Here is a 115343-nt window from a genome sequence, read left to right as displayed (position 1 = left end):
AGAAGCTTGGGAAGCTGTTTTTCCTTTCTGGCTTGAGGTTCAAGAAATGGGAACAGTAAAACCTATAGAATCCTCGATTTTTTTACTTATTGAGAAAATTCAAAAACAAGGTAAAGTTGCCTTTGCCTATACAGAACGTCTTAAAAAATCTAAAGAGACTACTTTAAAACAACTGGGGACTCTTAATGTCTCCTTAACAGCAACAGCCCCGCAACCCCAACTTCCTTTACCAAAAAATCTTCTCTATACGTCTGGCATTCTTTTTGGTGAAGAATCTCATAAAGGACCCGCTCTTGATCTTTTCCTGCAAAGCTTCACCCCTCTACCAAGTAAAATTATCTATATAGATAATGAAAAAGAAAATATCCTACGTATAGGAGATTTGTGTAAAAAATATGGCATTGCCTATTTTGGAATCACTTATAAAGCAGCTCAAGTCTTGCCCCCTGTTTACTTCGATAACATTGCACAAGTACAGTATAATTATTCTAGAAAACTACTCAGCAATGAGGCTGCTGCTCTCCTTCTACGTCACCGAATGGATAAATAATAGTTCATCTAAAACTTTTTCAAATATGCTGGCTGTCTAACCCTTCTTTTTTAGCAATATAAAAATCTTAGAACAACGAACAACTTATAACCCTCCATCTATTTTTGTCTTGGAGAGGTTGAATTTCGTATCACTGATTCTTATCAGAAAAATTTTTAGTACATAAAAACAATTCTTTTTTTTAGAGTCAAAAAAAACATACAAAGCCTTCTTCTGCGGGGAATTCATGATATCCTTTCGTTTTCTTTTACTTTCGGGACTCTGCGCTTTTGGAATCCATTCGTATGCGGAAACTCGTAAAGAAAACACCGACCACTACCATCGCTACAAAACAAGGATCTACAAAAAGCAGCCTAGGTCTATAAACGAAAATACTAATTCTGAAATTCCTATAAACAAAGGAATTCTCTCTCCTCTTACTAATATCTTGTGTTCTGACCCTTGGAAAGACGGAATTTCTATATCCAGTCTATTTACATCTGTAGAAAAAGCAACTAATACTCAGATATCCTTAGATTTCAGCATTCTTCCCCAATGGTTTTATCCTCATGCAGCTATCGGAGGAACTCAATCTCAGGAAATACCTGCATGGCAATTCTACTTCAGCCCAAGCCTAACTTGGACCCTCTATGATTCTCCGACCGCAGGCAAAGGGACTATAGACTTTAGCTACACGCTCATACGTTACTGGCAGACCAATGGTCTTGATGCTAACCAAGCAATGGGACTTGCTGGCGGTATAAATGATTACTTCAATAGAGAAAATAACCTAGCACAACTTATGTTCTCCCAAACATTCCCTGGAGAATTTCTAACTCTAGCTATAGGACAGTATAGCCTATACGCTATAGACGGCACCTTGTACGACAACGATCAATACTCTGGATTTATTAGTTATGCCCTATCACAAAATGCCAGTGCCACGTACTCCTTAGGTAGCCCGGGCGCTTACCTCCAATGCAATCCAAATCCTGAAATCAATATTCAAATAGGCTTCCAAGATGCGTATAATATCAATGGAACTAACTTCTCAATTTATAATCTGACAAAAAGCAAATATAATTTTTATGGTTATGCCTCTTGGTCTCCTAAGCTCTCTTGTGGAAGTGGGCAATATTCCGTCTTAATCTATAATACCCGTAAAGTTCCTGAACAAAATTCCCAAGTTACAGGATGGTCGTTAAACGCAGCACAACATGTTCATGAAAAACTCTACTTATTCGGCAGAGTTAATGGTGCGACGGGAACAGCATTCTCTATAAATCGCTCCTATGTTCTAGGTCTTGTATCTGAAAACCCTTTACATCGACATTCTCAAGATCTTCTTGGTGTAGGGTTTGCTTGGAATAAAACAAATGTTAAAGCTATTTCCAATGTAAATAAAATTCGACGCTACGAATCTGTATTGGAAGCCTTCGCCAGTATTGGTTTTGGTCCTTACATATCTTTGACACCAGACTTTCAACTCTACCTCCATCCAGCCTTGCGTCCAGAAAGAAGGACCTCGCAAGTGTATGGTCTACGTGCAAATCTTTCCTTATAACAACATATTTATTATTCAGGAGTAAATTATGGCTTACGGAACTCGTTATCCCACGCTAGCATTTCATACAGGGGGCATCGGTGAATCCGATGACGGCATGCCTCCGCAACCCTTTGAAACTTTCTGCTATGACTCTGCTCTTCTACAAGCAAAAATCGAAAACTTTAATATCGTACCCTATACATCAGTACTTCCTAAAGAGCTCTTTGGAAATATTGTTCCTGTGGATACCTGTGTAAAATCCTTTAAACATGGGGCCGTTCTTGAAGTTATCATGGCAGGTCGTGGAGCTGCTATATCTGAAGGGAACCATGCTATCGCTACAGGAATTGGCATCTGTTGGGGTAAAGATAAAAACGGTGAGCTCATTGGCGGATGGGCAGCAGAATATGTGGAATTCTTCCCTACATGGATAAATGATGAAATTGCAGAAACTCATGCCAAAATGTGGTTGAAAAAATCTCTGCAACACGAACTTGATCTACGCTCTGTAGCAAAACATAGTGAGTTTCAATACTTTCATAACTACATCAACATCAAACAAAAATTTGGTTTCTGCCTAACCGCTCTAGGATTCCTAAATTTTGAAAATGCTGAACCAGTAAAGGTAAACTAAGGAGACTGTCATGACCTCAAGGACTAAATCCGCAAAAAATTTAGGGACCATAGCCCTTGCGGGTATGGTAGTTAGCTCCATGATTGGGGGAGGGATCTTTAGCCTTCCCCAAAATATGGCAGCTACAGCAGGAGCTGGTGCTGTTATCTTATCCTGGATACTCACTGGCTTTGGCATGTTCTTTATCGCGAATACTTTTAGAATTTTATCTACAGTGCGCCCTGATCTTACTGCAGGAATCTACATGTACAGTAGAGAGGGTTTTGGTCCTTACATAGGATTTACGATTGGCTGGGGATACTGGTTATGCCAAATCTTCGGAAACGTAGGGTATGCTGTAATTACCATGGATGCTTTAAATTACTTCTTTCCTCCCTATTTTCAAGGAGGGAATACCCTGCCTGCAATTTTAGGAGGCTCCATCTTAATTTGGGTATTCAATTTTGTGGTTCTTAAAGGTATCCGTCAAGCCTCAGTAATTAATATTATCGGAACGATATTTAAAATCATTCCTTTAATTATCTTTATCATTATTACTGCATTCGTCTTTAAACTTACTGTATTTAAAACAGATTTTTGGGGACATACTGCAACAGCAGTTCAACCTGCTTTAGGATCTGTAGGATCCCAACTTAAAGGCACTATGCTTGTAACTTTATGGGCTTTCATAGGAATTGAAGGAGCTGTCGTTATGTCAGGGCGAGCAAAAAATCCATCATCTGTAGGAAAAGCTACAGTTTTAGGATTTTTAGGCTGCCTTTTAATCTATATCCTACTTTCTTTACTTCCTTTTGGATCACTCTTTCAGCACCAATTAGAGAAAATCCCTAACCCTTCCACAGCCGGTGTCCTTGATATCCTTGTAGGAAAATGGGGAGAAGTTCTTATGAATGTCGGGCTCATCATTGCTATCTTATCTAGCTGGTTATCTTGGACGATGATCGTTGCAGAGATACCTTTCTCAGCAGCTAAAAATGGCACGTTTCCTGAAATCTTTACTGTAGAAAATAAAGAGAAGTCACCAAGTGTCTCTCTATATATTACGAGCTCTGTGATGCAACTAACCATGCTTCTCGTGTACTTCTCTTCCAATGCTTGGAACACTATGCTTAGCATCACTGGTGTCATGGTCCTTCCTGCCTATCTAGCAAGTGCTGCCTTTCTCTTTAAATTTAGCAAAAGCAAGGCATACCCTAAGAAAGGATCTATCAAAGCTCCATTAGCAATGCTAACAGGAATATTAGGAATTGTTTATTCCCTGTGGCTCATTTATGCTGGAGGCCTAAAATACCTCTTTATGGCTCTAGTCCTTCTTGCTCTCGGTATACCCTTTTACATAGATGCGGGAAAAAAGAAAAAAAATAATAAAACATTTTTTGCTAAAAAAGAGGTCATAGAGATGACCTTAATTGGTCTTCTTGCTTTAACAGCGATCTTCTTATTCTCAACAGGGAGAATTAAACTTTAACTTTTTCCACGGCAGATCATGCCGTGGAATTTTCTTACTAAAATTCTCTAGTCTATAAAAAATTCACCCTAATAAGGATGAGACGGCTATACGCATAAGAAGATTTTTATCTTTTAGATTATCTCTGAATCAGAGAGATTCCCCTCTGTTCTTTTATCTCTTATTTTCTTATCCTCAAGGCAATATCTATATGTAAGGAAACTTGACTCAAGGTATAATTTATGCGTATAGCCGTTTTAGGAGCAGGATATGCAGGACTCTCTGTAACCTGGCATCTTCTTCTCCATACTCAAGGGACAGCAACCATTGATCTCTTTGACCCTGTTCCCTTAGGAGAAGGCGCTTCTGGAATGTCCTCAGGATTACTTCATCCTTTTACAGGAAAGAAGGCTATCAAACCCCCCCTCGCAGATCAAGGAATTAACACGACCCATAGCCTAATCACAGAAGCTAGCAAAGCTCTAAACCTACCTATCGTCCTTTCTCAGGGGATCCTAAGGCCAGCAGCTGACGACGATCAGGCACAACTATTTATAAAACGGGTCGAGGAGTTTCCTAATGAAGTCGAGTGGTGGGAAAAAGCACGCTGCGAAATCTCCGTGCCGAGCATGGTTATTCCTCAAAATCTAGGAGCTCTGTTCATAAAAAATGGTGTTACCATAAATAACGATCTTTATATTACAGGACTATGGAATGCTTGTGTTAAGCTTGGAACACAATTCTATGATGAACTGATTGAGGATCTCGCTGATATTCAAGAGTTCTACGACCAAATCATAGTGACTCCTGGAGCCAATGCCTCTATCCTTCCTGAACTTAAAGATTTGCCAATAAATAAAGTAAAAGGACAATTATTAGAAATCCGTTGGCCTAAAGATCTTGCAATACCTTTATTCAGTATAAATGCCCATAAATATATAGTTGCCAACACAGAAAAAAACACATGTATTTTAGGAGCTACGTTCGAACACAACCAGCCTGAAGAGACCCCAGATCTGACCATTGCCTATCAAGAAATTATGCCTCCAGTACTTTCTCTATTTCCAGGTCTTAAAAATGCGGAAATTTTAAACTGCTATGGAGGGATACGCTCATCTAGCAATTCGCGTCTTCCCATAATTTCTAGAATTAGCGAAAAACTTTGGTTTTTGGGGGGGTTAGGATCAAAAGGACTGTTATACCACGGTATTACAGGAGACATGCTTGCACAAGCTGTCCTGCGTAAATCTACAGCTTATGTAGCTAAAGAATTTCTGTTTAATCCTTAACAAGAGTTCTTTTTGCCTGCTGCTTTGCAATATAAAATCCAAACGAGAAATTAAAAAAGAAAGCAACAGCAGGAGTTAAAATCAAAGCAATAGGAATAATAAGGACGAAAACCTGAGCTAGAAACGACCAGGTGTGTATATCTGCAATTCCCACAAGATGAGTCATTAAATAGAAAGAATCCAAAGCCAACCAACTGGATAGGCCCAAGGGAACTAAAGCAATGATTACTCCAATAAATTGACGGAGCACATTACCCTCAAAACACCGCAATAACTTCATGTAGTCGAATTCTTCTTGATTCTGGAGGGCAGGAATACAGAAAAACAAACAAGCGAAAGCACCTAGAAAAAGTAAAATCAATGCTGTCGCGGATAGATAAGGAATGAAAATCAACAATGTATGAAGTAGTTTACCCACCCAAGGCAGAGATCCTAAAAATGAAGAGAGCATGATTAGGGTAACAACAAGGATCATACCAATGAAAAATGGCATTGACACAAGGAGAGATAACCATAAAGAAGACCACGTTTTTTTAACAGCAAAAGAAATCTTGCTATTCTCTCCTTCTAGCTCCTTATACAATAAAAATTGTACAATAACAGCAGAAGCACAAATTATACTAAAGGCACAGAAAAAAGCTCCTAAACCTACCGTAGATAAAGAAATACCGGGGGCTAACCGAGAACAGAGTTTCAAAAACAATGCAAAAATAAAACCAAAGCAACATAAGCTGGAAAAAATAAATAAAAACCTTTGCTTGCTAAAAATATTTTTAAAGGCATTTTGACTTAATTCGTCGAATGATTGTGTCATAATTACTCCTACAACATCGTGCTTATAATGAAGACACGCTAGCTCTTTCTTGAGCAATTTCATCCAAAGATATTTGAATTTTATTTCTAATAAAAGGATCCCAAGGCAATCCAGGAATGATTTCGTAATCGCCAGAAGCTAACATACGGCATGGAAAACCAAAAATCAAGTCCTCAGGTATACCATAGGGATTATAATCTGAGCAAACACCAGAACAAAACCACTCATTTTCTTTAGGACAAAAAATAGATCGCGCAGCCTCTGCAAGTGCTCGAGATGCGGAGGCTGCCGAAGATTTTCCTCTAGCTTCAATTACAGCGCTACCACGATTTTGCACAGAATGTATTAAAATATTTTCCAACCAATCCCTGTCGCCAATTACTTCTGCAGCAGGCTTTCCAGAAATACGTGCTTGTATGAAATCAGGAACCTGCTTCGCTGAGTGGTTTCCCCAAATAACGACTTGTGAAACTTCTTCTAAAGGGACTTCTGCACGATGGGCAAGCATACTATGCATACGATTCTGATCCAATCGCAACATTGCGTGAAAATTTTTTCGATGTAATTTCGGGGCATGCTTCATAGCAATCCAACAATTTGTATTCACAGGGTTTCCTACAACAAAAACCTTAGCATCCCTTTTTGCTGCTGTATTTAAAGCTGCTCCTTGTAGTGAAAAGATCTCCCCGTTTTGTTTTAAAAGATCCCCCCTTTCCATACCAGGTCCACGAGGTACAGCACCTATAAGAAAGGCAGCATCAATACCATCAAAGGCATCATTTAATGATGTCGTCACCCTTAGATGATGTAATAAAGGATAAGCACTGTCATCAAGCTCCATACGGACTCCCGAAAGAGCTCGTTCTGTCCCTGGCAAATCATAAATCCGTAAATCTATAGGATGATTTAAACCAAAAACATCTCCATGAGCTAAGGCGAATAAAAAACTATAAGCAATCTGCCCCGTGCCCCCAGTAACAGCAACACGAACGATCTCATTGAATGCCATAAGCACCCCCTTAAAAAAAATCACTATAATCTTTAGGTAGAAACAAAACAAGATATTGAAAAAAAAGTCTTTGTCTAAATACAAATTTTAAATATCTAAGCTTTTGTATTTCTATACACTAGAGTCTTGATGAGGTAATTCTAAAGTCAAAGCAAAACATAACCGAAACTTAGTCTGAAACTAACTTTTCCAAAGAATTCTTATAAAATTCTTCAGCTGACCTACTCTTAGTCCTTCTAAGAGTTTTATCCACTTTAGAGATAATCAAGAAGTCTTCTTTAGAACTAGGAAGGGGGTTCTTTCCACGTCCAACTAGAATCCAGAGTTTCAGGTTCATCAGAAATAACTGCCTCTTCTTCCTCTTGGAGACCCCTATGCAGAATTGCTAATGCAGCTTGTCTACTCATATCTGCTGTAGCAGTACAGCGCTCGTGATAAGAAAGGACCGATTCAATAGATCCTGTCCATTCCTGAGTGACTGTAAATGTATTTCTAAGATAGGTGCGAGCCATAAACTCAAGATCACTCCAAAGCAATAGCTCCTGTCTCAATGTGAACGCAAACACAGAACCCGCAGATGGTGGGAGGCTGAATGAAGCCAGTACCAATGGAATATGACCATTGTAGTGGCAGAAAAGACGAACTAAAGCTTTATCTTCTGAGGATCCAGACACAATAAGATCTTGATGTAGTTGATGAAAAAGCTCCAAAAATAAATGTTTACAATAATCTAAAGAAAGAAACGGTCGAAGATAAGGATAAACATAGTCACACCATTCTACCCATAAACTCTCTGCCACAAGAAGACTTGGAAACTCTGACCTTAATAAATTGTAATTTTGTTGTTTATCCGGTGAAGCAGTCTTTGAAAGTTCTTCGGCTCTTACACAGATTTGTTCTATTTCTTCGTAAGTACAAGCCCCCAACATAGAAGTAAGGAATTCTTTTACTAAGCGATTATGCATTGCAGCTCTTCTCTCCTGAAGATCTCCATTCCTACAATTATACTCATATTTTGGAATCTGAAAAAAACGAGACTGAGGAGCCATACGGTCTACTAATAATCTGAACCCCTTTGGATATAAAAATAGGCGTTGTTGCTCCAAAGGAAGATTGCTAATCTCGTTTTTATACGCAGCTTTTAGAAAGGAATTCTGGTTTATGATACATTGAACATCTTCTTTCCAGGCTTCTAAACTAGCAAGAGAAAATTGTTGTTTATATATCTGCAATTGCTTAGATAGTTCCCGATGCTCATCTTGAAAAAGAAGATTTTCACTTTTAAACATTATGAGTTGCTTTTGCAGCTCTAAATTTTGGTTGCTTAAATCTTCATACATAGCTTGAAGACGTGTATTCTTATCCTGTAAATCTAACAACTTAGAGGCTTGGTTCTCGTAAGTTTTAGTTAGCTCGTCGAGCTGACTTTTAAGTTCAGAGTTTCTAGTCTCAAGAATTGCAATATATTTCGATTCCGAACCGAATTGCTGCTGATAGTTTGAATACTGGAGCTTCTCATTTTCTTGAACTAAACATGCACATTTCTGTTCAAGCTCATTATTTTCAATTTGTAGCTCTCTAATACGTAACTGGTCTTGATCTTGCTTGGTAAGGAAATTATCAATCTGATCCGATCTTTGTAGCTTAAAAGAAACAAACCACAAAGTAAAAATCATTAAACCAAGAAGACCTGCGACTAGTGAGAGTAAACCTATAATACTAAAAATTAAACTAGGGAAAATTCCTAAAGCAGCACCTACCAACAAAGCAGCTCCTAAAAGCGTGGTAAGTGCCAAGACTGGGATGGCAACTTTAACAAAGAGAGATGGAGGTTTTATTACGACTCTTTGAGAGGGTAGAGAGTTTTTTTGGTCGTCATTAACACTCAAAGAGCTTAAAGAAACAGAGGACATAGGACTCAAGAGACTCAGTGAACTTATTGAAAATTATCAAACAATACTGTAGAACATCGCGCCTTGAGATCCGATCCAGACACCAGTTGTTGATTTAACTACTTGGTTACCCTTGCGCGACGGTAAGATACCATGGATATCTAGAAATCCACGAGAACATACTGAATTGAAAAACATTTCGTCCCCCACACACAACTTTTGGTCCAAAGCGCGTTAGTCATTGTAACATAACGGAGAATAAAGGACCTTAGGAAAAGCCCTCTCTTTCCTGTTTACAAGGAATCTATAGTAGGCTACAAAAGCGTCTTTACTTAAACTTGACGTTAAAAAGTTTTAACAGATTTGCGGCTTCAGGGAAACTAGAAGTATCTCCACTTTGAATCAGATCCAATACACGGTTCGCTAACGTCTTACCTAATGAAACTCCTTCCTGATCAAAAGAATTAATCCCCCAACAAAATCCTTGAAAAGCGATTTTGTTCTCATAATAAGAGAGCAATTGCCCAAGAGTGTAGGGATTCAGCTGATTAAAAACTAAAACCGAAGAAGGACGGTTCCCGTCGAACTGTCTATTTGGATTAGGATTTTCAGAACCACAAGCTAAAGCAATCGTCTGAGCGATCATGTTAGCAAAGAGTTTTTCTGATGAATTACTTCCCTGAAAGAAGATGTCTTTACCCCCCTGGCTTTTTTCAAAACCTATAAACTCTATAGGGACAATATCCGTACCTTGATGAAGACATTGGAAAAAAGAATGTTGTGCATTAGTCCCTGGCTCACCCCAAATAACAGGACTTGTAGAAAATTGGACTCTGCTACCATTCTGAGTGATGCTTTTCCCATTAGATTCCATACAACACTGTTGCAAATGCTCTGGGAAAAACTCTAAACCGGAAGAATAAGGAATAATAGCTGCTGTAGAGTAGCCTAGAAAATTGCGATTCCAAATGCTGAGTAAAGCAGAAAGCATAGGCAGGTTCTCTAGAGCGTTAGATTTCAAAGCTATCTGATCCATGGCTGAAGCACCTTGAAGTAATTGGAAGAAAACCTGAAACCCATAAGCAAATCCTAAGAGAACGCCACCAACCATAGAAGTAGAAGAAAAACGCCCTCCGATGCTATCCCAAAGATGAAATACTTCAAAATACCTACTGGTATCATCCATAGGACTGTCTTTACAGGTAACTGCTATGAAATGATCTTTTGATAGCAATCCCTTTTGAGAAAAAGATTCTGCAAAAAAGGCCTCGTTAACCGCTGTCTCTATTGTAGTTCCTGATTTTGATACTACAACTACTAGAGTCTTAGTATAATCTATGGTATTTAAAACTTCAGCAACGTTGTCGGGATCAATGTTAGAGATAAAGTGTACAATCTTATCTGTGGGACAATAAGCACGTAGTGCCCGATATAGTGCTTTAGGACCTAATTCAGATCCTCCGATTCCTATCTGTACTATAGTAGTGAATTGATCCCGGACCTTCTCTAAAAAATCTTTAAGACGTTGCGCCTCTAATCGAGATTGTACTGCAATATCTTCAGCTTGTCCTGTAAAGGAGCGTTCTGTTACCCATGCACGAGTTGCGGTATGCAATGCAGGTCGCATTTCGCTCGGGAATCCTTCAATATAATTCACGACCTCTCCCTGTTGCATCCCCAACATAGAATGATACAATCCCCTTTCTTCCGCTAATGAAGTCAAGGCAGCAAGTACCGCATCATCCACACGTTCTGTAGCAAAGCTAAAGGTAAATCCTTCCTCTAGCAAAGCAAATTTTTTAATTCTGTCTTCAGAGAGCAATCCTGGAGACGTTAAATCTATAGGATTTAAAGCAAACTCCTGCAGAATTTTTGTTGAATTGCAATCTAAAAAATTTTTTCTTTCCATTCTTCTTCTCTCAGTAGCGTGAAAATTGCTCTGCTCCCTATACTAAAATTAAATTTATTACTGAGTGTCCGTGCCCTTGAACCAGTTTCAGCAAACGATTTTGGAACAGTTCTCTTTGTTTTTATCTGTAGATCGTGGCCTTTGCAAACAATCTGTAGCAGCTTACCGTCAAGATATCTCTTCCTTCCTTTCAATAAGTGCTATTCAATCTCCTGAAGATATCTCACAAAACAGTGTTTATATCTTTTCAGAAGAGCTTTACAAGCGCAAAGAGGCAGAAACCACCTTAGCCCGTAGGCTCATTGCTTTAAAAGTATTTTTTCTTTTTTTAAAAGATCAGCAACTGCTTTCTTATCCCCCAATCATCGAACACCCTAAGATATGGAAACGCCTCCCTTCAGTACTCACTCCTCAAGAAGTCGATGCCCTACTTGCTGTTCCTCAGCAACTTGACAAAAATCCTCCACAAATTGCTTCCCGTGACACAGCAATTCTCCATACACTATATTCGACAGGTATCCGAGTTTCTGAACTTTGTGATCTCCGTTTAGGTCACGTCAGTGACGATTGTATTCGAGTCACGGGAAAAGGTTCTAAAACTCGACTGATTCCTCTGGGTTCTAGAGCAAGAGACGCTATCGATGCTTATCTTTATCGATTCCGAGACCGTCACCAAAAAAAAAATCCCCGGGAAGACCATCTGTTCTTATCAATTAGAGGGCAAAGACTAGAACGCTCATCTGTATGGCGTCGTATCCATAACTATGCAAAGTTAGTTACCCCAAAGCCAACGTCCCCTCATTCATTACGACACGCTTTCGCAACACATCTACTCGATAACAAGGCAGATTTAAGAGTAATTCAAGAAATGTTAGGGCACGCGCGCATAGCTTCTACAGAGATTTATACCCATGTAGCTGCAGATGCTCTGGTAGAGAAGTTCCTATCCTACCACCCGAGAAATCTTTAATCACATTCATAGAAAATTGTCCCATCTTCAAATCGGGTATAGCATCCACGATTCTCTTGACCCGCATTCTTAGTATAGCCATAAGTGTCTGGATAATAGTAACCATAGTCATAGGGATAATAAAAACTATAAGGCACAGTCCCCTGATGTTCTTCAAATTGAAGACCAACTACAGGTCGGACTTCCACTTTCTGTGAAGGCTCTAATAAAGGTACAGCGACTACATTTAAAGCGTTTAATGTTTGTACACAGCATGTTGCGGAAAATATAACAGACAGTGTTATGACTTTCTTCATAATAAAGATCTCTAAAAAATCTAACCCTTAGCTTTTATTTTACTATGAATGACAAATTTTATGGGGAATTTAAAGAAAGCTTAGAATAAGGAGATGCCCAGGATAGGACTTGAACCTACATGCCCGAAAGCACTGGATCCTAAATCCAGCGTGTCTACCAATTTCACCACCTGGGCAATGCATCTGTCAATAGACATAACCGACTTAGCCATTTTCCATACTTAGCTTGTTTTTTGTAAACAAAAATCCTAAAGGCTTTTTATTATCTGTCTCCTTCCCTTAAACCTCTTACAATCAAACTTGCAGGAAAATGACATTTTAGCTAATTTTCCTTTTTTTCTATGCCTTAATTATACAACATGAATGTTCCTGTTCCTTCCGCAGTTCCTTCTGCCAACGCAACTCTAAAAGAAGATAGCTCAGCAACTTCTACCTTATCTTCTGGGATAATGAAGACTATAGCAGGTGAAGTGTTAGTTTCTTGTATGACAGCAGAAAGCAGTTCCTCTACTGAAATCCTAACTTTTCTAGCTCTAGGACAAATTATTTATGCTAACCAACAAGAACTGTTACAACAAAACAACGAATGCTCCCATCAACTATTCTTTCTCTCTCCTGAAGCTGTACAATTAGAAGCCGAAGTCCTTGCTTTCCTATCTGAGATGGGAAATGCAAGTAACGTGGCAGATACTTCAGAAACACAGCAACCTCAAAACAAACAAGAAGAAGCTCTTCCACAGGAAAGTAATGGTAAACAATCGTTAGTATTCTCACGCTCCTCAAAGCCTTTGATTTTCCAAAACCCAAAACAACAATCACTTACAATAACAACAGAGAGTTCTTTAAAAAAACAAAGCGAAACAGAATCGCACGAAATACATACTCATAATACTCCATTCCCAACTAACTCTGGTCTGCAAAAATGCTTGCCTCTACAAGTAAATGCCCAACAAAAAATTCTATCAGATCAGAAAGAAGCAAAACTCTTAACACCTCTCTCTCAACGCTCTACAGAAAAACAAGAGGAAAGCCTTATTACTTCTAAAGCTGATGATCTGCATAAAAAGCATGATGATGGACAAGAACAAGAACACCACGACCAAAGGCAACACCAAGAAGAAGAAGGACAACCGAAAAAGAAAAAAAAGAAACATAGTCTAGATCTAGATGATCTCACAGAGCATCCTAGACAGACTCTAAATATAGCAGATTTAATTTTCTCAGATCAAATACGTTGCTCTCCCGAAGAGACTCCCAAAGAACAGACCTCTTTTAGAAAGAAATTACCATCTCCAATGTCTGTTTTTAGCAAAACTTCCCCTTTTAAGACTTCATTATCTAGGAACTCTTCAATAAATACGCCTATAAAAACTCCAAAAGTAGAAAACGTATTTTTAAAGTTCATGAGGCTAATGGCAAGAATCTTAGGACAAGCTGAAGCTGAGGCCAATGAACTCTATATGCGTGTAAAAAAACGTACTGATGATGTAGATACCCTCACTGTTCTTATCTCTAAAATCAATAACGAAAAGAAAGATATCGATTGGAGTAAAGATGAGGAAATGAAAGCTTTAGTAAATAAAGCGAAAGAAATTGGCGTGACGATAGAGGCAGACAAATATAGTTGGACAGAAGAAGAGAAAAGGCTTCTAAAAGAAAATGTCCAAATGCGCAAGGAAAATATGGAAAAAATCACGCAAATGGAAAGAACCGATATGCAAAGACATCTCCAAGAGATTTCCCAGTGTCATCAAGCACGCTCTAATGTACTCAAGCTACTCAAAGAACTTATGGACACCTTCATTTACAACCTACGCCCCTAATGTCATACTTAACTTATTTATTAGAAAAAATCACTGCTTCTTCAAAAGAAAATTTTCCTTTTCCTGATGATTTGGAGAGCTACTTAGAAGGATATATACCTGATAAAAATATAGCCCTAGATACCTACCAAAAGATCTTTAAAGTCTCCTCTGAAGATCTTGAAAAAGTATATAAAGAGGGTTACCAAGCCTATCTTGATAAAGAATATCGCGAAAGTATCAATATTTTTCGTTGGTTAGTTTTTTTTAACCCTTTTGTCTCTAAGTTTTGGTTTTCTCTAGGAGCTTCTCTACATATGGATCAGCAATATCGACAAGCTTTACACGCCTATGGAGTCACTGCGATATTGCGAGATAAAGATCCTTATCCTCATTACTATGCTTACATATGTTATACTCTCACAAATGAATATGAAGAAGCTGAAAAAGCTTTAGAATTAGCATGGGTACGAGCGCAACATAAGCCTCTTTATAATGAACTCAGAGAAGAAATTATAGATATTAGAAAACATAAATAATACGGAAACTCGACTATGTCCTCATGGTTATCTCAAGCAAGTGAAATTCTTCTTAATCAAGATCTCTATATTTCTGATCGACCTAACATACAAGACTCTCTTGCTACTAAATCTGCCTATTCTATAACCGTAGCACCTAAGAACGCTCAAAAGCCCCTTCTTAAATTTTTTAATGCAAAATCACAGATACAAGCTAAGACCTACAGTATTTCAATCTCTGAAAAAACATTCACTGTTGTAAATGCAAGAGAAAGAATGTTACGCTTTGGGAGTTCTTTCGAATCTCAACTCCAAAAAACCTCGCATGCTCAAACTTCTTCTCCTTGGGGCCTCTTCTCCCAAAAAAATAGTACAGAAGCGAGTAAGGCTCTAATGCAAGAGCTCGCAATGCCAAAATCTTTAGAGAAAGAACATAAAAAAATCCTGGATAAAGCTTTTGATTCTAAGGATAATAACTTTTCTAAAAACGTTGAAGTTCTCAATCCTCAACAACGTCTAGGTTGGTTTGGATTCGCAGAATCCTCACATTCTCAAAGTCATGAAAATAAATCGCGAGAGCTCTTCCAACCCACTAGCAAAAAGCAAAGTGAGAGCTGTATTCAAGAGTATTCTTTCCAGAAAAAAATTGAGACCATAGTACAGATAAAAGGTCTGTGTAAAGACCCTACTGCTCAAGATCAGGACTCTAATCAACAGGAAAAGAAAAATCCTTTTAAAGAAGACAAAAGCAGTAAAAATAGACTTGCGAAAGCAACAAGAGCTGTTCCTGTAATCCCTCCTCCTACCATCGGAGTTTTTACATTAGGTTATCTGTTAACAAAGCAAGGAATCCTTTCAGATTTTTCTTCATATGCATGTCACAAAGACTCTATGGAATCCACGCAGCGAGAAATCGATGCTCTACATGAAAAAAGAATGGAAAATATCAAAGTAAGCATTGAGAAAGAAAAACGAGCAAAACTATGGGGTTCTCTTGCTAACATTGTCGAATGGATTGCTCCTTTTGTTTCCATAGGGATAGGAATTGTTGCTATCTTAAGTGGAGGCGGTATCTTTGCTTTTGCAGGATTCTTTGCAGGTCTAATTTCTCTTGTTATTAAGTGTTTAGAAAAATTAAAGTTTTGGGATTGGCTAGAAAAGCAGCTGCCCATAAAAAACGAGAGCGCAAGAAGAAAAATTATAAATATAATACAGTGGGTAGTCTATTTAACTCCTGTAATTCTTTCGATATGCACATTAAAAATAGAAAACTTAGGTTTCTCTCCTATTATAGAAGGGGCTATTAAAGGAATTCAACCTGCGATAGAATCAGCAATGGCAGCTTTAAGATGCGCTATACTTTTTTCTCAAGCACAATTATATAAGCTCAAAGAAAAACTCACTAATATCCAAATAGAAATTGATTTAAAAAATTTTGATAGAGATGACAATTACGAACGTTCGCAAGAACTTCTGGATAATATGGAACAAGCTTTTGAGGTTCTTTCACAAATTTTAAATTACATGCGTGAATTAGACCAAACGTACCTGCATTCGCAAAAAGCATAAATCCCAGACAAACTGTTATGACTATACCCTCCCAAACAACATCAACTTCTACTACTGAAGTAGAGGTTGATTTTATAGATGAAAATTCTTCTGAAGAAACTAGTACTAGTACAGAAGTGCAGTGTTCTCTCCTTCAAGGACAACAACATGCTCTACTACGTCCGGCTTCTGATTTATGTGTAAACATATTAATGCAAGCAGAAGCTGTATTATCACAGGCAACACCTTCTAAGGAAAAGCCTCTACAAGAAGAGCAACTCCTAGTCAAAACTGGAATGCTAACCAAATCTTTATCATCACCCAACCTTAAATCAAGCAATTCTCAGGAGAGCAGTTCGTCCCCCTATCGTCTCCCAATACAACAGCAAGGTACATCTGCTAAGTTAATAATGAAAGAAACAAGTAAAGAGTGTTCGAGTCCATTTCCTTTTTCTTCTTGCAGAGCTCCTGAAAAAGGCTCTGCTACTAATAAAACAATTATGGTTTCTGTTCCAATACCTAAAAATCCAAATAAAGAAGAAATAAGTCCTTCTCAATCACATGCGCAAATTAAAATAGAGACCTATTCTAACGACACTATAAAAGAACATTGTGCTAAAGAGAAAGCTTCTCAACATACAGATTCTAAAGAAGCTAAAAAATCTTCTACAACTAAATCTGATACTCTTAGTCCTATGTCACTTTACGGCATCTTACAAAAAGAAACCCTCCAACCAACATCCTCTACAGAAACTCACAAACAAGACGAAGAACACCAAGATCAGGGACAACAAGAAAAATACGAGCACGAACAGGAACACGAACAGGGTCAAAAGAAGAAGAAAGCATTTTCTAATACTAAAGTTCTTGAAAAGATTTCGAGTGCTAAAAACACCATATATGAACCTTACGTGCCTATTCTCCCTGATCCTATTGTGGAGTTTGCCTTGTCTGAAGCACAGTTAAGTATACTTGCAGGAAGACGTGTAACTAACCTTGATGTTCTTAAAATATGTACAGAACTTATGAAATTGATGCTTAAAAGTCGTGCGAATGACACGATATCACGACTCGAGGAAAGAGAACTCATGGAACGAGAAGCGCAGACATTAGCAGAGAGTTATGCACGACAAGCTAAGTATGCTCGTTGGCTAGGCATAGCGACAGCGACACTAGGTATTTTAGGAGCTCTTTCCCCTATGATTGGAGAAATTTGTGGTGATAGTATCTTAGGATTTGTCCAAAGAATTTCTGGAAGATTTAAAGATGCAACTTCGAAAACTTTTTTTAAAGGAGCAGGAAAGATCTGTACCTCTCTATCGCAGCTTACTGATGCTGCTTCTAAGGTTCACGAACTTTCAGAAAGTTCTGTAAGGGCAGTCGCGGAATATAGAAAAGAAGTCTTCAGAATGAGACAAGACGAAATCACTCGTAGCATTGAAGAAGTTAAAGACAATTGGAAAAGTATGGATAACTTTCTTTTGAATATCCTTCAGACAGAACATGATGCTGCTCGTAGTCTCTATCAATAGAACTAGTTTTTTCGAATATTTTTATAAGCTTTTGTCTTTCCCCAGGGGAAGCGTACAGAGCAACTTTTTTCAGTAAAAAATGCTTCTTTTCCCTTTGGGAAAGAATCTAAAGGGAAAGAAATACTGATTACTACACTTCCAGGAGCCATTTCTGACAATGCAAGAATAATGTGATTCAATAAGCGTCGTGAAAAGGAAGATCCATAAAAATAAACATACGAAGCTCCTAATAAACTCACGTTTTTAAAATCTTCAATACAAAATAATGTTAATCCACTAGATAACTTACGATGGATACCTCTAGAAAAATGAATAAATGATGGTTGGTTGTCAATGCCTATAACCTGACAACGCACCACATCAGAAAACCAAAAACATGCTTTCCCTAGACCACACCCCAAATCATAAAGAATATCTTGTGAAGTAATATCAAAAGTTTTGCTAATTTTGGAAAGGACAGACCACGGAGTCTCGCCATAGACATTTCCCTCTTTCAATAGAGAGGCTTCTGGCAAGCGACCAAGCTTCGCGTAAGGACTATACCTTAGCGAATAGATATACTTGCTAACATCATAGAAAAATAACTTAGGATATCTTAAATATAGAGAGCCAAAAAGACAAAAGGCCTCTCGGAAAGAGAAGAATAGTCTAGAAATTAATCTCCAAAAAAATAGGAAAACAAACCTACGAACAACGAAGAGCTTTTGGCAATTGAAATACAACATCTTCTATAGCAAATATATCGTTTTCTATTTCTAAGCCAGGAATAATTACGGAAAGTTTTTGAATACAGGCCTGCACAACATCCTCAGGAGTGGAAGCTCCTGCAGTAATTGCTATATCTCCAGGGTAGTCTAAGATTTTCTTACTAATGTCTTCAGAACTATTAATCAAATTAGCGGGGATTCCTCGCCTCAAAGCTACTTCACATAGGCGGTTAGAGTTAGAACTATTTACATCGCCAACAACAAAGACATAGTTGACACGATGTAAAATAGAACGTAATGCATTTTGACGGTTTGTAGTCGCATAACAAATCGAAGAGCTGGGAAGGGTAATAATAGCAGGATAACGTTTTTGCAAAGCTGCTGTAATCTCTTGAACATCATCCAAACTCAAAGTTGTCTGAGTAATATAAAACAAAGGAGTCTCAAGACTAAAAGTCAAAGTCTCTACATCTGCAACACATTCTACAACAGTAACGCTTTCAGGAGCTTCTCCGATAATACCAATGACTTCAACATGTTTTTTATGACCTATCAAAATTACCTGGTATCCCTTGCTGGCATACAACTTCACAGCAGAATGCACTTTAGTGACCAAACCACACGTAGCATCAATATCAATAAGATTACGAGCCTTTGCTTGCTGCCGAACCATAGGAGAAACCCCGTGGGCTGAGTAAATTATCCTTTGGCCTTCAGGAACATCAGTCAGCTCCTCAATAAAAATAGCGCCCTTAGCTCTTAAGGATTGGACAACATGACGATTGTGCACAATCTCATGCTTAACATAAATGGGAGGTCCCCACCGTTCTAAAGCACGTTCTACAACCTCAATTGCACGAACCACTCCAGAGCAAAAGCCCCTAGGATTACAGACTAAAAGCTTTCTCATAATTATACCTGAGAGCGAATTAAAAAAGCACGCTTTCGAAAAATCAAAAGCGTACTTAAGCTTAAGGCAATAATAATAAATATTCTAGTTCATTTTCATTTAAGCATAAGGATAAGTCACATAGGTAACCTCAGAAGACTCTTCCTGAGGTTTCTTCTCTTCTTGTTTCTTAGCGTTTTCAGCTAAAGAAGTGGTAACTATATTCTTTACTGTCTCAATATAATCAGAAAACCTAGTAGTCTGAAGATCTTTCGAAGTAAAGCCAAGATCAATGTGAGGAGAGACCCCTAGATTCTCAATAAAATCTCCATCTTTTCTAACCGCTAAAGATCCTGTTAAAGAAACAGCTTTAATACCAGAACGGTTGGGGAACGTCACTTGAAAGACAAATCCCCCGGCTCCTGCTGTTGTCTTGCCAATTAAAACTGCACGCTCGTTATCCTTTAAAATAGCCGGAGCTAAATCTCCACAAGAAAAATCATTCTCATTTATCAACATAAACAGAGGCTTAGTAAACTGATGTTTAGGATGAGGTTGAATGTATTCAAATCCCAATAAAAACAAAGGTTGTGAAAGATTAATATCACCAGTAGCCCAGCAAGAAAGGACACGTTGAGAAAAATTCTGTAACGCTGCTACAGCATGCATATCCATGCAATAACCTTCCATGGTCTCTCCAAGGACTGTTCTTGCCTGCTCATCTGTAAAAACATCTTCTAACAAATCCTGCCAGTGCAAGGCCGAACTAACTTCATCCTGAGTCAAGATCAATCTATGTTTAGCCGTCTCTAAAGGACGATCTGTTAACATAGATAACAAGCCATACATATAGAAAACACTACCCCCAGGATTATTAGTCTGATCAATAATCAAAGCATCAGCTTCTTTTTGAAAAATATCAATAATCTCCCCAAAGAGCTCCCAAGGATTGTCTTTGTGATTATCTTCAAGACCTTCTAATTCAGAAGGTATATAAGAAGAAATCCTTAGCATTCCTAGGCGATACGTATTGCCCTGTTTATCTCTTGTTTTAAAAATATACGCACGATATGGCCCCTTCGTCTGTTCCCAAACAACAGGACCAAAGAGAGGTAGAAACCCATCTCGACTTCCTATGTGATAGCCACTCTCAAAGCGTTGCTTATTTTGCACCCGCACTTCTTCCCAAAAATAGGGCACCATATAGGAACTAAACAATGAATTAGTAGGGCAAGAATAATTTTTTGACGACACGCGAAACAGTGAGCAACTCGGAGATTGGAATAAACGTTTATCTTCAGGAATCAAAGGAGCTAACAAAGAAAAATCTCCAATATGCTCTGGAGTATATCGCCAACGGACAGCTGTCGAACGAATTATGCCACTAGGTCGACGAACTTTTATCATAGTAATTCCTGTAGGGACAGCATCTCCAAGAGCAGCGGAGCGCGACGTCAATGAACGCACTGCAGAGGAATAATCTGTAAGACTACCCCGTCCAGAGCGCAGACTCTCAATAGCCTCACGAACTCCCATACTATCAATTTCAAGAATTTCATCTCCTATAGAGATATCACCCTGATGTGTCTGCACGTCTACAACAAACAAATGACCAGTTTCAGTCCTTTGAAATATGTAGGGAATATACGCGCTTTCAGTATTATAAAATACGAGCCCAGCATGATAATCATTTAACGATTTCATATAGTTAGAGAGAACCTTTTGGCAATAATTTGTGGTAGGTTTCTCCTCAATGAGCAATTGCAAGCGAGCTTGCTGTGTTTGTTGAGATAAATCCCACCCAAATAACAACTCTTTCCATGGTAGTGGAGCGTATTTCACGCCTATCAAATGCTCTATTACATTTAAATCTTGATAGGCATTGTTCTTGGTCAAATCCTTAGCAAAACCAATAACACTGCCTGCGAACAGAAAGCCAAAAACTATGGCTCCTAGTTTGCCTTTTTTCATACTTACCTCTCTTTTCTATGGAGAATCGTTATAAGGAGGCAAGATATTAAACGTTGAAAAGATTTTTTTAAAAACATTATCTCAAAAACACGCAAAATTCTGATACATGAAGGACAGGATTTTTATTTTTTCTCCCATAAAAAATTAAATAAAGACGTTCAAACTCTCTAGAACAAAATAAGAAAGTAAACCACCGAAATAACTAGCTAAAGCTATCCAAGAAATTTTTTTAAAGTACCATAAAAAATCTACTTTCTCAAGTCCCATAAAGGCAACCCCAGCAGCGGAACCAATAATAAGAATACTTCCTCCAGTTCCGGCAGCATAAGCAATCAATCGCCATAAAGTGTCGTCTACAGGAAGATTATACATTCCCATAGTAGCCGCTACTAAAGGCACATTGTCTAACACACTGGAAATTAATCCTATAAAGATTGCAACAACATTCCTAGAAAAAATCTTATCCATCCACAACGAAAAATCTGAGAGTAAATTTGCAAAAGCTAAAGCATTAACAGCGAGTAATATTCCAATGAAGAAAGTAATAGAAGAAATATCAATCTTAGTCAAAATGTGAGGTATTCTTAAATGGTAACGATCTTCACCATGGGGAGAGTGAATCCAATCGCTGGTTAACCAAACAAGACCTAAGCCTAACAAAGCTCCCATAAAAGGAGGCAACCCTAAACACGCCTTCCATATAGGAACCATAAGCAGTGATCCCAAACCTATGAAAATAATCCAAAGACTTCTTGGAGGTGAAGCCTGTAACTCTACATCCTTAGCAATCATAGTTGCACCACGTTTGCGAAGGAAAAATTGCCCACAGAAACCAGCAACCAACACACATACTAAACTAGGAATAAATAAAGAACGTATAATCCCCCAGGAAGTAATCTTATTATTGATCCATAACATTGTTGTCGTCACATCCCCAAGAGGAGTCCATGCTCCACCGGCATTTACTGCAATTACACAAATAGCTCCTAACAATAGACGATCTTCTCGCACTTTGACTAGACGCTTCAAAATCGAAATAATAATGATGATAGATGTAAGATTATCTAGTGCTGCTGATAAAAAAAAAGAAAGTCCAATAAGTACCCAAAGAAGAAGTGTTCGCGACTGTATCCGACAACACTTTACTATTACAGAAAATCCTTTATGCGCATCAATAAGCTCGACAATAGCCATTGCAGAGAACAAGAAAAAAATGACTTGTGCCATGTCAGCAATTTCCTCAATGAAGATCATATGATCCCCCATAGGAATATGAGAAAAACAAACTAGCCACATCAATCCTCCCATAGCCAAGGCAATCGCAGATTTATTCACTCTAACAATGTGTTCAAAGACAATCGCAAGATATCCAAATAAAAACAGCGCACACAATTGCAACTTCAGCATAGCCACCCCTACAATAATTTAGTCAACCACTCTACTCCTAACTCTTACAGAGGTAAAGAAGGAAAAATTTTTCTAATTATTCTTTAAGAAATCACTACCTAGGAAATAACAATAAAAAAGAGAGAAAAATTGCACGAACCATTTGACAAAGATTCAAAAGAATCGAAAAAATGGTAACCTCTAACTTCTATTTTTAGGTTATTGTATTGTGAAAGTCCCTTGGGCATTTAAAAACTTCATCCCTAAACTCTATACAAGTATCAAAGAAGGCTATTCATTTAATACTTTTAAAAAGGATTTTCTATCTGGAATTACTGTAGGAATCCTAGCTTTTCCTTTTGCTATTGCCATAGCAATCGGTGTGGGAGTTTCTCCTCTTCAAGGACTATTAGCCTCTATTGTCGGAGGACTGCTTGCTTCAGCCTTGGGAGGAAGTAACGTTCTAATCTCAGGCCCAACTAGTGCCTTTATTTCGATTTTATATTGCTTGTCTGCAAAATATGGAGCCGAAGCTCTTTTTACTGTTACATTAATGGCAGGAATTTTTCTTATTGCCTTTGGGCTCACTGGCTTAGGAACATTTATTAAATACATGCCCTATCCTGTCGTTACAGGATTAACTACAGGGCTTGCTGTAATTATATTTTCTTCTCAAATTAAAGATTTCTTGGGTCTGCAAATGGGAGCAAATATTCCTGCAGATTTCCTGGCTAAATGGGTCGCTTACTGGGACCATCTATGGACCTGGGATAGTAAATCCTTGGCCGTAGGGCTTTTTACTTTATTGATCATGATCTACTTTCGCAACTATAAGCCGCGCTATCCTGGAGTCATGATTGCTATTGTAACAGCAACTACTCTGGTATGGTTACTTAAAATTGATATTCCCACGATTGGTAGTCGTTATGGCTCCCTACCAACAGCGATTCCACTACCCAAGATCCCTCAACTCAGTATCACTAAAATTCTTCAACTGATGCCAGACGCCCTAACCATTGCAGTTTTATCAGGGCTAGAGACTCTATTAGCAGCGGTTGTTGCCGATGGCATGACTGGATGGCGCCATCAATCCAATTGCCAGCTTGTAGCGCAAGGCATAGCAAATATTGGAACCTCATTATTTTCAGGTATTCCAGTTACAGGATCACTATCACGCACAGCAGCTAGCATCAAGTCTGGAGCAACGACTCCCATAGCAGGAATCCTTCATTCAATTTTTATTTGCTTTATTTTGCTTCTTCTAGCTCCACTTACTATTAAGATTCCGCTAACTTGTCTAGCCGCTGTCCTAATTTTGATTGCTTGGAATATGAGTGAAATTCATCATTTCATCCACCTCTTTACAGCTCCTAAAAAAGATATTGTCGTTCTCCTTACCGTGTTTATCCTCACAGTAATGACCACAATCACAGCAGCAGTACAGGTAGGAATGATGCTAGCAGCTTTCCTATTTATGAAGCAGATGAGTGACCTCTCGGATGTAATCTCAACAGCCAAATATTTCGATGATGATAACCAACCCAAGGATTCTGATTTTCTAAATAAAGCTGAGGTTCCCCAAAATACAGAAATCTATGAAATTAATGGTCCTTTCTTCTTTGGAATCGCAGACAGATTAAAAAATCTTCTTAATGATATCGAAAAACCTCCTAAAATCTTTATTTTGTGTATGACGCGAGTTCCAACAATAGATGCCTCAGCTATGCATGCATTAGAAGAATTTTTCTTAGAGTGTGATCGACAAGGAACCCTTCTTCTTCTTGCTGGAGTAAAAAAAACTCCTCTTGCGGACTTAAAACGCTACCATTTAGACGAGCTTATTGGCGTTGACCACATCTTCTCTAATATTAAAAGTGCTTTACTTTTTGCCCAAGCTCTAACAAACCTAGAAAGCAAAACTTCAATGCGTCACTTAGCCTAAAATTAATTAAAAAGTAAAAGCAAGTAGAAATGATCCGGTTTTAAATAGGCCCTAGTGATTTCCCACCATGTTTTCAGGGACCACAAGACGATCAAATTCCTGAGGCGAAAGATATCCTAAAGATGTACACGCCTCTTTGAGAGATAGGTTTTCATGAAAAGCTTTAAGTGCTATTTTTGAGCATTTATCATAACCTAATATAGGAGCTAAGGCTGTAACCAACATTAAAGAATTATTTATATTATCTTTTAGGCGAACCTTATTTGCTTTCAACCCCTTAATGAAAAATTCAGAGAACGCTTTCATGGCTTCAGAAAGCAAATCAACAGACTGTAGAAAATTATAGATTATTACAGGCTTCATCACATTAAGTTCAAAATTTCCTCGACTCCCACCAATAATGATTGTTTGATTATTACCAAGCACTTGAGCACAAACCATTTGAAGAGCTTCGCACTGCGTAGGATTCACCTTGCCAGGCATAATAGAAGAGCCGGGTTCATTTTCAGGGAAAAATAACTCACCCAAACCACATCGAGGTCCTGAACCTAGAAAACTCAAATCAGTAGCTATCTTAGTTAAAGCACATGCTAAAGTCGCCAAACAACCATGCGCATCTACTATAGCATCATGACAGGACAAAGCTGAAAAATAATTAGTGGCTGCAATAAATGGTTGTTGAGTTTCTTCTCGCAAATAATATAATACCTTTTGAACAAATCCTTCAGGGACATTCAATCCCGTCCCTACAGCAGTAGCACCAATCGCAAGCTCATATAAATGAGTCAATGAAAAGGCTACACGTTCTAAACAATGACGCAACTGACTGCTATAACCAGAAAATTCTTGGCCTAATGTCATAGGAACAGCGTCCATAAGATGCGTACGACCTATTTTTATATCATAATGAAATTCTTCAGCCTTAGCATTTAAAACTCGAATCATGTCATCCAAAGCAGGAATTAATTTAGTTTTTAAACTAATAACGCTAGCTATATGCATTGCTGTGGGGAAAACATCATTTGAAGATTGGGATTTATTGACATGGTCATTAGGATGGATAGGGTCCTTACTACCGATTAATCCTCCATGATACCGAATCGCAAGATTAGCAATGACCTCATTGACATTCATATTAGACTGTGTACCACTCCCAGTCTGCCAAACTTTTAATGGGAATTGCGCTTCAAAACCTCCCCGCAAAATCTCGTCAGTAGCAGAGACTATCATGTCACAACGTTTGGAATCCAAAAATCCTAAGTCTTGATTAGCCTTAGCAGCACATTTTTTAATCCATACTAAAGCTCGTATCACCTCATAGGGCATTAACTCAGGGCCCCAAGAAAAAAAATTCCTAGAACGCATAGTTTGCGCACCATATAACTTATCTTCAGGGATTTCTACTATCCCTAAACTATCCTCTTCTTGTCGCATATTTATATTTTCCCTATCATTTAAATTCTTTTTCTCATGAACCACACTAAAATGAAAAAAAAATTTATTAAACATTTTGTCATCATTTTTTTTCTTTTATTCTTATGGGAGATAACATCACACCATCACCCTACGCTTTCTTTTCTTTTTCCTCCCCCCTCAAGTATTGCCTCGAGCACTTTTCATTCCTTGCCAATGCTCTTAACATCTTCCTGGCATACATTAAAAGCTATCTTAGGCGGATTCTTCCTAGCCATTGCGCTTTCTATAAGCTTAGCAACGATTATGCTATCTTATAAATCAGCCAAAGATCTCCTACAACCTCTTTTCATTCTTTTACAATGCACACCTATGTTTGCACTTGCTCCTCTTATCGTGCTCTGGTTTGGTTGGGGAATTAGTGCTGTGATCGTCCCTACAGCACTGACCATATTCTTCCCTCTCACTCTGACTATCTATCAGGGAATCCTTTCGACACCAGACGAACTCCTAGAACAATTTCTCCTCTGCGGAGCGACAAAATTCCAACTTCTTATCAAACTTCGTTTTCCGTACGCACTTCCCCATATATTCTCAGGATTAAAAATTGCGATAGGATCCGCAGGACTTGCAGCCATTGCTGGAGAATGGGTGGCTTCACAAACAGGTCTTGGCATTCTCATAATCGAAAGTCGCAGAAATTATGAAATGGAATTGGCATTTGCAGGTCTCATCACACTGACCTTTCTCACATTTATCCTATTTCAAATCACTCTCCTAAGCGAAAAGTTGGTTTTTTCGCTATTTCGTTTAAAACGCATAAGTCATAAGAGCAAACTAGTATCTAAAAAATATCTATTAGTGTTTTCTTTAATCCCTATAATTTTTATTCCATGGAACGGATCCTCTAAATCTCCTTGTAAGAAAAAAAATCTTACTTCATTAGCTCTTCTACTTGACTGGACTCCCAATCCTAACCACATCCCCCTCTATGTAGGAATAGCCAAGGGATACTTCAAAAATCATGGCTTAAACTTACAACTCCAAAAAAATACTGACTCATCCTCCGCTGTACCCCACATCCTCTTTGAACAAGTTGATATGGCCCTTTACCATGCCCTCGGAATCGTACGAACTTCTGTAAAAGGCATGCCCGTAAGAATCATAGGCAGATTGATAGATAGTTCTCTACAAGGCTTTCTCTACAGAACCGAAGACCCTATTAATAAATTTGAAGATCTAAATAATAAAGTTCTAGGTTTCTGTTTAAATAACTCCAGAGATCTGAATCGCCTCCTTGAAACCCTAAAGTTAAATGGCGTAGTTCCTTCTGCAGTAAAAAATGTAAGTGCGGATCTCATCTCTCCGATGTTATTAAAAAAAGTCGACTTCGTGTATGGAGCTTTCTACAACATTGAAGGTGTAAGACTTAAAACTTTAGGGGTGCCTGTAGGATGCTTTCTCTCAGATACCTACGATCTTCCGACTGGCCCCCAACTAATTATCTTTGCTAAAAAGGGGACTAAAGCTAGTGAACCTACAATTATAGAAGCCTTCCAGGCAGCCCTCCAAGAGAGCATAGTATTCTCTCAGGATCACCCCAAAGAAGCTTTTAAACTCTATGCTAAAGCAACTAGAAACATACCTAAAAATCTCTGTGAAGAATATCTCCAATGGGAAGCAACCTTCCCTCTGCTCGCACAATCACAAGCTCCTTTAAATGGAGATCTTATTGACAAACTCCTCCTAACAATTACCAGACGATATCCTGAACTTTCAAAACAAGTTGCTCAATTTTCTTTAAACGATATTTACAATCATTCATTACAAAAACAGGAGGGTGCATAATTAGCTCTATCCTGAAAACATGGAATAAAAAATAAAAATTTTATATAAAACTTGATAGTTAATAAACTCTTTCTTTTGAACCGCGTCTAGAGAAGATCCTCTTGAAAATAATAAGAAATGAGTTTAAAAGCTTACCTCATGATACAGTTTTCCTTTTTATTACCCCAAGCGTGTGTTCTGCTTCTAGCATCGGATTCTCTAACTAATATCTTAGCAATCCACTGTCTCCTACTAGATTATTCATTAAAGCAACGGATTCTTACTCTATTAAGAGAAAGCTGCTTTGCCTTGATTGCTATGTTTGCTCTTTATGGAATAGCCTTAGGAAGCCTAAAAGTATTGAATACTCCTGCTTGTGCTATACAAGTTGTTGGAGGAATTGCTGTAACTATAGCAGGAGTTCGAGCGGTATTACGGTTAGGAAAGCAGGAGACGTGGGCCCCCTATAAATTCGATTCTCGTGATGCAAACTGTCCTTACCTTTCCCCAATAGCCACGCCTTTGATGTTTGGTCCTTCATGGTTAGCTGCTTGCTGCACACTAATAGGGAAAAATCATAATACCCTAATTAATGTCCAAATTCTAGTTCTCAGCTGGGTTTTGATCACTCTAGCAACCCTTTCTCTCCAAATGTTCTGTAAAGGGAATAAAGTAATCCTTGCCACCCAAACAGTTTTAGGACTTTTTGTCACGATTGTGGGTACTCAACTTCTAGTTTTGGGATTACAACAGGCGTTTTTATAGAATAAGATATGTTCACCTTAATTAACCTTAGCCTATTATTCTATGTTTTATTCGATTCTCCAGGTTCAATTCCTGTATTTGTCGCTCTATTAAAAAATTTTTCTAGAAAAAAACAACAGAGAATAATTTTAAGAGAGTGTTTATTCGCTCTTTGTGCCTTACTTCTTTTTGTTACTTTTGGAAGAAAATTTTTCCAATTTTTAGATATTTCTCTCTATTCCTTTCAAATCATAGGCGGCTTTCTACTTTTTACTGTCTCTCTGAAAATGATGCTAGCACCCATGCCCCTAAAGAATAACGATGATACCTTAAAAACAGAGCCTATTTTCTTTCCTTTAGCTTTTCCCATTATTACAGGTCCCGCCATTATCACAGCACTTCTTAGCTACATTGAAGAAGCAGTGTATTCTAAAGAAGTTATCTTTACTGCTATGATCATTGCCTGGATATTTTCTCTATTTACATTGCTATCCTCTAGTTTTTTTAATCGTATTTTTGGAAATTTCGGACTCCTCGCTCTAGAAAGATTGTTCGGCATTGCTTTACTACTCATGTCGGTAAACCTTATGCTTAAAGGCATTTCAATCGCATTTAATATAGGTTTTTATATTGGGTAATCCTTATGAAAAGAAACGAGCCTTGTTGGTGTGGGAGCCAACGCAAATGGAAGCAGTGTCATTATCCTCAACCGCCCAAGATGTCCTGGGAAGCATTAAAACAACATTATGCTTCTGAATACAGAATCATTCTCAAGACCCCTGAGCAAAAAGAAAAAATCTATAATGCCTGTCAAGTAACGGCTAGAATTCTAGATGAACTATGTAAAGCATCGCAAAAAGGCGTAACTACAAACGAATTAGATGAATTCTCACAAGATCTGCACAAAAAATATGATGCTGTAGCTGCACCATTTCATTATGGTTCACCACCTTTTCCAAAGACTATCTGTACCTCGTTAAATGAAGTCATTTGCCACGGAATTCCTAATGATATTCCATTAAAAGACGGTGATATCATGAATATCGATGTTTCCTGTATTGTTGATGGATATTATGGGGATTGTAGTCGTATGGTTATGATCGGAGATGTGCCGGAAATCAAAAAGCAAATATGTCAAGCAGCCCTAGAATGTTTGAACGATTCTATAGCTATCCTAAAACCTGGTATCCCCCTATGTGAAATTGGCGAAGCTATAGAGGCACGGGCTCGCCTCTATGGATTTTCTATCGTAGACCAGTTTGTAGGGCATGGCGTTGGAATTGAGTTTCATGAAAATCCCTATGTACCACATTACAAAAACCAATCTATGATTCCTCTAGCTCCAGGAATGATTTTTACCATAGAGCCTATGATCAATGTGGGTAGAAAAGAAGGCGTTATAGATCCGAAAAATCAGTGGGAAACACGTACTTGTGATAATAAGCCAAGCGCACAGTGGGAACATACCATAGCAATTACAGAGACAGGCTATGAGATACTAACTCTTCTAAATGACTAACCTCTTCTTCCAAAAATTCGATACGCTCTAATAAACTTTGTATCATAGAGATATCATCAAAAGAAATATCTTGTTTTTCAAGTTCCTCTTTTTTCCTCAAGGTCAAGTATTTCTCCTGAAAAGTAAACAATTTTTTTCTTACCAAAGAAAGCGTCTCACTCTTTTCTATAAATTGTTCCTGGAGCTGACAATATAAGTCTTTATAATGTTTTTCTTCCTTAGAGGAAGTCTCAAGAAGAGAGTTACCTGAAGCCTGATCAGCTAATTTGGTTTCAAATTCGTTGACCAATTGATGTAGCCGATTTATTTCTGCTTCTTTTTGTTTTACAAGTATCTCAAGCTCTTTATAACTTTTTTCAAGATCGGAAAAACCTTCTAAAGATAAGCGTAACTGCTGACAATGACTTTCATAATGAGAGCAACGCTTCTTCTCTATTAAAATCTCCTGACGTAAACGCTCTAGGCTCTCCTCCTTATCTTGTAAAGTAGATGCCCATACAGAAGCATTAGGAGTTACCAAATCCTGACTTTCATATGCTGCGGCTCCCCCCATCCAAGGAAACACTACGTTTTCATTTTTAGAAATTAAATCAATATACTTGTTATGAAGCTCCGCATAATCTTCTAACCAACTATTCTTTTGATCAACTAAAACTTTTAAATCGATAGCTAAATATTCTGTCTTCTGGTGTGTCTGCTTTAAAAGTTCTTGATACTCAGAAAGCTTCCTTTCTAAATCTTGACTCCGGTTATCGAAAAATTCTTTTTCTTGACCCCGTTTCTCCATTAAATCCTGATAAGCACTACGTTGCGTATCTAAGTCTTTAGAAAGCCTTTCTTGCTCCTGTTCCGTTTCCAATTGTTCTTTTCGCCGCAGCAATACCCCTTGAAGAACAAGTCCATAAGAAAGTAAGAACGATATACCTAAACCAGACAACCAAAAGCCTATAAATAAAGGTTCTCTCGCAACATATTTACCAACATAAAAAATTAGAAAAATCCCAATAAAAACAGCATAACCCTTTCCACGAAAACATAAAATTAAAGGGGACCCCAAACAAGAAAATAATAACAGAAAGGGAGTTAAGGAAGGTCTTGCAAGAGATGCGCAACCTACACATCCACAAACTAATAACACAGCACTTATAAAAACCCATTCAAGAGAAAATGATCGTATATTCTTTATCAAACTATCCAGTTTAATAGGGCGATTCACCCATCGATAAAGACCCTTGGCAAGCACATGCATTGGTTTCAACACCCAGTAAAAGAATAATTTAAGACTCGTCCAACGAATCTCGTGCTTTTGTTAATAGATAGCTAATGACAGCAGGATCTCCTTCATAGGTCATTTCCACTTGAATTTTACCATCAGAAGACACTTGACCACATGTCACTAATACATAAGCACTTATATCATCTTTGAAAACTTCTGGACAGTCATTCCACTCATTCCTAGACACCTTTTTCTCCTCTCCAGCTAAAGATTTATACAACAAAAGTAGGGAATTTGCCAAAGCCACCTTTAGAATCAATATTCAATTTTTCTTACCCCTACCTGGGAATCCTAACATTCCCTGAGTTACCTTAACTTTTTATTAGTTATCAAAAAAAACAAAACGCTCAAAGACAATTAATAAAGAAAAACAATGAAAAATTTATTTTAATAAACGATTTTTTTCCTGTTAGAATAAAAATAAACAAAAATTAATTTTTTTATTATGTCTATAACTAGTATAGGGAATAATCCCCCAACGAACGCTATAAATAGTTCTCGTCCTCCTCTAGAACCACTAAATACACCTAAAATAGGTGTTGTGCTTTTTAACATTTATGAGCTTCTTTTACAAGCAATTGAAATTCGACAACAAACAGTTCTGACTCAATCACAACAATTAAATGACAATACTAATATTCAACAACAATTAAACCAAGCAACTAATCAAATCAAATATGCCATAGTAAGTGCTGGAGCAAAAGAAGATGAAATTACTCGGGTACAAAACCAGAATCAAAACTACTCAGCTCAAAGATCTAACATACAAGATGAGCTGGTAACAACACGACAAAATGGTCAAATTATTCTCTCACACGCCTCAACAAATATTAACATCATCCAACAACTAGCCTCACAAGATTCTTCATTCATCAAAACCACAAACTCTATAGGAAGTACCGTAAACCAATTGAATAAACCCCTAGGGTAATTAAACATTATTAAAAAATTTTAAAACTAAAAACTATTTAGGTTGAACATGTGGATCATAGACCCCCTTTCCATAAAAAAGCCTCTCCAAGCATCTATAAACGTGCCTGGAACACCAATTACAGGAGGGCCTAACACAGCAACTGCTGATGATATTATTACGAAATTCTCAAAAGACACTAATCCATTGATTGTTACGGTCTACTATGTTTATCAATCTGTATTGGTGGCTCAAGATAATCTATCTATTATTGCCCAAGAACTCCAAGCGAATTCCTCAGCACAAACTTATTTAAATAACCAAGAGGCTTTATATCAATATGTTAGCATTCCTAAAAACAAATTAAATGATAACTCCTCTAGCTATTTACAAAATATCCAATCGGATAACCAAGCAATAGGTGCTTCAAGACAAGCAATTCAAAACCAAATTTCCAGTTTAGGGAACGCAGCACAAGTGATTTCCAGTAATTTAAACACTAACAATAACATCATCCAACAATCACTACAGGTGGGACAAGCTCTTATCCAAACCTTCTCTCAAATTGTAAGTTTAATTGCGAACATCTAATTTTATAAGAGAAACTATCATGACAAGCCCTATATCTAGCAGTGTAACAAATAAAAGTGATAGAGTAGTTCCCGATTCTACAAAAGTCGTATCTGATTCTATTCAAATTAACAAACAGTCAGCTTTCTACTTTTGCATCTCTGTAATGCTACAACTTTCTTCATCGACAACGGAATACAGTCATTCCATCATGGCTGTACTACAAGACAATACTATAGTTCAGCAGCAAAGAGTTAAAGAACTCATCAACCTGCCCTTACTTAAAGTGCCTGATCTCAAGAAAAAAGATGGAACTGATGACGAATATACTAACCAAAACGAAATTCAAGCCTACCAAAGTTCAAATCAGCAGATTTCAGCAAACCGTCAGTTGATACAACAAGAACTTTCTTCAGCTCAACAAAGAGCGCAAGCGAATCAGAAATCCGTAAACTCAACATCCACAGAGTCGATGCAAATTTTACAAGCTACTAGCTCTATGCTATCTACCCTAACAGAACTGACAATCAAAGCCAATTTAACAACCTCTCCCTCGAATTAAACTACGACAATAATCTTCTAATAAAACAATCCATTCTCTACTATAGAGGCATGACCGTCAGACTTCAGGTAAAGACTCCATGAGGGTGATCTTCCCCGATAAGCATAGTAAGTTCCCTGCGCTATCCAAAATTTTAAAAAAACTCCCCTCAATTGTATTACTTACCTCTTGTATTGCTCCATTCCTCTCTTATATTATCAACAAAATTTTTGGAGGACCTAATCTTCTTGAAATCCTAGCTCTTTCTATTAAAGGAATACAAAAACATTATTTCTGGCAGTTCTTTACCTATCCTTTAATCACTGCAGATTCGCTATCCCTAGATAAAAACCAAAGTTTTGAAATTACTCAAAGACTTCTTTTACGCAACATCATAGATTTTCTTGCCTTCTATAAAGGGATTCACCACGTCATCCGCAAGTTAGGAGCTCTTAGTGTTCTCATTTTAATCTCGAGTCAAATACTAATTATAGGGGCTATTCTCTGGAGTTTCATGGTTCTTATTCATAGTTCCCAATCCTTCTTTGGACCGGAAAGCCTTATCTGTGGTATTTTGATTGTCCAGATCTTCTTAGATCCAGAAAAACGCTTTACAATAGGCCCCACTCCTCTATCAGTGTCAAGAAAGTGGGGCTTTGTATTTATTCTGGGCTTCTATTATTGCATCCTTATCTTTTCAGGAGCATTCCTTTTGCTGATTGCATCAATGCTCTCTATCTTGTTAGGTATGCTTTTTTGTAAAAAAGAAAAAATTCCTAACCCTTATATCACTTCTTTAAGGTTTTAGTCTTGTTGCGAAAGCATAGCTAAAATCGCAGCACGTACCTCACCCATTCCTGATAAAACACCCTCTTCAAAGCGAAAATAAGGATTTTCTTCTAATTCAGGAAAATCCATAGGCTGTAGTAAATCTTCGGAAGTTAAATTAGGAACTATCTTTTCTCCCACTTGCTGTAGCCGAGATTTTTGATTTTCATAGAGCTGATTTACTAATATAATAATTTTATTTTCCACTTTTTTCTTTACGCTTTTCTGTAAAAAATTGTTTCATTAGATTCTCAGATTCATCCACGCATATATATCCAGTACAAGTTAGAGCATGGAAAGGGTGTTTCTTGGTAAAAATATCTATCCAACTTCCTCCTGCTCCTAAACGCAAGTCTGGAGCGCCCCAAACCAGCCTGGAAATTCTAGCTAATTGCATGGCTCCTGCGCACATTAAACAAGGTTCTAAAGTACAGTAGAGCACTGTATCCGTTAAACGCCAGTTATCTAAAGCTGCAGAAGCAGACCCTATACATAAAATTTCAGCATGAGCAGTAGGATCTTTAAGCTGCTCGACAGAATTATGCCCACGAGCAATAATTTTATCATCTTTCACAATAATACAGCCTACAGGCACTTCATCTTCATTATATGCCTTACGAGCTTCTTTCAAGGCTTGTTGCATAAAAAAAGTGTCTTTTTCTACATCCATACACATCTCATTAGCTAATTATAAATAATATTGTTTATTTGATTAAAATTCTAAAAATATAAACATATAATATCGATAAAACTCCTTTAAGAAGCAATCTGAGACCGTTAAATGGCATCGATATTTTTCCTTTGTTAGCAGAAAAAAAATCTTACTCTACCAAAAGGTGTACATTAACCACGTCCTCAAGTATAATTGGCTTTTGCGGTAATTATTTTAAGGAGACATCCGATGTCTTTGGATAAAGGAACTAAAGAAGAAATCACAAAGAAGTTTCAACTTCATGAAAAGGATACAGGGTCAGCAGATGTACAAATTGCTATTCTTACGGAACATATCGCAGAATTGAAAGAACATCTCAAAAGATCTCCTAAGGATCAAAACTCTCGCCTAGCTCTATTGAAACTTGTTGGTCAGAGGAGAAAGCTTTTGGAATATCTTAATTCTACAGATACCGAAAGATACAAAAATTTAATTACTAGATTAAATTTGCGTAAGTAATTTTTCACTTCCCTCTACAAATATCCAACAGGAGACCTTCATGAATTTTCAAACTATTTCTATTAATCTGGCCGAAGGTAAAACTCTGGTATTTGAAGCAGGGAAAATTGCTCGCCAAGCCAATGGAGCAGTTCTCGTCCGTTCAGGTGAGACTTGTGTGTTTACAAGCGCATGTGCTATAGACCTGAATGAAAAAGTAGACTTCCTTCCTCTACGAGTTGACTATCAAGAAAAATTTTCTTCCACTGGAAAAACTTTAGGCGGATTTATAAAACGAGAGGGCAGACCTTCTGAGAAAGAAATTCTAGTTTCTCGCTTAATTGATCGTTCCTTACGCCCTTCTTTTCCTTATCGACTCATGCAAGATGTTCAAATTTTATCTTATGTGTGGTCATACGATGGCGATGTTTTACCCGATCCTCTTGCAATCTGCGGAGCTTCTGCTGCTTTAGCAATCTCTGATATTCCACAAAACAATATTGTTTCTGGGGTGCGTATTGGGTGTGTTGACAACGAGTGGATCATCAATCCCACGAAGACTGAACTTGCAACTTCTACATTAGATCTTGTCCTTGCTGGAACAGAAAATGCTATTTTAATGATTGAAGGTCATTGTGACTTCTTTACCGAAGAACAGGTACTGGATGCTATAGAATTTGGTCACAAACACATTGTTACTATTTGTAAAGGGATACAAAAATGGCAAAAAGAAATTGGAAAATCTAAAAATTTTGATGTCGTATACCCTCTTCCTCAAGAAGTTTTAACAGCTGCAAAGGAATGCGTTGAAAATAAATTTATTGAACTTTTCAATATTAAAGATAAGAAAATACATTCCGCGACTTCTCAAAAGATTGAAGAAGACGTTTTAGAAAAATTGTATCGCGATGATGATGACCTCTTTTCTGCTTTCAATATCAAGGCCGCCTGCAAAACATTAAAGTCTAACACCATGCGCGCTCTCATAAGAGAAAGAGAAGTCCGTGCTGACGGGCGCTCCTTAACTACAATTCGTCCTATTAGCGTGGAAACTTCTTACCTTCCTCGAACCCATGGAAGCTGTTTATTTACTCGTGGAGAGACACAAACATTAGCAGTCTGCACTCTAGGCAGTGAAACCATGGCGCAACGGTATGAAGATCTGAATGGTGAGGGTCTTTCAAAATTTTATTTACAGTATTTCTTTCCTCCATTTTCTGTTGGAGAAGTAGGAAGAATCGGTTCTCCAGGAAGGAGGGAAATTGGGCACGGAAAACTCGCAGAGAAAGCTCTAAGCCATGCTCTTCCTGATGCGACTACATTCCCCTATACGATCCGTATAGAATCTAATATTACAGAATCCAATGGTTCTTCATCGATGGCATCAGTTTGTGGCGGTTGCCTAGCCCTTATGGATGCTGGTGTACCCATTTCCACTCCAATTGCAGGAATTGCAATGGGATTAATCCTGGATAATGAAGGACCTATTATCTTATCAGATATTTCTGGTCTTGAAGATCATTTAGGAGATATGGATTTTAAAGTCGCAGGCAGCGCTGAAGGAATCACAGCTTTTCAGATGGATATCAAAGTTGAAGGTATTACTCCTAGCATCATGCAAAAAGCTCTTTTTCAAGCAAAACAGGGTCGCCGAGATATTTTAAATGTGATGAACCAAGTTCTTGGAGCTCCTAAAGCAGATTTATCTCAATACGCACCTCGTATTGAAACTATCCAAATTAAACCAACAAAAATTGCCTCCGTCATTGGACCTGGAGGGAAACAAATCCGTCAGATCATAGAAGAAACTGGTGTACAGATTGACATTAACGACTTAGGAGTCGTTAGTATCTCAGCAACATCAGCAAAAGCAATCAATAGAGCTAAAGAAATCATTGAATCCTTAGTTGGTGAAGTGGAAATCGGCAAGATCTATAAAGGCCGTGTAACATCAGTAGTTCCTTTCGGAGCCTTTGTAGAAGTCCTCCCAGGGAAAGAAGGTCTTTGCCATATTTCTGAGTTCTCTAGACAACGGGTAGAAAATATTGGTGATGTTGTTAAAGAAGGAGATATCATTGATGTAAAACTTTTAAGCATCAATGAGAAAGGTCAACTCAAACTTAGTCATAAAGCAACTTTAGATTAATCTATTTCAAAATTGAAATAGATAAAACAAGCTAATCTCTTCCACAAAGATTAGCTTTTTTTATGATCAAGAAACATGCAAAATAAAATTCCAAGTTCGCTCACAAACCCTAATGTAATCTTCTCTAGGTAGCGTTAAAACCTAAACCAGGCAAGGTATTTTCTTTCGGGGGAGGAGGAGGAAGATCATCAGAGGACTTTTTAAACAGCATACCTTCTTCTTTAAGACGAGCCCTCTTCTTCTCAGGATCCCAAGTATGATCCATAATTTCTTTAACATCTTTAGCATCTAGAGTTTCAAACTCAATGAGCATCTGAGTCATAAGTTCGATTTCTGCCTTATGCTCATTAATTATATCTAAGGCACGTTGATAAGCAGCATCTAGAAGAGTTTTTAATTCTATATCAATGGTTTTAGCCGTTTCTTCTGAATAACTCTTTTCGTGATAAACACCATAGCCTGTTGAACCATCCGAACGTTCGTCATAAGTAACATTACCCAATTGGGGGCTCATTCCCCATTCACAAACCATACTACGCACTAACTTCGTAGCTTGAGAAATATCTTGCTGTGCACCACTCGAAATATCTCCAAGAAAAATTTCCTCTGCAGCCCGACCTCCCATCAAGACAGCAAGCTGATCATAAAGCTCTTTTTTCCAGTAACTCAACTTGTTTTTCTCTGGTAAAAAGTGTGTAGCTCCTAAGGAGAGTCCTCTTGGAATAATCGTAACCTTATCCACAGGATCTCCGTGCTGGACACAAAGCCCTACGACAGCATGGCCAGACTCATGATATGCTGTAGTTTTTCTCTCCTCTGCATCCATTTCCAAGCTTCTTCGCTCTTTCCCATAGAGGACTTTATCACGAGCTTCAGCAACATCAACAGCAGTAACGGCAGTACGATCCTTACGAGCTGCTAGTAAGGCAGCTTCATTTAATAAATTCTCTAAATCCGCTCCTGAAGCTCCTGGTGTACTCCTAGCAACTGCCATAAGATCTACAGTAGGATCTAATTTGATTCTTGCGGCATGGACCATAAGAATCTCAAAACGTCCTTTGATATCAGGAAGATTCATCACAACACGACGATCGAAACGTCCTGGGCGTAACAAAGCCTTATCTAAAACATCCGGACGGTTAGTTGCGGCCATCAGAATGACGCCTTCATTTGTTCCAAAACCGTCCATTTCCACAAGTAGCTGGTTCAATGTCTGTTCCCTTTCATCATGACCACCTCCAATACCGGCACCACGATGACGTCCTACAGCATCAATTTCGTCAATAAAGATAATACAAGGAGCATTGCGTTTTGCCTGTTCAAACATATCACGGATACGACTAGCCCCTACCCCAACAAACATCTCAACAAAGTCAGAACCAGCTATAGAGAAAAATGGACGATCAGCTTCTCCTGATACAGCCTTAGCAATCAAAGTCTTACCTGTGCCTGGAGGCCCTATCAATAATACCCCTTTTGGAATACGTCCCCCTAAACTCGTAAATTTATTTGGATTCTTTAAAAAATCTACGATTTCAATAAGTTCCTCTTTAGCTTCCTCAATACCAGCAACGTCAGCAAAGGTAACTTTATTTTGTCCTTTCAGCAACATTCGGGCAGGAGACTTTCCAAAAGACATTGCCGAACCACTCATCCCACGCATCTGACGAGAAAAGACCAGGTATACAAAAAGGAGAACCAAAATAATAGGTAGGAATGTAAAAAGGTATCCTAAATAATGAGGCGAAGGCTCTTGGCTTTTAAATGTTTTCTCTAAAACTAAGTTTCTCGGTTGATCGGGTGCCTTAAATGATAGAGAATGATTGAACTTAAATGCTGACCATTCTTCTTTAGCTCCTGCGAACCAATGGCCAAAGACTTCAGGATCCTGCTTTTCTAAACTTCGGGAAGAAAGCTCTTGGTTATTGAAATACCAAACCGTCTGACTTAACTCATTACGGAGCTTTTCTAACTGCGCTCGATTAAGATCACGGGCTTCAACCAATTTATGATACTTACTCCATTCCTCCCGATAGAGGCGTACAGAACGAAGCTGACCAAAGCGTTCACCCCCCTCGGATAATACTAAAGAAGAAGAAATCATGTCTAAAGTATTAAGAACTTGTCCGTAAAGCAGATAGGCTTGCTCGCCATCAGTCTCCTGAGTTAATGAACTCTCAACTTGCTGATAGAGGTCTTTAAGTTCTCTTTTTAAAGTTTCTGATCCTATTCCTAAAGCCGGAGAAAGATACTTTCCTATTAGCTCATAAAGATCCGAGCCATATGTACGCAAAGCCTCAGGAGAGTGTGCTAATGTACGATAACGCTCTTGTAATGCACGTAGGTTGATCAATTGAGGAGTTGTAGGTGCTGCAACAACTAAGGGTTCTATCAATAGAGGATCTGTTCCCTCCTCAATCTGATAAGAAATAGCATAGCCCTGCTCAGGAATAGGAGATCCTGAAATTGCAGAAAACCATAAAATAGAGTTCGTAACCTCTTTACTTAAGGTTGCAAGACTCTTACTTGTCTCTTGAAGATCAAAATCTAATCGATGACCTTGATCAATAAGCTCTAGGTAATGATAACGTAATTGCCCTTCTTGAGTTTGGGTATCACGAAAACGTCCACCAAAAGAAACTAAATTATCATTAAGAGCTATCTTATGGCTATCTTCGGGAACTATCAAACGCAAATTAACAAGGTGTTCTATTTGGTGGCTAAAACCAACTCTAGCTTTTTTCCCAGCTAGAAAATTTTGAAATGCAACTACGCCAAAAATCACACCAAATAAAAGAAAAAAAAAGACTGTAGGAAAATTTTTTTTCGGTTCTGGCTTTATTTTCTTATCTTTCGACATAAACTTCACAACTAAGCTAATCAATCAGACGGATAATTATTCAATATAACATATTTTTTATTATTTTGTTTTTAAAAAAATAAATCAAATTATAACAGCAAAATAAAAAATATAAACAGGCACTAATACAATGGCCTAGTGTTCACTAATTTTTTCACATATAGAGAACATCATGAGTATATACTTTCTAATCTATCATTACTACTCTAGGTTTTATAATTACGCTCTTATTTCTCATCCGTATAGTTGCGCAAGAACCCTGAGATAGATGATCATAAACCATTTGCAAAAAATGTCTTGAAACAATCGCTCCAGCGTTATTAAAAAATTGTTTCAAAACCCATTTACCTAAAAAAGTTTGTGAAACTAAAGAATCTGGAAATGGAAGAGACCGATGAGAATTCTCATAAGTGACTGCACAAAGAAAGGGTTGTGCCTGTACTTCAATATAATCCGAAAGTTCAGCGGACTCTTCACCTAAGGTTATCAATGGGAAGGTAACATTTTTTCCAAAGACTTCGTCAAGCCAAGGGAAAATCTTCTTTCGCATCCTTGCTCTTAAATATCTCTCATCTTCATTTGAAGGATCTCTTATGTAACTAATCTCTCTAGCATCTAAGGCCCGTGTTAAAGTACTCTTAGGTATATGCAATAAAGGTCTTAAAAGTAGAATATCTTGAACATAGGATTTCTCTGCCATAGCTTTGAGATTAGTTAAATGAGCACCTTCTAGTAAACGTTTCAATATCGTTTCTGCTTGATCATTAGCATGATGAGCAAGAAAGATTCCTTCTGCCTCTAGTTGTCGATAAGACTTGTAAAGCAAAGCATATCGTTTCTTTCGAGCTTGATTTTCTAAATCCTTATCTCCCTGTTCTTCAAGGGTTAGGACATGCAAAACAAAGGGAACATCTTCACGCAAACAAAGCTGTTCCAGTTCTTTAGCTTCTTGAGAAGATGTTGTTCTCCAGCAATGGTCTATATGTACGGCAGTAAATGATACTCCTCTTTCCTTAAGTAGATAGAAAAGAAAAAGAGAATCACTTCCTCCCGATAGAGCCAATAAATATCTTTTTTTGATATCTAAAGAAGCAAAAAAAAGATCTAATTGCTTATCATCGCTGAGCAAATAAGAATTTAGGGTCATTGTATACGCCTAGATAAAAATCAGTAAAAAGAATAGGGCTGCTGGAGATTTTATAGACAAGGCCTTTCTTGTTCTACTATATCAAAGCATGTAAGAAAGTTTAATTACCAGGTAAGCTATGCCTATTTTATGGAAAATTCTCATTTTCCGTTACTTAAAGACAGTAGCTTTCTGTACTTTAAGTTTAATCTGTATTTCTATAATTAGCTCTCTACAAGAGATTGTAGCCTATATTGCTAAAGATGTTCCCTATGATACAGTCTTACGTTTAATGGCCTACCAAATCCCTTACCTTCTTCCTTTTATTTTCCCTGCTTCCTGTTTTGTTTCTGCATTCTCTCTTTTCCGTAAGCTATCAGATAACAATCAGATGACTTTTTTAAGGGCATCTGGGGCTTCTCAAAGCATTATTGTATTTCCCATACTAATGATTTCAGGAGCCATTTGTTGTTTGAATTTCTATACATGCTCAGAACTTGCCTCAATTTGTCGCTACCAAACTTGTAAGGAAATTGCCAATATGGCGATGACTTCACCAGCTCTTCTCTTACAGACTCTACAAAAAAAAGAAAACAATCGTATTTTTATTGCTGTAGATCATTGTGCGAAAAGTAAGTTTGATAATGTGATTGTAGCTCTAAAAAGAAATAATGAAATTTCCGATGTAGGGATTATCAAAACTATCATCCCTGACACAACTAAGGATACCGTAAAAGCTAAACATGTGGTCTTTATCTCAAAGCTACCAAATTCATTAATAGAATCTTCTTCTCCCTCTTCTCAAAGATTTTATATTGAAACCTTGGACGAACTACTTATTCCTAAAATTACCTCAACCCTGTTTGCTGGAAAATCTTATTTAAAAACACGCACAGATTATCTTCCTTGGAAGCAACTAGTAAAGCAGTCTTTAAAGCGTTCACATCTTCCTGAAACCCTACGCCGAATAGCTATTGGCTTTCTATGTGTAACTTTGACCTATGCTGGAATGGTGCTTGGGATTCATAAACCTAGATTTCGGAAATCTATAGCTTTATACTGTATTTTTCCTATTCTAGACCTTATCCTACTTATTGTTGGGAAAAATACAAAAAACCTACCTTTAGCTTTTATGCTGTTTGTCTTCCCTCAATTGCTTTCCTGGATTGTATTTACTGCTCGTGCTTATAGAGAAAGTCGAGGGTATGCTTAACTTATGTTCATTTGGAAACGTCATTTACTTACCAAATTCTGGCTTGCTCTAATTTCTCTTTTATTACTTGCTCTAATATTCTATGCTTCTATCCATCATTCTTTACACACACTTAAAGGAGCTTCTACAATAGCTTCTAAAGCCTCTACAATACTCTCTATATTATACTATCTCGCACAAATCTCCTTAAAAGCAGAATTCCTTATGCCCCAACTTGTTGCTGTAGCAACAACAAACACACTCTTTTCAATGCAAAATAAGCGAGAAATCATCTTTTTACAGGCTTCAGGTCTTTCCTTAAAATCCTTAGTACGCCCTCTGATTCTTTCAGGATTTTTCATCATATTGCTTCTTTATGCTAATTTCCAATGGTTGCATCCCATCTGTGAAAAAATCTCTATTACTAAAGAACACCTCGATAGAGGAACAACAGGTAAAGAACAGCAAAAAATTCCTGCTCTTTACCTCAAAGATCAGACAGTACTATTATATTCTTCTATTGAACCCAAGACATTTACACTGAATAATGTCTTCTGGATTAAAGATTCTGAAACAATCTATATAATGGAGAAATTAGCTTTCACTACCCTTTCTCTTCCAATCGGTTTAAACGTCACCCAATTCTTTGCTAATGATTCAGAAAGTATTGAAATTAAAGATTTTTTTGATATGAAAGAGTTTCCTGAAATCGAATTTAGTTTTTATGAAAATCCTTTTTCTAAACTTTTTTCTGCTGGAAGTAAAAACCGACTGTCAGAATTTGTCAAAGCCATACCTTGGAATGCTACAGGTTTAGGACTCTCTACACAAGTTCCACAAAGAATCTTGGCTCTTCTTGCACAATTTTACTACCTAATAATTTCTCCACTTGCTTGTATGGCTGGGATTATTTTATCTGCTTATCTCTGTTTGAGATTTAGTAGAACGCCGACAGTCACCTTAGCCTATTTAATTCCGTTAGGCACTATAAATATTTTCTTTGTTTTTTTAAAAGCGGGCATCGTCTTAGCAAGTAGTAGTGTTCTTCCAACCTTTCCTGTAATGGCTATTCCCCTCATAGCTCTCCTTATACTTACAAATTATGCTTATGCGAAACTTCAGTAAGTTCGTTAAGATAACCTGTAAATTCCCAAGCCTCGATATCACAATTGAAGAAAGATTTCATATTAGAGAACCCCTGACGGTTTTTCTTTAAACAGTTTAGAAATTTACTTAAGAGTTCAATATGAGAGGCAAACACCAAACGATCTCTGGCTACCAAGGTAGGTGATAGAATATTAGTCAGCAATAATTTCAAACTGTGCTCATCCCAAAATGCTTCCCTAGAAAAAAAAGCAAATCCTGCAATAAAGATAGCAACATAATCCAATCCATCTTTAGATATGACTAAGATAGAGTTGGGGTTAACAGTTTCTATTAATTTAAATACGAGTAAATAGGATAGAAGATGTAAAAGTAAGAGCTTATCATTTTTAAATAAAATTTTTTTCTTTGAAAAAAAGATATCCTTCAATGCAGTAAGATGTTCTTTTAAGAAAACATGCACAGACTCTTTTAATTCTTGAGTGAGAAAAAAAGAAGAAATCGAGCTTGATTTTTGAAATTCTTCTTGCAAGATAGAGAAAAAATCCGAAAAAGTTTCAATGTCTCCGTGGACACTTTCTAAGTTATGAAGGAGTTCCTCGGGTTCTGGGAAAGAGAAGGTGTAAACATAAGAACGGTATTCTTCTTGTTCTAAAGCCTCTTCTATCACACGGCTTCGAGCACGTTCTTTTCTTGATATACGATTTTGAATATTCAGGACTAAAGTAACATCTCCTAAATTTGCCGCAGCACTGAGAAATCCAAGGAATTCTTCATTACAGTTAGCATAAGAAATAGAGCTCTGTGTAACTGGACTCGGAGATCTTATTACATCGATAGATCTCTCATTTAACTTCAAAGTTCCTTCTAAGCTAGGCAGGATTCCTAAAATCATAGGGTCATAAACTCTAGATTCATGTTCTAGAACTCTATCCATAGCTTTGAAAAGAGGTCCATTAGGATATTTAGAAATTAGACGGTATAGCTCATCATAAGCATCTACAAGATACTGCCCTGGAGAAAACGATTTCTTACCCTCTGGATTTACTAAGTTTCTTTGAACATTGAAATAGAGATAACGAGAGGCTTCTTCAAACACTAATTTGCTCTTAAAAACACCCATACTCAAAGCTGCAGCAAGAAGTCGGGTCTGTTTTTTCTCCTGAGAATCAATGACTGGGTTGTTATTTAAATCCTTCCATGCAGCTCGCAAAAACAAGAGAAAGTCGTTAAAATATAATATGTTATGCTTTTTAGGATTACTAGATACTGCATTAGCTTCATATCTTGAAAAAAATAGAGCCATTACTGCGTTATGAACTTTGACTACAGATTCAAGATCCAAATGGCTTAAAGCGCGTTGATAAAACAATCTCAAAGGCATATCGTTTACAAGAACAAGCGAAGAAGCAATATGTTTTATTTCTTCACTATTCCAAAGTAGCGTTTTTGTTAGGGGGTCTCCTTCATGTACAGTTTCATGTAGTTTATTTTGCTTATAGATAATCTGAACAAGTGTATCGTTATAAAAGCGCTTGTCTTCCTCGTCTAGGAGGTAAAAAAGTTCATAAGAACGATCCCTTTTGACTTCAACAAGATTATTTAAAAAGCATTCTGGTTCTTTAGGAACTTTGCTTTCCTCAATTTTATCATTTGTTGAGGTGTCAGTAACAGACTGTTGAAGGTTTTTTTTAACCTCATCATAGGCCCTATTAACTTCAGAATATTCTTCCAACAAAGATTTATAGATGTCTTCTTGGCCCTCTAAAAAAGAAAAAACGTTTTGAACACCTGCTATTAGGAAATCTGATTCCTTAAGTGCTTTATCTGCATGATTCTTAGAAACACAGCTAGCCTCAAGTAAATAATTTTCAACATTTTTTAAGGCTTCTTTCATTTCTATCACAGAAGAGTATGCTTGCTTTCTCTGACTAACACGCGCAGGATTATTGAGATAAGAATCATCGGAGGTAGACAAGGAAATCTGTTTGAGCCTTTCTAAATCTTTTAGAGCCTGCTCAAAGTTACGTCGAGACCTTTTCATTCTACCTCCTCGAGAGAACTAAAAAAGTTGAATTATTTTTTATAAGATCGTTTTTCTAATTTATTATAAAAATAAATTAATCATCAACTAATTTGAGAAAGCAAATAAAACGAAAGTTACAAATAGTTAATTTGCAAATATTAAAAATAAATAAAAATACGAATCGTTCAAAATAACTAATTTAAGAAAAACAAAAAAGATAGAAACATTGAGTATAAGCAGGTAACAGTTTTTAGCTAAAAAGCCTGTCAACCTAACAAATTTTCTATGAGAAGGAAACGGAAGAAGAGGGATTCGAACCCCCGGACCCTTTCAGGTCTCCTGTTTTCAAGACAGGTGCATTAAACCGCTCTGCCATTCTTCCTTAAATGAATTGTTGTAAAAACCTCTGATCATTTTCGCTGAACAGACGGATATCGGAGATACCGTGCTGTAACATGACTAATCTTTCGATTCCCATACCAACAGCATACCCAGAATAGATTTCAGGATCAATATCCCCATTACGCAATACCTGTGGATGGATCATCCCTGCCCCTGCAACTTCTAGCCATCCTGTATGCTTACAAAGAGCACACCCCTTGTCAAGACATTCACAAGAGACATCCACTTCTATACCTGGTTCAACAAAAGGAAAGTAACTGTGCCTAAAACGCAACTCTACTTTTCTTTGAAAAAAGGAATGGTAAAACGCACTTAGAATTGCAGTCAAGTCTGAAAAGTTTACATTATGATCTATATAAAATGCCTCAACCTGATGGAAAAGCATGTGAGAGCGTGCTGAAATATCTTCATTACGGAAACATAAACCAGGAGCAACAACTTTAATTGGTGGGTTTTGTTTTTTCAGTTCACGAGCCTGCACATTCGATGTGTGTGTTCTTAATACTGTTTTAGGATCCAAATAGAAGGTGTCATGCATCTGCCTTGCAGGATGATTCTCAGTAAAATTAAGTAGGGTAAAATTGTTAGCTTCATTTTCAATATTTGGGGCCTCTCGAACAGAGAACCCCAAGCGAACAAAGACATCAACAATATCATCAAGGATACGTTTTAAAATATGTCTGCCACCACGATACTGAAAATCTCCTGGAAGGGAAACATCTATTTTTTCTTTAGAAAATAACTCGGTTTCCTCGAGAGTAAGAATTGCAAGACTTTTTTCTTGGAGAGAACCCTCTATATAGGTCTTACAATCATTTATAAGAGCACCAATCCTTGCTTTATCTGGATATTGCTTTAATTTTTCAGAAAAACAACGGAAAATGCCTTTTTTCCCTAAGTAGCGGACCTTAATGTCTGCAAGTGCTTTAGAAGAAGCCACCTGACCTAATTCAGAATGGAATTGCTGTTTTACAACCTCAAGCTCTTCTTCTATTTTCATAGGAACCCTGATCTTTAAACTGCCGCTTCCAAAGCTTTTTTAGCTTGGTTTGCAATTTCAGCAAACCCTTCAGGATTATGAATAGCTATTTCCGAAAGCATCTTTCTATTTAGAGAAACATTAGCGCACTTTAATCCATTAATTAAACGACTATAAGATAGACCGTGGATTCTCGAGGCAACATTAAGACGAGCAATCCAAAGACTACGAAAATCACCTTTACGATCTTTTCTATGCATATAATTGAATGCCATGGCACGCATGACACTAGAGCGGCTTTGACGAATATGCCCTTTTCTATCTCCCCAGAAACCTTTAGCTTGCTTTAATATACGTTTACGACGACGCCTAGAAGCTACTGAACCTGTTGCTCTTACCATAATTAAAATTCCCTACCTTTAAACAAGCATCATTCGCTTATACATACCCACCTGGCCCTTATCAACAAGAGGCTGCTTAGATAAATTACGTTTTTCTTGCGAAGACTTTTTAGACAACTTATGCCTTTTTCCTGGACGAGTCCTTTTCAACTGGCCTGAGCCTGTTAATTTAAAACGCGCTGCAACAGACTTATTACTTTTCATCTTGGGCATAAGACTTTTCCTGTTTTTTCTTTGTTTTCACTGCTCCTGGAGCCACAACACAGATCAGAGAACGACCGGCCAACTTTGGTTCCGCCTCAACAAAACCAATATCCTCTAAACCCTGACTCATTTTTTGAACAATTTTAAAACCATGTTCTGGATAGGCTAGTTCTCTACCTCGGAACATGCATGTAATTTTTACTTTATTTCCTTTTTCAACAAACGTACGCGCTTGCTTGAGCTTAGTTAAAAAGTCATTTTCATCTATGTTAGGCTTAAGCTTAACTTCTTTTATGCGTACCTGGTGTTGAGCCTTTTTGCTGTCTTTCTCCTTTTTTGTCAGATCATAACGATATTTACCGTAATCCATAATCTTACATACAGGAGGCTCGCTATTTGAAGCCACTTCAACTAAATCAAGACCCGCTTCTCGGGCCAAATCCAAAGCATCTTTGATAGCAAGTATTCCTAGCTGTTCTCCCGCCGAACCGATGAGACGAACTTTAGGAGCTCGTATTTGCCTGTTAATCTTAAAATTTAATGCCACACTCTATCTCAATTTCTTGTTAAGACAATCGCTATGGTCTGAAAGCACCGTGTGTTCCAGAAAAGACAATCTGATCTTTTATCCATTCTAGACAAGAAGAAGGCTATCTTAGGGTATTAGGAAAAGAAAAGCAATGGAAATCCCTTTCTTATAACTATCCTAGTTGTCTTTGCAAATTAAAATTTTATAATAAATCTTTACCAGCTCTTTCCCTAAATGAGAAAATAAGTAGGTTCTGAAAACAAAGTATATTTTTCAACTAAGAAGTTTTTGTTGCAATTAAAACTTTCTAGTAGATAACCTTGTTTTTTTCCCACAACTCCTTAGCTAAGGACCTCTTTAGCAGTTAAATGTGTATTATTAACTATTTTTTGGTTGCTTATCATGGCTACATTGAGTCCTGACAAACTTTCGGGGTCCCCTATTTCGATTCCTAAAGAATTTCCTCAACAAAAAATGCGGGAAATTATCTTGCAGATGTTGTATGCACTGGATATGGCCCCTTCAACAGAAGAAAGCTTAGTGCCTCTACTTATGTCACAAACTGCAGTATCTCAGAAACACGTCCTTCTAGCCTTAAATCACACTAAGAAAGTCTTAGAAAAATCCTCCGAGTTAGATTTAATTATTGAAAATGCTCTGAACAACAAGCCCTTTGATAGTTTAGATCTCATGGAAAAAAATGTTTTACGCTTGACTCTCTTTGAATATCTTTATAAGCAGCCTATTAACGGAGGGATTCTGATTGCAGAAGCAATTCGTTTGGTCAAAAAATTTAGTTATTCAGAAGCATGTCCTTTCATTCATGCAGTTTTAAATGACATTTTCACAAAGTTACCTCCAAATGAAAACTCTTGAAACTTCTCTTCAACCAATTAATCTAGACTGAGAGGTCCGCCAAATGCAAGAATCTGGATTTATTCATTTCCCTTTTCCTGTTCGTCGTAGTGTATGGTTAAATAGATACTCAACCTTCCGGATTGGAGGGCCTGCGAATTATTTTAAAGCCGTTCATACAATTGATGAAGCTCGTGAGGTTATTCGCTTCTTACATTCGATAAATTATCCCTTTCTTATTTTAGGCAAAGGCTCAAACTGTTTGTTTGATGATCGCGGCTTTGATGGTTTTGTCCTTTATAATGCTATCTATGGAAAAAAATTTCTAGAAGACGCCTGCATTAAAGCTTATTCTGGTCTCTCCTTTTCTGCTTTAGGAAAAACTACTGCTTATGAAGGATATTCAGGATTAGAGTTTGCTGCAGGTATTCCCGGATCTGTCGGTGGGGCTATCTTTATGAATGCAGGAACGAATGAGGTTAATATATCTTCTGTGGTGAAAAACGTTGAGACGATTAATTCCGAAGGAAAACTTTGTTCCTACTCCGTAGAAGAGTTAGAACTAAGCTATCGATCTTCTCGCTTCCATAGACAACAGGAATTTATTTTGTCAGCAACTTTTCAGCTCTCAAAAAAGCAAGCGTCAGCCTACTATGCAAAACAGCTTCTTCAACAACGACTACTCACACAACCCTACACACAGCCTTCTGCTGGCTGTATTTTCCGTAACCCAGAAGGCATCTCTGCTGGAAGACTTATCGACGAAGCTGGGTTAAAAGGACTAGTGATAGGAGGAGCTCAAATTTCTCCAATGCATGGTAATTTCATTGTCAATACAGGAAAGGCAACTTCTGATGAAGTAAAGCAGCTGATAGAAATCATCAAATCAACTTTAAAAACTCGAGGTATAGATCTCGAGCATGAGATCCGTATTATTCCTTATCAACCTATCGCTCAGTCCCCTGTCGTTGAAAAATAAAGAGTCGAGGTGCTCGGCATCGATTAATTATATAAAACGAGCTTACAAGCCATTGTTTAGGATCCAAAGATTTTGCTACCCCTTCTACAGCAAAAGTCTCTTTTTCCCCCTCTGGATGCCCTGGGTAACATATAATAGTAATGAGTCCATCTAAGGATACTATCTTTAAAGCACATTCTAAGCTAGTTTTTGTAGTTGTTTCTAGTGTTGTGACTGCCCTATTCCCTCTAGGAAGATAGCCCAAGTTATAATGGATAAGCTGAACATCCTTCTCTGTGAAATACTCATGAGACTCTTCTTTCATTTGAATAACTGCTTGTTCTTGTTTAGATAGGTGTTGTTGAAACAATACTCGAGCACTGTTCAAAGCTTCCTTTTGGATATCGTAGACAACGAGCTTGCCTTGTCCTTGGAGTAACTGAGCTAAAATAAGGCTATCTTTACCGTTGCCACAAGTTGCATCAATCACTGTATCTCCAGGAGACACTTTTATTTTAAAAATTTCATGTGCAATATGAATGATATTATGCGTAAATAGCATGTGATATGTAGACATAAAGAAGCCTATTGCAAAGATACTATTTTGTGAGTAGGATATTATGGGCGGGGTATTAGCTCAGTTGGTTAGAGCGTCACGTTGACATCGTGAAGGTCAGCTGTTCAAGTCAGCTATATCCCAGCTTTCTTTGTAAATTCCGTATAAAAAATGTCTTGTCCTTTTGCGCGCCATAGGTTTTCAAACCAAGAGTTACCATAATTATCTGTTATTTTTATATAGTGAGGCGTCTTGATTGTTGAGGTCAGGAAGGCTTGCAAGGCCGCTATAGATTCAAGAAGATAGGGTTTAGCATCGGTAACCAAAGTAAGAACTGCTGAATCTTCTAGGGTACGAGCTATTTCTTGAACAAACTGTGGCTGGAAGAGTCTATGTTTACGATGGCGAGATTTTGGCCATGGATCTGGAAAATTAACAACAAGCCGCTGCAAAAACTGGTTAGGGACATAGTATTGGAAAAAGGTCTCCGCTGTCCCGCAGACAATTCTTAGGTTTGTGACACGATGATTCATCATTTTTGACCAGATTTTCCTTACCCTATCAAAGCGCTGTTCTACAGCTATCCAAAGCATATGAGGATTTTTTTGCGCTTCAGCAATTATCCAATCACCATTACCAGAACATAATTCACAAGCTATAGAAGTATAGTTTTGAAAGAAATCTTCATAATAAGCTTTTGAAAAACTAGCGTGCTCAAAATAATACTTTGGAACATAAAAAACCCCGCTCTGAATACAAGGATGGCGTTCTTTCCATAAAAATGGGGGGGATAAATCTTGCGGTTTCATAAAACAAGAAAGATGCTATGCGCTTTAGAGTAGTATAGAAGTTCTTGAAGTTTTCTCTAAGGACTTTCTTATATTGAATGAGCAAGAAACATTCTAAACTATCGTCTTTAAGATGATCGTCTAGAATGCTTATTAAAAAAAATTTAAATTACCAATTTAAATTACCAATTTAAATTACCAGCAGTTTGGTATTCGGTAACCCGAGTCTCAAAAAAGTTTTTTTCTTTATTGAGATCTATAGTTTCGCTCATCCAAGGGAAGGGATTTCTTGCATGATAGATAGGCTTCAGACCAATTCTCTCTAAGCGACGATCAGCAATATGACGAACGTAATCTATGAACATAGAAGACTTGAGTCCTAGGATTCCTCGAGGTAAACAATCTTTCGCATATTCAATTTCAAGCTCAACAGCTTCTTCAATAAGAGCTACAATTTCTTCTTGTAATTCGTTAGTCCAAACTCCAGGGTTTTCTTCTTTAATTCCATTGATAAGATCAATACCAAAGTTTAGATGAATCGTTTCATCTCTAAGGATATATTGATATTGCTCTCCAATTCCTGTCATTTTGTTCTGTCTATGGAAAGAGAGAATCATTACAAATCCACTATAGAAGAATATTCCTTCCATAATGATGTAGTACCCAACTAAATTTTTAATAAATTGTGCAAGGCCATCTGTAGACCGCACAGAGAAATTAGAATCAAGAACATCCCCAGTTAGCCTCATTTGAAAATCATCTTTAGCCTTAATAGAGGCTCTTTCATTATAAGCATTGAACACCTCTCTTTCATCAAGACCCAAAGATTCACAAATATATAGGAACGTATGTGTATGGACAGCTTCTTCAAAAGCCTGTCGCAGTAAATACTGTCTTGCTTCGGGATTAGTGATATGTTTAAAGATAGCAAGAACAATGTTATTCCCCACAAGGCTCTCTGCAGTACTAAAAAATCCCAAGTTTAATAAAATCACCCTACGCTCATCTTCTGACAACTCGTCTGATTTCCATAATTCGATATCTCTAGCCATCGGAACTTCAGTAGGTAGCCAGTTATTAGCACATCCATTAAGGTAGTGTTCCCAAGCCCACTTATACTTAATCGGGACTAGCTGGTTGACATCGACTTGATTACAGTTCACCAATGCTTTTTTATTGATCTCTACCCGTTTGTTTTTACCATCTAAAATATCTGCTTCCATTTTAGCTCCTCTTTTTTTTTCGTTATTGACAAGATTCGCAACCTTCTTCCATTGAGCAAACGGGGGTGGTTGTTCTTTCTACTACAATACTCGTGGATGCTGATTTATTCTTCATCCAACGAGGTTGAATCCCTCGTTTATTGATATCTATAAAAGACTTCTCTACCGATGTTGCAGCTTGAGATCTCAAGTAATAGGTCGTCTTTAACCCTTTTTTCCAGGCCATTAGATACATACTTGATAACTTCTTCCCATCAGGTTCAGCGAGATATAGGTTTAGAGAAATTCCCATATCAATCCATTTTTGCCTTCTAGAGGCACATTCTATGATCCATTCAGGTTCGATTTCAAATGCTGTAAGAAAAATCTTTTTTAAATGATTAGGAATTCTTTCAATTTCTAATAAAGATCCATCAAAATATTTCAGGTCATCTAACATTTCCGCATCCCAAAGGCCTAGATCCTTTAGCTTTTTAATCAGGTAGGTGTTGGGAATAGTAAATTCCCCTGAAAGATTGGATTTTACAAATAAATGCTTGTATGTCGGCTCTATAGATTGCGTCACTCCTATAATATTAGAGATCGTTGCAGTAGGAGCAATCGCCATTACTTGACTATTTCTCATGCCATATTTTTGAATAGTCTCACGAACTATAGACCAGTCTTTTTTACTTGATGTGTCTACAAGAACATTATGATCTCCACGAGTTTCTTTAAGAAGTTCGATAGTATCTAATGGCAAATAGCCACGATCCCATTTGGATCCTAAATATGAAGCATAGGTTCCACGTTCCTTAGCAAGTAGACTCGAGGATAAAATAGCATAGTATGCGATTATCTCAGAGCATTCATCAGAAAACTCGACTGCTTCTTGAGAAGCATAACTGATATTTAACTCATAAAGTACATCTTGGAATCCCATAATTCCCAATCCTAAAGCTCTGTGAGTTAAATTCGCTTGTTTAGCCTCTGATGTAGGATAGAAATTCAAATCAATAACATTATCCAAAATACGGATAGCTATTGAGATGGTTTCGTGTAGCTTCTCTTCATCTAACTGTCCGTTATCGATATGCTCTACCAAATTTATAGATCCCAGATTACAGACTGCGGTTTCAGATTCTGAACAATTTAATAGGATTTCTGTGCAAAGATTGGAACAATGTACTATCCCGACATGGTCTTGATTTGAGCGAATATTGGAAGGATCTTTAAATGTTATCCAGGGATGGCCTGTTTCATAAAGCATGCTTAACATTTTACGCCAAAGAACTTCACACTCAATTTGCTTATAGAGTCGGATCTCTCCAGATTCAGCCTTACGTTCGTATTCTTCATAGAGCTTTTCAAACTCTAATCCATAAGCTTCATGTAAACCTGGAACATCATCAGGACTGAAAAGCGTCCACATGGCTTTTTTTTCTAATCTCTTAAAAAAGAGATCTGGAATCCAACTTGCTGTATTGATATCATGAGTTCTACGACGCTCATCTCCTGTATTCTTCCGAAGTTCTAAAAAGTCTTCGTAATCTAAGTGCCAATTTTCTAAATATACACACGTCGCGCCCTTACGCTTCCCTCCCTGATTCACAGCAATTGCAGTATCATTAGCAACCTTGATGAAAGGAATAACGCCTTGACTTTTTCCATTCGTTCCTTTAATGACAGCTCCTGTAGCACGAACATTGGTCCAATCATTTCCAATTCCTCCCGCCCATTTAGAAAGAAGAGCATTATCAGAAATCACCTTATAAATATGACTTAAGTCATCCTTAACTGTAGAAAGGTAGCAGGAGCTAAGTTGCGAATGACACATTCCAGAGTTGAACAAGGTAGGAGTTGCTGGAGTGTAACGAAACGTTGATAATAGATTATAAAAAGTGATTGCCCAGAAGTTTTTTTGTGCTCCTTCATTTAAAGCTAAGCCCATAGAAACCCGCATCCAGAAAATCTGAGCAGTTTCTAAACGTCGTCCTTCGTAGAGATTAAAATAGCGATCATAGAGGTTTTGTACTCCCATATAAGAAAACCGTTGATCTCTCGACAGATCGAGAACTTCGCTAAGAGCATCGAGGTCATAATCTTTCAATTGAGGGTTTAAGCGATATTTTTCTCCATTAAGAATATACTCTTTAAAGTGCTTTTTATGTACTTCTGCTAAATTAGGATCATCAACATTGCACCCTAAGGTCTCCTGGTACAAAGCACTGGTTAAGAGTTCAGCTGCAATAAAAGCATAATCTGGCTCCCTTTCGATATTGGCACGTGCAGCCATAATGCATGCTGTCGTTACCTCTTCTTCCTTGATTCCTGAATAAAGATTCGTAAATGCCATATCTGCAAGCAATTGAGAATCTGTAGTTTTAGAGAAACGTTTACATGCCCAATAAAAACGCTTTTCTAAATCACTTTTTCTAAGAATATAGGTTGTTCCGTTGTCTTTTTGAACAACGTAAGCTTCCTCTTCAAGAAGCAAATTTTCCTGTTCATTCTGATCTTTATGAGCACGGGCTCGCGCACGGGCTTCCCTATATAGAATATAGTTTTTCGCTACATCATAATATCCCGCAACCATAAGTTGTTTTTCAACAATATCTTGAACAACTTCAAGATTAACACTCTGCTCAATATCGAGACTCAGTATATCCTCGACTATCCTAAAGGTAAGGTCATTGATTTCAGATAGCGTCGCAGAAGGAGTCATTCCTATGATTTGATATGTCGCTCTAAAAGCTTTCTCAAGAGCTGCCGAAATCTTCATAGGATTAAACTTAGCGGAGCTGCCGTCTCTACGTATGATTGAAATTCCGGACCAAGAGCTGCCTCGCTTTGCTTTGCGTTCATCTCTATAGATAATATAATCACGGGCAACATCCTGCAAGCCGCTAATATAAAGCTGACTTTCCACGATATCTTGGATTCTCTCTACAGTAACAACCTGTCCTTCAGAAATTTTATTCAAAACTTCCTTAACCACTTTATGAGTAATTTGTTCTATAGATTCTTCCAAATCTTTAGGTAGTGGAGAGCTATTTTCTAAGTTGCGGGTATCTCGAAAAGCTGCCTCCAAAGCCTGGAAAATCCTATCTTGATTAAATGGGACAAACATTCCATTACGTTTGACAATGGTGTAATGCTTTTCTTCGACTTCGAACATAATTTTTCCCCAAAATGGTAATTAAAATATTAGATTTTTTATTCTTTGCGCACTAGAAAACCAGGACCCCAAAATCACGCATATTGGAGGTCTTTTTTCCTTTGTTATAATTAAAAAAACAGAAATAAAAATACGTTTCAGCATAAATAGGATTTCTTCTAAAAACCCAATATATAGTGAAACGTTACGCGCTTATCTACCATATATAGGAATTGTGGTGGTTTCCTGCAATTGAAAAATGACCCTGTTCTCGGTAAAAAATATCATACTCTAGGCTCTTTTAGAGATAGGTGTCTTAACCAAAAAGAGGACCGCAAAAACTTGTTGATTTTAGAAGAATATATTATGCTATGAGCAAAATAAACTCTGGCAAAATAACATGGCAGGACTAGAAGACCTAGAAGCACGAGGCAAGCGTCGTGTAGTGACCCCTAACGCTATTACTGCTTTTGGACTTTGTTGTGGGTTGTTCATTATTTTTAAGAGTGTGCTAAGAACGTCTTCTTCTGTCGAGTTATTCCACCGCCTACAGGGTCTATCTCTTTTACTTATTAGCGCTATGATTGCGGATTTTTCTGATGGAGCAATTGCTCGCATCATGAAAGCAGAAAGTGCTTTTGGCGCCCAATTTGATTCTCTTTCTGATGCAGTAACTTTTGGGATCTCCCCGCCTTTGATTGTAATAAAAAGCCTTGATGGGATTTATATAGGAAATGTGTTCTCTTCATTGCTACTTATTACTTCAATTATTTATTCGTTGTGTGGGGTCTTACGATTAGTACGTTATAATCTCTTTTCCAAAAAAACTGTTGATGTCTCAAGGCCCTATTGTTTTATTGGTCTTCCAATTCCAGCTGCTGCTGCAAGTATAGTTTCTTTGGCTTTGTTCCTTGCATCGGATTTCTTCCCAGACCTTCCTACCCAAATTCGGGTAAGTTTACTGTCTTTTGCCTTACTTTTTATTGGAGGGTTGATGATTTCCCCCTGGAAATTCCCTGGAGTTAAACATTTTCGGTTTAATGTTTCTTCCTTTCTCCTTGTGGTGACTATAGGGCTAGCCGCGTGTCTCTTTTTCTCAGGACTTGTCGATCATTTTGTTGAAGTATTTTTCCTTGTTTCTTGGTTGTATACTTTAGTGGGTTTTTCTATTTTTTCAATTATCTATCGAAAAAAGAGTTAGCATCAACTATGAATATTCCCTATCCTCTGGCATACGTACTTTTACCTGGGTGTGCTTTTTGCTTAGGTGTGTTTGTAGCGTCTTATTATTATTTGAAAAAAAAGAACGATTATTTAGCAAAACTTCAAAAGTTGGAGCATGAGAACCAGCTTTTACAAGCTTCTTTGGATCTTAGTCGTCATCAAGAACAATTACTGGAAGATTTTAGCAATCGGCTCGCAGTTTCTTCTCATAACCTTATTAAGGATATGAAAGAAGAAGCTCAAAGTTACTTTTGTGATAAGTCTAAATCTTTTGAATCCATGCTTTCTCCTATTCAAACGACACTCACAACATTTAAACAAAGTTTAGAAATATTTGAGACTAAGCATGCTGAAGATCGCGGAAGATTAAAAGAACAGATGGTCCAGCTGCTTGCTATAGAAAAAAAATTAGAACATGAAACCCATGTTCTAACAGATATTTTAAAGCATCCTGGATCTCGAGGGCGTTGGGGAGAAATCCAATTAGAAAGAATTTTAGAACTCGCGGGAATGTTAAAATACTGTGATTATGATAGCCAAGCTACAAGTATGCAAGGATCATTTCGAGCTGATATTATCGTCCGACTTCCTCAAGATCGCTGTTTGATTATTGATGCTAAAACCCCTATTTCGGACTCGTATTTCTCTTTAGATGAGATTGATAAGGCTGATCTTATTAATAAAATCAAAGAACATATTAAAAGTTTAAAATCTAAAAGCTATTGGGAAAAATTCGAGCATTCACCTGAGTATGTGATTCTTTTTCTTCCTGGAGAGAGCTTATTCAATGATGCAATTCGCTTAGCTCCTGAGTTGATGGAAATTGGAGCTTCTTCAAATGTAATTTTATCAAGTCCTCTAACCTTACTAGCTCTTCTAAAGACGATTGCTTACATGTGGAAACAAGAAAATCTTCAAAAGCAGATTCAAGAAATTGGTCTTTTAGGTAAAGAGTTACATCGTCGCTTACAAGTGGTATTCACTCATTTTTATAAGATAGGTAAAAACTTGAATCAGACCGTACAGAGCTATAATGATATGGCTTCAAGCTTCCAGCATCGAGTATTGCCGACATTGAGAAAATTTGAAAGTTTGGAAACCTCGTCTTCCTCTCATCAGATTGAAGAGCCCACTCTTATAGAAAGTATTGCAACTTCATTTCCTCAAAACTCCGATAATAAGGAAGATTGAGGATTTAGATTGCTGGTATTATTGGGAAATCTCTATCTAACTTAGGAGTATTATTACTTAGCATTTCTTCACCAGCAAAAGATATGAATGTCGTTTTATTGACCATGGACGCTAGGTACTTATCTACAACCATACAGATATGTTCTTTCGTCATTTCAAGAACAGAACGACGAAATGCTTGGCGCAAAGCAGGAATTCTACCACTTTTCAGCCTATAGAACGCTACTGAAGCTCGGCTTCCAGGAGCTACAGGCATATCTAAACCTTGAATAACCCCGAGTGCTCCTTCATAGATATCTTCTCGAGTGAATTTTCCAGAAGCAATATCGGAAACTCCCTTTAAAAAGGCTTTATATGTCGCTGCAATTTCTGGATCACGGTAGCTGTAGCAATAGAAAGACCCTCGAGATAGGTTAGCAGCTGCTCCAGAGCCATAAGCCCCTCCTTGTTCTCGGATTTTAGTATGCAACACGACATTATCTAAGATCTCTGCTGCAACCGTCAAGGCTGCCGCATCAGGATGGTCATAAGGTATATCTCCAATGGGGAAAGCAAGAGCATTAAATGCTGCACGTGCAGGAATATGCAATCCCTGAGAAGCTACATTTACGTCTATAATTGGGTTTTTCCAAGACTCCGGGATAACAATAATATAATCTAAAAGACCATAAAATTTATTATCTTTTAATTGTTGATAGTTTTGAGCACTTCCACTAATGACGATCTGTCGTTTTCCACAAAAACACTTTGTGAATAGCTGTTGTAGAATGACAACAGTCTCATCTATATTTTGATTAAAATTCTTTGTAAGTTCACGGATTTTTTTGACATAAGGAAGACCTGTGGTTACGTAGGACATCCCTGCTGTTATAGAATCACCTGAGCAGGCCATACTCAGGGCATAATTCATAGGGCTATTTCTAACGCTATTAGTTAGTGCTTCGTTGTGCTGCATGAGCAATTCACGAATCCTAAGAGTATCTGTAAAATCTACACTCGTCAACATATCGCTAATAATATTGCACAACTTCTCAGAATTTGATGCCAAACTCTTACCCCGGATACTGACTGAGGGGGAAAGGAAGCTATTTTTATTCGCATGTGGAGAAAAATCATAAGAGACATCTACACCACCTGTATATTCTAAGAGAAGCTCCAAATGCTCTTTATAGGACCTTCCTCCACACCCAAGCTGCAACATTAAAAACACAAGCAAACGCAACCAAGGAAGCTCTTCAGCAGATAACGGAGGGATATCTAAAACAACATCTATAAAAACAATATCATTAGTGAAGCACTCATGATGAAGGACTTCACCTTCAATAAATCCTTCTTTAATTAAAAGAAATTCTTTGCCAGAGGTAGGGACTTTATCCAAAGCAAGATTAGGAAGAATCCCATTCAGATCTTCATCTTGCCCTTGGTATTCTTCAAGTTCACGTGCATTTTGTATTATCTTTTCCTTATCTTGGTTTGTGAGTTTTTCCTTTATATTATCTAAAAGCTGCTGTTCATCTTTATTTTCTTTAGCAACTAGCTCCCTATCAGGAATCAAGATAACTTTTGCAAAATGTGGATTATCTAAAAGATACTTGCGAATCAACTTAGAAAGATAATCAGGATTTTTCAAAGAAGAACGAAGTTCAGAAAATAAGCTGTGGATTCGAAGACCATCTTCAGGATAGCCCCCATGTTGTTTTAATAATCCTGAGCGGAAAAATAGAGACAATCCATATGGCAGGGAATATCCAGTAATTTCTTTCCTAGATAATTCTAGTTGATGTACAGCACCTTTTATAATATTTTCTGATATCCCTTCGTGAATGATTTCCTCAAGAGAAGCAAATATCCAAGACTCTAATTTCTGAGCTCCAGCTGGAGAACATCCCTTACATACTAATGTGATTGGGATTTCACGAATGTCATTCTCTATACTCATTTCTGTTTGCTTACAAAAGCCCGATTTTAACAAGCGAGATTTTAAAGGAGCAGCATCTGTACCCATAAGAATGATCTCTAATACATGCAATGCCAGCAACTCTTGTTGGTCGAGAATAGAACAAGTGAGCCAAGATATTCCAAAGAGAACCTTATCTTCTTCCTCGTGATCGGCAGGATAAGTGGATATTTGTCTTACAGGTTCTTTAAATCTTTTCTGTAATGGTACTGATACAGTCTGTTTTTCTAATTTTGTAGCTTGTCTAAGAAGCTTTTCTTCTAAGAAGTCTAAATGACGAGAGGGTTTGATATTCCCATAAAAATAGAATAAGCAGCGATTGATACTATATTGGCTTTGATGAAACGCACGAATAGCTTCATGAGAAAGAGTCACAATCTCCTTAGGCTCTCCTCCTGAGTTTACTCCATAGGTAACTGAGGGAAAGATAGCAGCATTTAAAGCTTCTGAGAGTCGTGCCTCTCCTGACATCATAGCACCCTTCATCTCGTTAAAGACAACTCCAGTGTAGAAGAGCTGATCATTGGAATTGAATTCATATCTCCATGCCTCTTGAAGAAAACTTTGTTTCGTTAACAAAGGATGGAAAACTGCATCAATATAGACACTTAGTAGATTATAAAAATCTTCAGGAATCTGGGAAGCTGCTGGATAACATGTAAAATCTGCACCTGTAAAAGCATTTATGAAAGTATTAAGACTACGACGTGTCATGGAAAAAAAAGGGTCTCTCACAGGATAGTTTTCGGAACCACAAAGGACCATGTGTTCTAAAACATGAGCAACACCGTTAGAAGTCTGAGGGCATGTTCTAAAACAAATATTGAAAACGTTTTCATCATCATCATTAACGATCATCATGATAGAAGCACCTGTAGGCTTATGTTCTGCTTCAAAGAGTTTACTCTCTATTTCAGGAAGATCTTTGCATGATTTGATAATGAAATTTCTATATGTATCACCAGCTTTCATATTTTCCGTAACTCATGTGATTGGTTAGGACCAAATCTCTAATTCATGATGCTTAATCATGCTGAAAAGCACGCTAACACGCATGTTATTCTTTTCTTTTGGACAAAAGTAAATTAAGTTACTGTGATATTATTTTCAACAATTCCTCGGAGAAACTTATGAATCCAGATTTGAAATATTTTGACATAAATAGTGAAACATTCTTGAAAGAATTTGCAAAATTTATAAGTTTCCGATCTATATCCGCTGACAGTAACTATCTTCCTGACTGCGAAAACTGCGCCCAGTTTCTATTAGAATCTATTAACAAGATTTTTCATGTAGAGCTCTGGGAAATGTCTGGGCACCCCCCTTTAATCTATGCATCCTACAAAACTACAAATCCTCTTAGTCCTACTCTTATCCTCTATAATCACTATGATGTACAACCAGCAGAGCTCTCTGATGGGTGGGAAGGCGATCCCTTTATTCTTAGAAAAAAACAAGGTAATCTCTATGCCCGCGGAGCCTCTGATAATAAAGGCCAGTGTTTCTATACTCTAAAAGCATTACAATATTACTATCACTCTCGAGGTAGTTTTCCTTTAAACATCACCTGGTTAATTGAGGGGGAGGAAGAGAGTGGAAGTCCTGCATTATTTACTTGGTTAGAGAAAAAAAAAGAAGCTTTACGCGCTGATTACCTACTTATTGTAGATGGAGGTTTTGTTTCTAAAAAATATCCCTACGTAAGTATAGGAGCTCGAGGTCTCGTTTCTATGAAAGTCTATCTTCAAGAGGGAACCAAGGATATGCATTCAGGAACATTAGGAGGAATTGCTTATAACACCAATCGTGCTCTAGCAGAAATCCTTAGCTCCCTGCATCACTCTGATAATTCTATAGCTGTTCCTAAATTTTATGATGATCTTTCTCTTTATTCAAATTCTGATCAACCTGATCTTCCTAAATCAAACATTATTCGAGAATGCGAAGAAAATTTAGGTTTTAGACCTGAAGGCTATGAATCGGCCTATAGCCCTGAAGAATCAGCTTTGCGTCCTACTATAGAAATCAATGGAATTTCTGGCGGATATACAGGGCCTGGATTTAAGACCGTTATTCCCTACAAGGCAACCGCGTATATCTCTTGCCGGCTTGTTCCCAACCAAGATCCTGCTAGAGCTGCTCAACAGGTTATAAATCATATGAAACAACGTGTTCCTGCATCGTTAAAGTTTTCTTATGAAATTCTTCCAGGATCTCCAGGTTGGATAAGTTCTCCTAATCTTCCGATAGTCAAAGTACTTCAGGAGATCTATAGAGGACTTTACAATGAAGAATGCTTAAGATTGGTGATGCCTGCTACAATCCCGATTGCCCCCTTATTAGGAGAGGCAACACAAGCCTCTCCTATCATCTGTGGAACCTCTTATCTTAGTGATAACATTCACGCTGCTGAAGAACACTTCTCTATAGATCAGCTTAAAAAAGGATTCCTTTCTATCTGTGAGCTTCTTGATAAGCTTTCAATAACAAAAGAGTAAAGAGGTTGACAACCTCTTTACTCCTTATATTTTGTCCGACTCCTTGCTATTAAATCGAGGGATTCTTCTTCAGAAAAATTTACTATTCCTCAGGTTTCAAAGCAATAAAGCGAATGACATCTCCTTGGGAAATCATAAGGAGAATGCTGTCATTGTTAGTATCTTTTAAGGTCCTATTCAAGTCTTCGATCGAAGATACCTTTTGCCTATTAACAGCAAGAATAAGCTGCCCTGGAGCAATTCCTGAGGATGCCGCTACAGATCCTGGTTCAACACTTATAATCAGAATACCTTTGGTTTCTGGAGAAATTCCAAGTTTTTTAGCATTTTCAGGAGTAAGGTTTTGAACACGAATTCCCACACGCTGTAAAGCCGACATTCCATCTTCTTTTGGAGCTTGTGAAACCGTCACTGGAATTTCAATAATTTTTCCTTCACGGACTACTTTTAAAACAATACGTGTCTCAGGATTCATTAAAGAAATCGCATTACGAAAAGTACTCAACGAGTCAACTTCTTTTCCATTATAAGCAATAATAACATCTTCTTGTTTTAGTCCCGCCTTATCTGCTGGAGATCCTTTAACAACATCTGTAACCAAGGCCCCATAAACTTTTTCGAGTTTGTAACAACTAGCAAGTTCGGCATCTATAGGCTGTAAAGTTACTCCTAAGAATCCCCGGGTAACTTGACCATCACGGATCAACTGGTCAATGATTCTATTAGCCATGAGACTAGGAATTGCGAATCCTATGCCGATATAACCACCACTACCACTAACGATAGCAGTGTTAACACCAATCACTTGTCCATCAATATCAAGAAGAGGACCTCCAGAGTTTCCAGGATTAATGGCAGCGTCTGTCTGAATGAAGTCTTCGAAATCCGCTATATGTAGTTGATTTCTCCCTTTCGCGCTGATCACACCGACCGTGACAGTAGCTTGAAGACCAAAGGGATTTCCAATCGCAATTGCCCAATCTCCGACTTTTAATTGATCAGAATTACCAAACGATAAGAAAGGGAGGTTCTGAGCTTTAATTTTAATAACAGCAAGATCTGTTTTAGGGTCAAGTCCAATAACAGTTGCTGGGTACTTTTGTCCATCATGAAGAGTCACATGGATTTTCCCGGTATCTTCTACAACATGGTTATTGGTGACGATATAACCATCTGAAGAGACGATAAATCCTGTTCCACGAACAGCCTCTTTACTTTGAGGTTTTTCTCTTTGTGAGGGCAAGCCAAAAAAACGATTGAAAAATTCGTCATTAAAATAATCAAATGGATTCTCATAAGGACCGCGACGTCCAGGAGTAGGATGCGTTACAGGATTACTCTTTGGAAAACTTTCTATGTAGACAACAGCAGGAGTTGCTTTCGTGGCTACTTTAGAAAATCCTCCCGAGATTTCTTTAAGAAGAGCATCTTGAGGCAGCTCTGAAACTCGTGATTCTTTTTTCCCTAAAGCTTGACCTGAAAAAGGAAGAGCTACCAGGCCAAAACCAATGAGTACAGCTAACCATGAACGCAATTGCTTAGTTATCATATCTATCCCTCAAGAATGTTGTCTTTCAATAAAGCAGAATATCATTGCGCATTAGATAACACAACCTCTGCCCTCTAGTAATTATGAAAAACAAATCATATGTGAGGAAAACATTACTACAAAGGGATTTTATTTCTTTAGAGTAAGAAGATAGAGGCATTTTAAAATTAAAATTTCGAAGAAGAAAATTCTTAGAACCTCCGAATTACATGAGCTTAACTACTTAAAAACCAATTATTTTTATAAAATGCACTCCAGCATATTTGCTTATGAAATAACAGTATCAATCTCTTGAAGACCGTCTTAAGAAGGTAGTCATATAAACAGACTCCTTAGAAAACTCGAATGTCTAATCCCCCCCCTCAAAAGTAGACGCATTTTTCTCTATTAAGCTTTGCTTCTATCAAATAATCTAGGCGTACTTGATAATAGGATTGTAGGTTTTTGGATTGGTAATATCTACAGTGAGCTCTGTGCTTTTTTTGCTTATCAATGAAATGTAGTTTCGATAAAAGTATAAGTAAAATTTCTAGATTTCAAAAGTACTTTGAATCCTAATCTTTTTTTTGCTGGACGAAGTATCAGTTCAACTATCCACGAAATATCGGTTCAACTATCCACATGGCCATTGAATCGCCAATAATGGAGAATGTGAAATCATTCCAGCATAACTGATCATGGGATCTGTGTAATATTCTTTCTAGTAGATGTCTTTGACATTGTTGATCTACTTGATCATATAGGTTTCTTTCGGTAATTGGACAGAAAAATTCCTTGCCTGTTTCACTTACTATTAATTCTCTAAGATCTTTAGAATTTACAACTTCCGAATATCTTCGTTCACAGTAAACCTTTAAGCACTGGATAATAAAGCAACGCGATCCCTGAATAGATAGGGATGAGTCTATTTCCGACTCTTGTTTGAAGATGGGCTCGACAATCCTTTCCAGTGTTGGACTAACAAAGCGAAAGAAGGAAAAAGATCGCAGGTCAAAATAAGCCTGAATCTTAGTTTCTTTCATTAACTGAGTCCACTGAGATCGATCTATCGAACCTAGACACCCAATAACATAGTTGAGCATATTGCTAAGATATTTCCTTATTCCTTCTGCTCCTTCTATAAACTGACCATCTCTTATATAGTTTTTTAAACGATTAGCTTCAGGGATTTCTGTTACAGGAGGAAGCAAGGATCGTAGAACATCCGCAGAAAATGAGACAAAATATAATGGGTTCTGTGCGTATTTTAGTCCGTTGCATATACTCCTTCTTTGTAGATTTGCAAAAAATCTTGGTGCTGACTTATCAACAACATGTTCTAAAGAGTATGTAAACCTAGAGTGTAAAAAATACCGAATTAATAGGGCTACGATAACAATAGGAATGAGTATATAGGAAAGTATTTTTAAAATTTTTTTTATAATTGATAAAGAAACATTTTCCTGAACTGCATAACCAAAATTAGAGTCCCTGAGACGAATAATTTTTACACGATTTCCTCCTAAAAAAAACCAGTTATCTATTCCCGCCATAAAGCGGTGTTGAAAAGTAGGTGATACTGAGGAATCAAAGGTATAGCTTAACATCTCAATAATTTTTTAATTTTTGCTCAAAAGATTATAAAAGTATTCACCAATAAAATTTAGAACAATATTCTTAACAATTTACTTTCGTTAAAAATATGCGAGACTACTTGAGTTATTAGAACCTTTTGGTTGGAAAGATCATATAAAATGCAATTCCTTCCTTCACATCGATCAAAAAGGCGGAATTTTTCAAATGAATTCGGCGATTTGCTTCGTTTAATACTGCTTTTATAAGATGTTGTTCACGTGCTCAATCTATTATATCAAACATTTCTGAGTGGATAATATTGGGACAATGGAACTCACTATTTTTTTCAATTAGTATAGATTCAACAACGCTTTCAGAACGTATGAGACTAAGATGCTTCTTACAAGCAGTCTTTGGTATCTTCTTAATAAAGGCACCCAGATCTCTTCTATGGATCGTATTGTCGATTCACCTTCATAACTCTCAAGTAAGGCCCGAATAAAAAACCTAAGATCTGATTTATGAGATCCAAATAAAAAAGATATATCCAGAACGATTCTGAAACGTTAAAAACCCCGACCTACTTAGCCTAAGGAAATCAGAAAATCTATTTTCATTGAAAAAATGAACAAGGAATTATTTATTCTTCGTGGGGATGCGGAACATAAATCTAGCTTGTTTCCCATGAACAGAGAATGTAAAATCTTTCCAAGTAAACTTATTACCTGGTCTATTGAATAATGCTTCTACGAGGTGATTCCTGCATTCCAGATCAACTTCATCTAACAGCTGTATATTTTTAATAGCATTTGGACAAAAATTAAGACTTTCTTCAATCACTTGATTTATTAAATTATTTTTAAAATCTTCAGTATTTATAAACGCAAGATACCTTTGCCAGTAAACTTTTAAGAACTCTCCAAGGACTGTAGGTGGGTGCTCTCTTAACCAAACTGGCTGCTGACCTATGGTGTTCATGATTGCTTGGACATCTGAACTAACACTGCTAAAACGCTTCCACTGGCTTGAACTTGAAGATGGTAATGCACCAAATTCTCCAGATTTACTAACGATTTTTTTCAAAGACTTGTCCTGATCTACTGACTTAAGGCAACTAATCACATGGGTCAGCATATTACTAAGATATTTCTTTTTACCTGTATTTCCCTCAAAAAATTGGCCATCTTTTACATAGTTTTCCAAACGACAAGTTTTTGGAATCTCATTATCGGAGAAAATTACAGCTGACAGACCAGAGAACATGAAGTCATAGGATGCTATAGTGCCGATCCGTGTACATTTTGTACTTATACGCGCGCGGCTTACATCACTTCGTGGTACATCGCTGAACAATTTTAACTTATTGACAAACTTAGCATGTAAGAAATAACGAATTATCAAGGCTATAAGAACAATAGGAACTAGTAAAAAGGTCAGGATTTTTAAGATCTTTTCTATCAGTGAGATAGCAATGTTTTCTCTAATATAAGCCAACTTACTATCCTCAACTCGAATAATTTTTAAACGATGCCCTCCAAAAAAAAACCAGTTATCTAGTTTTGCCATGAGGCATTGTAAAAATGTAAGGGGTACTGAGGAGTCAAAGCTATAAATTAACATTAGAGAACTTTTCTTAACTCTATCTGTAGATAGCTCAAGGAACAATATAACATTTTCATACATATAAGCAAGTGTTAGCATCTTAATATAAGAATGTTATCTATGAATTCAGTAGTCACTTAATAAATAATCAATTACCAAAGCTACTAAAATGGTTGAGGTAAAATGAGAGAATAAAATCTTTTTAGTCCTCTCTTTAGTAAAAAGAGCACTGAAATCCACAAAACTTATTGCGAGCTCTTATACCAGTAGAAAGAAGATAGAAGCAGAAAACTAAAATTAAAAAATACCTTTATGTAGTTTGAATATCTTCCCAGTATAAAGAGCCAGGGAAATACATAGAAAAACAAAGCATGGTTAAGTCTGGAACTAGAGTGATTGTTTGACCTAAAGAAGCTCTTAACACAGCATTCAGTCTCTTCAAAATCTGACCTACATATCCTTCTTTTAAAACACCTGCTTCTGTTGAGGACACTTCAAAAAACACAGAAAACCATATAGTCCTGTTACTTCCCTTATCTAAAAGCGCCCACATCTCTTCTATGGATCGTATTTCCGATTCACCTTCAACAAATTCATTTTCTGTCTTCACCCTATGAAATACAGGGAAAGAAACTCCATGACCATCAGAAGATAGTATACGGGATCTTTGTGGAGGATTAAAAAAATGCATCAGAAGTAAACGTACTAATTTCTGTTTTCCGTTAAGACTAATCTCTTCTTCAGTCTCTGATAATCGCATTTCTTGAATTACTTTTTCTTCTCCTTCATTTGCAAAGACCATTTGTTTATGAAGACATTTTGAGGGCCATTTCACTGTTTGTAAATTTAGGAGATCTAAAATTTCCTCTATCTTAGCTTGATGACATTTATAGACAGGAGTTTTAGAAAGTTTGCTGGGGACCTTTACACACCTAAAGTGTGTATGCATTAGATAATGAAATATACAGGCCACCAAGATAAATGGGATTAAGATAAAGGCTAACATAATGATAAGGATTCTTTTACAGGCAGCTATTGCAGCATTTTCTTTTATTCGCTGATCCTTATTAAATCGGTCTAAACTGTTAACTTTTAAACGCTTCCCACCCAACGAAAACCAAGAGTCTAATTCTGCCATCAACCGATTCTGAATCCCAGAAGACACTTCAGAAAAAAATGCATAGATTTTCATATAAAATACCTTATTAATTTTTAGCGCGAGGATGACAAAGAGATTATAGTTAATTATCTAGATTTTTAGTTCATCTTTGTTATCTCTTTCTTAAAAAACTCAATAAGAAACACATAGAGATAAATTCTTAATAATAAGGTTGAAGCAAATTTCAAAGATACTGTTAAAATTAAGAAAAGGTTAGTGTAAAAACTGAAATCTTTCCTACTAAAACAAATTATTTTAGTGCAATATCAAGAATCAGAGTTCCTGCGTTCGCAATATAGCGTCTACAGTTTTTCCAATATGTGCGGGAGAATCAATAACGGTCACACCACATTCACGTAAAACCTGCATTTTACTTCTAGCATCTCCGGAACCTCCAGAAATAATAGCCCCAGCATGACCCATGCGTTTCCCTTGGGGAGCTGTGACACCTGCAATAAAGGCAACAACAGGCTTTGTACATTGGGATTGAATCCAAGCTGCCACTTCTTCTTCAGCACTACCACCAATTTCCCCTATCATCAAAATCAATTCTGTGTAAGGGTCTTGTTCTAATTCTTCGAAGACGTTGATAAACGACATTCCATTTAGTGGATCACCGCCAATACCTACACAAATACTCTGGCCGATTTTGATTTGAGTAAGCTGCCAAACAGCTTCGTATGTCAAAGTTCCTGATCTAGAAACAACTCCAACATTGCCAGGCATATGGATATATCCTGGCATAATACCAATTTTACATTCCCCTGGTTTAATAATTCCTGGACAATTAGGTCCAATAAGTTTTGAGGAACTATTTTTCATAACTCTAGCTACTTCGAGCATATCTCGTGTAGGAATACCTTCAGTAATACAGACAATGAGTTCGATACCAGCGTCTTCAGCTTCAAGGATTGCTTCAGCAGCATAAGGAGGGGGGACAAAAATCATTGTAGCACGACAACCTGTAGCGTCCTTTGCCTCAAGTACAGAATCATAAACTGGAAGGTCTAACCATAAGGTTCCTCCCTTCCCTGGAGTAACGCCACCTACAAAGTTAGAACCATAGGCCACGCACTGCTCAGTATGAAATGAACCGGATTTTCCTGTAATTCCTTGTGTAATAATGGGAGTACTTCTACTTAATGAATGAAACATATAAATCCTAAATCTACATACTCAAAGCTACAGCAAGCCTAGCACCTTCTTCCATCGAAGAGACAAATTGACAAGGAACTCCAGATTGCTGAACAATTTCTTTTCCTAATTCTACATTTGTCCCTTCGATACGAATCACCGTAGGGATCTCTTTATCTCTTGTTCCCATAACTGCAACAAGCCCAGAAGCAACTACAGAACAATCCATAATTCCTCCAAAAATATTGATGAAAAGCACTTGCACACTCTCATCGGATAGGACTAACGATACCGCTTCTTGGACTTGTTTTTGAGAAGCCCCTCCTCCTACATCTAGGAAATTTGCTGCATTCCCACCATGTAACTTCAAAATATCCAAAGTACTCATAGCAAGTCCTGCACCATTGACGATGCAGCCAATGTTTCCCTTCAAAGCAATGTAAGACAGTCCAATTTGCTTGGCCAGAACATCACGAACATTCTCTTGAGAAGGATCATAAAGCACTTCTAATTCAGGATGACGATATAAAGCATTGTCATCTATGGTGATTTTAGCATCTAAAACAAGAAGCTTACCACCTGGAGTCAAAATCAAGGGGTTAATCTCTAATAGAGATGCATCATTTTCATAAAAGCACTTAGTAAGCTTCTTAATTAACTGAATACCCTGCTGCATAACTTCTTCCTTCCAACCCATGAACTTGGCAGCTTGGCGGAGTTGGTAATTATAAATATGTCCATAAGAGGAGAGCGAAAGAATCTGTAACTGTTCTGGATGGGATTCAGTAACTTCTTCGATATCCATGCCTCCTGCTTTGGAAAGCATGAGAGCTGGGCAGCGAAGCTTCCGATCCATAATCACCGCTATATAATATTCTGCTTGTATATCAACAAGTGGGGATATCAAAACCTTCTCCACGGGAAGAAATCCTTCCGCAGTCTGATTACTAGTAAAATGCATCCCCAATAATTTGGATATAGCTTGTAAAATTTCCTCTCGAGATTTTGCTACAATAACTCCACCATTTTTTCCTCTTCCTCCAGAGTGGACTTGTACTTTAACTACAGCAGAATCTAACCCTGATTTAATAATGAGCTGTTCCCCTTCTTCCTGTGAAGATACTACCCAGTATGGAGGAATAAGCACATCATAGGAGGCTAAGAGGTCTTTAGCTTGGTACTCATGAAGATACATAAATAACTCTTTGCGTTTTCCTTCTTATCTTGTATCATTTCTTTTACTTCAACTAACTTTGCTATTAGGGATGTTCAAATTCTTTAGTAACAAGCTTCAATCTTTATTTAGAACAAATGCCGATATAAATCTTATAGAATACGCTGAAAGCTTGTTTTATGAAGCAGATTTCGGAACCGAGCTGACTAAAGAGTTATGTGCTCGGCTTTATCGAACTAAAAAAGCTGATGAATCTTCTATTAAAGAGCTGATTACCTCTCTACTCTATGAATCTCTTGAGGGGCTTCCCTATCAAAATTCTGAAGTTTCTACTACACGCCCATTGGTTTCTTTAATTCTTGGGACCAACGGCTCGGGGAAAACCACAACAACAGCCAAGCTTGCTCACTATTACAAAGAACGATCTCACAACGTGATGCTCGTAGCCACAGATACATTCCGAGCTGGTGGCATGGACCAAGCACGGTTGTGGGCCAAGGAGCTGGGCTGCGGTTTTGTATCTGGGAAACCTGGTGGAGACGCCGCTGCTATCGCTTTTGATGGTATCCAGGCAGCGATAGCCCGCGGGTACTCGAGAGTCATTATTGATACATCAGGAAGACTCCACGTACACAGCAATCTTATGAAAGAGCTCTCTAAAATAGCCTTGGTTTGTGGAAAAGCGTTAGAAGGAGCCCCACACGAAGTTCTTATGACTGTTGACTCTACCTTAGGAAATAACGCTGTAGAACAAGTTCGGATATTTCACGATGTTATTCCTTTATCAGGACTTATTTTCACAAAAGTAGATGGTTCAGCCAAAGGTGGGACTCTTTTTCAGATAGCTAGGCAACTACAAATCCCTACAAAATTTATCGGTTATGGAGAGTCTCTTAAAGATCTTGAAGAATTTGACATAGATCTTTTTCTAGAGAAGCTGTTTGCAGGGACATAGGTAGAGTTTAATCTCTGTTTCCTGAAGATGAAAAAATCTGCAGTAAATACCAAAATACCATGATCACATTACAGTACATTTTAAGAGCAAGCATCAAAGAAAGCTTGTAGCCTAAAGCGTTATTGTTACCTACGTTAGAAGAAATGCGCCGAATTGCTTGAGCATCAACAGCTGTTAATCCAACAAAAATTACTAGTCCCAAATAACAAATCAACAAATACATTAAGGGCATCGTGACAAAAATCGAGATCACAGCAAATACTAAACTTACTAATAAAAGTCCTATTAAAGCGAAAGTTATAATCTTACTAATTCTAGTGAGGTCACTTTTTGTAAATGCACCATAAAGTGCGGCTAAACCAAAGACCAAAGCTGCTGATCCGAAAGCTGCCCAAATAACTCCTCCCCCATACTGAGCAGCATAAACAGGGAGTAGGGTTCCAAAAAACATTCCTTCTAAGGTTGAATAGAGAAGGAAAAGTCCTGCCATAGTAGAAACTGATAGCGTTTGGATTTTAGCGTTAATAAAAAAAGATACGCCTAGAGTCGCTAAACACCACACCCACCAAAAAGAAAATAGACTTCTGTATAATCCAGAAAAATACAGAGACAAGGCAACACATGACGTCACAATTAGTCCTGCTGTCATCCAACCATAGACTCTAGAAGCAAAGGTCCCCTGCACTCTAGAATCTTGTATATAGTCACGATCATATAGTCCCATAGAACCCTCCTAAATTGCTCGGTTAACATTCACAAATAGAGCAAAATAAATTTAAAACCCATAATAAAGGCTAACTACATTTATTACTATCATCAAGAACATTAAAAATAAAGTAAACCTGCCTCCTGGAACTAATTGTTTCTCTTTGTGCTTTTGCTTGCCATAGCGTCCTTTCCATACAATTACTGTTGGGAATAGTCCGATAATGATTGCAGCCCCAAAGCCTCCAGCATACTTAAGACATGTTAAAACAATCTCAGGATAACAAATAGCCCAAGCGAGTGGAATAATGAATGTTAAAAAGAAAATTGAAAATGGATGTGATTTTTTGTTCCATCTTAAACCATCAGCAAGAAAGTCCATTACACCAAGCGCGACCCCCACAAAAGAGGAAACTAAAGCAAAAAATCCAAAAAGCTCACCAGCAACGTAAAATCCAAAGGAATGATGCGCCTGCTTGAGAGCTTCTACAGCAGTATACCCACCGATTTTTGCCTGAGCAAGAATAGGAAGAGAGACTGCGCCTAAAACTACAGCCTCCCATAAAACATAGAGAAGAAGAGGAATAAGTGTTCCTATGATAATAGCCTTTTTAACATCCTTAACCTTTTTATCCATGTAGTAATATAACGTAGGGATAATACTTTGAAACCCAAAAGCAAGAAAGAATACGGGAAATGCATTCATTGTAACTAGCCATGATGAGCGAAGTAAAAAGCTGGGTTGTATTTTCAATAAACCGAGAACACAAAAAATTCCAAAAGCTAAAGCTAAGCCGAATACAAAAAATCGGTTACAGTAATCAACGACTTTAGTCCCCCCCATAATGATAGGACCCATTAAAAGCGCAAAACCTAAAGGTCCAAGGTGACGAATCCATGGAATTCCTAAATTTTGACAATTGAAAATTCGACATAAGATGTTTCCTCCCTCACAGAAATATGCAATAAGTAGGGAATAAAACAAAAATAAGTAGACAAGACATATAGAAATTTTGCCTACATGACCTAGAATAGATTCTGCCATAGAGAGCATGTTCACCTGATTCTTAGATTCTTTCATCCAGGTCATCACCTCGAGAAAGCAAAGACCAGTAGCCATAGAAAAAAGCCATAAAACAATATATAGAAAAGTTGCAGGGAAAAAACCACCGTGCGCGGTGAGTACAGGAACTGCTAAAACACCCGCACCAATTGCAGAACCTGCGATAAGCAAAGATCCACCTAGAACTTTATTTGTCATAACTTATACCTAATGCTTCCTACCAACTCCTGCGATAAAAACGCAGGAGTATCGTTGCAGGATTTAGGATCCTGCCCTACCTATTTTAAGTAATTATTCTACGGTCACTGACTTAGCAAGATTCCTGGGACAGTCTATATTTGTTCCTTTTGCTAAACCCATGGCATATGCCATCACTTGACCAGCTATGGTGTATAACACAGGAGCAGCGAGAAAATGACTATTTGGTATATAGATCTGCTGATCAGAAACAGCGGCAACATCTTTACGAGCTTCGGGAGCAATAGCAATGACATGAGCATGACGTGCTTTGACCTCCATCATATTGCCAATCATTTTTTCATAGACAATATCATCACCACAAAATGCAACCACCGGAGTACCTCTACTAATCAAAGCTATAGGTCCGTGTTTCATTTCTCCACCAGGATATGCATTTGCTTCAATATAAGCAATTTCTTTGAGTTTCAAAGCAGCCTCCATAACAATGGGATACATCAGCCTACGTCCTAAAAACAGGAATTTATCTTCACCCACATAACCTTGGGCCCAAGAATGCAGAGCATCGTTAGCAAGAAGCTTTCGACATAAATCTGGTAGGCTCTGCAATCCCTGTCCAAAAGAACGTTGCTCTTGATGAGTCAAAGCGCCATGTAGACTTGCTAATTTCAATCCAAACAATATCAATAATAAGAGCTGCGAAGTAAATGCCTTTGTAGAGGCCACGCCAATTTCAATGCCTGCTTCTAAAAACAAACAATGGTCCACACCAAGAGCAATCGCTGATTCAGGGACATTACAAATTCCTAAAAGACTTCTTACGTTTCTTCTGCGTAATTCTTTCAAAGCAGACAATGTATCAGCTGTTTCTCCTGACTGACTGATCAAAATGCCTAAAGTATCTTTGCCTATATAGGGACGTCGGTAGCGAAATTCAGAAGCAACTTCAACATGTACAGGTATAGAAACTAAAGACTCTATCACATATTTAGCAAGATAACCGGCATGATATGAAGAACCACAAGCAACAATAGTAATTTCTTTAAAATTCTTAATAGGAAGATCAGATATAAATTCTGGTAGAATATATCCCTCCTCATCCATATGTTTTTGAATCAGGCCTTCCAAAACCTCAGGCTGATCATAGATCTCCTTAAGCATAAAATAACTATAACCACTTTTATTTGAAGGATCGTCATTACAAGTAATTTGTCGTACGTCTTTCGAGATTTTTTTAAGTTCTAAATTATAAACCTCGGGTTTCTTACCCTGAGCAATTATAGCAAACTCTCCAGAAGCTAAAATTTGAGAATGCCGCGTATATTTAACAAAAGCCCTGGAGTCCGAAGCAATAAAAGTTTCTTGTTTTCCTAAACCAAGAATTAAGGGGCTCTCTTGAGATGCGCAGAGAAGGAGATCCGGATGATCTTTATGAACTAACGCACAGCCTACGCTACCTCGCAATCGAAGTAAAGTCTGACAAAAGCTGCGTATAAGATCATGGGAATCTTTATAGTATAAAGCAAAGAGCTGAGCAATGATTTCAGAATCAGTATCAGAAACAAACAAAACTCCTTGCAAAGTCAGTTCCTGTCTTAATTCTTTAAAATTTTCTATAATCCCATTATGGACTACAGCACACAACCCATCTTGATCAGTATGAGGATGAGCATTTATCTCTGTAGGCACTCCATGAGTTGCCCAGCGAGTATGGCCAATGACTAATGAAGAGTCAATCTCTTGGTCTCTTAAAGAATCCGCTAGTTCTTTAACAGGACCCAGAGTCTTTTTGATAAAAAGCCCCTGGGGCACTACAGCAGCAAGACCCGCGGAATCATAACCACGATATTCTAATTTTGCCAAGCCTTCTAAAACAAGAGTTACACCATCTTGGTCTCCCAAATATCCAATTATCCCGCACATATAAAAATATCCTACTCTATACTGCCTATACCTAATTCTGCATTAATAACATCTGCAAGGGCCTTGGCAAGGCAGTCTACTTGATGTTTTTTAAGGCCTTCAACCATAACTCTGCATATATTTTCCGTTCCAGAATATCTTAATAATATACGTCCTGAAGGTCCTAGAGCATCTTGAACATCTCTTAAGGTCTTCTCAACAACAGGGATGTCTTTAAGAGGAACTTTTTCTCTTACAGCAACATTAATCAAAGTTTGAGGACTTTTTACAATTGGAGCTGTAAGATCTGAGAGTGTAGATTCACTTTCTATCATAATACGCAAGACTTGCAATGCTGAAACAATTCCATCCCCTGTTGTATTATAATCTAGAAAAATCATATGTCCGCTTTGTTCACCTCCTAAAGTCACTTCATGTTCTAACATAGTTTGCAAAACATGACGATCCCCTACTGGAGACGTGAATACTTGTAAGCCTAACCGTTCTAAATATTTTAGCACTCCAAAATTTGTCATTACTGTAGCGACAACACGGTTGTGGGGCAACACAGATCTTGTTTTAAGATCACCAGCACATATACTTAATATTATATCGCCATCAACAATATGACCTTTTTCATCAACCATGATAATTCGGTCTCCATCTCCATCCAAAGCAATCCCAAGATGAGCCTGATGCTCGATTACAGCTTTCTGAATTACTTGAGGGAAAAGAGCTCCACAATTTTCATTGATATTTATTCCATTAGGTTCGCATGCGCAACAAATTACCTCTGCGTCTAACTCTTCAAATACTGAGGGAGCTACTTTATAGGCAGCTCCGTGAGCACAATCCAAAACAATTTTTAATCCCTTTAAAGTACGCCCCTTAGGAAAAGTAGCTTTAACAAATTCTATATAACGTCCCATAGCATCTATAACACGCTTATTCTTACCAACAGCATGATCTTCAGGTAATGGGCCAAAAGCCGTTTGACTAACCATTTCTTCAATACGTCGTTCAAGAAAATCAGAAATTTTAAATCCTTCTGAAGAAAAAATCTTAATGCCATTATCTGAATAAGGATTATGTGAAGCAGAAATCATAATTCCTGCGTCTGCTCGATAGGCACGGGTAATAAAAGCAACTCCAGGTGTAGGAATGGGACCAAGAACAAGAGTTTCTATACCCATAGAATTTAATCCAGCAATTAGAGCATTCTCGAACATATATCCTGATAACCTGGTGTCTTTACCTACAACAACACGATGTTTCCCCAGTCTATCTTCTCGAAGTACTCTAGCTACAGCTTTTCCTAATAAAACAGTGGTTTCTACTGTCATAGGTTCAAAATTTGCCCTTCCTCGAACTCCGTCTGTACCAAAAAGTTTTCTCACATTTTGTTGCATGTTTACCTTAAAAATTTATTTCAAATAAGCGCCTTCTACTGCCTCCTAATACCACCAAGAACAAAACCTATAGACGATAGCCTGTAAGTAAAAATGATCTTAATAGAAGTATTCTTTGAGAAGAAGATCTCGATCTTCTATAGAGAACTGACTAATGCATGTAAAGTTCTATAATTTACTTCACTCAGAAATTAGAGATATTCTTAATTAAAATAATTTGCGTTATTGAATAAAAGGACCTGGGGAGAGGGTGAGTTTTCCAACATTCTACCATGTAATGCCTCGTTGATCTCGAACTGAAAATACAGACTTATCTCATGTATAGAACATCTTTTATTTTGGATTTTTCTCCTTGAAAACTTCGCTATTTTTGCTATGTTGGGATTTTCAAATGGAAGTAGATGTAGAGTATAGACTCTTTCTTCCAAGACTTTTAACTTTTAATAACTATAATAATGGTCTGCGAAAACAATATTCTCTCTGGTAGAGGCCTAGCATTGTTAAAAAAAAAATCTAATATTAATTTAACTCCCACGATCTATTCCGTTACCAACCATAATATCCAACTTAAAGATTTTTCACCTCAAGCGTTACTAGTCATAAAAACGTTGCGTAAAGCAGGATATACTGCTTATATCGTTGGTGGTTGCATCAGGGACTTGTTATTAAATACTACGCCGAAAGATTTTGATATCTCGACTTCAGCAAAACCTGAAGAAATTAAAGCTATCTTCAAAAACTGTATTTTGGTTGGTAAACGATTCCGTCTTGCTCACATTAGGTTTTCCAAACAGATTATTGAAGTTTCAACATTTCGCTCTGGTACCGATGAGGATGCTCTGATTACTAAAGACAATTTATGGGGGACTCCTGAAGAAGATGTATTACGAAGAGACTTCACGATTAATGGATTATTCTATGATCCTGAACAAGAAGAGATTATAGATTATACTGGGGGTGTTAACGATTTAAGGAATCGCTATTTACGCACAATTGGTGATCCTTTCACAAGATTTAAACAAGATCCTGTACGAATGCTTAGGTTATTAAAAATTCTATCACGATCTCCATTTACTGTAGAGGCCCAGACTCAAGAAGCATTGATTGCTTGTCGTCAAGAACTAACTAAAAGCTCACAAGCCCGAGTTTTTGAAGAACTCATTAAAATGCTGAATTCGGGAACTGCGAATAATTTTTTTCGTCTATTAATAGATAATCATATTCTAGAAATTCTTTTTCCCTACATGGCTAAGGCATTTCGCCTAAATCGCAAACTAGAAGAGCAAACAGCTAATTATCTAAAAGCTCTAGACAATAAACTACAGCAAAAAGAAACTCAGTATGAACGTCATCAATTAATGGCTATATTTCTTTTTCCTATAGTAAATTTTAATGTTCGGTATAAGTATCAACAACATCCCTACCTATCTTTAACATCAGTTTTTGATTATATTAAAAACTTCTTAGAACAATTTTTTTCTGACTCCTTCACAAGTTGCTCAAAAAAAAATTTTATCCTTACCGCATTAATTTTACAAATGCAGTATAGACTTACTCCTTTGGCTCCTACAAAAAAGGTCCTTTTTTTCAATAAAAAGCTTTTATATCACACGAAGTTCTTAGAAGGATTATCATTACTAGAAATCCGTAGTATAGTTTATCCTAAACTAGATAAAGTATATACTGCCTGGATGCATCATTACCAAGCTCTGAAATATAAAAAGGATTCTTCTCAAAATAGGTCTTAATATGATCCCTTCTGACCTAGTCTATCTTCTTTATCCCCTAGGTTTTTTTGCCAATCTCTTTTTCGGCAGTGCTTTTTTAGTGCAATGGTGGCTAAGCGAAAAACGCAAACAAACATATGCTCCGCGAAATTTTTGGGTTCTCTCCTCATTAGGAGCAATTCTTATGATCATCCACGGGATAATTCAAAGTCAATTTCCTGTCACGGTTCTCCATGTCGTTAACCTAGTCATCTATTTCAGGAATCTAAATATTAACTCATCCCACCGTCTTTCCTTTCAAACAACCTTAATCCTTATGGCCTCAAGTGTATTCTTGGTCACACTCCCTTTTCTTTATATTAACATAGAATGGATGGCATCTCCGGATATCTTTCACTTCCGTCTTCCTCCAGCACAACTTCGTTGGCATCTCATAGGATGTCTAGGCCTTTTGATTTTTTCAGGTCGTTTTCTATTTCAGTGGTTTCACATAGAATTTACTAACAGCAAGGATTTTCCATTAATATTTTGGAAAATCGGACTTCTTGGTGGATTTTTAGCTCTTATTTACTTCATTCGAATTGGAGATCCTATAAATATCCTCAGCTATGGGTGTGGACTATTCCCATCAATTGCAAATTTACGTCTTTTTTATAAAGAACGTCGTTCAAGACCGTATGTGAATACGCATTGCTTTCTCTCTGCTGGAGAAGCTAGCGGGGATATTCTTGGGTCTAAATTAATTCAATCGATAAAGTTTCTATATCCAAACATGACATTTTCTGGAGTTGGAGGTCCGAGTATGCGACAAGAAGATTTCCAACCTCTTTTGCATACCGAAGAATTTCAAGTTTCTGGCTTTGTTGAAATTTTAGGATCTCTATTTAAATTATTTCGAAATTATCGAAAAATTTTAAAAAATATTCTCCAACAAAAACCAGCGACCCTTATCTTTATCGACTTTCCAGACTTCCATTTTTTTCTAATCAAAAGGCTAAGGAAACGGGGATATCGAGGAAAAATCGTCCACTATGTTTGCCCTAGTATTTGGGCGTGGCGCCCAACAAGAAAACGCACACTGGAGAAATATCTAGATACTCTTCTACTTATCCTCCCCTTTGAAAAAGACCTGTTCAATAATACCTCCCTAGAGACGATCTATTTAGGCCACCCCCTGGTTGAGGAAATTTCTAACTATAAGGAACTCATGTCTTGGAAAGAAACATTCCTTATATCTGATCGCCCTATTATTGCTGCTTTTCCTGGCAGTCGCCGCGGTGATATTGCCAGAAATTTGCAAGTCCAAATACAGGCTTTTCTTAGTTCCTCTGTATCTCAGACGCATCAGCTGGTAGTTTCTTCATCAAACCCTGAGTATGATACAATTATCCGAGAAATGCTACAAAAAGAAGGTTGCAAACGTAGTCAAGTCGTCCCTGCTAATCTGCGCTATGAACTTATGAGAAGCTGTGATTGTGCATTAGCAAAATGTGGAACGATAGTTTTAGAAGCAGCCTTAAACCAAACCCCCACAATTGTAACCTGTCAACTTAGGCCTCTAGATACTTTCATAGCAAAATATATATTTAAAATTCTTTTGCCTGCCTACTCGCTCCCTAATATCATTATGGACTCTATTATTTTCCCTGAATTTATTGGTGGTAAAAAAGATTTTCATCCAGAAGAAATTGCCATTGCTTTAGATTTACTTAGTCAAGGCGAAACAAAAGAAAAGCAAAAAGAAGCTTGTCGCAAGCTATCTGAAGTCATGATGAGAGGCAAAACAGCCTCTCAAGATTTTGTAAAACAAATTTTTGATACCGTTCCCAATCTAAAACCCGAAGGCCTTTGCATCATGTAAATATGAACTCTATACCTAGTAGAGTAGCGAAATAGAGAGAGTTAGCTTTTTAAATTAGAGATACAAACACTTAGTTTTCAAGACTTTTAAAAATTAAAGTAATCTTTATTAAAATCTTAACTAAGATCAAATTGATTAAATCTGATAATTTAATATAAAATATTTCTGTTTAATCGGTAAATCAGAGTAAATATGTCTATTTCAACACCTTCTTCCTCCTCTTTATTAAAGTCTTCTAACCTTATTCCAGAACGTTTACCAAGTAATTCCTCAAGCAATCAATTGGTTATAGAAGAAAATCCACGACAGGCATGTTTAATCAAAGTTGCTCGAATGATAGAGCCAATCTTTATATTCAAGACCTTGCAAAAAGCATTAAATCCATGTGGATGTTCTAATCCATTAAGTTGTCTCTCTATTAATATCCTAGCATTCATCATTACGGTAGTACTTCTCATTCTTCTTTTGCCAATTAGGCTTATCTTAACAGCAATCACTTACACATGTATGCCAAGAAGTAAAAAAATCGTAACACCGCCTCTCCGTCGACCTTCTACTATTGAAATCGAGCAAGTCATTATACCTTTTGATCTTGCCATGCAAGAACTCTTGTATCTAGACAATAAACCCCGCCTTTTTAGAATCAATCCAAATAATCTAACAATGATGCCTGAACCTAATCCCGTTTTAAGGAGGCTTTCAGCAATTTCGGATCAAGAAAGCAAGAAACTTATGCAACAGATCCCAAATTTATGCCGTGAGTTAGAAAAAATATTAAAAAAACTCGGGGTTTTGACTAGTGAGTGGGAAAAGATGTTAATGTATTTTAACGATCTCGCACTGGAAGATAATAGCTTCGACGATAAGCGTGCGTTCCCAGCTCTTATTAATATACTTATAGAAGCTCTTACCTGTAAGGCGCCTTTCTTTTCTGACCAAAGCAACATCCCTAGTTTAAAGGAAAAACAACAAGCAGCTCTATTCATTGCGCAATCGTCTTATACCTGTAAACCAACTTGGGCAGAAGTCATGATTAGAGCTCTTATTAAACTATATAGCAGAACTAATCAAGCACAGAATCAGCTCCTTCTCTGGGTTCAACAGTTTAAAGAAGAGACATTATTAAATCTGCAAGATGGAGCAGCTAACGAATATGAATCTATAGGCCAGAAAAAAACTCCTAATTATACAAAGTCAATAGAAATAGCACTAAAACAAGAAGCAGAAGCATCATTGCAATGGCATATTCTCAATACTATAAAATATTTTTACGGGGAAAAATTTGGCCTCGTCACAGAACACTTAAAAGGGAACGTTGGTTACCTAACTTTACGTCAAACCTCTATACACACTAATGAGGGACCAGAAAAAGCTCAAGAATTAGCTGTTCTATTCGAAAGTTTGTATCTGTCTTCTGGAAACAAGCTTATTGAAAACGTGTTTAAAGCATTCCAAAAAGCAGATTCAGAAACACAAACTCTTGTTCGCGATTTTGCTCTAGACATCTTAAAAGAAGCCTTACAACTTGGCGACACCGATGCCCATGTTGATATCTTTAGTAAATTTTTCGTTGATGCGGAGACTTCCGATCTTAATATAATGGGAATAACTTACCTACTCTATGCCATAGGAATTATCGAGCCGGTACAATAGGCAAATTGAAATAAAAAATGGGTTACTAAAAGTAACCCATTTGTTTTTCATCGATTGATATCAAAAATAGATAACTCTAATTAGAAAATTATCCGAATACCACCATTGAAGTCGTAAGCTGTAAGATCTTCTCGCCATTCATAATTAAACCCTAAATAGGTACTTAAATATGAATTCCATTCTGTATTATTACTAAAACGAGATTTCCAAGCCTTACAAGGAATATCCACTCCTTGACTTTTCCAAGAATAAGCGGCGTCCTTTAATGTAACTAGAGAGACAGGTTGTTTACGACATATATCAAATACATAAGATACCTGTACGCTATTAACCTCAGAGCGTGACCCCCGAGAATACCCGTGCTCTAGGGCAAAACCTACAGGAATGCCGACATTCTCAAATCGAGTTTTTTTGAAAATTCTAACTTCTTTGCCCTGTTCACAGAATTCTGGCAAATCTATACGCGCATATTCTACTTCTACAAAAGGAACCACTGTCGATATGATGCTTGATAGCAACCGACGTCGATTGACAATATAGCGATAGTCAATACTAGAGCTTGCTATAAACCCCTTTCCTATCCAAGAACCCGTGGAATTACCTAAATTAGTATAATCTGTCGTTAGCTCATTGTTTACATTTCCGTAAACAAAAGCTCCTTTTACTAACCAAGAACCCGCTAAAATGCCTGAATATGCAGCTCCGACATAACTTTTTTGATGAATTTTAGCTGTGTAGGATTGGCTGTCAGTTTTACCAAAGAATTGCGTAAAACATCCTCCAATTAAAAAGTCTTCAACTAATTGTGTATCTAACCCTAGGCAATAACCTGCAAGTTGATGTTTAAATCCATCAATATCAGAAATATTTCGACAATCTTCAATAACGCCCAATCCAGATCCCCAAATATTTGTAGAAAAGTCTAATTCCATTCTTTGAGCAATCGTATGATGACCAAAAATTTCCTGTTTAAGAGCGCCAAGATCCGTATATTGACTCCAAAGACTATTTAAAATAAGAGCTCCTTGCTTCTCTGGATTTAACTTATACCCAGTAGGCTGCCAACCAACTACAAGTTTTCCGTCGTCCATTTTAGTTTCAGACCAAATTCCTGTATGACCGTACGTTGCTGTTGTTAACTCAGGTAGAGACACATCAATTTCCACGTTCGATAAAGAGGAATCCGTTATAGGGGTCCCAGACATTCCCTCTGCTGTTTTAAGTGCAATTAAAGGGATATCCTTAGGAGAACTTAAAAGAATATGATTTTCATACCCGATATTTGTAAGATCTACAATCTTAAGATCTATCTTATTAGAGTTTAATGTTGTCCCTTTAGGGATCACAATTTCAGGAGGCAAAGGCAAAGTTCCATCTTGTTCAGGAATAAAGGAAGAAATATCTACAACAACATTTGTAATATCTGCAAGCACTGTAGTTGTATCTATAACCTTATCGACTAAAGGAGTACTCATACCAATCTGAATTCCTGCAGAAATAGATTTCTCAGGTTTATTTTCTATAGAAGTAGGAGGAGTCTTAGTACCAATTTCAGATTCAAAAATACGAAGAACAGAGCCTGCTGACAATAAAATAGTACTTCCTGCCTCCTGTTTAAGTCCTGCCAACCAAAGTTCTGCGTTTTGAGACAAAGCTAAAGTGCCCTGTTGAATAACAGCAATCTGAGGAATTTTTGAAGTGCCATGAGAAAAGCGTATAGTACCTTCATGGTGTTCCTGGATCTCATCTTGGGACTTACGGTTAAAGATTAATGAAGGAGCACTTAAAGGACTTACACCTTCATTTGGCAAACTACGAATCAGATAGTCTTCATAGGTAATTGGATCTCCAAAAATAATGCTTTTACCTGCAACAGCAGAAAGCTCTACTATTTTTGAATCTTTTCCACATAAATGGATTGCATTACAACTGCCGTCAAAATTTATATTACCTTCAAAGGCAATATCCCCTCCAAATGCCTCTAAAACAACAGTTCCTCCCTCTGCAATCTGGATACCAGCACCACTAGAAGCCCTGTTCCCATAAAACGAAACTGTTCCTTTATTTTGTGCTATTTTGAGATTCTGTGTATAGACCGCTCCTCCTCCAGAGAGTTCTGTTACTGATGAAGAAGGGGCAATTTGAGTGTTATTTTTAGCAAATAAAATATTACCTGTATTTCCTAAAATTGTAAGCGTTGATTTATCATTGCGTTCAGAAGGAACCAAGGACCCTACAAAAATAGCTCCTCCATAGGATCCTGTAGAATTTCCTAAAAATAACACATCCCCTTGATTATCCTGAATATTTACAAAAGTCTTCGCAAGAATGGCTCCTCCACTAGACTGACTATTTTCCTGGCTGCCAAAAACAATATTATCTTTAAATTCTATGTTCCCCTGATTGTTGGAAATCGTTACAGACCCTTTAGGAGCAGCAATTCCAGCACCACCAATACGTGTTCTATTTTTTTCAAAGGATACTAAAGAGTTATTGCCTATAACGTTTACTGATTCCTTCAAAGCACAAATCGCTCCACCAAAATTTCCAGAACCATTAGAACAAAATTCAACTGCATAGTTTTCAGAGATCTCTATACTTTTAGCTAGAATCGCTCCACCTGAATCATAACCATTCGAAGTTACGTTATCCGAAAATGTAATTGCTTGATTATTGCGAACAACAACTTCGTTAGTAGAGAGCAAAGCTCCGCCTCCTACAATAGCTGTATCACCGACAGCAGAAGACTCCTCTCCACCACCAAGGTTATGAGAAAATCGAAGATTTCCAGAGTTATCTGTAATTAAGATTTGTTCAGCTAGAATCGCTCCACCACCACGAATGTCTATTGAAGAAATAGTGGGTTGTTCTTCAGCTTTTTCAGATAAAAGAACTACCGATTCTTCTTTAGTAAGAGTTTCACCTTCAACTTTAATGGGCTCTGGGAGTTCTTGATCTGCGGCAACTTTTTTATCATAGCAAGCACGATCTTTACGAACACAAGCTTGATAAGAAACGTCCTCTGTAACTATAGGTTGAGTATTTCCTGGCGAAGTTTCTGTTACTTGAGGAGCTATATACTTTTCACTAAGACCTTGACCTTTATTAGATTTAAAAACAAGGTTCCCAGAATTTTTAGAAATTGTTACTACACTCGTAGAAAGGATAGCACCTCCACCAACGTACTTTCCTATCGAAAATGTACTTCCACCTAAATTTCCTGAAAATTCTATATTGCCACTATTGGAATCTAGAGAGATGTTATGCCCCCATAAAGCTCCACCACCCGCATAATTCTCTTCTTGTGTCATTACTTCTAAAATAGAAGCTTTATTTTTTAAAAAGGTTATAGATCCAGAATTCCCAATAATACTAATATTTTCTATAGAGGTATTTTCTTTTAACGTAGGAATCGATTGAGGTCCACAATAAATGGCCCCTCCTCGATTTCTAACCTCGTTCTCTTCAAAAATAAGATCTCCAAAGTTGTTTTGAATCAAAACCTTGTTATTTGCAGTTAAGGCTCCTCCTGTTAAAACAGCTGTGTTATTTTTAAAAGAAACTCCACCAATAGTTTCGTTTAGATTAACAACATCTGCTAAAATGGCTCCTCCATGTGTTTTTGAAGTATTTTTAGTGTACTGTACTATTGCATTGTTTCTTAAAGTAACAATACCTTGAGTAGCTAAGGCACCTCCACCAACAAAATCTATTGTCTTTACATCTTCTCCAAGACTAACTAAAGACTGATTTTCAGAAAATTCAACAAGGCTGGAGTTCCCCTCAATTTGAATATCGCCTTTTGAGGATATTGCTCCTCCAGACAAAGCTCGATTGCCCTTCCACAAAACCGTATTTTCGTTCCCTCTACAAATAAAACTTTCACAAGCAAACGCACCTCCATTCGCTTTTTCGGAACTATTTTCGCTTACTAAAAATGCTCCTTTGTTATGTAAAATAGATATCTGTCCACCTAAAAGAGCATTTTCCATTGCATCATTACTGTCAGCATGGAAAACAGCTCCTCCCCGACTAAAATCTTTAGTAAGGCTTAGAGCCTCAAGATTTAAACTAGTCTTACAATCTGTTAAAACTACATTTCCACAATCTGTGACAACAATATTGGCACCAGAAACAGAGCCGTCTTTTAAAGACTCACAAGATTTAAAATCCAATCCTTTAGCAAAATTTTTGAAAACAACATCTGCATCAGAATAAATAGCAGCTCCACGATCAGGAGCTTTAATATTTTCAAAACCTAGACCCGCACTATCTCCTGAACCAGAAAAAATAATTCCCTGGAATGCTCCAACAGTTTCAGAGATAGGCTTAGATAATGTATTTTTATAACAAAATGCCAAACCTTGAAAAGGGTCTTGTGAAGAAATTTTAGCTTCAATAATGTCGCTTGAAGAAGTTTCTAGAGCTAAATTTTGTGAAGTATTTTTATTTTCTTGATTTAGTTTATCCTCTTTGGGATCAGCAACATCTTCTGTCTTTTTAAGATTAACTGGATCAAGTTGAGGAGAGAGCTGGAGGCTATTTCTTGTATCTAAATCAGACCATATTAACTTTTGATCAATAGTATATAGTGTAGTTTCTTGAACAAGATGTTGAAAATTATCTAAAAAATTAGGTTGAGAGGTATCAAGAGTCTTTCCATTACTTCCTTGAGTAAGAGATACTACATTATAGTTAGATTTGTCTGAGTCTTTTTGAATACTATTTACAGTATCAGATTCATTTACAACAGATGTTATTTCGTTCTCAACATTGATATTAGAAGAACTTTTAATAAACTGTTCACTTAATACGCCTAAATCCAGCTCAGAACCGTTTAGGAAAACTCCTTGAAAAGAAATCCCTGCTGAAAATATCGCTACTATTACGGAATGAGAAAATGTGGATCTATAAGATCGTGCTGTTTTTTTCGCTACCATCGTAACCTTACACCTAAGAGGTATTTATAAAAGATTTTGCAAAATGTGTAGCACTATCGACAAGATCCCGTCAATAAAGAAAAAGATATACAGAGAAGCAAAAAATTGATTTTAGTTAAACTAAAGCAAATTAGACAAAATACGTTTGCACAAGTGTGCGTGAGCAAGATTTACGGATCCTAGAATACCTTGAAATAAAGAAGGACCGGAAGCCTTGCCGTGACACTTGATGACAAGCTTAGAAAGACCACAAACTACAGAACCAGGATAAAACGTATAGTCTAACTGATGTTGAATATCTGTCTCGATTTTATCCCCTAAAATACGACGTAAAAATTCAAATACCCCTTCCGCAGTCTTCAAGAAAATATTTCCTGTAAATCCATCAGTTACAACAATATCTGCTATGCCATTAAAGACAGCTCCACTTTCTATATTACCTAAAAAAGCATCTTCGAAAGTTTCTCGAAGCATACGAAACGTCTGACGATGAGTTTCCGTTCCCTTACGTTCTTCCGAGCCAATATTAAGCAAGCCAATCGTAGGAATCCTAGACTCCCCAAGACATTGACGGTAGGCAATGCCCATACGAGCAAAATCTATGATCTCCTCAGGCTTAACAGAAATATTTGCTCCAACGTCTAGAATGACCGCATGACCTTGCATCGTAGGAATACAAACAAGTAGTGCAGGACGAGATACTGCTGGAAAAAGAGGAATCTTGGTACGAGCCAATGTGATTAATGCTCCTGTATTTCCTGTGGATACAAAAGCATCAATTTTATCTTCTTGAAGATAATCCAAACCCAAAGCCATTGACGAAGATTTTTTTCGGATAGCTACTAAAGGAGAGTCCTCCATAGCAATAAAATCCTTCGAAGCAATAATTTTAGGGAATCTATCGGGAGGAAGCTCCGTTACAAATTCTTCTTGAATCTTCTTTTGGACATCCTCAGAAGCAAAAAGAGTGAAAGCAAAGGGGAGGCTAGAATCTTGGCATTTAAGGATATCAACCAGCACTTTCCAAACAACAAGAGGAGAATGGTCTCCTCCCATTAAATCTATCCCAATTTGCACTTCCATAACAATCAGATAAGACTTATTTCTTTTCTACAGTCATAACAGCTTTACCGTTATAAAAACCACAAGAAGCACATATAGTGTGGGAAAGAACCGCGTGCTTACAATTACTACATTTTGCTGCACAACGAATTCTTTTAGCATCGTGACTTCTTCGAATATTTTTTCTTGCATTACTATGTCGATTGCGTGGTACCGCCATGTTCCTTACCTTTTATAAATACTCAAAGGGATTATTCCTCTGATGTTTTTTTCTGTCTTCCAAAAATTTTAAGATATTTTTCCTCTCAGGGCATCCCTTTGTACTACATTCTTGAAAACGATCGCTTTCTAAAAGAAGCTCCTGACGAATCAAGGGTTTACAATCAAAGATTCCAGAGCTTACCTCGTCATGTGAGATTAAACGTTCTAAAGCGGGCAAGCACACGAAATATAAAAATAAATTATTACAAACTGGACAGAACAACCCTAACTGAGTCTCTAATTTTAGTGAGAGGAGCCACTGATTGTTATCTATACGCCCCAAAGACCCTTGAACCTTAATTGGAGAACTCAACAGCTGTTCTTCGCCTTTCTCTCGAAGGTGTTCAGGGTTAATAGAATAATTTATTTGTTCTGTATCTCCAGGTAGTTTTAAACGAAAAATATATAATTTTAAATTATCAATACAGCCCACACTAAAACCTTTATTACCTAGAACCAAGGCTTTTTGAGAATTAGAAAGATAGCTTATCAAAGACAATGATTATAGAAAACAAAGACCTACTGTTGAAAAAAATTAAATTAAAATGACCTAATTATTTTTAAAAAGAATCAAAAAGCCATTTCTGTAGAATTTTTTACCTATTTTCTTTATAATCACTAAGGTAACTTATCTCACGAGCAATTAGAAATTTAAGTTTCGACATCTAGAAACCCATCTTTTTCCAAATAAAATAAGCAAGCTCAAGAAAGGTATGATATAGGCACAAGGAAAGTCATGGAAAATGAAATTTTACTCAACATAGAATCGAAAGAAATTCGTTATGCCCATCTAAAAAACGGTCTACTTTTTGATCTAATTATAGAGCGGAAAAAGGTTCGACAACTTAAAGGTAACATTTATCGAGGACGCGTCACTAATATTCTAAGAAATATTCAATCTGCCTTTATTAATATTGATGAGAGGGAGAATGGTTTTATTCATATTTCAGATATTTTAGAGAACTCCAAAAAGTTCGAACAGATGTTTGATATGGATCTAGAGACTCTCCCCGAGGGAACTTCAGAAGTTTCTGTTCTTGCTGAAGGGGCTCCAATTGAAGAACTGCTTAAATTAGATAGCCCTGTTCTGGTTCAAGTAGTCAAAGAGCCTATTGGAAGTAAGGGAGCACGTTTAACTTCGAATATTTCCATTCCAGGACGTTATTTGGTGCTTTTACCAAATTCCCCCCATCGCGGAGTGTCTAGAAAAATTGAAGACCCCCATATGAGAGAGCAACTAAAACAACTCATTCGTTCTTTTGAAATGCCTCAAGATATGGGGTTAATTTGTCGTACGGCAAGCACGACAGCATCTACTGAGGCTCTTATTAATGAAGCGCACGACCTATTATTAACTTGGAAGACTATTTTAGAAAAATTTTATTCCACAGAGCAGCCTTGTTTGCTTTATTCAGAGACAGATATACTAAAAAAAGCTGTTATTACGTGTATTGACAAGAACTACAAGCGACTCTTAATTGATGATTATAGCACGTATCAAAAGTGCAAACGCATGTTAAAAAAATACTCTCCTGACACCTCAATCAAGATAGAGTATTATCGAGATTCCATTCCTATGTTTGAACGTTTCAACATAGAAAAAGAAATAGATAAGGCAACAAGAAGAAAAATTTGGCTTTCTAGTGGAGGGTATTTATTTTTTGATAAAACAGAGGCTATGCACACTATAGATGTCAATTCAGGTAGAAGCACACAATTAGAAAATGGTGTAGAAGAAACTCTCGTCCAAATCAACCTAGAAGCTGCTGAGGAAATTGCTAGACAACTGCGTTTACGTAATGTCGGTGGTTTGGTGATTATTGACTTCATTGATATGAAGTCGCGTAAGAATCAGCGACGTGTTTTAGAGCGCTTGAAAGAACACATGAAATATGATGCTGCTCGGTGCACGATTTTAAGCATGAGTGAATTTGGACTTGTTGAGATGACTAGGCAAAGAAATCGAGAATCTTTAATGCAAACACTATTTACTACGTGTCCCTACTGCTCTGGAAATGCCATTATTAAAACACCCGAAAGTGTGGTAATTGAAATTGAAAGAGATTTAAAGAAAGTAATCAACCACAAAGAACATACTCATCTTTGTCTCGTTATACATCCAGAAATTGCTAATTACATGAAGGAGGAAAACAATGACGACGAGATGATTAACTTAGCAAAACAATTAAAAGCCAAGCTTCAGATCAATACATCAGACTCACTTCATTTAAATCACTACCAGTTCTTCTCACTCATTACAGGGGAAAGTATAGATTTATAGGGTAATATACATGCAGTTTTCCAGGTATTTACAACATGCTTTTGATAACCAGTATCTCCCCGAGCCTTTATATCAAAAATTTTCTGTTTTTCATCAAAATTACATTGATGCAGCCACAAAAAAATTCGCATCTTCTCAAGCAGAGGCGTTATGTTTACAATGGGTAAAGGTTATCATTGATGACTTGAAAAACCCTTTTATTTTCCCCCCTTATCATAAAAAAATTCGAGAACCTATAGATTTATACCGCTTGGGGATAGATTTTTTTTCTTTAGTTACTGATGAGCAAAATTCTCGAGTTTTAAATATTAACTGCCTTCAGGAAATTCAAAAGTACATTGCCAGAGGCGACAACGTTGTGCTGCTTGCGAATCATCAGACAGAATGCGACCCGCAACTTATGTACTACACCCTAGGAAAAACTTGTCCTGAGTTAATGGAAAAAATGATTTTCGTAGCCGGAGATCGAGTTACCTCTGATCCACTAGCTCGTCCATTTAGTATGGGGTGTGATTTATTATGTATCTATTCTAAGCGTCATATTGCCAATCCCCCGGAACTTCGAGAAGAGAAGTTGTTTCACAATCAGAAAAGTATGCAAATCTTAAAGACCCTTTTACATAAGGGAGGTAAATTTATATATGTAGCACCTGCAGGAGGTCGCGATAGAAAAAATGACCGAGGAAAGCTATATCCCACAGAATTTTCCCCGGAGAGTTTAGAGATGTTTCGCTTATTAGCTAAAGCTTCCAAACAGGTAACACATTTCTATCCTTTTGCTTTAAAAACCTATGATATTCTCCCCCCCCCTCCAAAAATAGAGGATACGATTGGGGAACATAGAGCGATTTTCTTTGCTCCAGTGTTCTTTAATTTTGGAGAGGAGTTACTCTTTGATGAGTTGTGTTCGAAAGAGGAAATAATTAGTTGCGATAAGCATTCTCAAAGAATGTTAAGAGCAACTAAAATATTTTCTATTGTAAAAGATTTATATGAGGAGCTCTAAGATGTCCTGGAAATTTTTATTACCCATTTTAATTTGCTTTTCCCTATGCGCAACATCTTGTAAGCACCAATTTCGAAGTATTACTAACGAGTGTCCTTTACAGATCTCTACTCCTGCGGCTGCAGATCAAAAAATTGAAAAGATCATTTGTAATAATGGTCTACCTCTGCTCATCATTTCAGATCCTAATCTTCCTACTTCTGGAGCCGCTCTTCTTGTAAAAACAGGAAACAATGCTGATCCTGAAGCATATCCTGGAATGGCGCACTTCACAGAGCACTGTGTTTTTCTTGGAAATGAAAAGTATCCTGAGGTTTCTGGTTTCCCCGAATTTTTAAGTGCTAATAATGGGGTGTATAATGCATTTACTTATCCCGATAAAACTGTCTTTCTATTTTCCGTAGAAAATTCTGCTTTTTCTGAAGCTGTAGATCAATTTGTTCATTTATTTATTAGCCCTAAGTTTCGTCAAGAGGATCTCGATAGAGAAAAGCATGCAGTCCACCAAGAGTTTGCTGCCTGTCCTCTCTCTGATACAAGGCGTATCCACCGTATTCAGCAGCTTGCTGCTCCTCAAGACTACCCCTCTGCTCGTTTTGGCTGTGGCAATGCCTCTACCTTAGCTCCCGTTACCACAGAGAAAATGACTGAATGGTTCAAATTACATTATTCTCCTGAGAACATGTGTGCAATCGCTTACACATCCGCACCTTTTCCTAAGGCAAAAAAACAACTAGCGAAGATCTTTGCTCAGATTCCTAGATCTCGAAATTACAAGGAACAACAGCCTTTCCTTCCTTCTGGAGACACCTCCTCATTAAAAAAACTCTATATTAACCAGGCAATTCAACCCACCTCTAATCTAGAAATCTATTGGCATATCTATGACTCCGTTCCGGCGATTCCCTTAGGTTGCTATAAAGCTCTTTCTGAAGTCTTAAGAAATGAGACTGAGAACAGTTTGGTATCTTTATTAAAAAAGGAACGGTTAATTACAAGTTTAGATGTGGATGTTTATAAAACATCTTTAAATACCAGTGAATTTTTTATTAGTTATGAACTTACAGAAAAGGGTGATCAACAGTATTCTAAAATTATTGACCTTACCTTCCAGTATCTTCAATATATTCAAGAGCACGGTATTCCTAGCTATATTCTCGAAGAGATCTCGACAATTAATGCTTTGAACTATTGTTATAGTTCTAAAAGTCCTCTTTTCGATTTACTTTGTGAACAAATTGTAGCTTTAGCTACGGAAGATTTATCCACTTATCCTTATCACACACTAGTTTATCCTTCATATTCTTCTCATGACGAGTCACTTCTTCTTAAAATAATTTCTGATCCCGAACAAGCACGTTATATTCTCTCTACAAAGAATCCCAAAAATTGGGAAGAAACTAGAGAACTCTATGATCCTATCTTTAATATGACTTATTATGTAAAAGCATTAGAAGGGGTTAAAGATTATGGAAAAAAGCCATCAGCACACACAATGGCTCTTCCGAAGCCAAATATGTTTATTCCAAAAGAAGTGACGCTTCCTGAGGCACAACTACTAAAAAAACAAGAGTTCCCTTTTTCTCCTGTACTCAGTTACCAAGATGATAAGTTAACTGTATATTATTGTGAGGACCGTTACTATACAACCCCAAAACTTTCTACTCAGATTCGTATTCGTTCTCCCGAGATTACTAGATCAACTCCTTATCCTTTAGTTGCGACAGAACTGTATTGCTTGGCTTTAAATGATTGGCTCGTAAGAGAGTATTATCCTGCAACTACGGCAGGTCTTTCCTTTACTTCTGCTTTAGGCGGTGACGGTATTGATTTAAAAATTTCGGGTTACACAACAACGGCTTCTGCGTTACTGAACTCTATTTTAACATCATTACCTAATTTAGAGATTAACGCGGAGGCATTTGCAATATATAAAAAGCAATTGTTGGAGCTCTACCAAGGAGGTTTACTTAAGTGCCCTGTACGTTCTGGTCTTAACGAGGCAATTTCTCAAGCCATCAAGGAAACTTATTCTAACACTACGAAACTTGCGGCTCTTGAAGAAGTAAGTTTTGGCCAATTCCAACTGTTTGCTTCTAAACTATTGAATAGCGTACACCTTGAAGCAATGGTTTTAGGAAATCTCTCTAACGAGCAGCAAAAGGATTTTATTGGTACCTTGCAAGGTTTCACGATGCCTCGTTCTCCCTATACTAGAAAGCCTTTTTACTATGAGTTAGCAGTTAATCGAGCTTCTGAGATCTATCATGACTATCCATTGACAGCAAATGGTATGCTGTTACTACTCCAAGATGAGAATTCCTCATCTATACAAAGCCAAGTCTGTGCAGAGATGTTATTTGAATGGCTCCACCAGGTTACTTTCGAAGAACTTAGAACAAAACAGCAGCTAGGGTATATGGTGGGGGCTCGTTATAGAGAGCTTGCTTCAAGACCTTTTGGCTTCTTCTATATCCGTTCGGATGCATATCCTCCAGAGGAACTCATGGATAAAACCTCCATATTTCTTAACAAGGTTTCCAGCTGTCCTCAGGACTTTGGAATGTCTCAAGAAAAATTTAGAAACATACGCAAAGCTTATATCAATAGGATATTAGAACCAGAGGATTCCTTTGACATGATGAACTCAGTGTTATTTTCTTTAGCTTTTGAGCATCCCTCTGTTGAGTTTTCTGTCCCTAATGCAAAGATTACTGCTGCGCAAACATTGACATACGAAGACTTCTTAGAATATTGTCAACGTTTTCTTACTAATAAATTTGGAGTAAAAACTAGCGTCTATATACGTGGCACTCAAAAGAATGAATAAAGTAAAAATATCGAATCCCATGTTCTATATTTATGTTTGTCCCCCTCCTCTTTATCTGAAAAAACAGTATAAAAACTCTGGAATATTTCTTAATAACCAGAATACTCCTAAAGAAATTATTGAGGGTCCTAGAGCTCCGAGAAATAGCCAACCCATATGAATTGTCGAAAAAGGAAAAGCCGATCTTAGAATGAGATACCCCACAATATTTGGGATATTGGAAACTATCGTCAGACCACCTGCTGCCATACAACCTACGACTACAAGGTAATGATAGCAGTCGGTAGCTACGGAAAGATTATGCACCAGGTAGTTAACAAGTGCATTATCTAAAAATATAGATAGCGTATATGAGACTGTCATATATCCAAAGTCTGAGAGACCATGCATTAAGTTTAACACCCACCACTCCTGAAGATCTCCGAATACGACTAAGCCAGCATAGAAAAGTCCTACATAACATACCTTAGGTACGTTTATCGTATCTTGATAAAAAATAGTGAATTTCTGGAATCCGAGATAAAACAGTAAAAGAGCTCCCATAAACAATGGTGTAGCTCGTGATAATATTATAGAACCAACGAATATAATATGGACACAGATGATCCACCAAGGTACTTGTTCTCCTGTCGAATCTTTAGTATTAGGAATATCTCGAAAATTCTTAAACTCTTTACGGAAAATAAAATAATAGATTGTTGTCGATACTAAGATAGAAATTACCGCTTTCCATGCGAAATGGGAAAGAAAAAAAGAATGATCCCATTTAAGTGCAGGGAAGATCAGGAAGAGAGCTCTTGAGGATACGTAGCTTGTCAGTCCTCCTATTGAGATATTAGAGAACAAAAGGCCAATAGTAGCGTATGCAAAACGTCGTGAAGGAGAAAAACTATAAAAATGCTTCATTAGCAATGTAGCACCGATAATCATAGCTCCTGTTTCCTTAAGGAGGCAGGAAAGCAGGGGTGGCGCTATCATCAATGTCCACCACCAAGCTTTTGGTGAGGTATTACCTAGCTTAGCAATTGTCGAAAGTACACGTTCTGCAAAGAATACTATAGGACGTGATTCGAGAAGAATAAGGATGACCATAATAAAGACAGCGAATCCATAGTTTCTACTATTAAAGTATGCCATGGTAATCCTGAAACCTTCGCTATATAGGAACCAGAAAAAGAGAGGAATTGACCATAAAAAAAATACAACCTCTACTCTACTTAAAATTCTGAAAAGTTCTGATAGGCGCACATAGCGTTTCCAAGACTCTGGGAAAACAAGTTTTTTGTGTTCATAAGACTGACAGAGGGTATAGAGCCAGGGAGTCAGAAAGGTATGTAGTATAGAGCAAAAAAAGAACACTGCTGCTCCTATTTTCAAAGAATAAGAGTACGAAGGCAGGATCATAAAAAACCAGGGGAACTATATTAATATTTATGCATAGACATAAAGATATTGGCAGTAAAAAGAAAGGGTCAAAAATTTTAAAAAATCTATCAATATCCCCCTTAAAGAGGCGAAACTTCTATATTAAGAAGCTAACATACATTTATAAAAAAATTGTTTAAAATAAAAAAATCCTTTAATTAGGAAGTGAAGGTGAGGGTTTAGTTATGTCACACAAGATTACACTTCCTGAAATTGATGAAAGTACTACTACAGAAGTATCAAGGATTTCCAAGGCTTCCAATTTTATATTCTCAACAGTAAAGAAAAAAGCCAATTTATGTAATATCCATGGACTTTGCCAAGCAGAAAGCTCACTTTCTGTAGAAGCAAATAAAATTATATCAGTGGCTGAAAACATACTTTCTGGTTATTTTTGTAAATAGCTCCTTCTAGAGAGTACCACTGATTTTTCCTATAAAGACAACGTACAGGAATTCCCTTGGTTTGCTTGATTAGGTTTTGAATATGAGACTTTACTTGGGTGTTTTTTTCTAACTTTTCTGAATAGGTGACAAATAAAGTTGCCCCTGAACCCGACATAAGCACATTGCTATGGAAAGGACTCCATATCCTCTCTAGCATGTGTTTTTTACTTCTTAAGTCTGGACGTATACGAAATACGGACTTTTCTAAATCGTTTTCACCATAATAAAACGATGTTGCACGCTTTCCTTTGCTGAAGTCTTCAGGAATCATGGATTGGTAAGCTTTTTGGGTGGAAACTCCATCAGAATCTAAATATAGAACATATTTATTATGGCTATAATTTAGTTTTATTATAGAAATCTGTTCTCCGCGACCTTTTCCTAGCGCGGATCCTAAAGAAAAAAAAAAGGGACATCGCTGCCAATTTCCTGAGCCCACAATTGCAAAGTAGCTGTAGGAATATTTGTTTGAAAGTGCTCATTAAGAGCATAAAGAGCAGTAGCAGCATTGCTGCTACCTCCTCCTAAACCCGCCCCTAAAGGAACAGATTTATTCAGGGTCCAAGAAACAGGTTGCAAAATTTGAGTTTCTCTTCTGAAAATAGCAAGACTTTTCCAAATGAGATTCGATGGGGAAACCAACTCATCAACATTGCTAATCAAACTATCCTTTGCACTACTTGTTAGAGAAAGTATATCTCCGAAATCTATAGTTTGATAAAAAGTTGTAAGCTCATGAAAACCATCAGAACGTTTCCCCCATATTTTCAAAAACAGGTTTAACTTTGCAGGAGAAAAATATTCCATAATATCTTCAAAACAAAATTTCCCACCCTATAAACTATTAGATCTTTTGAGTTTCTTCGGTCTGTTTTCCTTGTGGTAAAACAGTAACGTATTCACTATCAGAGCTAACCTCAACAAATAGGGTTGCGGTTACTTCTTCTTTGAGTTTTAAAGGGATACTTTTCTTCCCTAAATTCTTGATAGCATAGTGAGCATGGGGAAAATTTTTGCGAACTAAGAAAATATTCTGTTTACTGGCCTTTTCAATAATATCCGTGATAGTTACAGATCCATACATATTGTTATCAGGGTCAACACGGACTTGGAATTCCAAAACAATATCTTTGAGCATCTGAGCAATTCTCTCAGACTCTGTTTTATCAGAAGCTGCTTGTAGTAAACGTTGTTCTTTAAGTTTAGCTTGCAAACGCAGAGTCCCTGCACCAGCAATAATAGCTTTTTTCTTGGGGATAAGATAGTTACGGATATACCCAGGGCGAGCAACGACTAAATCACCACTACGGCCTAACCCATCAACATCTTCAAGTAAAAGTAGCTGTTGTTTCATTCTTCTTCCTCTAAATTAATCTTCTCCAACAAAAGGTAACAACCCTAAATGGCGAGCTCTTTTGATTGCTTGAGATAGCACGCCTTGGAAACGGGAAGAAACACCTGTAATTCTTCTGGGTAATACCTTACCTCTTTCAGTAATAAATTTTTTTAAGGTTTCAACATCCTTATAATCTATTGTTTTCCAACCTGCGGAAATAAAGGGGCATTTTTTATTAAAACGCTTCCTTCTATGTTCATTATTATGAACAGGCTTATTCATATTTTCTCCTTAACAAATTATTCAGGTAGAGAGGCGAACTCTAGGACTTCTTTTATAGAATCTGCTTTAAGTGTCATAAAGCGAAGTAAATCCTCATTTAAATGATACTCTTTCCAAAGCTCTGAAATGACCCCAGGAGAGACAGAAAAATAAATAAAATAATAATAGCCTTCCCTAGCTCCACGAATGGTATACGCTAGCTTTTTACGGCCTTGATCGTGAATTTTGTGAATTTCACCGCCGTAATTAGTTATCCCCGAAATAACCTTATCTAAAGCCTTACGCCTAGCTTCTTCACTAAGAGTTACGCTAAACACATAGGCGCCTTCGTAAAGCTGATTTTCCTTTTTTCCCATTAAAAACTCCTAAACACAGAGAGATAGAGTAGTTTATTATCCTCAGATATCTGAGTCCACTAAAATTATTTTAGAACTTCACTAAGCTGTTTCAAATTCTGAGCACCACTGATTAAATAGGGTAGTTGCTTCAATAAATACTGAATTCAGTTGCAGATTCTCTTCTTCAGAGAATTTTCCCAAAACAAAGTCAGATAGTTCTGTTCCCTCTTCAGAGGGTCTTCCCAAACCACACCGCAACTGCCAGTACTCACTCGAACCTAAGCTGGTAGTAATACTTTTAATACCATTATGCCCTCCACTTCCTCCGTTAAAACACAGACGAAGTTTTCCGAATGAACGATTCACATCATCAACAAGAACTAAGACATGACCAAGATCAATATTAAAATATTTTTTAGCCAAACTTACAGATTTACCACTTAAGTTAACAAAGGTCATCGGCTTAATAAAAATCAAAGTTCCAAAGGAAGAGTCTATAAGAGAGACTAAGGCATGACATTTTGATAAAAGTTGAAACGGAGAGCCCTTAAACTCTTTTACCAACCTATCCGCCAATAAGAACCCTAAGTTATGTCGAGTATTTTCATATTCACGTCCTGGGTTTCCTATAGCTACAACCAGCTTAGCCATGTTACCTTCTAGAAACGGTTATAGCAACTTCTTTCAGAGGTGTAATTGGTTCAATTCCACTAGGGATCTTTATATCAGATAATTTTCTCGTTTGAGAAAGTCCAACAGCCTGCACATCAAGTTCTAAGAAAGGCACAATATCTTTGGGTTTACATACGACACGAACAGAACGGATAATTTGCCTTAAAGACCCTCCCAACTTAACTCCAATACAATCTACAGCATTGATACAACGAATAGGGATATTTAATTTTACAGAACGATCCTCTATAAGTTCTTCAAAATCTAAATGGATGACATCGTAAGTAGTTATTTGATATTGGATATCTTTAACTAGAGCTTTAATTTTACGTCCTTCATAAGATAAGGAAAAGACTGTGGAAGACAGAGCTCCGCTTTCCAAATTAGATAAAAACTTCTTAAACACAAGTGCATCAACTGTGATATTAGCAAGACTCTTCCCTCCAGAATAGAGTACAGCAGGAATTCCTCCCTGTTGACGAATTTTCTTAAGAAAAGATTTTTTACCAGTCTTTCGACTTGTAACTATAAGCTCCATAATGTTGTTTTCTCCATAATCTTGAGCTAAAAGAGGTTTGGATTACGCATTGACCTCAAGAGTCCAAACATATTCTCTTAGAGGGCCTACCGCTGTCATATTGCGGACGTATATCTGACAGTTTTTGAGGCAAAATTATATCTCGAACTTGGAAAAAGTCAATATTTTCCCTAATCAAAGCATCAAACTTATATCCTTTCTCTAAAAAAAACAATTAAAGAATACAGTTACTAAAAGGAAATAAAAGGACACTGGGGTGGAAGGATTCGAACCTCCGATGCACGGTACCAAAAACCGCTGCCTTACCGCTTGGCCACACCCCAATAGAAAGGCACTAGTTTAACCAATCTTCAGTTTTTGAAAATAGGAAAATGATAAAAATCTCTCTTTTTTACTATTGAGATTTTACCTTTACACTTGATATGGGATATTTTTTGAACTTTAGGAAGAGTCTATGAGAATCGTGCAAGTCGCTGTCGAATTCACTCCTATTATTAAGGTCGGAGGTTTAGGCGATGCTGTAGCAAGCTTATCCAAGGAATTGGCAAAACAACATGACGTCGAAATCCTAATCCCCTACTATCCTTTAATTTTTAAATCCTCGTTATCCCATGTTCTTTCTGAACGCTCTTTTTATTACGAATTTTTAGGAAAACAACAGGCTTCTGCAATTTCTTATTCTTATGAGGGACTCACACTTACTATAATTAAGCTAGATTCGCAAATAGATTTTTTTTCAACAACATTAGTGTACTGTGACAATAGCGTAGTATCTTTCTCTGCTTTTGCAGCTGCAGCTGCAGCTTATCTTCAAGAAACAGAGCCTCCTGATATTGTACACTTACATGACTGGCATGTTGGTTTACTTGCAGGGTTACTTAAACATCCTCTTAGCCGTGTGCATGCAAAACTTGTCTTTACCATACATAATTTTGGTTATAGAGGATATTGCAGTACACAAATGCTGGCTGCATCGCAAATTGATGATTTTCATTTAAGTCATTACCAACTATTTCGTGATCCACAAACTTCAGTCATAATGAAGGGAGCTTTGTATTGTTCAGACTATGTCACTACAGTATCTCTTACTTATGTTCAGGAAATCATAAATGATTATTCTGATTACGAACTTCATGATGCTATTTTAGCAAAAAATTCTGTTTTTTCTGGCATTATCAATGGAATTGACGAAGACGTCTGGAATCCAGAGACTGATCCTGCTTTAGCAGTCAATTATGATGCGAGCTTATTAAGTCAACCTGAAGTCCTCTTCACTAAAAAAGAAGAGAATAAAGCTGCTTTATATACAAAATTAGGGATGAGCTTAGACTATTCTCCTTTGGTTTGCGTTATTTCACGTGTTGTTGAAGAGAAGGGTCCAGAATTCATGAAGGAAATCATTTTACATGCCATGGAAAATAGCTATGCCTTTATATTGATTGGGACAAGCCAAAATGATTATCTCCTTAACCAGTTTCGCAATTTACAAGAGTGTTTAGCAAATTCACCTAATATCCGGTTAATTTTAGATTTTAATGATTCTTTAGCACGGTTAACTTACGCTGCTTCTGATATGATCTGTGTCCCTTCACATAGAGAGGCATGCGGTCTTACACAACTGATCGCCATGCGTTATGGCACAGTTCCTTTAGTTCGAAAAACTGGAGGACTTGCTGATACAGTAATTCCTGGAGTAAACGGTTTTACTTTTTCTGATACAAATAACTTTAAAGAATTCCGAGACATGCTTAGTAATGCTTTAACGACATACCTTGAGCAACCAGATATTTGGTTTAATTTGATTGAGGCAGGAATGCTACGCGAATCTGGCTTAGATACTATGGCTGCAAATTATCAGAACCTATATCAATCGTTACTTTCGTGATTCTTTTCCACATCCTTGATTTTAGATTTTTGTGCTAAAAAATTCTTATTCATCCAGAAATATTCTATTCCTGAAGCTATAGAATAAACAGCTATTATTGAAACCATAACTGAAGCAAAGAGTTCCAATCCGTTATCAGATATAATCCCTAGGGAATGAGGGATCATTGCTAAAAGAATTAAGAAAAAGCTTAGTCCTTGTAATATGGCTTTAAGTTTTCCACTAGCTCTTGCAGCGACAACACACCCACGAAAGGCACATACCGTTCGCAGAGTACTAATTACAGAGTCTCTGGCTAAAAAGATAAATACGAGTAGTAAGGGTAAGTTTACTGGAGGTTGCGTAAAAGTAAGGTAGAGAGAAATTCTATAGATACTATCTGCCATAGGATCTAATAATTTACCTAAATCTGTAACCTGCGAAAACTTTCTCGCGACATAACCATCGATCGCATCTGTTAATTCTGAGATCGCGAGTAGGATGAGAAGCACATAAGGCAGAACCACAGGAGTGATTCCAAACCATTTTCCTTTTAAATAAAGGATCATGAAAATAGGTGTAATAAATAGCCGGGAAAAAGTTATATAATTAGGTAGTCCCACCCTACTCCCCTAATATGTGTTTCTTTTTGGTCTATAACAATCACCTGCCTAATGAACAAGGGCAATACAACCAAAGCTTGTGTATTTTTTGGTTCTCTAGCGTACTTTAAGACAAGTTAACATTTTCTTTTTTACAAAATCCAGGAAAGATCCCCCCCTCAAACAGGGAGTTTTCATCTTAAGGTATTTTAGTACCTTGTATGCTTAATTTTTGTATACTAAGAACCTTTTTTATTAAGTTAACTAGAAAATTTTCTAATTTTTCTGAATTAGTGAAAATATTGTCAAGCATTATGAAAACAAATATGACATGAGTTGTGATAATAGACCTTAGTTTTTATTTCTCGCCCCCCAAAAAACCATTTGTAGACAACTACAAAAATCAGACAATCTTTGTACATTTAATGAGATTGAGAGTTATTTTTTATATATAGTATTCTTATCTTTTGGTTTTCTGTACTATACTATTTTCGAAAACATATATACTAATCCTCATACATACCATGCGACAGACGGAAATCTATGCTTGTGGAGAAGACGTAGAAACAAGAAACTTCCTACTTGAGCTAAGGAGAATGTCAAAAGGAAAAATATTATACCTCGGAGTCATTTGTGTCAGATCAACCCCTCACTCTACAGTCTATGATTGCAACTATCTTGCGATTCTGGAGCAAGCAAGGGTGTGTTATTCATCAAGGATATGATTTAGAGGTTGGAGCTGGAACTTTCAATCCTGCAACATTCTTACGAGCATTAGGACCCGAACCCTATAAGGCTGCTTATGTAGAGCCCTCAAGACGTCCTCAAGATGGTCGGTACGGCATGCATCCTAATCGATTACAAAACTATCATCAACTTCAAGTCATTCTAAAACCAGTCCCTGAAAATTTCCTTTCTCTTTACCTAGAATCACTACGAGCTATTGGTTTAGATCTCTGTGATCATGATATTCGTTTTATTCATGACGATTGGGAAAATCCGACAATCGGAGCTTGGGGCTTAGGCTGGGAAGTATGGTTAAATGGTATGGAAATTACTCAGCTAACGTATTTCCAAGCAATTGGAAGTAAGCCTTTGCATAGTATTAGCGGAGAGATCACTTATGGCATCGAAAGAATTGCCATGTATTTACAAAAGAAAACTTCAATCTATGATGTCTTATGGAACGACAATCTAACTTACGGGGAAATTACACAAGCTTCCGAAAAATCATGGAGTCAATATAATTTCGATTGCGCAAATACTCAGATGTGGTTCAAGCATTTTGAAGACTTCTCTCAAGAAGCTTTAGCAACTCTTGAAAGTGGTCTCCCTATTCCTGCTTACGATTTTGTAATTAAAGCATCTCACGCCTTTAATATTCTGGATGCTCGAGGAACTATTTCTGTTACAGAGCGTACACGTTATATTGGTCGTATCCGTCAACTAGCTCGTTTAGTTGCCGATAACTATGTAGAGTGGCGAGCCTCTTTAAATTATCCTTTACTTAGTCTTCCCTTAGAATCTAAATGCATAAAAGCATCAACATCTATTGCACCTTGTATTTCGGATCCTGAGGATGTGTTATTAGAAATTGGTTCTGAGGAGCTTCCTGCAACTTTTGTTCCTATCGGAATACAACAAATGGAGTCATTGGCAAGTAAAATCCTTTCTGATCATAATATCGTTTATGATAGCTTAGAGGTGCTTGCTACTCCAAGACGATTAGCCCTATTTATCAAAAATGTAAATCCTGAGGTAATACAAAAAGCCTGTGAGAAAAAGGGGCCTGCGTTAACTGCACTATTTGCTTCTTCTGGGAAAGTTTCTCACCAGGGACAGCAATTTTTTGCTTCCCAAGGTTTCAAGATTTCTTGTTATGAAGATCTTTCTCAATACTCTCAACTTGTCATTCGTATAATCAATAATGCAGAGTATTTATTTTTACTAAATCCTGAAGTGAAATTACAAACTGCAGAAATCTTAATGCAAGAATTTCCCCTGATTATTCAGAAGATAAAGTTTCCTAAAAAGATGGTTTGGGATAACAGTGGGGTAGAATATCCTCGGCCTATACGTTGGTTAGTAGCTCTTTACGGTGAACAAGTCTTACCAATAACTTTCGGTAATGTAGTAGCTACAAGAAACTCTTTTGGACATCGTCAACTAGATCCCAGGCAGATTTCTATTCCCTCAGCAAAAGATTATGTAGAAACCTTAAGAAAAGCTTGTGTTGTAGTTTCACAAAAAGAGCGACAAATGACTATTGAACAAGGTCTACAAGCCCATAGTTCTTCTAAAGTTTCTGCAATCTATCTTCCTAATCTAATTGAGGAAGTTACGTTTCTATCGGAACATCCTTTTGTTTCCTGTGGACGATTTTCTGAACAATTTTGTGGTTTACCGAAAGAACTCCTTATTGCCGAGATGGTGAATCATCAGAAGTATTTTCCTATCCATGAGACTTCATCTGAAGCTATTTCAAATTTCTTTATTGTAGTGTGTGATAATTCTCCGAATGACATTATCATTGAAGGAAATGAAAAAGCTTTAACACCTCGTCTTTCTGATGGAGAATTTCTTTTCAAACAAGACTTAGAAACACCATTAGCTACTTTTGTTGAAAAGCTAAAATCTGTAACGTACTTTGAAGCTCTAGGTTCTCTGTACGATAAAGTAGAGCGTCTAAAAGCGCATCAAAAAACATTATGCATATTCTTCCCATTAGCAGCTTCCGAGGAACTTAATATTGCTATCCAATACTGTAAAGCAGATTTAGTCTCTGCTGTTGTCAATGAGTTTCCTGAACTCCAAGGGATCATGGGAGAATATTATCTCAAAAGTGCCAACCTTCCTAACGCCTCTGCTATTGCTGTGAGAGAGCACTTACGTCACATTACTATGAGTGAGAAAATCTCGACTGTAGGCGCCCTCCTCTCTCTTCTAGATCGTTTGGATAATCTGTTATCCTGCTTTATTTTAGGACTTAAACCTACATCTTCACACGATCCTTATGCATTACGTCGGCAATCTTTAGAGATTTTAACATTATTATCGATATCTCGAATCTCAATAGATCTTGCCGCTCTTTTAGACCGCTTAGCCGAGCATTTTCCTATGACTATCGACAGCAAAGTTTTGGATAAAACACAGATAGTTGCAGAGATCTTAGACTTTATTTGGGGTAGATTAAAAACATTTATGAATTCTCTGGGCTTTAGTAAGGAGGAAATTTCTGTTGTTCTTACAGATTCTGTCACTAAGAATCCTATCGAGATTTTAGACAAGGTAGAAGCTCTTCAGCTATTGAAAAAAGAACATCCTCAACATTTATCAGAGATAGTGATTACGCATAATCGGTTAAAGAAGATACTTTCCTCTTTGCAATTTTCTATAACATCTTATTCTACAGAGAATTTTGGTAATCCTGAAGCCAGTTTTAAACGAATTCTTGATACTTTCCCAAATCATCCTAAAGAAACTTCTGTTAATGCTTTTTTAGAATACTTTATATCTCTCAGCAGCCTTTGTAACTATATTCAAAATTTTCTAAATACTGTGCATATTGCTAGTGATGACGATACCGTTCGAAACTTAAGAATTTCGCTACTACTCTCTGCTATGGAGAAGTTTTCGCTCTGTCGGTGGGAAAATCTGTAGCTGTTTAATTTGATTAAAATGAAAACCTAGATAAAAAAGCACTCCTAAGAAATACAGCGAGTGCTTTCTCTTATTTAAATAGGACAGGTTTTATGCTTCTGATGGATCTTTTATTTTTGTAGAAATTTCATGATTGTCTGAAGTCAATTGCTTATCTTCCAAAGATGACGGGCATGATACTACTTCTTCATCGATAGCCAAAGGCACAAGACTAACCTCTAGAATCTCTCCAGATCCTTCTGGCGTGACGCAAACGACTGCAACGACCAGTCCTTCTGGGAATGTCTCTTCTTGGAACGTTAACTTAAACTTTTTGATTTCTCCAAGTATAGGATCTTGAACTGGAGGATAGACCAACGGATTGATTCCCGAAGGAATAAGAACTACAAAGTTTGCTAAATCGGAAAATATAGATTCTGAAAATACAGACATCACCTCATCACATACCTGATGTAATTCTATGCAAGAGGTATTGGTATCAGAACCAGGATTTGAGAATAAGACAATAACTAAAGGCTTCCCCTCATTTCTTGAGGCTTGTAATCCTTGTTCGTAGGAGTGGTAAATACATGTTTGAACTTCGGCGGAGTCAACTATCTCCTGCTTATTGCTATCATTGCCTTCTAAAGAAAGGGTAACCTCTTCACCAGCAAGAGGAAATATCATTAATAATGAAAGTAGAGATAGTACGATGCGCATGTAATGCCTCCTTGATTTATCAAAATTATATCGGAGATAGCGTGCCAAAATCCTATTTTAAAAGATACTCCTATCCTTTAGTTAGTTCCCAAAGGAAGGATAGCTTGACATCGAGCCGTGCCCTGTTCATCTAGCAAGATATAACATAGACGAGGACCCTCAACAGTACTCACTTCAGGAAATTTCTCTATAAAATTTCCCATATAGACAATTACAGGATCCATTTTGTAAGGAAAGTCTAGGGGGCTAATCAATCCCGGACAGAGGACAACTACATTAAAACCGCAACTAATTGCCTTCGGCAGGGAAAAAGAGCCATTCGTTAAAGAAGCAAATTTTTCTGTTTGATACTCAGAAAAGAAGACTATTATCCCCGGTTTCTTTTCATTAATAGCATTACTATAAGCAGCTTCAAATTCACAAAAGATTTGGGAACCTTCTACACATGAAAGTTCGGTAGGCCAGACAACATGGCACCCCTTATTTACTAGCTGTGCCGCAACTAAAGAAGAGGGCAGGGGAATAAAAACTAACAAAATCACAAGACAACGGTAAATCATAATTTTATTTATTAAATATTGGCTAAATAAAAAGAATTTATCAAAAACAAGAGATTAAAGCAGTAGAAATAGAAAATAAAATACCGTCTTATACAAACTAAACTGCGGTTAAACTATGAATTTTTGAAACGATAGTGGAAACAACCATGTTTACTAAAATATAAAGAACTGGCCGTCGATACAAATAGTTTAAGACGATCTGTAAATGAAAATATCTCAAGTTTAAACCACCTCATTTTGTGCTATTAGAGATTCTATTTCTAACCATTGTTGTGTCTGCCAATCATAGAGAATTCTAGAAATTCCAAATCCATATCCAATCTCTCGTATGAGCTCACTAGCTGTTTCAGAAAGAAGAAGGGTTTTAGCTGCCGAGACTCCAATGGCCTCAGTTAATGATATTGCTTGAGAATGTGAGGAAGAAAGAAGCGCATTTCCACAACAAAGCATTAGACTTAAAAATGGTAATAAAAATTTAAAAGATTTCATAAAAGATTTAATAAAAACAAAAAAAACGAAACAACATTTTATATTAAATTCATTAATTTTTCAATGAATTATAAAACATATATTTAAAATTAACTAATCTTGTTGCTTTTTAGATTGTGAAAGGGAGTTGAATTGAAAAGGCGTCTTATAGAAGAAAATTAAAAATTCTTTACAAAGGAAAGTATCACTTAGGAAAGTACCGTTTTTTCAGGATCTAACAATATAATCCTTCTTCTATCCTTACGCAACTGGACATAATCTTCCAAAATTTCAAGTTTTTTATTTTGAACATCATGGCTATAAGACAGGGGTTGGCAGTGTTCTTTCCACTTCCTATCCGCCATTTTCTGCAGAGCCTGCACAAAAACCGTATCTAAGACTTCTGTATTTAAGCGACGTTTTGTTAATAGTTGAAGTATTACAGAGTCAGAAAGCAATCGAAGAGCCTCATCAATAGGAACATTTTTCTGATACTGCTCATAATAAGAAATCATGAAGGCAAATAACTGTTGGCATTCAGAATGTTTAAAATCGCCAGAAACAAGGTAATATTGTGCAGTATAAAGAATTTTTCTGTTTGATCCAGAAAAGAGCATACATCGTAACACATCTGTTTCTATGACAGTATCTGGGTCAATTTTAGGAACTTTTTGTTTTGTTGAAATTTGCTTTGTTGTGATTTTCCCCTCAGGGTTTGCTAACAACAATACCATATCTTCAGGAATTGTCATCAAAGAGGCTAGCTGCCTTAAATGTTCATAGATAAGAACAGGGCTACCCCAGCGTTTGATCTGACGAATAGTTTCTTCAACTACAAGGGCTTTTTCTCTTGGACCAAATTTAGAGTAGGAACTAATTTTTTCACTGATCAAAAACGTAAGGTAGTCTTCACTTTGTTCTAGCAGATTCATAAGTGCGGAGCTTCCTCTTTGCATAAGGAAGGAGTCGGGGTCATGGCCCTCAGGTAGCTTAGATACAAATACTGACATTCCAGCAGTTTGACAAAGATCGCCAACACGTAGTGCTGCTTTGTTTCCTGCTTCATCACCATCAAATAGTAAGAAAATTTTTAATACACCTAATTTACCCAACTCTTTAGCATGTTCTTCAGTGAATGCTGTTCCTTGAGCGGCTACTGTACAATTAAACCCAAAGTCTATCATTTGTAGGCAATCGGCTTGTCCTTCTACTAAGATTACCTTCTTTTCTTTTACTATTCTTCTACGAGAAAAGTTCAATCCGAAAAGAATCCTAGATTTTTTGAATAGAGCGGTTTCTGGGGTATTCACATATTTTCCTCCGTGAGAGTTCTCTAGGAACCTCCTAGAAGAAAATCCAATAGTATGTCCTAAAGCATCATAGACAGGAAAGACAATTCTTCGGGAAAACAAAAACCATTTATTACCGAAAAACCCTGCCGTATCTAATTGTTCTTGAGAGATTTTCCTTTCTTGCATTGCTTGGACAAAAAGAGACTGTTCGGGTCCATATCCTAAATGAAATCGATCTATAGTATCCGGGGAAAATCCTCGTTGATATAAATACTGCAAAGCATGTCTCCCTTCAGGAAGATGATACAAACAATAGCGAAAAAAGGTTTCAGCTTCTCTGTTGATTTGACGTAATTCTTCCTTAAATCCCTGAGAAGGAGGAGTAAATCCAGAATCTTTTGGCTGAAGAACCAGGTCCACTTGAAATTTTTTAGCTAATATCAGAACAGATTCTGTAAAAGAATACCCTAAATGCTGCATTAAAAAGGCAATTGCATCTCCATGGGCTCCACACCCAAAGCAATGGTAATGAGCTCCTGTAGGGTTGACAATGAACGAAGGTGTCTTTTCTGTATGAAAAGGACAACACGCCTTGTATGTTGCACCTACTCGCTTCAAGTGGATATGTTCTGAAAGAACCTCCACAATATCTATACTGTGTCTCAGATTATCTAAGCTATCTTCGGTATACATGCAGTATGTGACTTGGTTACGCTGCAGTTTTCACTTACAGATTTTCCCCTGATTATTGATTTACTTCTGTATTTTGTCTAATGCAGCTTTTTCTTTTAGATGCATTTTTTTTATTCGGCAATTGTTATGCAAAAGAATTTTTTTATTTATAGCTTACAAAGCAGGACATCATTGCCGAAAATTGACTTGGAATTAATACTCCGTCATGTTTATCTTTCTTAAAGGGGTTCAGCCTTAAATTCGGCATTCCTAATCCCTACTCTAGATGTAAAACTGAGGCTGTCTCTCAGGAATTTTAGAGACTCTTTTGAGAATTCTACTTTCCTGTATTCCTAGAAGCCCTTGGCACAAAGTCCCGGTAATAAGTTAGCTAAATGCAATTTAAATCCTAATGATAATACAGAAACAATTAACGTACGTTGCGAATAAATTATGACAGCAAAAAAACCTACCCCTATGATGGAACAGTGGCACCAGTGTAAAAAAAAAGCTGAAGAGTCAGTCCTTTTATTTCGCATGGGAGACTTTTATGAAGCTTTCTATGATGATGCTGTTCTTTTATCTCAACATTTGGAACTTACGTTAACACAAAGGCAAGGCATTCCTATGAGCGGAATCCCTTACTCAACAGTGGATACCTATGTTGATCGCCTCATTAGCAAAGGGTTTAAAGTCGCTATTGCTGAACAGCTCGATGAGCGTTTAGAACAGAATGATGGTAAAAAAATAGGTCCGTTGGCTCGAGATATTCAAAGATTTGTGACCCCTGGGACTTTACTTTCATCGACCCTACTTCATGAAAAATCTAATAACTATATTGTTGCTATCAATCGCGTAGGATCTCTATTCGGCTTCGCCTGTTTAGATCTTTCTACGGGATCGTTTCTTATCCAAGAATGCGAAAACACCAAGGAACTTGTTGACGAGATCTGTCGTTTGTCCCCCTCAGAAGTCCTTGCCTGCAACAAATTTTATAACAAAGAAATTTCTGTAGTACAGAAATTACAACAAAGTCTAAGGCTTACCCTATCAACATACGCAGATTGGGCTTTTGAACACAAGTTTGCTTCTCAGAAACTTACAACTCATTTTCAAGTAGCCTCTTTGGATGGTTTTGGCCTTAAGGGGTTAGTTCCAGCCATTAATGCTGCAGGAGGTCTTCTCTCTTACATCCAAGATAAGCTTTTACTACCTACAAAACATATTGCCATTCCGAAAACTCGTGGAAAAGAACAAAAATTATTAATAGATACATCATCTCAAGTTAACCTAGAACTTCTAGTCCCGCTTAATAATCCTCAGGAGAAAAGCTCTCTCTTGCATATCATGGACCATACCAGTACACCTATGGGAGGAAGACTTTTACGTCAAATTTTACTCAGTCCTTTCTACAATCCTAAAGAGATTCTCTTACGTCAAGATGCTGTAGAATTTTTTCTTCGACAAGCGACATTGAGAAAAAACATAAAAACCTATCTTTGTCAAGTGCGTGATATTGAACGTCTCATGACTAAAGTAACTACAGGATGGGCAGGACCTAGAGATATCGGCATGCTCAGGGATTCCTTTTCTGCTGGAACTTGCATTTCCGAACAACTAGGAGACTCTAGTCTGCCAGATTTTTTTTTAAATAAAGCCTCCTTGGATAAGAAGTTATCCAATTTAATTGAATTGCTCTCAAAAGCATTAAACGGTGATCTTCCTCTCCGTGTTTCTGAAGGCAATATTTTTGTTGATGATTTCCACAATGACCTAAAGCGTTTACGCTACAACCAAGAGCATTCCCAAGAATGGCTTTGGGAATACCAAGAACGCATTCGTAAAGAAACAGGAATCAAAAAACTGAAAGTATGCTTTGCTCAGGCTTTAGGATATTATATTGAGGTTAGCAGTGAGTTTGCTCCTCAGTTGCCTAAAAACTTTATTCGTCGGCAATCACGACTACATGCAGAGAGATTCACTACTGTTGAATTGCAACAATTCCAAGATGATATGTTCAATATCTCTGATAAACTGCAAGCTTTGGAAACTCAGCTCTTCAAAGATCTCTGCTCACAAATTTTACAATTAGCTCCAGAGATCGCTACACTCTCTCAAAGCCTTGCAGATATAGACTACATAATCTCTCTTGCAGAACTAGCAGATACCCAAGGCTATTGTCGACCTCGTGTGGATGCGAGTGACGCCTTATCCATTTATCGTGGTTGCCATCCCGTAGTGAAAACTCTATTAGACACTGGGAAATTTATTCCTAATGATACTGAGATGCACAACTCGCAAACTCAGATGATCTTACTTACAGGGCCTAATATGGCAGGGAAATCGACGTATATTCGTCAGGTAGCTCTTTTAGTGATCATGGCTCAGATGGGATCTTATATCCCTGCCAAATCTGCCCATATTGGAGTTGTCGATAAAATTTTTACTAGAATAGGCGCTGGAGATAACCTTTCAAAAGGTATGTCTACATTCATGGTGGAAATGGCAGAAACTGCCAATATCCTTCATAACGCTACAGATCGATCGCTGGTCATCTTAGATGAGATAGGCAGAGGCACAAGTACCTATGACGGCCTTGCGATTGCTCAAGCTGTTGTTGAATATCTTCTATTCACTGATAAAAAGAAAGCAAAGACACTCTTTGCAACTCATTATAAGGAATTGACTACTTTAGAAGATCACTGTCCCCATGTAGAAAATTTTCATGCTGGAGTTAAAGACAAAATGGGGCAACCTGTTTTCTTATATGAGATTCTCAAAGGACACTCACAAAAAAGCTTTGGCATTCATGTCGCAAGACTTGCTGGCTTTCCCCTTTGTGTGATATCGAGAGCTCAGCAGATCTTAAGAGAACTAGAAGGCCCTGAACCCATCACACGTCCTACTGAAAACAAGATGAAACAACTTACATTGTTCTAGTTATGCGTATTGAGGATTTCTCTCTCAAACTCGTTCCCTCTTCTCCTGGAGTCTACTTAATGAAGGACATGCAAGGTCAAGTTCTCTATATTGGGAAGGCTAAAAATCTCAAAGCTCGCTTAGCATCCTATTTTCACGAGAAGGGCGACTCCCGGAAACGCATCCCATTTCTTATGAAAAAGACTAAAATTATTGAAACTATCGTAGTATCAAATGAAACTGAAGCCTTGCTTTTAGAAAACAATCTGATCAAGCAGTACCATCCCAAATATAATGTCTTACTGAAGGATGATAAAACCTTTTTCTGCCTTGCGATTGCTCTTACGCATTCCTGGCCAAAAGTGGAAGCTATCCGCACCAAGGGAATTACCTCATCAAAGCAGCAATTGATTTTTGGTCCTTATGTAAGTGCTGAGGCATGTCATACACTCTTAGAGGTCATCAGCCAATGGTTTCCTCTTAGAACATGCTCAGATCGAGAATTTATCTTAAGAAAACGACCATGTATTCTTTATGACATGAAACGCTGTCTAGCTCCTTGTGTCGGTCGCTGCTCAAGCGAAGAATACCAAACAGTCTTAGAAAAAGCGATTCTCTTTCTCAAAGGAAAAATCAAAGAAGTTGTTCAGGACTTAGAGCAAGCTGTGCAAAAAGCTTCGGAAAACTTAGAATTTGAGCAGGCTGCTATCCACTATCGTACTTTGTCATTAATTAAACATGCTATGGCGAAGCAACATGTTGAGAAATTTCATTTTCAAAATATCGATGTACTAGGTCTTTATAGGAATGAGGAACTGACTATTCTTACAATTCTTACTGTACGTTCAGGGAAACTTCTTGGGGCACGCCATTTCTCTTTTCTTAAAAATGCTCAAGAAGATCAAGATCTTCTTTCTTCTTTTATTTTACAGTTCTATGCTAACCAACCCTATCTTCCTAAAGAAATTCTGACACCTGTTCGTCTAGAATTTTCAAGTCTTCCTTCCTTATTAAGTTTAGCCTCTCCTCCTCGCCTATGCTCCCCTAAAATGGGTTACGGAAAAGAACTCCTAGATCTTGCTCATCGCAATGCAAAGGCATTTTCTGGAACTAAAATCCTTACATCAAATCTTCCCTATCAGGAATTGCAAAAAGTACTGCAGACATCACAATATCCTTATCGTATAGAATGTTATGATAATGCCCATATGCAAGGATCCTATGCTACTGGAGCATATATTGTATTTGAAAATAATCAGTTCGAGCCTAAACATTACCGCACCTTCTCTATCCATAGTAGTGAAACTAAAAATGACCTAGCACTACTAGAAGAGGTTTTAACAAGAAGGTTGGAGTCATTAACCTCTGTTCTTCCTGATATGATTATGATTGACGGGGGAAAGACTCATTACAACAAAGCAAAAAAAATACTACTCAAGTTAAATCTTACTGGTATCCAAGTCATTGCTATAGCAAAAGAAGGAAGTAGTCATAGCCGAAGTTTAAATAAAGAGAAGATCTTCTGTGAGACTTTCCCAAATGGTCTCTCATTGCCTCCTACTTCTAAGTTATTACAATTTTTCCAAATTCTCCGTGATGAAGCTCATCGCTTTGTAATTGGACAACATAGGAAAAAAAGAAGAAAAGCTTTGTTTGTGCAAGAAAAAATTCCTGGAATTGGAGAAGTAAAGCGGAAGCGATTGTTGCAAAAGTTCAAAAGCTGGAAACAGGTAGAACGAGCCTCCCAGGAAGAGCTAGAAGCTATCCCTGGGTTAACTAAGAAAGATATCACAACGCTTCTTGGCTTGCAAAAAGATTTGAAAAAACTCGACTAAGTTGATACTTCAGAATTGTCCATTAAAAAATCTTCAGGAGAAGGAAGATCTTGAACGGTTATTTCTTCCTCAATTTCTTCATCAATGCGATCTTTAGGCTGGGTCAACCCTTTGATGATAATGTGAACAGCAGCAACATGAAGTCCTGTGTACTCAGAGATTTCTGAAACAATACAGCCTTGAATTTCTTCTGTCTTCTCAGGTATAGAAACACCGTAATCTACATTCACTTCAACACGAACTTTGACTAAATGATTCTTAGAATCTTGTTCTACATAGATTCCCTTCATTCTTTCGATATCCCTACCAAATAGAGCGTCTATTAAATTTCCTCCGAGGAGAGAAACGCCGTTAATTTTTGCTAAACAATGCAAAATAATTACTTGGATAACACGGGTTTCGATATCACGGCTGAATACTGTTTCAGGAAACTCAATCTCCTTGATATCTAATTTTAAATTTTGTTTTTCCATTTTCCTCCTCCAATGAGCCCCATTTAAAAAATACAACATCATCGAAATAATAATTGTTAGCGACAGTTTAATATGCCAGCGGTTAATATGCTACATCCATTAACGCTACTTCTGGTTGTTGTATATAATTTATAGAGTTGTAATTTCAGGCTTACTTATATTTCTATTTTATAGAGAAAAGCATAGTATTGTTGGTTAAATTGTTGAAAAGCAATGTTAATTTTTATTCGTCTAATTACTCCATTCCTCTTTCTTTAAGAATAGGGCTTCCGTTAAACTCTTTGGGTTTCCTATTTTCCTCCATGAACCTGCCCTATTTCTCTAGCGAGAAATGTAACACTATGGAAATAATGAGTGTTAATGATGGTCTACTAATCTTGTGAGTATGCTAAGTCCTATGCTTTCTATTTCGATTTTATTATTTTATATGATTTTGGGTTGTTTATCTGCCTACATAGCTGATAAAAAAAACCG

The 115343-nt window shown here is 37.2% G+C and carries 96 protein-coding genes and 4 tRNA genes (2 of these 100 only partly in view); 42 read left to right on the top strand and 58 right to left on the bottom strand.

Annotated features, from left to right (window positions below; translation table 11 throughout):
* The 5 genes from C834KP_RS05035 to C834KP_RS05015 form a co-directional block, all read left to right on the top strand.
* Positions 1-550, top strand: the 3' portion of a protein-coding gene (locus C834KP_RS05035) for a DUF2608 domain-containing protein (protein WP_108897066.1). The gene continues 239 nt to the left of window position 1, outside the view; only the last 550 of its 789 coding nucleotides appear in the window; its start codon lies off the left edge, out of view; the stop codon is at positions 548-550.
* Positions 551-776: 226 nt separating this feature from the next.
* Positions 777-2093 carry a porin AaxA gene (gene aaxA / locus C834KP_RS05030; protein ID WP_108897065.1) on the top strand — a complete coding sequence of 439 codons (1317 nt, stop codon included), beginning with the start codon at positions 777-779 and terminating at the stop codon, positions 2091-2093.
* A gap of 28 nt (positions 2094-2121) precedes the next feature.
* Positions 2122-2709 carry a pyruvoyl-dependent arginine decarboxylase AaxB gene (gene aaxB, locus C834KP_RS05025; protein WP_108897064.1) on the top strand — a complete coding sequence of 196 codons (588 nt, stop codon included), beginning with the start codon at positions 2122-2124 and terminating at the stop codon, positions 2707-2709.
* A gap of 10 nt (positions 2710-2719) precedes the next feature.
* A complete protein-coding gene (aaxC, locus tag C834KP_RS05020) occupies positions 2720-4177 on the top strand; it encodes an arginine/agmatine antiporter AaxC (RefSeq protein WP_108897063.1) in 1458 nt (485 codons plus the stop codon).
* Positions 4178-4398: 221 nt separating this feature from the next.
* Positions 4399-5445, top strand: a complete 1047-nt coding sequence (locus C834KP_RS05015; protein ID WP_108897062.1) for an NAD(P)/FAD-dependent oxidoreductase — start codon at positions 4399-4401, stop codon at positions 5443-5445.
* Here C834KP_RS05015 and C834KP_RS05010 read toward each other — a convergent pair.
* From C834KP_RS05010 to C834KP_RS04990, 5 genes are all read right to left on the bottom strand, one after another.
* On the bottom strand, positions 5435-6259 hold the full coding sequence (locus C834KP_RS05010; RefSeq protein ID WP_162295482.1) for a hypothetical protein: 825 nt from the start codon (positions 6257-6259) through the stop codon (positions 5435-5437). The genes C834KP_RS05015 and C834KP_RS05010 overlap by 11 nt on opposite strands.
* Before the next feature lie 22 nt (positions 6260-6281).
* Positions 6282-7268, bottom strand: coding sequence for a malate dehydrogenase (locus C834KP_RS05005; RefSeq protein ID WP_108897060.1), 987 nt, complete (start codon positions 7266-7268; stop codon positions 6282-6284).
* A 284-nt stretch (positions 7269-7552) separates the two neighbouring features.
* Positions 7553-9181, bottom strand: coding sequence for a coiled-coil domain-containing protein (locus tag C834KP_RS05000; RefSeq protein ID WP_108897059.1), 1629 nt, complete (start codon positions 9179-9181; stop codon positions 7553-7555).
* 36 nt (positions 9182-9217) lie between these two features.
* The gene (gene ltuA, locus C834KP_RS04995; protein ID WP_108897158.1) at positions 9218-9358 is read right to left on the bottom strand and encodes a protein LtuA; all 141 of its coding nucleotides are present in this window, start codon (positions 9356-9358) and stop codon (positions 9218-9220) included.
* Positions 9359-9488: 130 nt separating this feature from the next.
* On the bottom strand, positions 9489-11069 hold the full coding sequence (locus tag C834KP_RS04990) for a glucose-6-phosphate isomerase (RefSeq protein ID WP_108897058.1): 1581 nt from the start codon (positions 11067-11069) through the stop codon (positions 9489-9491).
* 70 nt (positions 11070-11139) lie between these two features.
* On the opposite strand from C834KP_RS04990, the gene C834KP_RS04985 reads away from it, so the two are divergent.
* Complete coding sequence (locus C834KP_RS04985) at positions 11140-12039, top strand: site-specific tyrosine recombinase XerD (protein WP_420808676.1); 900 nt, start codon at positions 11140-11142, stop codon at positions 12037-12039.
* On the opposite strand, the gene C834KP_RS04980 is transcribed toward C834KP_RS04985, so the two are convergent.
* Both C834KP_RS04980 and C834KP_RS04975 read right to left on the bottom strand, forming a co-directional pair.
* Positions 12036-12335 carry a hypothetical protein gene (locus tag C834KP_RS04980; RefSeq protein ID WP_108897056.1) on the bottom strand — a complete coding sequence of 100 codons (300 nt, stop codon included), beginning with the start codon at positions 12333-12335 and terminating at the stop codon, positions 12036-12038. The genes C834KP_RS04985 and C834KP_RS04980 overlap by 4 nt on opposite strands.
* Before the next feature lie 94 nt (positions 12336-12429).
* Positions 12430-12511 (bottom strand) — tRNA-Leu (locus C834KP_RS04975).
* Positions 12512-12694: 183 nt separating this feature from the next.
* On the opposite strand from C834KP_RS04975, the gene C834KP_RS04970 reads away from it, so the two are divergent.
* The 4 genes from C834KP_RS04970 to C834KP_RS04955 are packed head-to-tail and all read left to right on the top strand — an operon-like array spanning position 12695 to position 17735.
* The gene (locus C834KP_RS04970; protein WP_108897055.1) at positions 12695-14158 is read left to right on the top strand and encodes a hypothetical protein; all 1464 of its coding nucleotides are present in this window, start codon (positions 12695-12697) and stop codon (positions 14156-14158) included.
* Entirely contained in the window at positions 14158-14676 is a 519-nt protein-coding gene (locus C834KP_RS04965) for a SycD/LcrH family type III secretion system chaperone (protein WP_108897054.1), read from the top strand. Before C834KP_RS04970 ends, C834KP_RS04965 begins: the two co-directional genes overlap by 1 nt.
* A 15-nt stretch (positions 14677-14691) precedes the next feature.
* Positions 14692-16224: a type III secretion system translocon subunit SseC family protein gene (gene sctE / locus C834KP_RS04960; protein ID WP_108897053.1), complete on the top strand. Its 1533-nt coding sequence runs from the start codon at positions 14692-14694 to the stop codon at positions 16222-16224.
* Positions 16225-16241: 17 nt separating this feature from the next.
* Positions 16242-17735, top strand: a complete 1494-nt coding sequence (locus tag C834KP_RS04955) for a hypothetical protein (RefSeq protein ID WP_108897052.1) — start codon at positions 16242-16244, stop codon at positions 17733-17735.
* 2 nt (positions 17736-17737) lie between these two features.
* On the opposite strand, the gene C834KP_RS04950 is transcribed toward C834KP_RS04955, so the two are convergent.
* From C834KP_RS04950 to C834KP_RS04935, 4 genes are all read right to left on the bottom strand, one after another.
* A complete protein-coding gene (locus C834KP_RS04950; RefSeq protein WP_275667714.1) occupies positions 17738-18250 on the bottom strand; it encodes a class I SAM-dependent methyltransferase in 513 nt (170 codons plus the stop codon).
* A gap of 169 nt (positions 18251-18419) precedes the next feature.
* Positions 18420-19352 (bottom strand): 4-hydroxy-3-methylbut-2-enyl diphosphate reductase, encoded by a 933-nt coding sequence (gene ispH, locus C834KP_RS04945; protein WP_108897050.1) that lies wholly within the window; start codon positions 19350-19352, stop codon positions 18420-18422.
* A 99-nt stretch (positions 19353-19451) separates the two neighbouring features.
* Positions 19452-21302, bottom strand: a complete 1851-nt coding sequence (locus tag C834KP_RS04940; RefSeq protein WP_108897049.1) for a protease-like activity factor CPAF — start codon at positions 21300-21302, stop codon at positions 19452-19454.
* Positions 21303-21446: 144 nt separating this feature from the next.
* On the bottom strand, positions 21447-22709 hold the full coding sequence (locus C834KP_RS04935; RefSeq protein WP_108897048.1) for an NhaD family Na+:H+ antiporter: 1263 nt from the start codon (positions 22707-22709) through the stop codon (positions 21447-21449).
* A gap of 205 nt (positions 22710-22914) precedes the next feature.
* On the opposite strand from C834KP_RS04935, the gene C834KP_RS04930 reads away from it, so the two are divergent.
* Positions 22915-24630 carry an SLC26/SulP family anion transporter gene (locus C834KP_RS04930; protein ID WP_162295490.1) on the top strand — a complete coding sequence of 572 codons (1716 nt, stop codon included), beginning with the start codon at positions 22915-22917 and terminating at the stop codon, positions 24628-24630.
* Positions 24631-24681: 51 nt separating this feature from the next.
* Here the strand turns inward: C834KP_RS04930 and fumC are convergent, their stop codons facing one another.
* Positions 24682-26064, bottom strand: coding sequence for a class II fumarate hydratase (gene fumC, locus C834KP_RS04925; protein ID WP_108897157.1), 1383 nt, complete (start codon positions 26062-26064; stop codon positions 24682-24684).
* 51 nt (positions 26065-26115) lie between these two features.
* Here fumC and C834KP_RS04920 point away from each other — a divergent pair, with 51 nt between their 5' ends.
* The 4 genes from C834KP_RS04920 to C834KP_RS04905 all read left to right on the top strand — a co-directional run bounded on the left by C834KP_RS04920 (position 26116) and on the right by C834KP_RS04905 (position 30133).
* On the top strand, positions 26116-27891 hold the full coding sequence (locus C834KP_RS04920; RefSeq protein WP_108897046.1) for an ABC transporter substrate-binding protein: 1776 nt from the start codon (positions 26116-26118) through the stop codon (positions 27889-27891).
* A gap of 138 nt (positions 27892-28029) precedes the next feature.
* Positions 28030-28635 (top strand): MarC family protein, encoded by a 606-nt coding sequence (locus tag C834KP_RS04915; RefSeq protein ID WP_108897156.1) that lies wholly within the window; start codon positions 28030-28032, stop codon positions 28633-28635.
* Between the two features lie 8 nt (positions 28636-28643).
* On the top strand, positions 28644-29252 hold the full coding sequence (locus tag C834KP_RS04910; protein WP_108897045.1) for a MarC family protein: 609 nt from the start codon (positions 28644-28646) through the stop codon (positions 29250-29252).
* 5 nt (positions 29253-29257) lie between these two features.
* A complete protein-coding gene (locus C834KP_RS04905; protein WP_108897044.1) occupies positions 29258-30133 on the top strand; it encodes a methionyl aminopeptidase in 876 nt (291 codons plus the stop codon).
* Here the strand turns inward: C834KP_RS04905 and C834KP_RS04900 are convergent.
* Positions 30090-31349, bottom strand: a complete 1260-nt coding sequence (locus C834KP_RS04900; RefSeq protein WP_231911686.1) for a mitotic spindle assembly checkpoint protein MAD1 — start codon at positions 31347-31349, stop codon at positions 30090-30092. The two genes, C834KP_RS04905 and C834KP_RS04900, sit on opposite strands and share 44 nt — an antisense overlap.
* 61 nt (positions 31350-31410) lie before the next feature.
* On the bottom strand, positions 31411-31596 hold the full coding sequence (locus tag C834KP_RS04895) for a hypothetical protein (RefSeq protein WP_162295489.1): 186 nt from the start codon (positions 31594-31596) through the stop codon (positions 31411-31413).
* 258 nt (positions 31597-31854) lie between these two features.
* On the opposite strand from C834KP_RS04895, the gene C834KP_RS04890 reads away from it, so the two are divergent.
* The 4 genes from C834KP_RS04890 (at position 31855) to C834KP_RS04875 (ending at position 34238) form a co-directional block, all read left to right on the top strand.
* The gene (locus tag C834KP_RS04890) at positions 31855-32340 is read left to right on the top strand and encodes a DUF720 domain-containing protein (RefSeq protein ID WP_108897042.1); all 486 of its coding nucleotides are present in this window, start codon (positions 31855-31857) and stop codon (positions 32338-32340) included.
* A gap of 48 nt (positions 32341-32388) precedes the next feature.
* On the top strand, positions 32389-32910 hold the full coding sequence (locus C834KP_RS04885; protein ID WP_108897041.1) for a DUF720 domain-containing protein: 522 nt from the start codon (positions 32389-32391) through the stop codon (positions 32908-32910).
* Between the two features lie 19 nt (positions 32911-32929).
* Positions 32930-33451 carry a CT847 family type III secretion system effector protein gene (locus tag C834KP_RS04880; RefSeq protein ID WP_162295481.1) on the top strand — a complete coding sequence of 174 codons (522 nt, stop codon included), beginning with the start codon at positions 32930-32932 and terminating at the stop codon, positions 33449-33451.
* Positions 33452-33530: 79 nt separating this feature from the next.
* Positions 33531-34238: a hypothetical protein gene (locus C834KP_RS04875; RefSeq protein ID WP_108897040.1), complete on the top strand. Its 708-nt coding sequence runs from the start codon at positions 33531-33533 to the stop codon at positions 34236-34238.
* Here C834KP_RS04875 and C834KP_RS04870 read toward each other — a convergent pair.
* Both C834KP_RS04870 and tadA read right to left on the bottom strand, forming a co-directional pair.
* Positions 34235-34465, bottom strand: coding sequence for a hypothetical protein (locus tag C834KP_RS04870; RefSeq protein ID WP_108897039.1), 231 nt, complete (start codon positions 34463-34465; stop codon positions 34235-34237). The genes C834KP_RS04875 and C834KP_RS04870 overlap by 4 nt on opposite strands.
* Positions 34455-34928, bottom strand: coding sequence for a tRNA adenosine(34) deaminase TadA (gene tadA, locus C834KP_RS04865; protein WP_108897038.1), 474 nt, complete (start codon positions 34926-34928; stop codon positions 34455-34457). The genes C834KP_RS04870 and tadA overlap by 11 nt, the downstream gene beginning before the upstream one ends.
* 231 nt (positions 34929-35159) lie before the next feature.
* On the opposite strand from tadA, the gene rpsO reads away from it, so the two are divergent.
* Both rpsO and pnp read left to right on the top strand, forming a co-directional pair.
* A complete protein-coding gene (rpsO, locus tag C834KP_RS04860) occupies positions 35160-35429 on the top strand; it encodes a 30S ribosomal protein S15 (RefSeq protein ID WP_010883633.1) in 270 nt (89 codons plus the stop codon).
* 40 nt (positions 35430-35469) lie between these two features.
* A complete protein-coding gene (pnp, locus tag C834KP_RS04855) occupies positions 35470-37554 on the top strand; it encodes a polyribonucleotide nucleotidyltransferase (protein WP_108897037.1) in 2085 nt (694 codons plus the stop codon).
* A gap of 124 nt (positions 37555-37678) precedes the next feature.
* On the opposite strand, the gene ftsH is transcribed toward pnp, so the two are convergent.
* Together ftsH and tilS are read right to left on the bottom strand one after the other, a co-directional pair.
* Complete coding sequence (gene ftsH, locus C834KP_RS04850; RefSeq protein ID WP_108897036.1) at positions 37679-40414, bottom strand: ATP-dependent zinc metalloprotease FtsH; 2736 nt, start codon at positions 40412-40414, stop codon at positions 37679-37681.
* A 187-nt stretch (positions 40415-40601) separates the two neighbouring features.
* On the bottom strand, positions 40602-41561 hold the full coding sequence (gene tilS, locus C834KP_RS04845) for a tRNA lysidine(34) synthetase TilS (protein WP_108897035.1): 960 nt from the start codon (positions 41559-41561) through the stop codon (positions 40602-40604).
* A 118-nt stretch (positions 41562-41679) separates the two neighbouring features.
* Here tilS and C834KP_RS04840 point away from each other — a divergent pair, with 118 nt between their 5' ends.
* On the top strand, positions 41680-42753 hold the full coding sequence (locus C834KP_RS04840; protein ID WP_108897034.1) for an LptF/LptG family permease: 1074 nt from the start codon (positions 41680-41682) through the stop codon (positions 42751-42753).
* A gap of 3 nt (positions 42754-42756) precedes the next feature.
* Positions 42757-43857 carry an LptF/LptG family permease gene (locus C834KP_RS04835; RefSeq protein ID WP_108897033.1) on the top strand — a complete coding sequence of 367 codons (1101 nt, stop codon included), beginning with the start codon at positions 42757-42759 and terminating at the stop codon, positions 43855-43857.
* Here the strand turns inward: C834KP_RS04835 and C834KP_RS04830 are convergent.
* The 6 genes from C834KP_RS04830 to infC form a co-directional block, all read right to left on the bottom strand.
* Entirely contained in the window at positions 43826-45880 is a 2055-nt protein-coding gene (locus C834KP_RS04830; protein WP_108897032.1) for a calcium-binding protein, read from the bottom strand. The two genes, C834KP_RS04835 and C834KP_RS04830, sit on opposite strands and share 32 nt — an antisense overlap.
* 279 nt (positions 45881-46159) lie before the next feature.
* Positions 46160-46244, bottom strand: a tRNA-Ser gene (locus C834KP_RS04825).
* A complete protein-coding gene (gene pheS, locus C834KP_RS04820; protein ID WP_108897031.1) occupies positions 46245-47264 on the bottom strand; it encodes a phenylalanine--tRNA ligase subunit alpha in 1020 nt (339 codons plus the stop codon).
* A gap of 14 nt (positions 47265-47278) precedes the next feature.
* The gene (gene rplT / locus C834KP_RS04815) at positions 47279-47644 is read right to left on the bottom strand and encodes a 50S ribosomal protein L20 (protein WP_108897030.1); all 366 of its coding nucleotides are present in this window, start codon (positions 47642-47644) and stop codon (positions 47279-47281) included.
* Between the two features lie 18 nt (positions 47645-47662).
* Entirely contained in the window at positions 47663-47857 is a 195-nt protein-coding gene (gene rpmI / locus C834KP_RS04810; RefSeq protein ID WP_011006725.1) for a 50S ribosomal protein L35, read from the bottom strand.
* Positions 47838-48395 (bottom strand): translation initiation factor IF-3, encoded by a 558-nt coding sequence (gene infC / locus C834KP_RS04805; RefSeq protein WP_108897029.1) that lies wholly within the window; start codon positions 48393-48395, stop codon positions 47838-47840. The genes rpmI and infC overlap by 20 nt, the downstream gene beginning before the upstream one ends.
* A gap of 384 nt (positions 48396-48779) precedes the next feature.
* Between infC and nusB the strand changes: the two genes are divergently transcribed.
* The gene (gene nusB / locus C834KP_RS04800) at positions 48780-49253 is read left to right on the top strand and encodes a transcription antitermination factor NusB (RefSeq protein WP_108897028.1); all 474 of its coding nucleotides are present in this window, start codon (positions 48780-48782) and stop codon (positions 49251-49253) included.
* A gap of 43 nt (positions 49254-49296) precedes the next feature.
* Positions 49297-50211: a UDP-N-acetylmuramate dehydrogenase gene (gene murB / locus C834KP_RS04795; protein WP_108897027.1), complete on the top strand. Its 915-nt coding sequence runs from the start codon at positions 49297-49299 to the stop codon at positions 50209-50211.
* On the opposite strand, the gene mnmM is transcribed toward murB, so the two are convergent.
* Positions 50180-50767: a tRNA 5-(aminomethyl)-2-thiouridylate-methyltransferase MnmM gene (gene mnmM / locus C834KP_RS04790; protein WP_108897026.1), complete on the bottom strand. Its 588-nt coding sequence runs from the start codon at positions 50765-50767 to the stop codon at positions 50180-50182. The genes murB and mnmM overlap by 32 nt on opposite strands.
* Positions 50768-50816: 49 nt before the next feature.
* On the opposite strand from mnmM, the gene C834KP_RS04785 reads away from it, so the two are divergent.
* Positions 50817-50890, top strand: a tRNA-Val gene (locus tag C834KP_RS04785).
* Here the strand turns inward: C834KP_RS04785 and C834KP_RS04780 are convergent.
* The 3 genes from C834KP_RS04780 to C834KP_RS04770 all read right to left on the bottom strand — a co-directional run bounded on the left by C834KP_RS04780 (position 50881) and on the right by C834KP_RS04770 (position 55914).
* Entirely contained in the window at positions 50881-51555 is a 675-nt protein-coding gene (locus tag C834KP_RS04780; protein WP_108897025.1) for a class I SAM-dependent methyltransferase, read from the bottom strand. The two genes, C834KP_RS04785 and C834KP_RS04780, sit on opposite strands and share 10 nt — an antisense overlap.
* Before the next feature lie 161 nt (positions 51556-51716).
* On the bottom strand, positions 51717-52757 hold the full coding sequence (locus C834KP_RS04775) for a ribonucleotide-diphosphate reductase subunit beta (RefSeq protein WP_108897024.1): 1041 nt from the start codon (positions 52755-52757) through the stop codon (positions 51717-51719).
* A 22-nt stretch (positions 52758-52779) separates the two neighbouring features.
* Positions 52780-55914: a ribonucleoside-diphosphate reductase subunit alpha gene (locus tag C834KP_RS04770; protein ID WP_108897023.1), complete on the bottom strand. Its 3135-nt coding sequence runs from the start codon at positions 55912-55914 to the stop codon at positions 52780-52782.
* A 379-nt stretch (positions 55915-56293) separates the two neighbouring features.
* Here C834KP_RS04770 and C834KP_RS04765 point away from each other — a divergent pair, with 379 nt between their 5' ends.
* On the top strand, positions 56294-57094 hold the full coding sequence (locus tag C834KP_RS04765; protein WP_108897022.1) for a CDP-alcohol phosphatidyltransferase family protein: 801 nt from the start codon (positions 56294-56296) through the stop codon (positions 57092-57094).
* 8 nt (positions 57095-57102) lie between these two features.
* A complete protein-coding gene (locus C834KP_RS04760; protein ID WP_108897021.1) occupies positions 57103-58308 on the top strand; it encodes a DNA recombination protein RmuC in 1206 nt (401 codons plus the stop codon).
* A 4-nt stretch (positions 58309-58312) separates the two neighbouring features.
* Here C834KP_RS04760 and C834KP_RS04755 read toward each other — a convergent pair whose 3' ends face one another.
* Positions 58313-61237, bottom strand: a complete 2925-nt coding sequence (locus tag C834KP_RS04755) for an insulinase family protein (RefSeq protein ID WP_108897020.1) — start codon at positions 61235-61237, stop codon at positions 58313-58315.
* A gap of 158 nt (positions 61238-61395) precedes the next feature.
* Between C834KP_RS04755 and C834KP_RS04750 the strand changes: the two genes are divergently transcribed.
* On the top strand, positions 61396-62763 hold the full coding sequence (locus tag C834KP_RS04750) for a M20/M25/M40 family metallo-hydrolase (protein ID WP_108897019.1): 1368 nt from the start codon (positions 61396-61398) through the stop codon (positions 62761-62763).
* 82 nt (positions 62764-62845) lie between these two features.
* Here the strand turns inward: C834KP_RS04750 and htrA are convergent, their stop codons facing one another.
* The 6 genes from htrA to sucC all read right to left on the bottom strand — a co-directional run bounded on the left by htrA (position 62846) and on the right by sucC (position 70956).
* Complete coding sequence (gene htrA / locus C834KP_RS04745) at positions 62846-64312, bottom strand: serine protease HtrA (protein WP_108897018.1); 1467 nt, start codon at positions 64310-64312, stop codon at positions 62846-62848.
* A gap of 590 nt (positions 64313-64902) precedes the next feature.
* A complete protein-coding gene (locus tag C834KP_RS04740) occupies positions 64903-65898 on the bottom strand; it encodes a DUF648 domain-containing protein (protein ID WP_108897017.1) in 996 nt (331 codons plus the stop codon).
* A 604-nt stretch (positions 65899-66502) separates the two neighbouring features.
* Positions 66503-67486 carry a DUF648 domain-containing protein gene (locus C834KP_RS04735; RefSeq protein WP_157951048.1) on the bottom strand — a complete coding sequence of 328 codons (984 nt, stop codon included), beginning with the start codon at positions 67484-67486 and terminating at the stop codon, positions 66503-66505.
* Between the two features lie 292 nt (positions 67487-67778).
* Entirely contained in the window at positions 67779-68660 is an 882-nt protein-coding gene (locus C834KP_RS04730) for a DUF648 domain-containing protein (protein WP_108897015.1), read from the bottom strand.
* Between the two features lie 240 nt (positions 68661-68900).
* Positions 68901-69782: a succinate--CoA ligase subunit alpha gene (gene sucD, locus C834KP_RS04725; RefSeq protein ID WP_108897014.1), complete on the bottom strand. Its 882-nt coding sequence runs from the start codon at positions 69780-69782 to the stop codon at positions 68901-68903.
* Between the two features lie 13 nt (positions 69783-69795).
* The gene (gene sucC / locus C834KP_RS04720) at positions 69796-70956 is read right to left on the bottom strand and encodes an ADP-forming succinate--CoA ligase subunit beta (protein WP_108897013.1); all 1161 of its coding nucleotides are present in this window, start codon (positions 70954-70956) and stop codon (positions 69796-69798) included.
* A gap of 70 nt (positions 70957-71026) precedes the next feature.
* Here sucC and ftsY point away from each other — a divergent pair, with 70 nt between their 5' ends.
* On the top strand, positions 71027-71890 hold the full coding sequence (gene ftsY / locus C834KP_RS04715) for a signal recognition particle-docking protein FtsY (protein ID WP_108897153.1): 864 nt from the start codon (positions 71027-71029) through the stop codon (positions 71888-71890).
* 7 nt (positions 71891-71897) lie between these two features.
* Here ftsY and C834KP_RS04710 read toward each other — a convergent pair whose 3' ends face one another.
* From C834KP_RS04710 to glmM, 4 genes are all read right to left on the bottom strand, one after another.
* Entirely contained in the window at positions 71898-72614 is a 717-nt protein-coding gene (locus C834KP_RS04710) for a Bax inhibitor-1/YccA family protein (protein ID WP_108897012.1), read from the bottom strand.
* A 51-nt stretch (positions 72615-72665) separates the two neighbouring features.
* Entirely contained in the window at positions 72666-73856 is a 1191-nt protein-coding gene (locus C834KP_RS04705) for an aromatic amino acid transport family protein (protein WP_108897011.1), read from the bottom strand.
* 93 nt (positions 73857-73949) lie between these two features.
* Complete coding sequence (gene glmS, locus C834KP_RS04700) at positions 73950-75779, bottom strand: glutamine--fructose-6-phosphate transaminase (isomerizing) (protein ID WP_108897010.1); 1830 nt, start codon at positions 75777-75779, stop codon at positions 73950-73952.
* Positions 75780-75790: 11 nt separating this feature from the next.
* On the bottom strand, positions 75791-77167 hold the full coding sequence (gene glmM, locus C834KP_RS04695) for a phosphoglucosamine mutase (RefSeq protein ID WP_108897009.1): 1377 nt from the start codon (positions 77165-77167) through the stop codon (positions 75791-75793).
* A gap of 455 nt (positions 77168-77622) precedes the next feature.
* Here glmM and pcnB point away from each other — a divergent pair, with 455 nt between their 5' ends.
* The 3 genes from pcnB to C834KP_RS04680 all read left to right on the top strand — a co-directional run bounded on the left by pcnB (position 77623) and on the right by C834KP_RS04680 (position 82408).
* Positions 77623-78915 carry a polynucleotide adenylyltransferase PcnB gene (pcnB, locus tag C834KP_RS04690; RefSeq protein ID WP_108897008.1) on the top strand — a complete coding sequence of 431 codons (1293 nt, stop codon included), beginning with the start codon at positions 77623-77625 and terminating at the stop codon, positions 78913-78915.
* 1 nt (position 78916) lies between these two features.
* On the top strand, positions 78917-80755 hold the full coding sequence (gene lpxB / locus C834KP_RS04685; RefSeq protein ID WP_108897007.1) for a lipid-A-disaccharide synthase: 1839 nt from the start codon (positions 78917-78919) through the stop codon (positions 80753-80755).
* Positions 80756-80947: 192 nt separating this feature from the next.
* Positions 80948-82408: a DUF1548 domain-containing protein gene (locus tag C834KP_RS04680; protein WP_108897006.1), complete on the top strand. Its 1461-nt coding sequence runs from the start codon at positions 80948-80950 to the stop codon at positions 82406-82408.
* A gap of 80 nt (positions 82409-82488) precedes the next feature.
* On the opposite strand, the gene C834KP_RS04675 is transcribed toward C834KP_RS04680, so the two are convergent.
* The 4 genes from C834KP_RS04675 to C834KP_RS04660 all read right to left on the bottom strand — a co-directional run bounded on the left by C834KP_RS04675 (position 82489) and on the right by C834KP_RS04660 (position 89104).
* The gene (locus C834KP_RS04675; RefSeq protein ID WP_108897005.1) at positions 82489-87348 is read right to left on the bottom strand and encodes an autotransporter domain-containing protein; all 4860 of its coding nucleotides are present in this window, start codon (positions 87346-87348) and stop codon (positions 82489-82491) included.
* A gap of 120 nt (positions 87349-87468) precedes the next feature.
* On the bottom strand, positions 87469-88431 hold the full coding sequence (plsX, locus tag C834KP_RS04670; RefSeq protein WP_108897004.1) for a phosphate acyltransferase PlsX: 963 nt from the start codon (positions 88429-88431) through the stop codon (positions 87469-87471).
* Between the two features lie 16 nt (positions 88432-88447).
* Positions 88448-88630 (bottom strand): 50S ribosomal protein L32, encoded by a 183-nt coding sequence (gene rpmF / locus C834KP_RS04665; protein WP_108897003.1) that lies wholly within the window; start codon positions 88628-88630, stop codon positions 88448-88450.
* A gap of 12 nt (positions 88631-88642) precedes the next feature.
* Positions 88643-89104, bottom strand: a complete 462-nt coding sequence (locus C834KP_RS04660) for a DUF177 domain-containing protein (RefSeq protein WP_162295480.1) — start codon at positions 89102-89104, stop codon at positions 88643-88645.
* Between the two features lie 303 nt (positions 89105-89407).
* Between C834KP_RS04660 and C834KP_RS04655 the strand changes: the two genes are divergently transcribed.
* Genes C834KP_RS04655 through C834KP_RS04645 form a run of 3 tightly spaced genes read left to right on the top strand, consistent with a single transcriptional unit; the run spans position 89408 to position 94788 of the window.
* Positions 89408-90952 (top strand): Rne/Rng family ribonuclease, encoded by a 1545-nt coding sequence (locus C834KP_RS04655; RefSeq protein WP_108897001.1) that lies wholly within the window; start codon positions 89408-89410, stop codon positions 90950-90952.
* A 10-nt stretch (positions 90953-90962) separates the two neighbouring features.
* The gene (locus C834KP_RS04650; protein WP_108897000.1) at positions 90963-91958 is read left to right on the top strand and encodes a 1-acyl-sn-glycerol-3-phosphate acyltransferase; all 996 of its coding nucleotides are present in this window, start codon (positions 90963-90965) and stop codon (positions 91956-91958) included.
* A 1-nt stretch (position 91959) separates the two neighbouring features.
* Positions 91960-94788 (top strand): insulinase family protein, encoded by a 2829-nt coding sequence (locus C834KP_RS04645; RefSeq protein ID WP_108896999.1) that lies wholly within the window; start codon positions 91960-91962, stop codon positions 94786-94788.
* A gap of 51 nt (positions 94789-94839) precedes the next feature.
* On the opposite strand, the gene C834KP_RS04640 is transcribed toward C834KP_RS04645, so the two are convergent.
* Positions 94840-96192, bottom strand: a complete 1353-nt coding sequence (locus C834KP_RS04640; RefSeq protein ID WP_108896998.1) for a putative Na+/H+ antiporter — start codon at positions 96190-96192, stop codon at positions 94840-94842.
* 206 nt (positions 96193-96398) lie between these two features.
* Between C834KP_RS04640 and rbp7 the strand changes: the two genes are divergently transcribed.
* Positions 96399-96617, top strand: a complete 219-nt coding sequence (gene rbp7 / locus C834KP_RS05420) for a reticulate body protein Rbp-7 (RefSeq protein ID WP_108896997.1) — start codon at positions 96399-96401, stop codon at positions 96615-96617.
* Here the strand turns inward: rbp7 and C834KP_RS04630 are convergent.
* The 8 genes from C834KP_RS04630 to C834KP_RS04595 form a co-directional block, all read right to left on the bottom strand.
* Positions 96571-97098 (bottom strand): 4-(cytidine 5'-diphospho)-2-C-methyl-D-erythritol kinase, encoded by a 528-nt coding sequence (locus tag C834KP_RS04630; protein WP_108896996.1) that lies wholly within the window; start codon positions 97096-97098, stop codon positions 96571-96573. The two genes, rbp7 and C834KP_RS04630, sit on opposite strands and share 47 nt — an antisense overlap.
* Entirely contained in the window at positions 97053-97466 is a 414-nt protein-coding gene (locus C834KP_RS04625; RefSeq protein ID WP_108896995.1) for a 4-(cytidine 5'-diphospho)-2-C-methyl-D-erythritol kinase, read from the bottom strand. Before C834KP_RS04625 ends, C834KP_RS04630 begins: the two co-directional genes overlap by 46 nt.
* A gap of 37 nt (positions 97467-97503) precedes the next feature.
* Positions 97504-98013, bottom strand: coding sequence for a 50S ribosomal protein L9 (gene rplI, locus C834KP_RS04620; RefSeq protein WP_108896994.1), 510 nt, complete (start codon positions 98011-98013; stop codon positions 97504-97506).
* A 15-nt stretch (positions 98014-98028) separates the two neighbouring features.
* Positions 98029-98277, bottom strand: a complete 249-nt coding sequence (gene rpsR / locus C834KP_RS04615) for a 30S ribosomal protein S18 (protein ID WP_108896993.1) — start codon at positions 98275-98277, stop codon at positions 98029-98031.
* Positions 98278-98294: 17 nt separating this feature from the next.
* Positions 98295-98633, bottom strand: a complete 339-nt coding sequence (gene rpsF / locus C834KP_RS04610; RefSeq protein WP_108896992.1) for a 30S ribosomal protein S6 — start codon at positions 98631-98633, stop codon at positions 98295-98297.
* Positions 98634-98714: 81 nt separating this feature from the next.
* The gene (gene pth / locus C834KP_RS04605) at positions 98715-99266 is read right to left on the bottom strand and encodes an aminoacyl-tRNA hydrolase (protein WP_108896991.1); all 552 of its coding nucleotides are present in this window, start codon (positions 99264-99266) and stop codon (positions 98715-98717) included.
* Between the two features lies 1 nt (position 99267).
* The gene (locus C834KP_RS04600) at positions 99268-99825 is read right to left on the bottom strand and encodes a 50S ribosomal protein L25 (protein ID WP_108896990.1); all 558 of its coding nucleotides are present in this window, start codon (positions 99823-99825) and stop codon (positions 99268-99270) included.
* A gap of 251 nt (positions 99826-100076) precedes the next feature.
* Positions 100077-100148, bottom strand: a tRNA-Gln gene (locus tag C834KP_RS04595).
* Positions 100149-100279: 131 nt separating this feature from the next.
* Between C834KP_RS04595 and glgA the strand changes: the two genes are divergently transcribed.
* Positions 100280-101710, top strand: coding sequence for a glycogen synthase GlgA (gene glgA, locus C834KP_RS04590; RefSeq protein WP_108896989.1), 1431 nt, complete (start codon positions 100280-100282; stop codon positions 101708-101710).
* On the opposite strand, the gene pgsA is transcribed toward glgA, so the two are convergent.
* A complete protein-coding gene (pgsA, locus tag C834KP_RS04585; protein WP_108896988.1) occupies positions 101692-102312 on the bottom strand; it encodes a CDP-diacylglycerol--glycerol-3-phosphate 3-phosphatidyltransferase in 621 nt (206 codons plus the stop codon). The two genes, glgA and pgsA, sit on opposite strands and share 19 nt — an antisense overlap.
* Before the next feature lie 612 nt (positions 102313-102924).
* Between pgsA and C834KP_RS04580 the strand changes: the two genes are divergently transcribed.
* Positions 102925-105951, top strand: a complete 3027-nt coding sequence (locus tag C834KP_RS04580; protein WP_108896987.1) for a glycine--tRNA ligase — start codon at positions 102925-102927, stop codon at positions 105949-105951.
* 90 nt (positions 105952-106041) lie between these two features.
* Here the strand turns inward: C834KP_RS04580 and C834KP_RS04575 are convergent, their stop codons facing one another.
* The 4 genes from C834KP_RS04575 to dnaG all read right to left on the bottom strand — a co-directional run bounded on the left by C834KP_RS04575 (position 106042) and on the right by dnaG (position 109663).
* Positions 106042-106650, bottom strand: coding sequence for a CT795 family Sec-dependent secreted effector (locus C834KP_RS04575; RefSeq protein WP_108896986.1), 609 nt, complete (start codon positions 106648-106650; stop codon positions 106042-106044).
* A 77-nt stretch (positions 106651-106727) separates the two neighbouring features.
* Positions 106728-107210, bottom strand: coding sequence for a CT795 family Sec-dependent secreted effector (locus tag C834KP_RS04570; RefSeq protein WP_108896985.1), 483 nt, complete (start codon positions 107208-107210; stop codon positions 106728-106730).
* A gap of 222 nt (positions 107211-107432) precedes the next feature.
* A complete protein-coding gene (locus C834KP_RS04565) occupies positions 107433-107699 on the bottom strand; it encodes a hypothetical protein (RefSeq protein WP_108896984.1) in 267 nt (88 codons plus the stop codon).
* Positions 107700-107887: 188 nt separating this feature from the next.
* A complete protein-coding gene (gene dnaG, locus C834KP_RS04560) occupies positions 107888-109663 on the bottom strand; it encodes a DNA primase (protein ID WP_108896983.1) in 1776 nt (591 codons plus the stop codon).
* A 432-nt stretch (positions 109664-110095) separates the two neighbouring features.
* On the opposite strand from dnaG, the gene mutS reads away from it, so the two are divergent.
* Both mutS and uvrC read left to right on the top strand, forming a co-directional pair.
* Positions 110096-112582 carry a DNA mismatch repair protein MutS gene (mutS, locus tag C834KP_RS04555; RefSeq protein WP_108896982.1) on the top strand — a complete coding sequence of 829 codons (2487 nt, stop codon included), beginning with the start codon at positions 110096-110098 and terminating at the stop codon, positions 112580-112582.
* Between the two features lie 2 nt (positions 112583-112584).
* Positions 112585-114396: an excinuclease ABC subunit UvrC gene (gene uvrC / locus C834KP_RS04550; RefSeq protein WP_108896981.1), complete on the top strand. Its 1812-nt coding sequence runs from the start codon at positions 112585-112587 to the stop codon at positions 114394-114396.
* Here uvrC and C834KP_RS04545 read toward each other — a convergent pair.
* The gene (locus tag C834KP_RS04545) at positions 114393-114869 is read right to left on the bottom strand and encodes an Asp23/Gls24 family envelope stress response protein (protein WP_108896980.1); all 477 of its coding nucleotides are present in this window, start codon (positions 114867-114869) and stop codon (positions 114393-114395) included. The two genes, uvrC and C834KP_RS04545, sit on opposite strands and share 4 nt — an antisense overlap.
* A gap of 385 nt (positions 114870-115254) precedes the next feature.
* On the opposite strand from C834KP_RS04545, the gene C834KP_RS04540 reads away from it, so the two are divergent.
* Positions 115255-115343, top strand: the start of a protein-coding gene (locus C834KP_RS04540; protein WP_108896979.1) for a DUF4339 domain-containing protein. The gene runs 436 nt beyond the window's last position; only the first 89 of its 525 coding nucleotides appear in the window; its start codon is at positions 115255-115257; its stop codon lies beyond the right edge, outside the window.

Origin of the sequence: Chlamydia serpentis (assembly GCF_900239945.1) — a bacterium.
In the GTDB taxonomy this organism is placed as follows: Bacteria; Chlamydiota; Chlamydiia; order Chlamydiales; family Chlamydiaceae; genus Chlamydia; species Chlamydia serpentis.
The sequence above is the reverse complement of the archived record's forward strand: the minus strand, read 5'-3'. Positions and strand labels throughout refer to the sequence as shown.

What these genes read in the sequence shown, in the direction of transcription:
- aaxA (WP_108897065.1), top strand. Translation starts at nt 777, where the DNA reads ATGATATCCTTTCGTTTTCTTTTACTTTCGGGACTCTGCGCTTTTGGA.
- aaxB (WP_108897064.1), top strand. Translation starts at nt 2,122, where the DNA reads ATGGCTTACGGAACTCGTTATCCCACGCTAGCATTTCATACAGGGGGC.
- aaxC (WP_108897063.1), top strand. Translation starts at nt 2,720, where the DNA reads ATGACCTCAAGGACTAAATCCGCAAAAAATTTAGGGACCATAGCCCTT.
- C834KP_RS05015 (WP_108897062.1), top strand. Translation starts at nt 4,399, where the DNA reads ATGCGTATAGCCGTTTTAGGAGCAGGATATGCAGGACTCTCTGTAACC.
- C834KP_RS05010 (WP_162295482.1), bottom strand. Translation starts at nt 6,259, where the DNA reads ATGACACAATCATTCGACGAATTAAGTCAAAATGCCTTTAAAAATATT.
- C834KP_RS05005 (WP_108897060.1), bottom strand. Translation starts at nt 7,268, where the DNA reads ATGGCATTCAATGAGATCGTTCGTGTTGCTGTTACTGGGGGCACGGGG.
- C834KP_RS05000 (WP_108897059.1), bottom strand. Translation starts at nt 9,181, where the DNA reads ATGTCCTCTGTTTCTTTAAGCTCTTTGAGTGTTAATGACGACCAAAAA.
- ltuA (WP_108897158.1), bottom strand. Translation starts at nt 9,358, where the DNA reads ATGTTTTTCAATTCAGTATGTTCTCGTGGATTTCTAGATATCCATGGT.
- C834KP_RS04990 (WP_108897058.1), bottom strand. Translation starts at nt 11,069, where the DNA reads ATGGAAAGAAAAAATTTTTTAGATTGCAATTCAACAAAAATTCTGCAG.
- C834KP_RS04980 (WP_108897056.1), bottom strand. Translation starts at nt 12,335, where the DNA reads ATGAAGAAAGTCATAACACTGTCTGTTATATTTTCCGCAACATGCTGT.
- C834KP_RS04970 (WP_108897055.1), top strand. Translation starts at nt 12,695, where the DNA reads ATGAATGTTCCTGTTCCTTCCGCAGTTCCTTCTGCCAACGCAACTCTA.
- C834KP_RS04965 (WP_108897054.1), top strand. Translation starts at nt 14,158, where the DNA reads ATGTCATACTTAACTTATTTATTAGAAAAAATCACTGCTTCTTCAAAA.
- sctE (WP_108897053.1), top strand. Translation starts at nt 14,692, where the DNA reads ATGTCCTCATGGTTATCTCAAGCAAGTGAAATTCTTCTTAATCAAGAT.
- C834KP_RS04955 (WP_108897052.1), top strand. Translation starts at nt 16,242, where the DNA reads ATGACTATACCCTCCCAAACAACATCAACTTCTACTACTGAAGTAGAG.
- ispH (WP_108897050.1), bottom strand. Translation starts at nt 19,352, where the DNA reads ATGAGAAAGCTTTTAGTCTGTAATCCTAGGGGCTTTTGCTCTGGAGTG.
- C834KP_RS04940 (WP_108897049.1), bottom strand. Translation starts at nt 21,302, where the DNA reads ATGAAAAAAGGCAAACTAGGAGCCATAGTTTTTGGCTTTCTGTTCGCA.
- C834KP_RS04935 (WP_108897048.1), bottom strand. Translation starts at nt 22,709, where the DNA reads ATGCTGAAGTTGCAATTGTGTGCGCTGTTTTTATTTGGATATCTTGCG.
- fumC (WP_108897157.1), bottom strand. Translation starts at nt 26,064, where the DNA reads ATGCGACAAGAAGAGGATAGTTTAGGGATAGTAGAAATCCCTGAAGAT.
- C834KP_RS04920 (WP_108897046.1), top strand. Translation starts at nt 26,116, where the DNA reads ATGAAAAAAAAATTTATTAAACATTTTGTCATCATTTTTTTTCTTTTA.
- C834KP_RS04915 (WP_108897156.1), top strand. Translation starts at nt 28,030, where the DNA reads ATGATACAGTTTTCCTTTTTATTACCCCAAGCGTGTGTTCTGCTTCTA.
- C834KP_RS04910 (WP_108897045.1), top strand. Translation starts at nt 28,644, where the DNA reads ATGTTCACCTTAATTAACCTTAGCCTATTATTCTATGTTTTATTCGAT.
- C834KP_RS04905 (WP_108897044.1), top strand. Translation starts at nt 29,258, where the DNA reads ATGAAAAGAAACGAGCCTTGTTGGTGTGGGAGCCAACGCAAATGGAAG.
- C834KP_RS04890 (WP_108897042.1), top strand. Translation starts at nt 31,855, where the DNA reads ATGTCTATAACTAGTATAGGGAATAATCCCCCAACGAACGCTATAAAT.
- C834KP_RS04885 (WP_108897041.1), top strand. Translation starts at nt 32,389, where the DNA reads ATGTGGATCATAGACCCCCTTTCCATAAAAAAGCCTCTCCAAGCATCT.
- C834KP_RS04880 (WP_162295481.1), top strand. Translation starts at nt 32,930, where the DNA reads ATGACAAGCCCTATATCTAGCAGTGTAACAAATAAAAGTGATAGAGTA.
- C834KP_RS04875 (WP_108897040.1), top strand. Translation starts at nt 33,531, where the DNA reads ATGAGGGTGATCTTCCCCGATAAGCATAGTAAGTTCCCTGCGCTATCC.
- tadA (WP_108897038.1), bottom strand. Translation starts at nt 34,928, where the DNA reads ATGGATGTAGAAAAAGACACTTTTTTTATGCAACAAGCCTTGAAAGAA.
- rpsO (WP_010883633.1), top strand. Translation starts at nt 35,160, where the DNA reads ATGTCTTTGGATAAAGGAACTAAAGAAGAAATCACAAAGAAGTTTCAA.
- pnp (WP_108897037.1), top strand. Translation starts at nt 35,470, where the DNA reads ATGAATTTTCAAACTATTTCTATTAATCTGGCCGAAGGTAAAACTCTG.
- ftsH (WP_108897036.1), bottom strand. Translation starts at nt 40,414, where the DNA reads ATGTCGAAAGATAAGAAAATAAAGCCAGAACCGAAAAAAAATTTTCCT.
- tilS (WP_108897035.1), bottom strand. Translation starts at nt 41,561, where the DNA reads ATGACCCTAAATTCTTATTTGCTCAGCGATGATAAGCAATTAGATCTT.
- C834KP_RS04840 (WP_108897034.1), top strand. Translation starts at nt 41,680, where the DNA reads ATGCCTATTTTATGGAAAATTCTCATTTTCCGTTACTTAAAGACAGTA.
- C834KP_RS04835 (WP_108897033.1), top strand. Translation starts at nt 42,757, where the DNA reads ATGTTCATTTGGAAACGTCATTTACTTACCAAATTCTGGCTTGCTCTA.
- C834KP_RS04830 (WP_108897032.1), bottom strand. Translation starts at nt 45,880, where the DNA reads ATGAAAAGGTCTCGACGTAACTTTGAGCAGGCTCTAAAAGATTTAGAA.
- pheS (WP_108897031.1), bottom strand. Translation starts at nt 47,264, where the DNA reads ATGAAAATAGAAGAAGAGCTTGAGGTTGTAAAACAGCAATTCCATTCT.
- rplT (WP_108897030.1), bottom strand. Translation starts at nt 47,644, where the DNA reads ATGGTAAGAGCAACAGGTTCAGTAGCTTCTAGGCGTCGTCGTAAACGT.
- rpmI (WP_011006725.1), bottom strand. Translation starts at nt 47,857, where the DNA reads ATGCCCAAGATGAAAAGTAATAAGTCTGTTGCAGCGCGTTTTAAATTA.
- nusB (WP_108897028.1), top strand. Translation starts at nt 48,780, where the DNA reads ATGGCTACATTGAGTCCTGACAAACTTTCGGGGTCCCCTATTTCGATT.
- murB (WP_108897027.1), top strand. Translation starts at nt 49,297, where the DNA reads ATGCAAGAATCTGGATTTATTCATTTCCCTTTTCCTGTTCGTCGTAGT.
- mnmM (WP_108897026.1), bottom strand. Translation starts at nt 50,767, where the DNA reads ATGTCTACATATCACATGCTATTTACGCATAATATCATTCATATTGCA.
- C834KP_RS04780 (WP_108897025.1), bottom strand. Translation starts at nt 51,555, where the DNA reads ATGAAACCGCAAGATTTATCCCCCCCATTTTTATGGAAAGAACGCCAT.
- C834KP_RS04775 (WP_108897024.1), bottom strand. Translation starts at nt 52,757, where the DNA reads ATGGAAGCAGATATTTTAGATGGTAAAAACAAACGGGTAGAGATCAAT.
- C834KP_RS04770 (WP_108897023.1), bottom strand. Translation starts at nt 55,914, where the DNA reads ATGTTCGAAGTCGAAGAAAAGCATTACACCATTGTCAAACGTAATGGA.
- C834KP_RS04765 (WP_108897022.1), top strand. Translation starts at nt 56,294, where the DNA reads ATGGCAGGACTAGAAGACCTAGAAGCACGAGGCAAGCGTCGTGTAGTG.
- C834KP_RS04760 (WP_108897021.1), top strand. Translation starts at nt 57,103, where the DNA reads ATGAATATTCCCTATCCTCTGGCATACGTACTTTTACCTGGGTGTGCT.
- C834KP_RS04755 (WP_108897020.1), bottom strand. Translation starts at nt 61,237, where the DNA reads ATGAAAGCTGGTGATACATATAGAAATTTCATTATCAAATCATGCAAA.
- C834KP_RS04750 (WP_108897019.1), top strand. Translation starts at nt 61,396, where the DNA reads ATGAATCCAGATTTGAAATATTTTGACATAAATAGTGAAACATTCTTG.
- htrA (WP_108897018.1), bottom strand. Translation starts at nt 64,312, where the DNA reads ATGATAACTAAGCAATTGCGTTCATGGTTAGCTGTACTCATTGGTTTT.
- C834KP_RS04740 (WP_108897017.1), bottom strand. Translation starts at nt 65,898, where the DNA reads ATGTTAAGCTATACCTTTGATTCCTCAGTATCACCTACTTTTCAACAC.
- C834KP_RS04735 (WP_157951048.1), bottom strand. Translation starts at nt 67,486, where the DNA reads ATGTTAATTTATAGCTTTGACTCCTCAGTACCCCTTACATTTTTACAA.
- C834KP_RS04730 (WP_108897015.1), bottom strand. Translation starts at nt 68,660, where the DNA reads ATGAAAATCTATGCATTTTTTTCTGAAGTGTCTTCTGGGATTCAGAAT.
- sucD (WP_108897014.1), bottom strand. Translation starts at nt 69,782, where the DNA reads ATGTTTCATTCATTAAGTAGAAGTACTCCCATTATTACACAAGGAATT.
- sucC (WP_108897013.1), bottom strand. Translation starts at nt 70,956, where the DNA reads ATGTATCTTCATGAGTACCAAGCTAAAGACCTCTTAGCCTCCTATGAT.
- ftsY (WP_108897153.1), top strand. Translation starts at nt 71,027, where the DNA reads ATGTTCAAATTCTTTAGTAACAAGCTTCAATCTTTATTTAGAACAAAT.
- C834KP_RS04710 (WP_108897012.1), bottom strand. Translation starts at nt 72,614, where the DNA reads ATGGGACTATATGATCGTGACTATATACAAGATTCTAGAGTGCAGGGG.
- C834KP_RS04705 (WP_108897011.1), bottom strand. Translation starts at nt 73,856, where the DNA reads ATGACAAATAAAGTTCTAGGTGGATCTTTGCTTATCGCAGGTTCTGCA.
- glmS (WP_108897010.1), bottom strand. Translation starts at nt 75,779, where the DNA reads ATGTGCGGGATAATTGGATATTTGGGAGACCAAGATGGTGTAACTCTT.
- glmM (WP_108897009.1), bottom strand. Translation starts at nt 77,167, where the DNA reads ATGCAACAAAATGTGAGAAAACTTTTTGGTACAGACGGAGTTCGAGGA.
- pcnB (WP_108897008.1), top strand. Translation starts at nt 77,623, where the DNA reads ATGGTCTGCGAAAACAATATTCTCTCTGGTAGAGGCCTAGCATTGTTA.
- lpxB (WP_108897007.1), top strand. Translation starts at nt 78,917, where the DNA reads ATGATCCCTTCTGACCTAGTCTATCTTCTTTATCCCCTAGGTTTTTTT.
- C834KP_RS04680 (WP_108897006.1), top strand. Translation starts at nt 80,948, where the DNA reads ATGTCTATTTCAACACCTTCTTCCTCCTCTTTATTAAAGTCTTCTAAC.
- C834KP_RS04675 (WP_108897005.1), bottom strand. Translation starts at nt 87,348, where the DNA reads ATGGTAGCGAAAAAAACAGCACGATCTTATAGATCCACATTTTCTCAT.
- plsX (WP_108897004.1), bottom strand. Translation starts at nt 88,431, where the DNA reads ATGGAAGTGCAAATTGGGATAGATTTAATGGGAGGAGACCATTCTCCT.
- rpmF (WP_108897003.1), bottom strand. Translation starts at nt 88,630, where the DNA reads ATGGCGGTACCACGCAATCGACATAGTAATGCAAGAAAAAATATTCGA.
- C834KP_RS04655 (WP_108897001.1), top strand. Translation starts at nt 89,408, where the DNA reads ATGGAAAATGAAATTTTACTCAACATAGAATCGAAAGAAATTCGTTAT.
- C834KP_RS04650 (WP_108897000.1), top strand. Translation starts at nt 90,963, where the DNA reads ATGCAGTTTTCCAGGTATTTACAACATGCTTTTGATAACCAGTATCTC.
- C834KP_RS04645 (WP_108896999.1), top strand. Translation starts at nt 91,960, where the DNA reads ATGTCCTGGAAATTTTTATTACCCATTTTAATTTGCTTTTCCCTATGC.
- C834KP_RS04640 (WP_108896998.1), bottom strand. Translation starts at nt 96,192, where the DNA reads ATGATCCTGCCTTCGTACTCTTATTCTTTGAAAATAGGAGCAGCAGTG.
- rbp7 (WP_108896997.1), top strand. Translation starts at nt 96,399, where the DNA reads ATGTCACACAAGATTACACTTCCTGAAATTGATGAAAGTACTACTACA.
- C834KP_RS04625 (WP_108896995.1), bottom strand. Translation starts at nt 97,466, where the DNA reads ATGGAATATTTTTCTCCTGCAAAGTTAAACCTGTTTTTGAAAATATGG.
- rplI (WP_108896994.1), bottom strand. Translation starts at nt 98,013, where the DNA reads ATGAAACAACAGCTACTTTTACTTGAAGATGTTGATGGGTTAGGCCGT.
- rpsR (WP_108896993.1), bottom strand. Translation starts at nt 98,277, where the DNA reads ATGAATAAGCCTGTTCATAATAATGAACATAGAAGGAAGCGTTTTAAT.
- rpsF (WP_108896992.1), bottom strand. Translation starts at nt 98,633, where the DNA reads ATGGGAAAAAAGGAAAATCAGCTTTACGAAGGCGCCTATGTGTTTAGC.
- pth (WP_108896991.1), bottom strand. Translation starts at nt 99,266, where the DNA reads ATGGCTAAGCTGGTTGTAGCTATAGGAAACCCAGGACGTGAATATGAA.
- C834KP_RS04600 (WP_108896990.1), bottom strand. Translation starts at nt 99,825, where the DNA reads ATGGAGCTTATAGTTACAAGTCGAAAGACTGGTAAAAAATCTTTTCTT.
- glgA (WP_108896989.1), top strand. Translation starts at nt 100,280, where the DNA reads ATGAGAATCGTGCAAGTCGCTGTCGAATTCACTCCTATTATTAAGGTC.
- C834KP_RS04575 (WP_108896986.1), bottom strand. Translation starts at nt 106,650, where the DNA reads ATGCGCATCGTACTATCTCTACTTTCATTATTAATGATATTTCCTCTT.
- C834KP_RS04570 (WP_108896985.1), bottom strand. Translation starts at nt 107,210, where the DNA reads ATGATTTACCGTTGTCTTGTGATTTTGTTAGTTTTTATTCCCCTGCCC.
- C834KP_RS04565 (WP_108896984.1), bottom strand. Translation starts at nt 107,699, where the DNA reads ATGAAATCTTTTAAATTTTTATTACCATTTTTAAGTCTAATGCTTTGT.
- dnaG (WP_108896983.1), bottom strand. Translation starts at nt 109,663, where the DNA reads ATGTATACCGAAGATAGCTTAGATAATCTGAGACACAGTATAGATATT.
- mutS (WP_108896982.1), top strand. Translation starts at nt 110,096, where the DNA reads ATGACAGCAAAAAAACCTACCCCTATGATGGAACAGTGGCACCAGTGT.
- uvrC (WP_108896981.1), top strand. Translation starts at nt 112,585, where the DNA reads ATGCGTATTGAGGATTTCTCTCTCAAACTCGTTCCCTCTTCTCCTGGA.
- C834KP_RS04545 (WP_108896980.1), bottom strand. Translation starts at nt 114,869, where the DNA reads ATGGAAAAACAAAATTTAAAATTAGATATCAAGGAGATTGAGTTTCCT.